The organism is Streptomyces sp. SLBN-118 (assembly GCF_006715635.1).
Lineage (GTDB): Bacteria > Actinomycetota > Actinomycetes > Streptomycetales > Streptomycetaceae > Streptomyces.
Genome location: NZ_VFNP01000002.1, coordinates 3,474,580 through 3,588,125 on the forward strand (window position 1 = coordinate 3,474,580; position 113,546 = coordinate 3,588,125).

Below are 113,546 nucleotides of genomic sequence, written 5' to 3' on the forward strand. Positions count from 1 at the left end.
AAGCGCAAGGACGGCACAGTCCGCATCGGCTTGCAGGACCTCGTCTATACGGAGATCAAGGACCGCTTCGGGCTGTCCGCACAGCCCGCGATCCGGGTGATCAAGAAAGTGGTGGACGCGTACACGACGCTGCACGCCAACCTCAAGGCCGGGAACTACGGCAAGGAAGGCTCCAGACGGAGGGCGGCGGCGGAGTCCAAGCCCATCGTGTTCCGTCCGGATGCGGCGCAGCCGTATGACCTGCGGTGTCTGTCCTGGCAGTACGACGCGCAGACGGTGTCGATCTGGACCACCAGCGGACGTCTGCAGGGCGTTGGCTACGTGGGGCATTCGGACCAGCTCAAGTCGCTGCACACCTGCCGCAAGGGGGAAACCGACCTGGTACACCGGGACGGCAAGTGGTTCCTGGTCGCGACCTGTGAGGTGCCGGAGGCCGAGCGCTTCGAGCCGGTGGACTGGATCGGCGTGGATCGGGGCATCGTCAACCTCGCCACCACGAGCGACGGGGACAACTATTCCGGGCGCCGACTCGGCCGGTACCGGCGCTGGCAGCAGCGCAAACGCCAGGAGTTGCAGACCAAGCGCACTCGGTCGGCGAATCGCAGGCTGCGAAATCGGAACCGGCGGGAGCAACGGCACGCCGCCCATGTCAACCACAAGATTTCGAAGACGATCGTGACCGAAGCGCAACGCACCGGACGCGGGATCGCCCTGGAAGACCTGGGCGGCATCCGCGAACGGGCACGGCTGAACGCGCCCCAGCGGGTCCGGTTGTCCTCCTGGCCGTTCCACCAGCTCGGCGAACACCTCGCCTACAAGGCCCTGCGGGCGGGGGTGCCGTTCCTCGAAGTGGACTCGGCCTACACCTCGCAGATGTGCCCCCGGTGCGGGCATACGACGAGGAACAACCGTCCCGACCGGGACACCTTCTCCTGTCGTCGGTGCGGGCTCGCTGGCCCCTCCGACCACGTCGCCGGGGTCAACGTGCGCAACCGCGCACGCTCGGCGTGGGTTCTCGTCAACGGACCCGTACCACAAGGGCTTAACACCTCCCGCACTGGTAGATGCGACCCGTGACCGCCCTGTCGTAGGGGGCAGTCGGGAGCGCGACTCGGCTAAGGCGACTGGGCTTACAGGCTCGGTCCCTTTAGGGCCGAGAAGTTGACAGCAGTACCTCCGGGATGTCGACGTAGCGCGAGCGCAGCCACTCGCCGAGCGCCTTGGCCTGCGGGTCGAAGCGGGCCTGCGCGGCGACGCCCTCGCCGAGAATTCCCTCGACGGTGAAGTTCAGGGCGCGAAGATTCGGCAGGACATGGCGTACGACGGTCAGTTCGGCGGTCTCCGGGAGCAGCGCGCGGAAGCGGTCCACCGTCAGCTCGTGGGCGAGCAGGCGCCAGGCGCTGTCGGAGCGCGCCCACACCCCGACGTTGGCGTCGCCTCCCTTGTCTCCGCTGCGGGCGCCTGCGATCAGTCCGAGGGGCGCGGCCCGGCGCGGCCCGGCGGGCAGTTCCGCGGGCAGCCCGCCGTCGTCCGGGACCGGCTCGACGTCCTTCGTCCGTACGGGAGCCGGCACCGCGACCCTGCGCCCGTCGGGCAGTACGGCCGTGTGCGACACCTCGGCCGCGTCGATGTATTCGGGCTCGAAGACCCCGTAGGGCGCGCCCTTGCCGGGCGGTGCCGTCACATGGAAACCCGGGTAGCTGCCGAGCGCCAGCTCGATCGCCGCGCCGCTCACCGCGCGGCCCACCTTGCCGGGGTCGCTGTCGCGGACGACGAGGCGCAGATAGGCGCTGGCGCGCTCCTCCGTGTCACCGTCGGGCCGCTCGGTGCGGGCCAGTTCCCAGCGGACCTCGGCCGGGCGGTGCTTGCCGAGGGCGTCGTCGAGCTGTTCGCGCACCAGGCGGGCCTTTGCCTCGATGTCGAGGCCGGTGAGCACGAACACGACCTCGTTGCGCCAGCCGCCGATGCGGTTGAGGCCGACCTTGAGGGTGGGTGGCGGGGCTTCGCCGCGTACGCCGAAGATCCGTACCCGGTCCTCCCCGTCCTGCTCCAGCCGTACGGTGTCCAGGCGCGCGGTGACGTCCGGTCCGGCATAGCGCGCGCCCCCGGTCTCGTACAGCAGCTGCGCGGTGACCGTGCCGACGTCGACGAGGCCGCCGGTGCCGTCGTGCTTGGTGATGACGCTGGTGCCGTCGGCGTGGATCTCGGCGAGGGGAAAGCCGGGGCGGCGTACGTCATGGCCGCCGAAGAAGGAGTAGTTGCCGCCGGTGGCCTGGGTGCCGCATTCGAGTACGTGCCCGGCGACGACCGCGCCCGCGAGCGCGTCGTAGTCCTCGGGCCCCCAGCCGAAGTGCGCGGCCGCGGGCCCGGTGACGAGGGCGGCGTCGGTGACCCGGCCGGTGACGACGACATCGGCTCCGGCGAGCAGGCATGCGGTGATCCCGGCGCCGCCGAGATAGGCGTTGGCGCTGAGGGCGCCGGGGAAGCGCTCGGCTAGGTCGTCACCCTCGACATGGGCGACCTTGACGGGGACACCGACGCGGTCGGCGAGTTCACGCACGGCGTCGGCGAGCCCGGCCGGGTTGAGCCCGCCCGCGTTGGTGACGATCTTCACGCCGCGTTCCCGGGCGAGGCCGAGGGTGTCCTCCAGCTGCCGCAGGAAGGTCTTGGCGTAGCCGAGGCGCGGGTCTTTCAGCCGGTCGCGGCCGAGGATGAGCATGGTGAGTTCGGCGAGATAGTCACCGGTCAGGACATCGAGGGGCCCGCCCGTGAGCATTTCCTTCACCGCGTCGAAGCGGTCGCCGTAGAAACCGGAGGCATTGCCGATACGCAGCACCGTCTAGGCCCCCTTCCGCTCGCGGCCCGGTCCCGCGGGACCGGCGAATGCCTGCGCGATGTCCAGCCACCCGTCGGCGTCGGCGCCCTCCGCCCGTACGGCGAGGTCGGAGCGGTGCGCGCGCTGGGTCACCAGGAGGCAGAAGTCGAGCGCGGGCCCGGTGACCCGCTGGGCTGCGTCCTCGGGGCCGTACACCCACAGGCCGCCGCCCGGAGCGGTCAGCTCCACGCGGAACGGCTCGGCGGGCGGGGTGAGGCCCCGTACCGCGTAGGCGTAGTCGCGCGCCCTGACCCCGATGTACGCGACGTGCCGCAGGCGGGGGGTCGGTTCGCGTACGGCTCCGAGCGCGTCGGCGATGTCCTGGCCGTGCGCCCAGGTCTCCATCAGGCGACCGGTGGCCGTCGACGCGACGCTCATCGGCGGCCCGTACCAGGGGAAACGCGCTCCGGTGGGCGCCTGACGCAGGGCCTGCTGCAGCTCCTCGCGTCCGGCGCGCCAGCGGGCCAGCAGCTCGGCGGGCGGCAGCGCGGCCCCCTCCTCGGCGCCCTCGTCGACGAAAGCGTCCGGCGCTTTGAGCGCCTTCTCGACCTGGGCGCCGAAGGCCTCACGGTCGGTGACGGCGAGCAGCGAGGCCGCGTCGGTCCAGGCGAGATGGGCGATCTGGTGGGCAATGGTCCAGCGGGGCGCGGGGGTGGGGCGCGCCCATTGCTCGTCGGTCAACTCCCCCACCAGCTGGTCGAGTTGATCGCTCTCGCTGCGCAGATCGTCCAGTACGACGGCCGGGTCGGACACGGTGCGCTCCCTCGGGACACGACGTTGTGTGCCCCGGAGCATGGCAGCGTCGACGAAAACAAGCAAGCATGCTTGCTTTACTTCGTGAGGTCTCCCGGCGCCTTTCCGGCCACCTGAGTGCGCACCGCGCCCATGCTCGCCGTGATGACCAGCGCGATCGCCAACGCGTCCACCGCGGAAAGGGCTTGATGCAGCACGAAGAACCCGGCCGCCGCCGCGATCGCCGGCTCCAGGCTCATCAGCACCGCGAAGGTCGGCGCGGGCAGCCTGCGCAGCGCGAGCAGCTCAAGGGTGTAGGGCAGGACGGACGACAGCAGTGCGACGGCGAGCCCCAGCCCGAGCGTCGAGGGCACGACCAGCTTGGACCCGGCCTCCGCCAGCCCCAGCGGCAGACTCAGCACCGCCCCCACTCCCATCGCCAGCGCAAGCCCGTCGGCCTGCGGGAAGCGCCGTCCAGTGCGGGCGCTGAAGACGATGTACGCGGCCCACATCGCGCCCGCCGAGAGCGCGAACGCCGCACCCACGGGGTTGAGCCGGTCGAAGCCGCCGCCACTCAGCAGGACCACACCGCCGAGTGCGAGACCCGCCCAGACGAGGTTGACCAGCCGCCGCGACACGATCACCGAGAGCACGAGCGGGCCCAGCACCTCGAAGGTGACGGCCGCGCCGAGCGGGATGCGGTCGGCGGCCTGGTAGAAGAGCATGTTCATGGCTGCCATGGCGGTACCGAAGGCGACGACCGTGCCCCAGTCGGCGCGGGAATGCCCGCGGAGGGCGGGCCGGCAGACGAGCAGCATCACGAGTGCGGCGAGGGCGAGCCGCAGCGTCACGACCCCGAGGGCACCGGCGCGCGGCATCAGCAGCACGGCGATGGCGGCACCGAACTGGACGGAGAGCGCACCGCCGACGACGAGCGCCACGGGCCCGAGGCTGCGGCGGGAGCCGGCTGCCGAAGCTGTGGCCTCCAGGGCGGCGGCGGCCTCCGGCTCATTGGCGACGACCACGGCAGGGGTCTCGTCCACCGCACACCTCCAGGCTGAAATCTGACCCCTCCAAGCTACGGGTCGGCGCGCGCTGGGTGAAATGCGGACTGTGCTGCGGTTATGCCCACGCGCATGAGCATCGGGCCGCGCCCGCCTGCGCTGCTTTCTCGCCATCGGGGCCCTCAGCCCGTACCCCCAGTGCTGCGCCGCCCGGAAGGGGAACACCTCGGCACCCCTCTCGACTTCCTCTGGCCGTCGGCCCGCGTATCTATGCGAGAACGTGACTGAAGGGCTGACCGCCCTTGCCACGGGTAGTCACTCTCCGTAGCTTGCTGTCGACCGCTGGAGGAAGAGGAACCCATGGAATTAACCATGATCGCCGGAGGGTCGTGCAGTGCTGGCGACGACGACAAGTGCGGCAACGGCGACTGCCCCACCGTCTTCGCCACCGACCAACCCAGCATGCTCGCCGTGCAGGGCTACGTCCTGGCTCGTCCGACACCCGCCGGCGAGTCCGTCGTCCTGCTGCCCGAGGAACTGCTGAAGGAGGCCGCACGTGCCCGTGGATGGCTCTAGCCCTGTCCTGCTGGACGGAGACCAATGGACGTCGTACTTCGAGAACTTCAAGCATTCGGCATTCCGGCTCGAAGTACACCAGGTGTACACCATGCCGGCCGAGGCGGAGACACTCGGCAGCTTCCTCGCCGGTGAGCCCAAGCCGGAAGGCTTCAATGCAACGTGGCACCGGATGATCCGGGGCCACACGGCAGCGGGCCGCACCATGACGCGGGCCAAGCTCGTCCACAGGCCGTTGACGGACTACAGCCGTTACTTGTTCGAGTGGGCGATCCCTGGAAACGTCGCGGCGGGGGAGGACTACAGGATCGTGGATATGACAGAAAGGGAATTCAGCCTGCCCAACCAGGACTTCTGGATGTTCGACGAGACGACCGTGGTTCACCTGAACTACCGGCCGGACGGGACGCAAATCAATCGGGAGTTGATCGAAGCCCCCGAGATCAGCCGATATCTCGCATGGCGCGATCTGGCCCTAGAGAGTTCCGTTCCGTTCAGTGACTATCGAACCTGAGCATCAAGCGAGAGAGCGGAAAGACTTGGCGGGGGCCCTCAAGGACCTCCGCCTTGCCGCCGGCCTGAGTGGTGAACGCCTGGCAGTTCGCTGCAACATGAGCCAGACGAAGATCAGCCGCATCGAGACGGGCCGCGCCCTCCCGACCGTGATCGACGTCGAGCGGATTCTGGCTGCTCTTGGAACACCTCAAGAAGTAACGCAAGAGCTGCTGGTACTGGCCCGTCGTGCGAACGTCGACTACGCGTCCTGGCGTGCCTACGCGCGTGTTGGCCTGTACCACAAGCAGGCTGAGCTGCGTGCTCTTGAGCAGTCATCCCGGGTGATGCGGCATTTCCTGCCTGCCGCCCCGACTGGGCTGCTGCACATCAGGGAGTATGCCGAACAGACCCTGACTCGGACGGTTGCCAGTGAGCCGTCCCGGGATGTCAGCCGAGCCGTAGAAGCGCGTATAGAGCGCCAGGCCGTCTTGGACAACCCCTCTCGAAACTTCACATTCCTACTGACCGAGCAGGCGGTCCGATGGCGCAGGGCGAGCTCACGGATAATGGCCGCCCAGTGCGCGCACATGGCTGACGTCTCCATGAAACCGAATCGCCAAGGGCCCCGGCGTGACCGTCGTGTCCAAGCTCCCCCACTCCACCTGAGCCGGCCCCTCTCACCCCCATGACTTCCGCCCAGCCAAGGGCGGGGGGGAAGGCCACGCCCTGTGGCCTCCGGACGATCAGAAAGGCATACCCATACAGAACGGAACCGACCTGTACGCACTCCCCATCGACCGCGCTGCCTTCGCCAAGGCGTGCGGCGGAAACACCCACCCCGACGGCGAGTCCTGCGTGACCCTCGCCCGCATCGGCGAGGACGCCTGGGCCCTGGGAGACAGCAAGCAACCCGGCCTGGAGCCGCTCCGGTTCACCACGGCCGAGCTGGACGCCGCCGGGATCGCCCCCGAGCGGTTCGGTCTCTCGGCCTAGCGCCCCGCCCCGGCCCCTTCCCCCCGGGGCCGGGGCCTCCAACCGCACCCAACGAGGTGACAGTTGCACCACCACGGCTACCTCTGGACCGGCCCGAAGCAACGGTTCGACCAGGAAGGCGTGCGCCGTTCCTCGTACGACTCCGACCTGCCGCCCATGGAGACGGCGCGCTGGCTCATGAAGCCCGCGTCCTCGATCCACGGCACCTGGCAGGAACCGAAGGAGGCCGCCGCCTGGCTCGCTGATCGCCTCGCCGAGTACGAACCCCGTTTCGCGTGCCACGCCGACCGTGACAGCGACCGCCTGGCCGCCCTGGTCAACTCCGCCGTCGAACACCTCGGCCGGGGCAGGGATCTGTCCCTCGGCTACTACCTCGAACGCCCAGTGTTCCTGTCCCTGGCTCTGGTGACCTGCACACCGAACCGCGCCGCGCCCGAGCTGGCCTGCCCACGCAGCCAGTGACGGCCATCGCGGCGGGCCGGGGCACGGGAGTCGCGTTTTCCGGCCCGATCACGAGCGGAGCCGGATGACGACCGCTGCGGCGGTGACGGTCGAACCGCACATCAGCCCGCGCCGGGCTATCGGCGCTCGGTCCGGGGGAAGCCGACCGCGGGCCCATCACCTGCTCACTGACGCCACCAGCGCGCCGCCCCTCCCCTCCCGTGGTAGAGAGGGCTCATGAACCGCGACGAGCTGCTCTGGTTCCTCCGCAAGTACAAGCTCGCCGTCCAGTCGACGGTGACCCCGGACTGCGCACCCCAGTCCGCCGTCGTCGGTTACGCGGTCAATGACGACCTCGAGATCGTCTTCGACACCGTCGAGACGACGCGCAAGTGGCTCAACCTGCGCGCCGACCCCCGTATCGCGCTCGTCATCGGCTGGGACGACGCGATCACCGCGCAGATCGAGGGCGTCGCCGACTTCCCCACCGGCGCCGAGCTGGAACGCATTCAGGCGTGCTACTTCACCGCGTATCCGGACGGCCGCGACCGGCTGTCATGGCCGGGCATCACGCATGTGCGGGTGCGGCCGACCTGGGTGCGCTACAGCGACTTCACCCAGGATCCGCCGCTGATCGAAGAGCTCACGATCGGGTGATCCCGGGGTCCTCCCCCAGGACCTGTCCCAAACCCTCCGCCAGCACCTCCGCCAGGTGCCGCGCTCGTCGCCCCTCCAGCTGTTCCAGTTGCGTACGGCACGAGAACCCGTCCGCCAGGATCTCCGCGTACTGGCCCGCCGCCCGCACCGCCGGGAGCAGCTGGTCCTCCGCGCAGGCCACGGATACCTCGTAGTGACCCTTCTCGAAGCCGAAGTTCCCCGCGAGGCCGCAGCAGCCCCCGCTCAACTCGCCGTCCAGACCCGCCCGTTCGCGCAGGCGGCGTTCTGCCTCGTCGCCGAGGACCGCGTGCTGGTGGCAGTGGGTCTGGCCCGCGACCGGACGGTTCAGGCGGGGCGGCTCCCAGTCCGGGGCGCATTCCTCCAGCGCCCGGGCGAAGGTGCGGACCGAGGCCGCGAGGCGGGCCGCCCGCGGGTCGTCGGTCAGGAGTTCCGGCAGGTCCGTCATGAGGGCCGCCGCGCAGCTCGGCTCCAGGACCACCACCGGGACGCCCAGGTCCAGCAGGGGCTCCACCGTGTCCAGGGTCCGGCGCATGACGGCCCGGGCCCGGTCGAGCTGGCCGGTGGAGACGTATGTCAGGCCGCAGCAGACGCGACCGGGCGGCAGGACGATGCCGATGCCCGCCGCCTCCATGACCTTCACCGCCGCCCGGCCGACGGACGGCGAGAGGTGGTCGGTGAAGGTGTCCGGCCACAGCACCGCCGTACGGCTGCGAGCGAAGACCTCCGTGCGGGTGGCCAGGTGGCCGCGCAGCCAGTCGCGGAAGGTCGAGGGGGCCGGCAGAGGCAGATCGCGCTCGGGGGCGATGCCCGCCAGACGTTTCGCCAGCGCCGCCAGCGGGCGCACCCGCGCCAGCGCGTTGACCAGCCGTGCGTGGGGCGCGGCCGCCCGCAGCCACACCGGCAGCCGGCCCATCGCGTAGTGCGAGGCGGGCCGCACCCGGTGCGCGTAGTGGTGGTGCAGGAATTCCGCTTTGTACGTGGCCATGTCGACGCCCACCGGACAGTCGCTGCGGCACCCCTTGCAGGACAGGCACAGATCGAGCGCGTCCCGCACCTCGCGCGCGTGCCAGCGGCCGCGCACCACCTCGCCCGCCAGCATCTCGTGCAGCAGCCGGGCCCGCCCGCGGGTGGAGTGCTGCTCCTCGCCCGTCGCGCGGAACGAGGGGCACATCACGTCCGGCCCCGAACTCGGCCCCGCCACCCGGCACTTGGCGACGCCCACGCACCGCCGAACCGCCGCCGCGAAGTCCCCGCCGTCGTGCGGATAGCCGAAGGCGACGTCCGCCGGCTCGCGCGGCAGGACGGAGAAGCGGAGGTTGGAGTCGAGCCGGTCGGGGCGGGCGAGCATCCCGGGGTTCATGCCGCCCGCCGGGTCCCAGACGTCCTTGACCCGGCCGAAGAGGGCGACCAGTTCGTCGCCGTACATCCTGGGCAGCAGTTCCGCGCGCGCCTGCCCGTCGCCGTGTTCGCCGGACAGCGAGCCGCCGTGCGCGACGACGAGGTCCGCCACCTCCTCGGAGAAGCGCCGGAAGGCCCGCACACCGCCGGAGCTCATCAGGTCGAAGTCGATGCGGACATGGATGCAGCCGTCGCCGAAGTGCCCGTACGGCGTGCCGCGCAGACCGTGCGCCGCGAGCAGGGCGCGGAAGTCCCGCAGATAGGCGCCGAGCCGCGCGGGCGGCACCGCGCAGTCCTCCCAGCCCGGCCAGGCCTCGGCCCCGTCGGCGCTGCGGGTGGCTGTGCCCGCAGCGTCCTCGCGGACCCTCCACAGCGCACGCATTGCGGCCGGGTCGTCCACCACCGTGCCGTCCAGGGTGTCGGCCGCCCGCACGATCTCCTCGGCGGCGGCCCGCGCCTCGGCGGCCGTGCCGCCGCCCGTCTCCACGAACAGCCAGGCCCCGCCGCGCGGCAGCCCCCGCTCGCCGCGCACCAGATCCTCGGCCATGCCTTCGACGGTCAGCGGCCGGTGCGCCAGCAGTCCTGCCGCCGCCTCCGCCGCCGCGCTCTCGTCCGGGTAGCCGAGCACGGCGAGCGCACGCGCGCGTGGCACGTCGACGAGCCGTACGGACGCTTCCGTCAGCACCCCCAGCGTGCCCTCGCTGCCGCAGAACGACCGCGCCAGATCGACGCCCTTTTCCGGCAGCAGGGCGTCCAGCGCGTATCCGGAGATCCGGCGGGGCAGCCCGTCCGGGTACCCGGTGCGCAGCAGGGCGAGATTCCGGTCGACCAGCTCACGCAGGCCCCTCGGCGCGCCGTGAGCACCTTGAGGGCCGCGAGCGCCGCGGGCTCCTTGAGCGCCGTCCCAGCCCTGGCCGAGGCGGAGCTCGGTGCCGCCGTACGTCACGACCGAGAGCTCGCGGACGTTGTCGGCGGTCGTGCCCCACGCCACCGAGTGCGCCCCGCAGGAGTTGTTGCCGATCATCCCGCCGAGCGTGCACCGGCTGTGCGTGGAGGGATCAGGCCCGAAGGTGAGCCCGTCGGGCCGTACGGCAGCGCGCAGCGTGTCCAGTACGACGCCGGGCTGGACCACGGCGGTGCGTGCCTCGGCGTCGACCTCGACCACGGCGTTCATGTGGCGGGTGAAGTCGAGGACGACGCCGATGCCGGTGGCCTGACCGGCGATGGACGTACCGGCGCCGCGCGGTACCACCGGCACCCCGTGTGTACGGCACACCTCCAGCGCGGCTGCCACATCGTCCGCGTCGCGCGGCGCGACGACGCCGACCGGCACCCGCCGGTAGTTGGAGGCGTCCATCGTCATCAGGGCACGGGCCGCCGCACCGAAGTCCACCTCGCCGCGCACCGCCCGCGTGAGCGCCCGCGCCAGTTCGCCCGTCTCGCGCCGGCGCCGCACTGCCCCTCGATGCTCAGCCATGTCTCTCAGGATGCCCCTGTCGCTCACATCACACCGGAACGAAACATGCCGGTTGCGGGCGCCGCGTACCGTCGCCGGGGGCGGAAAGCCCGCCCGAACTGACCAATGCGATGGCCAACTCTCCTATAGTGACGACCACTTGATCAGGGAACAAGCGGCTCCAGTAACGCCCTCGCCACCCCGGAAGGCAACACTCGATGACCGGCACCCCGCAGAACCGATGACCCGCGCGACGCGGGCGGTCCCCCCGGCGCAGCTCCACCCCGCGCTCACCGGGACGGCCGTCAATGCCCTGAAGATCGTCGTAGTCGGCGGTTACGGAGTCGGCAAGACGACGATGGTCCGCTCCGTCAGCGAGATCCGTCCGCTGCACACGGAGGAGGTCATGGGCCTCGCCGGGACCTGCCGCGCCGGCCCTGGCCCCGGCCGCGACCCCGGCACGGGCACGAGCACCGGCACCGGCACCGGCACCGGCACCGGCACCGAGGACACCCGCCGCGTCCGCGCCAAGGGCTCCACGACCGTCGCCTTCGACTTCGGCCGGATCACGATCGACGACCGCAGCATCCTGTATCTCTTCGGAGCGCCGGGCCAGGAACGCTTCGGATTTCTGTGGGATCGCCTCTTCGAGGGAACGCTCGGCGCGGTCGTCCTCGTCGACACCCGCTCGCTGCCCGACGCCTGGTACGCGCTGGACCGCCTGGAAGACCACGGCACGCCCTTCATCGTCGCCGTCAACGACTTCGGCGGGCCCCTGCACAGCGAGGAGCAGATCCGCGAGGCGCTGGCACTGGGGACGGAGGTGCCGCTGGTGGAGTTCGACGCCCGCGACCACTCCTCCAGCAAGTTCGTCCTGCTCGCGCTGGTCGAGCACCTGCACGAGCTGTCCGTACGGGAGCACGAGCTGTCCCTGGCGAAGAAGGACTGACGCGCACGACCCCGACGCGCAGGTCAGGCGGGCGGGAGCCCGTCTCAGCCGCCGGACCGCGTGTCCAAAGCGGCCCGGGACCGGTATACGCTCCGATACGTGGCTGAGATCCAGATTCCCGCTGACATCAAGCCCGCCGACGGCCGTTTCGGCGCGGGCCCCTCCAAGGTGCGTACGGAGGCGCTGGACGCCCTGGCCGCCACCGGCACCTCTCTCCTCGGCACGTCCCACCGCCAGGCCCCGGTGAAGAACCTCGTCGGCGCGGTGCGCGACGGCGTACGCGACCTCTTCCGGCTCCCCGAGGGCTACGAGGTCATCCTGGGCAACGGCGGTTCAACCGCTTTCTGGGACATCGCGACGCACGGCCTGATCGAGAACAAGTCCCAGCATCTGTCCTTCGGCGAGTTCTCCTCCAAGTTCGCCAAGGCCGCGAAGCTCGCGCCGTGGCTGGCCGAGCCGACCGTCATCAGCTCCGACCCGGGCACGCACCCGGACCCGGCGGCGGAGGCGGGCATCGACGTGTACGCCTTCACCCACAACGAGACCTCGACCGGCGTCGCGGCCCCCATCAAGCGCGTCCAGGGCGCCGACGAGGGCGCACTCGTCCTGGTCGACGCCACGTCCGGCGCGGGCGGCCTGCCCGTCGACATCGCCGAGACGGACGTCTACTACTTCGCCCCGCAGAAGTCCTTCGCCTCCGACGGCGGCCTGTGGATCGGCGTCTTCTCCCCGGCCGCGCTGGAGCGCGCCGCTCGCATCCACGGCTCGGGCCGCCATGTGCCGGAGTTCTTCAGCCTGCCGACGGCGATCGACAACTCCCTGAAGAACCAGACGTACAACACGCCCGCGCTGGCCACGCTCTTCCTGCTCAACGAGCAGCTGAAGTGGCTGAACGGCCAGGGCGGCCTGGACTGGTCGACCGGCCGCACGGCGACGAGCTCGCGGACGCTGTACGGATGGGCCGAGGCGTCCAAGTACGCGACCCCGTTCGTGGCCGACCCGGCGAAGCGCTCGCAGGTCATCGGCACGATCGACTTCACGGACGACATCGACGCGGCGGCCGTCGCGAAGGCGCTGCGCGCGAACGGCATCGTCGACACGGAGCCGTACCGCAAGCTGGGCCGCAACCAGCTGCGGGTGGCGATGTTCCCGGCGATCGACCCGGCGGACGTCGAGGCGCTGACGGCGTGCATCGACTACGTGATCGAGAAGCTGTAGCACCACGGAGATGTACGGGGACGGGCCCGGCGGCGTCACGCGTCACGCTGCCGGGCCCGTCCTCGTTTCCGTCGGCCCGGTGGGCGCCGGGCCGGGCGGCTGTCTGCCGGATGGAGCATCGCCGCGCGCGGACCGGGCTTCCGCTCCTGATGCTGGGTCGTGAGCAACCGTCCCCGCCGTCAGGAGCAACGCCCGTGTCGTCACGCCCCCGTTCTCGCCTCCGTTCCCGCCCCCGCGTCCGTAAGTGGCGGCTCCTCGCCGTCGCCCTGCTGGCCGTCGGCTGCATCGCCGGGCCGGTGGCAGCACCTGCCGTGGCCGGGGACGCAGCCGGTCAGGACGACGCACTGCAGGAACGCCTCGAAGAACTGCTCCGGGCGCCCGGCGGCCCGCCCGGAATCATCGCCGTACTGCAGCGCGGGGACAGGACGAAGATCTACCGGGCCGGTGTCGCGGAGCTGGGCACCGACCGGGGGCCGCAGCCGACCGACCACATGCGCATCGCCAGCACGGCCAAGGCGTTCAGCGGAGCCGTGGCCCTGCAACTGGTCGACCGCGGTCTGCTCGGCCTCGACGACACGATCGGCGAGCGCCTGCCCGCGCTGCCCGAGGCCTGGCACGCGGTGACGCTCCGGCAGCTGCTGAACCACACCAGCGGCCTGCCGGACTACACCAAGGACCCGGAGTTCCTCGCGATCCTCAACGCCGACCCCCACCATCTCTTCGACTCCCGCCGCCTCCTCGACTTCGTCGCCGACGAACCGCCGGCCTTCCCTCCGGGGTCGCAGTACCAGTACTCGAACTCGGACAACATCGCCGTGGCCCTGATGGCCGAGGCGGTGACCGGCAGAAGGTACGAGGAGCTTCTGCGGTGGAACGTCTACCGCCCGCTGGACCTGCGGAACACCAGCCTCCCGCAGGGCTTCCGCCTCCCCGAGCCCTATCTGCACGGCTACGCCGTCGACCCGCCGGAGCCCCCGGAGGACGTCAGCACCGTGCTCAGCGCGTCCGGCGTCTGGGCGTCCGGCGGCATCGTCTCCACCCCCACGGACCTGACCAGGTTCATCCGCGCCTACGCGGGCGGCGACCTGATCTCGGACTCGACGCGCAGCGAGCAGCTGGCATGGCGCGAAGGCGCCTCCGAGCCGGCGGGCCCGGGCGCCAACGCCACCGGCCTGGCGATCTTCCGCTACACGACGCGGTGCGGTGTCGTGTACGGCCACACGGGCAACTTCCCCGGCTACACCCAGCTGATGGCGGCGACGCCGGACGGGAAGCGGTCGCTGACGTTCTCGATCACCACGCAGGTGAACAAGGACAACAAGCCGGAGCTGCTGGAGGAACTCCGGTCGGTCCAGGAGGACTTCATCTGCGCGCTCCTGCGTCGGTAACGCCCGCGGCGGGGCTGGGTGTGCGCCCGGGCCGCACATCCAGAGCCCCGGTTACGGGACAGAGCGGGGTGGAGAATGCCCCCGAACGTGACGCGCAGCGCAGAACGTGCATTCATGGAGGTATGAGTACGAGTCCGGGTCTCATGCCCTTCCAGAAACAGTGGGCGGTCCTGCTCACCAGCTACAAGCGCGACGGCACCCCCGTCGGCACCCCCGTCAGCATCGTCGTCGACGGCGACCACGCATACGTCCGCACCTATGCCACGTCCGGCAAGGCCAAGCGGATGGCGAACAACCCGGAGATCGAGCTCGCGCCCTGCACGGCGCGCGGCAAGCCGACCGGGCCGACGATCAAGGCCAGGGTGCGGCAGCTCGACCCGGGCAGCGAGGAGAGCAAGCACGCGTCGAAGATGCTTCTGCACGAGCACCCCTTCATGCACGGCGCGCTGGTCCCGATCGCGCACAAGGTGATGCGGGACCAGACGCTGCACTACGAGGTGCGCGCGCTCTAGCGGTGTCCGGCCGAGCGCGAAGGCGCCCGGCCGCGCCTACCCGCGCCGCAGCAGCCTCTTGATCCCGAGAACGAGCGCGGTGCCACCGGCGAGGACGATCATCCCGTACGTGAAGTTGCCGGTCCCGCCGCCGCCTCCCCCGCCGACCGAACTCCCGCTCTCGGAGGGAGACGTGCTGCCCTTGTCCGGCGAGGACTTCTTCCCGAGGTCGACCCGCAGCACCTCGCTCTGCTCGCCTTCCGAGCCGAACATCAGCGCCTTGCCGTCGAGGGTGTACGTCACCGACTCGGCCTGCCCCTGAATGGGCGCGCGAACGCGGTGGTCGGCGCCGAGGCGGCCGTTCTTCCACTCGTATCCGCGCGCGCTGAAGTAGGAGCGCAACACCAGTTCCCTGCCGTCGGGCGAGAAGGCCCCGTCCGTCACCCAGGGCACCTCACCGATCCGCCGGAAGGTGTTCGTGCCCGAGGCGGTGAGCTTGGCGGGCCCCTCGTACAGCCCGCCGCCGTCCTCGTTCTTCGACGCGATGTAGACCCGCCCGGTCGTGGGATGCACCATCAGCGCCTCGGCGTTCCGGGCGCCGTCCTCGTACGTGACCGTGTACTGCGTCGCCCGGACGGTCATGTCCTTGAGGGCCTTCGGCTCGGGGAACGCGTAGATCCAGACGTGGTCCCAGCTCCCGTTGAGGTTGTCGCCGATGTCCCCGACATAGACCTTCCCGTCCGGGCCGACCGAGACGGCCTCCATGTCGCGGGGCTTTCCGACCCCGCTGAGGGTGATCGTCGCGACGGTCTTGCCGGTCCTGGAATCGACGGCGAAGACGCGCGGCTCGTCCTGGTCGTTGTGCGTCCAGTACACCCCCGGGTGCGCCCGGCTCGCGGCGAGCCCGCTGGACTCCGTGATGCGCGGGTCCTTGATCGTGAACCCGGGGTCGTCGTCGGCGAAGGCGGGGACGGCGGCGAGCACCAGGGCCGCGAGGGACGCGGCAAGGGCTCCGGTGGCCCCGGTGACGTACGGAAGCGAACGCATGCCCCCCAGCCTGCCACCTCGCCCTTGGCGTCTCCGGATCAGCCGCCGTGGTCAGCCTCACATCGCAGGTGCGGGGCTTGATCGGACATGATGACCCCCATGCGTTTCATGTTCGTCGGCGACTCCATGACCATCGGACGCGCCGGCGACTACACCTGGCGCTACCGGATGTGGCGGCACCTTGCCACGACCTTCGACGGCCCGTACGAGATCGTCGGCCCCCGGACCGAGCTCTACGACACGGCGGCGAACGCCCCGGTCTCCCACGCCTACGCCGACCCCGCCTTCCCGGCCGAAGCCCGGCGCCATCTGTCCGGCTGGGGCGAGGGCTGGCTCCACATGGCCCCGGCCATCCGCGAGACGGTGGCCACGGAGCGGGCGGACATCCTGCTGGTCTCGCTCGGCCTGATAGACCTCGGCTTCTACACGAACAGCGCCCAGACCGCCCTGAACGCCCGGCAATTCATAGCCGAGGCCCGCGCGGCCAACCCGCGTGTACGGATGGTCCTGCTGCCGGTCATCCCCAACGTACGGGCCCGCTCCGACGCCCCCTTCGCGGTGGAGTGCGACCGCTTCAACGAGCTCCTGGCCAAGGCTGTCGCCGACCTGGACACGGCATCCTCGCCGATCCAGCTGGCGTCGCCGCCGCAGTCGTACGCCCTCGACACGGACACGTACGACGGGACGCACCCGGGCCCGACGGGCGAACACAAACTGGCGGCGGCGTTCGCGGACACGATGCACCAGGCGTGGGGACTGGGCGGGCCGTACCGCGCATCGGCTGTGCTGTCAGAGCCGGGCGCCGCCCGCCGTCACCGTCTCGTGTAGCAACTCCGACTCCACGAACGGAACTTCGACCGACGGCCGCGACCGCCACTCCAACGGCCGCGTCAGCCCGCCCAGCGCGGGGCACCCTGGTGACGCGGCGCCCCGGCCGCTCCGGGTGAGCGCCCGCGAACCGCAGGCGCGAGGCGGGGACGAGGAACGCACAGTCATGAGGCCCTGTCACCGCGCCACGGCTCCCGGCCCTCCTTCACGACGGCGGCGACAAGGCAAGGGCGGCGGAGCCTCCGGGCGGGGGCGAGTCGGCGTTGCACTCGCTCCCGCCCGGAGGCCGATTCGCTCAGGCCGCGGCGGGCTGGGGTTCAGGCGCCGTGTGCGTCAGGCGCCCGGCCCGGTGGAGTCCGTAGAGGGATCCCGCGCAGGCCACGCCGAGGGTGACCAGCGCCAGCCAGGGAAGTGCAGACATGCCGGCCGCGCGGGCGGCGTCGAGTGCCGCCCCGGTGAGCAGGTTGCCCAAGGTGATTCCGACGCCGCAGATGGTGTTGTAGAGCCCGTAGTGGGTGGCTACGAAGCGGTCGCCGGAGAGGCGGACGATCGTGTCCATCTCGAAGGGGTACGCGATCATCGTGCCCAGTGCCAGCAGCAGCGCGGCCAGTGTCGGCGGTACGGCGGCGAGGAGCCGGCGTCCCATTCCCTCGTCCGGCACGGGCACGGCCGTCGCCGCGAGCAGCGGTACGAACGCGAGGCCCATGCTGAGCAGCCCCCAGGCCAGGGCCTGTCCGGGCTCCAGCCTCTCCTTGCACCACTCGGTCACCTTGGTCTGGCCGAAGATGGTGGAGAGACCGGAGGCGGCGAACAGCAGCGCGACGGCCGCCGTCCCGAACTCGCCGTCGCCGCCCAGGCGTCGTACCTCCAGCGGCAGCGCCAGATAGACCTGGAAGGACAGGACATACGAGCCGATCATGGCCGTGGCGAAGAGCAGGAACGCGCGGTTGCGCAGGATGCCCCGCCACTGCCCAAGCACGCTCTCCCTGGCACCTGTGTCCGTGCCCGCGGTCCGGTCCGCCGCCCTGCGGGCCGGCAGCGAGCGGATCTGCACGACGCTCAGCAGTGCGAAGATCGCCGCCGAGACGAGGCACGTGATCCGGAAGTCCAGGCCGGTGAGCAGCATCCCCACCAGCGGGCCGAGCAGGATGCCCGCCTGGTAGAAGACGTTGAACAGGGCGAAGGCCTCGACGCGGCGCTCGCCCGCGTCGGCCGCGAGGTAGGCGCGCACGGCGGGGTTGAACAGCGCCCCCGCGAAGCCGGTTGCCGCTGAGGCGATGATCAGGGCCGCCACCGAGTCGACCAGGCCGAGCGTGGCGAAGCCGACGGTGCGCAGTATGCATCCGGCGACGATCAGCGGCTTGTAGCCGAGTCGGTCGGCGAGGGTGCCGCCGACGAGGAACATGCCCTGCTGGCTGAAGTTCCGTACGCCCAGCACGAGTCCGACCAGCCAGCCGGCGAGACCGAGCGTGCCGGAGAGGTGGGCGGCCAGGTACGGCATCAGCATGTAGAAGCCGAGGTTGATGGTGAACTGGTTCACCAGGAGCAGTTGAACGCTCCGCTCGTAGGAGCGGATCTGCGTGAGCATCGCCTTCACTTCTGGCCACCTCCGGTGCCCTCCGCCTGGGCCGTCGGGGAGAGCGGGTCGCTCACCTGCGTGCAGCGGGTCCAGCGGGCGACTTCCTTCTCGTCGAGGCGGCCGATGGCCTCCGGTTCGGGCGCCGGAGTCACGCCCAGCAGTCCGTGCTCGGCGCAGTACTGGTCGTCGTAGACGGTCTCCAGATAGCGCTGGGGCCCGTCAGGGAAGATCGCCACGACACGTGTGTTCCGGAGGGCCGTACGCGCGACCCAGCCCGCAACGAGCGCGACCGCGCCGACGCTCCAGCCCCCCGTGGCGTAGTGCGAGGCAGCCAACTGCCTGCAGGCCCAGACGGATTCGGCCGGCGCTACCCAGTGCACCTCGCTGAAGTTCTCGTACGCCACATTGCGCGGGTAGATGCTGGAGCCGAGTCCGCGCATAAGGCGGGGCCGGGCGGGCTGTCCGAAGATGGTCGAGCCGATGGTGTCCACGCCCACCAGCCGCATCTGCGGGTACAGCTGGCGCAGGACGCGGGAGATGCCCGCGGAGTGGCCGCCCGTGCCGACGCTGCAGACGAGGACGTCGATGTGGCCTATCTGCGAGGCGAGTTCGAGGGCGAGGGGGGTGTAGGCGGCGACGTTGTCGGGGTTGTTGTACTGGTCGGGGCACCAGGCTCCGGGGTGCTGCGCCATGAGTTCGGCGACGCGGTCGCGGCGGGCCTGCTGCCAGCCGCCGGTCGGGTGCGGCTCGGGGACCATGTCGACGATTGCACCGTAGGCAGCGAGCAGCCGGTTCATCGACGGTTCGAGGCCGGGGTCGGTGACCAGCGTGACGGGGTGTCCGTGGACCATTCCGGCCAGTGCGAGGCCGAGGCCGAGGGTGCCGCTGGTCGACTCGATGATCGGACGTCCCGGCTGCAACTCACCGCGGGCGCGGGCCCGTTCGACCATGTACAGGGCCGGGCGGTCCTTGATGCCGCCCGGGTTGAAGCCCTCCAGCTTGGCCCAGAAGCCGCGGCCGGGCGGGGTGAAGGGCTGGGAGACCCGCAGGACAGGGGTGTTGCCGACGAGTCCCTGGAGGGTGGAGTCGGCGGGGATGAGGTCACTCGTGGTCAGGGAGTGCATTTCTTTCGCTCTCGTTCGGTGACTGACGCGTACGGATGCTCATCTCGCGCGGCGGCCCGAGCACGGCGCGCGGCGGTTCGGCCAGGGCCGAGCCGCGGGGCGGCATCTAAATGCGCCACCGGCGGTTGGCGGTGAGAGCGGACCGGCCGTTGCTCGGCAGCAGTCTTCGGACGCCGCCGGAGGGCTCGTGCGAAGGAGTTCCTGTGGCGTCCGTCAGCGGCAGCGCGGTGACGGCGGGCGGCGGGATCCGAGCGGGCGACTGCGGGAAGACCGCCTGTCCGGGGCAGAGATCGTGGCAACGGTCGGGAGGCTCGATTGCGTCGAGGATCTCGCCGTCGTGGTCCTCCGCGGACAGAGGGGCTTCATTCGACGCCGCGGCTGGGCGTTCGGGCGTCTCAGGTGCATGGCGATGATGGCCGAAGCACGCCAGCAGCATGAACAGCAGGGCGTACAGCGTGCCCCGGACGAGTTGGCTCCCGCGGAGCAGACGTAACCATGAGGCATGGGTACGCGAGGGGGCAGGGGTGGGGGGCACGGGTTCTCCAGGCGGCAGTCACTACCCGTACGGGAAGACTCCTGGTCGGGGCAGTGATCGGTGGGGGGTCGGGAAAAGAGCCGTCGACCGTCCCCGCGCCACGCTGTGGGGCGCCGTGCGCGCAGGAGGTCAGACGCCATGGACCGGTCGCCGGGAGAAGGCATGGCACGGCCTCGGGCCGAGTCCAGGATTCCCGGGCAGAAGTCGACCGGTCGTAAGGCGCTGACCTAGATACGAAGAACCGCGGAGTCCGCCACTTGAGTTATCGGGGCTGCGAAATCCCGTACCGCGGCATGACGGGCGGGCACGGCGCCGGGCACATCGTCGCCGTCCTCCGAGCCCAGCGGAGACAGACAGGGCACCGCCACGGCGGGACCCTGTGGAGGCTGTCCCAGCGCACAGTCCTCGACAGCGTGCTGATGTCCGTGGCCGTCGTCATGGCCCTTCGGCTGCGCGTTGGCCAGATGTCCCGACGTGGCACTCGCAACGTTTTCACGCTCGACGGTGGGCTCAAAATGAGTACCCGATACCGAGACGCCCTCATCGGCGACGAGGTGACTCATCGTGGCGTCAGGGTTGACGGCGTGCGTGTACAGCAGGCCGAAGAGGAGTAGACCCAGTCCCAGCACACGCCACAGAGCCGCTGATGAGCGGCTCCTCGACGCACGAGAAGGAGACCAGGCCGTAATCATGCCGTGATCCTAACCGGATCACGGGGACTCGGGCACGCCGGCTCAGGAGAACACAGCGTGAACAAGCCACATGACGGCGCTGGCGCCACCCGGTGGGATCAATCGCACCGAATGCCGGGAACTTCGCCGTTCCGCAAAGGTCCCGCCCGGCTCCGCGCGGCGGCCACGGAGGGCAGGGAAAGCATTCTGCGAACTCAGGCACTCAATCCCGAAGAGTCGGCGAACTCGTCGAACAGGTGGCGCAGCGACTGTGACCACGGACCTCGATTGGTTCAAGAGCAGCTACAGCGGCGACCAGGGCGAGTGCGTCTAATTGAGGCCGTCAGGCACACTGCCTGACGGCCCTCAGAACACGAACGGGCCAGGCGCCTGCGCGGATGTGGCGTTGCACGTCGCCGTGATGCCGAAGACGACGACCGTCAGCGACTTCCCCTCCAGGCTGTCCCCCGCGGCGACCGTCCCGGTGAGTGGGCCCGTCGACACGTCGCCCCCGGCCGGGATGGCCGGGTTGGAGTTGCCGGTGAACGTCGCCGTGCCGGAGCCGTTCTTGGTGAGGCCGAGGGTCGACTTGACCGAGTTCGCCGAGATGGCGATGGGGGACTTGATGGCCGAAGTCGACAGGCTGATGGTCGCCGCCGTGCCGTCCTGGGTGGCCGTGAGCGTTGCCGTGCCGGAGCCGAAGGAACCGCAGTCGAAGGAGATGGTGGCCGTCTCCGGCGTCACGGCGGTGGCGATGGGCGCCATGACGAGCACGCCTGCGGCGACAGCTCCGCCCAGTAACGCGCCTGTTGTGAATGTGCCGTACTTCATGAGGAGTCCCGCCTTCGTGTGGGGGTTACGGGCTGGCGTCACCGGCCGCCACGTCGGTTCGCGGCTCAGCTCCCTGACGAGCAGTCAGCGACACTGCCATTGCGGCATGGACACTTCAAAATGGCAAGGCGGATTCCGCAGGCTTCACCGCGGACCGGCCAATTCCGGCCTTCACATCTGCGCGGCCGATCCGCGCCTCATATCCCTCAACTCCCCTGACAGAAAAGGCCTGTTGTAAAACTTCAGGTAGATCTAGGCTGACGCGGTCACAAACCCCACAGGAAGGCTTCACAATCATGCGCAAGCTCAGCCGTATCGCCGCGGTCGTCGGCGCCGGTGCCGCCATCGCTCTCGGCAACGTCTCCAGCGCCCAGGCCGCCAGCACCTGGTACGCCTACGCGCACACCTCCAGCACGGCCTACGGCACCTTCACGGACGACGGTGACGAGTTCAGAGCCTGTGACACCAAGGCGGACGGCCTCGGCGTCTGGCTGAAGATCACCGCCACCTGGTACGCGGGCCCCAACGACGTTCCGTACACCGGCAGCTTCGAGCGGTACTTCACCCCGGGCGACGGCAACTGCACCGAGTACCACCACGGCAACCTCGTCGAGGACCGCACGGTCAAGCTGACCGTCTGCCTCGGTAACACCGTCAACGGCCACACCAGCCGTTTCGACTGCGGCGCGACCATCACCGCCAAGTCCTGACGCCCGCCGGGGCGCCCGCCCCGGGCGCCCCCTACGCGCGCGTGAGCCGGTTGGCGAGCGTCGACATCGTGTACGTACCGATGCCCATGACCACCTCCAGAGCGTTCTGCTCCGTATAGCCGTGCCCGAAGAACGCCTTCAGCTCCGCCTCACCCACGCCACCCGCCGTGCGCAGCGCCTCCAGCGTGAACTGCCGTACCGCTTCGAGCCGTTCGTCGTCCAGCGGCTGCCGCTCGCGCAGCGCGGCGATCACATGCTCGTCCGCGCCCAGCGCCCGCAGCTTGCCGGTGTGCATCTCGACGCACACATGGCACTCGTTCCGCGCCGCGACCACCATGACGACCACCTCTCGGACGACCGGGTCCAGGGTCGTCTGCTCGAACATCGCGCTGAGCTTCAGGAAGCCGTCCAGCAGCTGCGGCGAGGAGGCGAGCTTCGCGACGGCCGGTGGCAGATGACCCAGGTGCTTGATCGTGGACTCCATGGCGCGACGTGACGCGGGCGGAGCCGATTCCAGGGTGTGTTCGGTGAACATGCAAGGTCTCCTACAATCGACAACATGGTTGACGACAAGAAGGTAAATCAGGTTGTCGAATTGCGCAACGGGCTAGGTGATACGCCTGGTTACGAGCTGCCCCTGCTCCTCTTCGCCGGGTTCCGCTCCCTCATCGACCGCCTCCACGCCGAGCTGGCCCAGCAGGGCCACCCGGACCTCCGGCCCGCGTACGGCTTCGCGATGCAGGCGATCGGCGCGGGCGGCGCGACCGCCAGCGAGGTCGGGCGGCGGCTCGGGGTCTCCAAGCAGGCCGCGGGCAAGACGGTCGACCGCCTCGTCACCCTCGGCTACGCGGAGCGCACGGACGACCCGTCCGACGCCCGCCGCAAGCTCGTCCGCCTCACCCCGCACGGTATTGACGCGCTGGCCCGCTCTGCGGCGATCTTCGACGAACTGCGGGCGGAGTGGGCGGGCGCGGTCGGCGCGGGGCCCGTACGCGAGATCGAGGAGACGCTGCGTACGGTCGTCCCGGCGGACGCGTTCCGGCTGGACGCGGCGGGGTGGTTCGGCGGAGCGTGACGAGTCCTCGCCACGGTGTGACGTTGTCACGGTGCGTATCGTTGTACGAGGCGACTGCATGCAACCACGCGGCAGTGGGGAGGAGCGCCACGATGACCGTCGTAGAGAGCGGCAGGATCGACATGGCCGACGACAACGCCGAGCGCTTGGACGAGTGGTTCAAGAGGCTTGAGCAGATGCCCGTCCCCGAGGGAGTCAAGGTTGAGATCGTCGGGGGTAACGTCTTCATGTCGCCGCAGCGGAACGTCCATTGGCAGATCATCCGCAGGATCGTCAGAGCGCTGGAAGACAAGTTCGGCATGGATGTAGAGGTCCTGTCGGACGTACGCATCGATTTTCCCGGCCCGCAGAACGGCTTCTGCCCTGACGTGGCAAAGCTCCGCGACGGAGCGGTGGAGGACAGCCGTGGCCGCTGGCGCTTCGAGGACGTGGAGTTCATCGCCGAGGTGATTTCCACGGGCACAGCACTCAACGACTACGGCCCGAAGAAAATCGCCTACGCCGTCGCCGAGGTCCCCGTCTTCTTGATCGTCGACCCGTACACCGGTAAGTGTCTCCTCCACACCCAGCCCAAGGACGGGGACTACACGACCGAGACGAAAGTCGCCTTCGGGCAGCCGCTCGACCTCACCGCCACCCCCCTCGGGCTCACCCTCTCCACCGCCGAGTTCCCCCGCGACTGATCCCCTTATCCGCTTGCCTGGAGCGCGCTCCAAGGCGTTGGCTGAAGAACCATGAAGTACACACAGCTCGGACGCACCGGACTCAAGGTCAGCCGACTCGTCCTCGGGACGATGAACTTCGGACCGCAGACCGACGAGGCCGACAGTCACGTCATCATGGACGCCGCGCTCGGCGCGGGGATCAACTTCTTCGACACCGCCAATGTGTACGGCTGGGGCGAGAACAAGGGCCGTACCGAGGAGATCATCGGCTCCTGGTTCGCCAAGGGCGGCGACCGCCGCGACAAGGTCGTCCTCGCCACCAAGGTCTATGCCAACATGGCCGGCGACGGCGAGCCCTGGCCCAACCACGACCGCCTCTCCGCGCTCAACATCCGCCGGGCCGTCGAAGCGAGCCTCAAGCGGCTACGGACGGACCACATCGACCTCTACCAGTTCCACCACATCGACCGCCGCACCCCGGTCGAGGAGATCTGGCAGGCCATCGACACCCTGATCGCCCAGGGCAAGATCCTCTACGCGGGCTCGTCCAACTTCCCCGGCTGGAAGATCGCCCAGACCAATGAGATCGCCCAGAAGCGCGGCTCGTACGGCCTCGTCAGCGAGCAGTGCCTCTACAACCTCGCCGAACGCCGCGCCGAGATGGAGGTCATCCCCGCCGCGCAGGAGTACGGACTCGGGGTCATCCCCTGGTCGCCGCTGCACGGCGGACTTCTCGGCGGCGTGATCAAGAAGGAGAACGAGGGCAGGCGCCGGGCCTCCGGCCGCTCGGCGGACGCGCTCTCGAACACACAGGTACGTGCGCAGGTCCAGGCGTACGAGGACCTGCTCGACAAGCACGGCCTGGAGCCCGGCGAGGCCGCGCTGGCCTGGCTGCTCACCCGGCCGGGGATCACCGGTCCCATCGTCGGCCCGCGCACCGCGGACCAACTGACCTCGGCGCTGCGCGCCGTGGAGCTGGAGCTGAGCGACGAGATGCTGTCCGGGCTGGACGAGATCTTCCCGGGTCCGGGGCCGTCCCCGGAGGCCTTCGCCTGGTAGGACCGTAGCGGCGCGGCCGTGGGGCGGTCAGGGCTACTGGCCGACCACGGCCGCCACGGCGATGATCGCGAACATCAGCACAAGCACGCCGGCCATGATCTGGTTTCTGGTCTTGGGATTCACCCTTCGAGACTAACCGGCCCGTCCGAGCGGCCAGGCACCGACCGTCTCGTACCGCGGCTGCTCGCCGCTCACTCCGCTCACCGGCAGGTTGCTGCGTACGAGCGCGAGATCGCCCACCTCCCAGGGAGTGCCCTCGAACGCCTCCAGCTCCTCGACGAACGGGCGCAGGTCCGCGTTGTCACGGCTGCGGGCGATCGTGAGATGAGCCTGGTAGCGGCGGTGCTCGTCCATAGCGATCCCGGCACGCCGAGCGGCCGCGTCGGCGCGCTCGGCGAGCAGCCGCATCTTCTCCAGGCCACCCGCCGCGCCCGCCCACAGGGCACGGTGCCCGAACCGCCCGCCACGGTGCAGCCGCAGCGGGAAGGCATCAGTCCGGTGCGCGGCCCGCCCGAGCCGCTCACGCAGCTCGGGCAGCAGGGCGTCGTCGACCTCACCCATGAAGGCAAGCGTGAAGTGCCAGCCGGGACGCCCGGTCCATCGCAGGGCGTCCGCGCCGGGGAGGGCTTTCAACCGGTCGACTTCCAGGGCGAGTTCGTCCACGGCGGGGGTGGGCGGGAGTACGGCGGCGAAGAGTCTCATGATCCGAGTCTGACGCAGATGAGGTGGGCTGCGGAGACGTTCCCCGACCCGCACCAGGACCGGCACCCGGACCAGCACCCGCACCGGCACCCGCACCGGCACCCGCACCCGCAGGGCGACGCCCTACGCCGCCGTCTCCAGCTCCTCCCTCGGCACGAACTCCACATGCCTCCGCCCCCGCCGCAGATCTATTTTCAGGCGCAGCCCGCCCACACGGGCGAGCATCACGCCAACTCCTGTCGCAGCCGCCAGCGCCACCGCACCGCCCGCCGCGAAGCCGATTCGCGGTCCGTACGTGTCGCTGATCCAGCCGACCAGGGGCGCGCCCAGCGGCGTACCGCCCACGAAGACCATCATGAACAGGCTCATCACCCGGCCCCGCATGGCCGGTTCCGTCGCCATCTGGATGCTGGAGTTGGCCGTGACATTGACGGTCAGGCCGAACATCCCGATCGGCACCAGCAGGACCGCGAAGATCCAGAACTGCGGCGCGAACGCGGTCACGATCTCCAGGACACCGAAGAGCATCGCCGCGATCACCAGCACCCGCAGTCGCGAGGTACCACGCCTGGCCGCGAGCAGGGCGCCCACGAGGGAGCCCGCTGCCATCAGGGTGTTGAGCAGCCCGTATGTACTGGCACCCGAGTGGTAGACGTTGTTGACGAAGGCCGAGAGCCAGATGGGGAAGTTGAAGCCGAACGTGCCGATGAAGCCGACGAGGACGATCGGCCAGATCAGCTCGGGCCGTCCCGCGACGTACTTCAGTCCCTCCCGCAGCTGTCCCTTGCCGCGCGGCGCGCGTTCGATCTTGTGGAGGTCGGCCGTGCGCATCAGCAAGAGGCCGGCGAGGGGCGCGATGAAGGACAGGCCGTTCAGCAGGAAGGCGTAACCGCTTCCGACGGCCGTGATCAGAACACCGGCGACGGCCGGGCCGACCAGCCGCGCGGACTGGAAGTTGGCGGAGTTGAGGCTGACCGCGTTCGACAGCTGCTCCGGGCCGACCATCTCGGCGACGAAGGACTGTCGTGCCGGATTGTCGACGACGGTGACAAGGCCGAGCAGGAAGGCCGTGAGGTAGACGTGCCAGACCTGGACATGGCCGCTGAGCGTGAGCACGGCGAGCGCCAGGCCGGTCAGGGCCATCGCCGACTGGGTGGCGACGAGCAGCTGCCGCTTCGGCAGCCGGTCGGCGAGCACTCCGCCGTACAGCCCGAACAGGAGCATGGGCAGGAACTGCAGCGCGATGGTGATGCCGACGGCGGACGCGGATCCGGTCAGGCTGAGCACCAGCCAGTCCTGGGCGATGCGCTGCATCCAGGTGCCGGTGTTGGAGACGACTTGCCCGGCGGCGAAGAGCCGGTAGTTACGGATCTTCAGCGAGCTGAACATGGTTGTAGGGGAGGGTGCGGGTGCGGAGGGTGCTCCGGGTCCCGGACTCAAAAGGGTTCGCCTCCTTGGCTGTGCGGATCAGAGGTGCGCGAGCTTCTCCAGTACGGGGGCGGCGGCACGCAGCTTCGCCCACTCGTCCTCGTCCAGGCCCTCGGCGAGCGAGGCCAGCCAGGCATTCCGCTTGCGGCGGCTCTCTTCGAGCATGGCTTCGGCCTGCTCGGTCTGGCTGACGACCTTCTGCCGGCGGTCATCGGGGTGCGGCTCGAGCCGGACGAGTCCCTTGGCCTCGAGCAGCGCCACGATCCGGGTCATGGACGGCGGCTGGACATGCTCCTTGCGTGCCAGCTCACCCGGGGTGGCGTGGCCGCAACGGGTGAGGGTACCGAGCACCGACATCTCGGTCGGGCTCAGCGATTCGTCGACGCGCTGATGCTTCAGGCGCCTGCTCAGCCGCATGACGGCCGAGCGCAGGGAGTTCACGGCGGCGACGTCGATGTCATCACCATGGGACAGGTCTGGCATATTTGTTAGCGTAACTCATTACCCATCCTAAATACCAGTCGAGGTCCCGCCAGATGAGTTCCTCACTCATATGAGTGAGGCGCAACCGGAAAGTGACCACCGGCAACAAGGGTCCGGCAACTCTGGCTGCCATGGGATCGACAGTGCTCAGCCTCCGGATAGACGGTGAGCTCCTCGACCGGCTCAGGCACCACGCCGCCAGACGCGGAATGAGCGTCCAGGACTATGTGGTCCGGACGCTCGTCCGCGGTGACTTCGACGAGCGCTTCAAGGCGGCCGTCGACGAGACAGAGAAGTTCTACGGGCTCACGTGAAGCGGCGTAAGTGACGCAGCGGTGAAGCAGCGCAGGTGAAGGCGCCGGGTCAACCGCCTTGCGTCAGACCCAGCGCCGGCATCGGGACCATCGTGGCGAGCGGCGTGAGGAACAGCGCCACCCCGAACAGCCTCGGCGCCCTGCTCACGCTCGCGCTGATCATTCGCAAGGCGATATCTCCGCGCGTAGACAACCGAGGTGAGAGGGGGGCACGGGGTGCGAGGGGCCGGAAAGGCGCAACCTAGACTGGCCGTATGGCGAAGTGGACCCCCAAGCACGAGGCACCCGAGCCCCTGGAGGGGCCCGTCGTCGCCACCATCACCGGCGGCACGATCCTCTGGTTCGTCCTCTTCCTGGTCCAGATCCCCTTCTACAACTGGTTCGCGGAACGTGACCTGACGTGGTGGGTGTGGACCTGTCTGGCCGGCGGCGGTCTCGGCCTGATCGGCATCTGGTACGTACGCGGGCGGGACGCGGCGCTCAAGCGGGCCGCGGAGGCGGTGGAGCCCGCGCAGACCTCCGCGGGCGAGGCGGACGCCGCCACCACGCGCGACGAAAGCACGTGACCCCTACGGCACCCGTCCCGTAGTACCGAAGGACGATTCGCGTCCTGCACCGGTCTGATCTGCCCCGCACTCGGCGGGTGAACGGGCCGGTCCCGCCGTACCGTCGAAACCATGACGCAGCGGGCAAGGATCGGCATGGACGGCCCCGAGCCGGGCAGCCCAGTCATCGACGCGGGGGCCGAGCTGGACCCCGTACACCCCCAAAAGCCGCCGAAGTCCGTGCGCGCGCCGCGGGCCCGGGGGCTGACGACGGCCGAGGTCGCCAAGCGGGTGGCGCGCGGCGAGGTCAACGACGTGCCCGTCCGCTCCTCGCGCTCCACCGTCGACATCGTCCGCGCCAACGTCTTCACCCGCTTCAACGCCATCATCGGCGTGCTGTGGATGATCATGCTCTTCGTCGCGCCGTTCCAGGACAGCCTGTTCGGCTACGTGATCATCGCCAACACCGGTATCGGCATCATCCAGGAGCTGCGCGCCAAGAAGACCCTGGACGGTCTGGCGCTCATCGGCGAGGTCAGACCGACGGTACGGAGGGACGGCACCGCCGCGGAGATCCCGACCTCCGAGATCGTCCTCGGCGATCTCGTCGAACTCGGCCCGGGCGACAAGGTCGTCGTAGACGGCGAGGTGGCCGAGGCGGACAGCCTGGAGATCGACGAGTCGCTGCTGACGGGTGAGGCCGACCCGGTGATCAAACACACCGGTGATCCCGTGATGTCGGGGTCCTTCGTGGTCGCGGGCAGCGGAGCGTTCACGGTGACAAAAGTCGGGCGGGAGGCCTACGCGGCACAGCTCGCGGAGGAGGCGTCCCGGTTCACGCTCGTCCACTCCGAGCTGCGCAGCGGTATCAGCACGATCCTCAAGTACGTGACCTGGATGATGATCCCGACCGCGATCGGGCTCATCATCAGCCAGCTGGTCGTCAAGGACAACAACTTCAAGGACTCGGTGGCCAGGACCGTCGGCGGCATCGTGCCGATGATCCCGGAAGGACTTGTGCTGCTGACATCCGTCGCCTTCGCGATCGGGGTCATCCGGCTCGGCCGCAAGCAGTGCCTGGTGCAGGAACTCCCCGCGATCGAGGGCCTGGCGCGGGTCGACGTCGTCTGCCTCGACAAGACCGGCACGCTGACCGAAGGCGGCATGGACGTCACGGAGCTGCGGCCGCTGGCCGGTGCGGACGAGTCGTACGTACGCAAGGTGCTCGGTGCCCTCGGTGAGTCCGACCCGCGGCCCAACGCCTCCCTCCAGGCGATCATCGACACGTATCCGGACAGCGAGGACTGGCGGTGCACGGAGTCACTGCCGTTCTCGTCCGCGCGCAAATACAGCGGGGCCAGCTTCAGCGAAGGCAACGGCGAGAGCTCCACGTGGCTGCTCGGCGCGCCCGACGTACTGCTGCCGCAGGACGACGCGGCCCTCGCGGAGATCGAGCGGCTCAACGAACAGGGCCTGCGGGTCCTGCTGCTCGCCCGCGCCGCCGTCGAACTGGACGCCCCGACCGTCGCCGCCGGGGCGCGGCCCGCGGCACTGGTCGTCCTCGAACAACGACTGCGCCCGGACGCGGCCGACACACTGCGCTACTTCGACGAGCAGAACGTCAACGCCAAGGTCATCTCCGGCGACAACGCGGTGTCCGTGGGCGCGGTGGCCGGGAAACTCGGCCTGCCCGGCGCCCAGAACACGGTGGACGCGCGCCAACTGCCCACCGAACACGCGCCGATGGCCGAGTCCCTGGACGCCCACTCGGTCTTCGGCCGGGTCACGCCGCAGCAGAAACGCGACATGGTCGGCGCACTGCAGTCCCGTGGCCACACGGTCGCGATGACGGGCGACGGGGTGAACGACGTCCTCGCCCTGAAGGACGCGGACATCGGCGTCTCGATGGGCTCGGGCTCGGAGGCGTCCCGGGCAGTGGCCCAGATCGTGCTCCTCAACAACAGCTTCGCGACGCTGCCTTCGGTGGTCGCGGAGGGGCGCCGGGTGATCGGCAACATCACGCGGGTCGCCACGCTGTTCCTGACCAAGACGGTCTACTCCGTGCTGCTGGCCATCCTGGTGGTCTGCTGGCAGGTCGAATACCCCTTCCTGCCACGGCACTTGACGCTGCTGTCCACGCTGACGATCGGCGTGCCGGCCTTCTTCCTGGCCCTGGCCCCGAACAAGGAGCGCGCGAAGCCGCAGTTCGTACACAGGGTGATGCGGTACGCGATCCCGGCGGGGGTGATCGCGGCGGTGACGACGTTTGGGACGTACCTGCTCGCGCGCTCCTACTACAGCGGCCCCGGCTCCCTCGACGCGGAAACGAGCGCGGCGACGCTGACGCTGTTCCTGGTCTCGATGTGGGTACTGGCGATCATCGCCCGCCCCTACACGTGGTGGCGAGTCTGCCTGGTGGCGGCGATGGGCGCGGGCTTCCTCGTCGTGCTGATCGTCCCGTGGCTCCAGGACTTCTTCGCGCTGAAGCTGGTGGGCCTGGCGCTGCCGTGGACCGCGGTGGCGATCGCGGCGGCGGGGGCGGTGCTGCTGGAGATCGCGTGGCGGTGGGTGGACCAGAGGTTCGGGGGGGTAGCCGCCGACGACTCGCACCCCGGACGTGCCGTTTGACCTGCCCGGTTCATGAAGCGGGCTACCGCCATGCCTCCTCAGAGAGGGCTGAAGCGAAAGACCTGGTCGGTGGCTCCGGTGCACTCCGCCTGGATCGCCTCTGCACCGTCGGTTCGGGGAGGCAGGATGCCGATGCACATGCCGCTGTCCATGGGCCGCAGGCGGTAGCCGCTGCCGGAGGGTTCGAGGCGGTAGCGCAGGCCGAGGGCGTCCGTGCAGTCGCCCGGCGACAGCAGTTCCGAGCCTTCGACGGGGGCTTCGTCGACGCCCAGGCAGCCCCTTCTGGAATCCGAGTTGTGCCACTGGATGTGGTAGATCCCGTTGCCGAGCGATTCGAGATAGACCCGGGGCTGCGGGGCCCCGGCGCAGGGGCGTTGTACGGCGATCTCGCGATCTGTATTGCCGTTGCGCTCCCTGCCTTCGGTGATGCACAGGCTCGACGAGCTCGCCGGGTGCATGCTCACATAGCCGGCCTGCGGCAGGTCAGCAGGTGCGGGGGTGGTGGGGGCCTTGCTCGGGGTCTTGGTGGGCCGGGACGTGGGCCCCGGCTTCGGCGGAGCGGTCGTCTTGTCCGTCCCGGACGGGGAGGCATGGGGCGACGAAGGCGGCGAGGGGGAGGGCGAAGCCGTGGGTGGCGTGGCGTCCAGAGGGCTGGTGGTGCCGGAGCCGCGGTTCGGCAGTGTGGTGTCGGGCGTGGTCCCCCCTGGCCAGAGGGCAAACAGGAGAGCACCGGCGGCGGCGAAGGCACCGGTGAGTGCCATCGGCCGGTAGCGGCTGCGGGATCTGGGGGCACCGGGCTCTGACGGCGTCGCCGATGCGCCATGGCGGGCTGCAGTAACCTCCGCGACTTCCCGGGCCTCCACGGCTTTTGAGGCTTCCGTGGCTACCCCGGCCCCGCCCTCGGAGCCCCGGGAGCCCTCGATGCCGGCGCCTGTCTCCGTGCTCGTGCTGACGTTGGTGACGGGGTCGGTTCCCGTGTCAGGGCGCGTGGACTTGGACGCCACGTTTCCGAGGGCTCCTGTGTCGGCGACCGTGCCATCGGCCGTGCCCGGTTCCGAAACTGCTGAGGCTGCTGCCACCTCACCTGCCCCGTCCCCTGCCGGTGCGGCGCTTTCGGCCCTCATCGCCAGTCGGCGGCGGGCGTCCAGCCAGGTGTCCACCGTGGCGCCGTCGCCGCCGCACGCCCGGACGAAGGCAGCAAGCAGTTCTTCCCGGGGAAGGTCCTCCCTTGCCAGCACACCGGAGATCGTCGCGCGTGGCAGGGCGTCACCCGCGTCGTTCGCCCTGCGTTCCAACTGCCGGTAGCTGAGGTCGGCCCAGCTGCGTAACTGCCGCATCGTGGCGACTAATTCCGCCGGTGTCTCTGCCGCCTTTGGATCGGGCCCCGTCCCCATGATTCCCCCTGATCGCTCACACGTCCCGAAGAGACTAGTGCGACCGCGAGTTGGCGGGGGAAACACTGAGCGATCACGGTGAGGGACGACAGACGCCTGCATTGTTGCCTCGGCTTCAGTCACTGGTGATGTGGCGGTAGCTGACGACGCCGGACGGGTCTGCGAGCGGTGCGGCAGTGACCGTTCGACCAGGGCGTGGAGCGTGGATGACCTTGCCGTCGCCGAGGTAGAGGGCGACGTGGCCGCCGCCGTGGGAGATGACCAGATCGCCGGGGACCAGGCGGGCGCGAGTGGTGGCCTCGCCTGCCCGGATCTGGCCCCAGGTGGTGCGCGGCAGTGTCACTCCGGCCGTCTTCCAGGCCCGCATCACCAGGCCCGAGCAGTCGAACCCGCGCGACCCGGTGCCACCCCAGACGTAGGGCTTGCCCAACTGTGCCTTGGCGAAGGAGATCGCCTTCGCGGCGCGCCCCTTCACCGCGGGGATGGGCTTACCCGGGGTGTGGGTGGTGTCCGGCGCGGGCCGCGAGGTGTGCCCGCCCGTGGATTCGGAGTCTGTGTCGTCGGCTACGGGCGGCAGGCGCAGGGTGTCTCCGGCGTAAATCAGGGTGGAGGTACCCAGGTTGTTCACGCGTTGCAGCGCCTTGACGGCCGTACCGTACCGGCGGGCCAGCGCGTAAAGGCTGTCACCGGGCCGCAGCGTGACCTTCCCTCCGGCTACGGGCCGGGCCGGCTTGCCGACCTCCTCGGGCTGGGCGGGTTTCCTCGCAGGCGGCATCGGTTCCGCTTCCGCGGCCCCCGGCCCGCTCGGTGTCTGCGGTGCGAGCGTGAGCGGCGGACGGGCGCCGCCCGGGGCCGACTCTGACGGACCGTGCACGGCCAGGAGCGCCCCTGCCAGCCACGCGAGCACAAACATGACCAGCAAGGGCACCACTGCCATTTGCCTGCGAACGCCGCCGGTGTCGCTTCCGCCCGCCCTCCGGGGCCGCGGCTTCCGGTGCGACACCGGGGCCTGCGTCGGCCTGGGCGCCCGGGCCGACGCCTGCGCCTGACTCGGCGTCTGCTGCGCGGACCTGGGCAAGGTCTGCTGTGCCATCACAACCTCCTTCAGGGACCGCGGAGTTCGCGGCCCGGCAAGGAGGCTCTTCCGACTCGAAGGTGTCCCGCCAGATCTTCGGGCGTCCGGGACAGTCCGGGTCCGTCCGACGCTGGAAAAGCCCCTGGCGGCGGCGGGCGAAATTCGTGCGGACACCGCGTCTGACCTGCACGGACATTGCCGGACTGTCCCGTCCGCAGCATTCCCTTGCCCCGGCCCGAACCGTGCGGCGAGGCTTCTTTCACCGCCCCGCACCGCCGTGTGACGCCTCCAGTCGAAGGCGTCACCACGCCCCTGCCGGGCCAGCCCTGCCACCACCGGTGTCGACGACCGCAGGCAGGCGCGACTGCAGCCGAGGCGCCTGAAGGAGCAGCCACGGCTCCATCCCACTCATCCATTGCCAAGGAGCATCAGCATGCGCAGCACACGAACGCGGAACACTCGCCGGATGGCGGTAGCCGCTGTCGCTACGGGCTTGCTGGCCGGCGGCATCACCGCCGGCACCCCGGACGTCTTCACGACCGACAAGCCGACCGACATGGTCTCCAACGCCGCGGCCGAACAGCTCCACAAGCAGTCCAGGGCCAAGGGCCAGACCTGCTCGACCGGCGCACTGAAGATCAAAAACAAGAAGTTCGTCAAGACCGTCTACGAGTGGCCCGACAACCCCGGCGCCCAGGACAGCATTCCCGGTCCCGGGAAGAGGATCTTCGAGTACAAGATCGAAATCTCGAACAAGGTCAGCGCCACCTTCGGCATGACCTACCAACAGATCACCGCTGGTCTGGGATTCGAGGTCGCCAACACCAGGACCGTCACCGACAGGGTCGAAATCGAACTGCCGGAGAAGGCGCAGTACCGGGTCCGGGCCGGGATGATCTACAAGCAGTACACATTCGACGTCTTTGAGGAGCGCGGCTTCCTGAACTGGTACGGGGACTATCTCGTCTGCCAGTCGGACCTCCACCCCACCTGGGTGAAGAAGGGCACAGCTACCGCCCAAAATCCCTGGATGGAGACCTACAGGCGCACCAAGGCTCCCAAGCGCAGGGCTCACCAGCTGCCCGCATCCACCCACCGGATCTTGGAGCCCACCAGGTAACCCAATCCCAAGCCGGCAGCACAGCGACTGGAACTGCGGGCTCTCCCTCGGCCAAGGGAGAGCCCGCGCCCTGTTCGGTGCCACAGCCGCTGCCTGGCTCCCGGTGGGTTGCTTCACCGGGAGCGGGCAGCCGGCGAACCGGTCCCGGCGCGCGCGTGGACCCACGCAAGTTGGGCAATCCGGTGGCGACGCGTCCCACAGTCGGCAGGGCTCGTGCAGCCTTGGCACGTCATCCGCGCAGGGTCACTGCCTCCTGGGTCTCTCTGCTCTCGGGGGTGGGTGATGCCTTCGGGGTCGGCGTGATCGTGTGAAGTACCCACTCCAGCGGCCCGCGCCTGAGGGAAGTGCCGCGGAAGACATACGCCCACAGGACACACCCCACCAGTGAGACCCCGCAGAAGACGCCCAGGGCCTGCCAACCGTGCTGCGGTTGCAGCTCGGCCCGCGCGAGGACGTGAACGGCGTACACCGTCAGGCCCATCGTCCCGACGACGGCCAGCGGGCGCAGGAGCACTTCGAGCAATTGAAGGCGGCAGGCGGCCACCGCGAGGCCGAGCAGGATCAGGCTGACACCGATGTTGGCGACGGTCTCGAAGGGCGTCTGGCTGTAGGGATCGTCGACCAGCAGCCAGGCCCAGGAGGTGCTGGGTATCGCCCCGGCCTGTCGGGCAAGCACGGCTTGCACCGGATCGGGGGCGTTCACCGCGAAGGCGTGGCTGCGGGCTATCGCATCCAGCAGGGCCGCGCGCCCGCCCCCCGGCCCGAGAGCCAGCGCGGACAGCCCATGCCCGGCCAGGACGGCCAGTGCTCCCCAGCCGATGACCCGACGGGCTGTTCCGCGCCGGGTCAGGTTCGCCACCCGGCCCAGCGCCATGCCGACGATGACGTAGGGAAAGTAGGTGAGCCAGGGGTAGGCGCCGGACACCAGCAGTGTGTCGAGCGCCTCGATGAATCCGGACCAGCTGGTGACCGCGTCGAATCCGGGGTAGCGGCCGCGTCCGATGGCGCGGTGTCCCAAGTACGGCCCCAGCCAGTACGAGAGGACCGGACCCAGCACCACGGAGACCGCCGCGACCGCGATCAGTGCGCGGGTGCGCAGGCGGGCCAGCGGTTCCGCTGTCAGGAAGTACACGGCGAAGAACGTCAGGATCACCGCGATTCCCGACCTCAGCTCCGTCAACGCCATGCCGAGCACCGCGAGTACGGCACAGCGTACGAGCGTGGCGCGCAGCGTGCCGGTCAGCGGTGGGCGGGGCTTGGTCCCGCCCCGCGACAGGGTCAGCGAAAGTCCCGCGATCAGGGTGAAGATGGCGGGCGCGCGCCCGTCGAAGGCGACCAGCACATAGCCTGCGCCCTCGGGCTTCACCAGGGGTCCGATGTGCGCGGCGAACATGGCGAACACGGCGATGGCGCGGGCCGAGTCCACACTGAGCAGCCGCCTGTTGGCCGAGGTCGCGTTACGTTCCTGCCGTTCCTGCGCTTCCTGCATCCTTGCTGCCCGCTCCCCGCGTCTGTTTCGTATCAACGGGCGGCCGTCAGGGACGGTCTGCCGACCGAGGCCGACGGAAAGTCTGTGCGCCCATGAGCATTAAGAGGGCGATCAAGCTGTCCGGGTTGCCTGGTGCAACGGCCGGTTCGGATTCAGGTGTCGGCAGCCGGTCTCAGCGTTCACGTCCGCGCCCCGGCCCGGGGACGTCGCTCCTTCCACTCCGAATCGTGGCGGCATCGCGCTTCAGCTGGGCGAGGACAGTCCGGACAGCTCGTCGTGCGGTGCGCTCCGGGCGATGGAGCGCGTCGACATGACGTCGGGCATGTACGCCACCGAGTGGCCGCAGGACCACCGCGGGGTGGGGACGCGCGGTCCAGCGTGGCAGCAGGGCGAGTCCCCCGCCGGCGGCGACCACTTCGGCGACCACGGTGAATTCGTTGATGCGGTGACGGATGTCGAGCCGGCGGTTCGCGGCAGCGGCAACGGCCTCGATGGTGGCCATCAGCGGGAAGCCGTCATGGACGGTGATCCAGGGCTGGTCGGCGACGTCGTGAGGGGTGAGGCGCCGCTTGGAGGCCAGCGGGTGGTCTTCTGGCATGGCGACGTCGAGCGGTTCGTGCAACAACGGGGTGACGGCCACCGTGTCGGGCCAGGGCGGAGCGTGGTCGAGGCGGTGAGCCAGGACCACGTCGTACTCCCGGGCCAGCCGTGGGAAGTCTTCCTGTGCGACGTCCTCGTCGGCGAGAGTGAGCTGCGGGTGCCCCGGCCCGGCGAGGCCGCGTAGCAGGAGCGGCAGGAACGCCGCGGCCGCGCTGTGGAATGCCGCCACCGAGACAGTGCCCTCCGGTTCGTCGACGAACGCATCAACAGCGTGTCGTGCCCGGGCAAAGGCGGTCTCCACGTCGATCGCCGCGCCGGCCAGGGCTTGCCCGGCAGGAGTGAGTACCAGTCGCCGTCCGTCGCGTTCGGTCAAAGGGACGGGCATGGAACGCTGCAGCAGCCGCAGCTGCTGGGAGATCGCCGAAGGCGTCACCAACAGCGCCTCGGCGACCGCGGTGACACTTCCCAGCTCGCCGAGTTCACGCAGGACCCGCAACTGTCGCTCATCCATGCCGACAGTGTAGGGATTCTAAAGATTCACTTGAGAAACTCGTACTTGGCTTCAGTGTCCGGAGGGCGCAGCGTAGACGCCATGCCCGATTCCCGCCGCACCGACCTGGTCCTGCTGCTCGTCGCCATCGTCTGGGGTTCCAGCTACCTGTCTGCGAAGACAGCCACCGTGGCCGTGCCGGTGCTGGCGATTCTGTTCGTGCGGTACGTGATCTCCGCCCTTGCCTGCGTCGCCTTCGTCGCCGCCGGTCGGGGGTCCCGCCGCTGCACCCCCGACGAGATCAGGTCCGGGTCGCTGCTCGGGGTCACGCAGGCGGCCGTCCTGGTGCTGGAGACTTACGGCGTTGCGCACACGAGCGCGGCCAACGCCGGCCTGATCATCAGCCTGACCATCGTGCTCACCCCGGTGCTGGACCGTACGGGCCGCCGGGGCGGGCTGCCGCCACGGTTCTTCGCCGCCGCGGGCTTGTGCGTACTGGCTGTCGGACTGCTCATGTCCGGCAGCGGCCTCCACACTCCGGGAGCCGGCGAGCTGCTGATGCTCGCCGCAGCCGCGGTGCGGGCCGTGCACGTCGTGCTCGTGGGACGGCTCACCGCAGGCCGGGACGTGCGTCCGCTCCACCTGACAACCGTGCAGACCGTCGTCGGTTCGGCACTGTTCCTGGTGCCGGCCGCCGGCCAACTCCCGGTCCTCGTACACGCCGATGCCATGACGTGGGCCCAGCTCGTCTACCTCGCCCTGTTCTGCAGCGTGTTCGCATTTCTCGCCCAGACCTGGGCAGTACAACGCACCTCTGCCAGCCGGGCCAGCCTTCTCCTCGGCACCGAACCCGTCTGGGCCGTCGTGATCGGCATCGGCCTCGGCGGCGAACGGCTCACCGCCCTCGCCGCCCTTGGCGCTGTGCTGATGGTCGCCGGGACCTACTGGGGCCAGGCCATCGAGCGCGCCCACCGCGCCACGACAATGAAAGCGACGACGGTTGGGCGAACGACGGCACCTACCGGCGCCGCCTGATCACTCTCCTCGAAGAAGACCCTCGCCGAGGTCGAGCCAGGCCCGACACGCATGCCCGCGGACGCGCCCGGAACGCTGGCACGCAATGCACGGCGGTCCCGTCGGAGTATTCCGGCGGGACCGCCACCACCTCACTCTTTCTCAGCCGGATTTGATCAGGCTGTCATCCGAGCGATCAAGTTCTCGAGGGCCTCGTCCAGAGAGGTCCACGAGACGATCTCCCTGTGCTCTCTCTCGACCCGGCCGGTCGCAACCTCCGCGACTTGAATCTCGGCCTTGCCATTGCTCCACACAATGATCTCGCCGAGCATTTCCTCGGTCTCCAGAATCAACTGAACCGAGCTCGGGTCGAATTCCGCCGGAGACTCAACGAGCTCGCACGCGATTCCGCTCTCACGAAGACGCGCTTCGCTCGCGGCCGACCACTCCCTCAGGGCTTCCAGCACGTTCGCTCCCATCAGCATGCAGCCAGCCGGATATTGCCCGCCGCGGGAAGCTCCGGAATCGGCAGGCCCTTCTTCTTCGCGAGCCGGGCCTCGAACGAGTCAGGTCCGGACATCTTGTAGTCACCAGGTCTTCCACCCGGAGTCAGCGAGGAATGCGGAACGTCGAATTCGACGTAAACCGACCCCGGAGCACTCGACCGGTACGCGTCCGGACTCGCCGGATACACCACGTACGACCTGTCACCGGCCCCGGGCTGCACCCGCCCCGTCGAACGCATCTTCTCGTACTCCACCTTGGACATCCAACGCCCGACCGTCACGTTGCCCTTGTCGGGGTCGCCCCCACCGGCGTTGTGCACCAGGATCGGCGTCGACCCGGCCAGCACATAGTAAGTGTGCAGATCGTCCACGGTGAGGTTGTACGTGCGCGCGCTCATGCCGAAGGATCGGTTCGCCTTCAACACGACCCGGTCGCCCTGATTGGTGAGCAGCGTCATGCCTTGTTCGAGGTTCCCGGCCGCCACCCAGCGGCCTTCGGACGGAGACCAGAACGGGTGCTCGAGGGTGGCCGTGAGCTGTTCGGTGCCGTGTGCAGTGGCGATGGAGAGCTCGTTCAACCGCTTGTCGTGCTCTGTGGTGATGAGCCGCGTCACCTTCCTCGGACCGGACTCGCCGGTCTCGGGGTCGGTGGCGAGGACCAGGTCGCCTAGTTGCACATCCTCGATGTTCTTCGTCCCACCTGCTGCCAGAAGGACTTCCGTGCCGGCCAGGAAGCAGTTGCACGGGATGCCGGCATTACGCTTCGGCTTCGGTGGCTTGCCGGGTTTCGTCGGCTTGATGGAACCGGACCGGTGGGAGACCAGAGCGACAATGAAGCTCGGCACGGTGTACGTGTCTTTGTCGATGTTGTATCCGTGGCTGGCGATCCACTCGTCGTACTGGCTTCCGTAGTCGCACCCCGGTGCACCGGGGCCGCCGTCCCAGCAGTCGCTGTCGACGAGCCACCCGAAGTACTCGGCTGCGTACGGGACATTGCCGACCAGCCCGTAGAAGACTTCACCTGTACCCATGTAGATGCCATGGAGCTTGTCGGTGAGGTCGCTGAAGTCGTAGCCGCCGTCAATCCAGTCGGGGATGGAATCCCCGTCGCCGCTCTCCTCCTTGTCGCTGCCGCTGTCCTTCTTCCTCAGTTCCTCCGCTTGCTTCCGGTACTCCTCCATCCTCTTTCGCCGGGCGTCGTCCTCCTGCTTCTGCTTGGCGACGGCGATCTTTTTTGCGTCCTTGGCAGCCTTGTCGGCAGCGGCGGCGTCCTTCCCGGCGCTGGTCGCCGAGGTACGCGCCTCGTTTGCCGCCGTCCACGCTTCGTCGGCGGAGGCACTCGCCCAGTCGGCCGAGTTCCGAGCGCTAGCCGCGGACTCATCGGCGTCGTTCGCCGCGTTCAAGGCGTCTGCCTCGGCCGCGCGAGCGCTTGTGGCGGATTCCTTGGCCTCGGCCGCGGACGCCGCCGCCGCGTCGGCGGAATTGTCGGCATCCTGGGCGCACTTCTTGGCCTGGTCGGCAGACGCGTCGGCCTTCTTGGCCCACTCCTTGGCCTCGTTGGCTGCCTTGCGTGCGTCGGCAGCGACTTTGTTGGCGGTGGCAGCATTCGCCTGCGCCTTGGCCACGATGCCGGCGCCCATCGCGAGGAGGTGCTTGACGCCAGCGATGTGGGTGGCCGCGAGGGCGTCCTTGCGCTTGGACCGGTACTGGCCGACGGTGATGAACTTGTGCAGCGTCTCGGGCGTGCCTTCGATGGCGATCCGGGCGGCGGCCTTGAGCTCGGGACCGCCGGCGCTGATCAGCTGGGAGGCCTGGACCCGCTCGTCGTTGGTGCGGGCGGTGTGCTGCCCTCTGGCCAGGAATTCACGGAGCTTGGCGGGGGCGCTCTCCTTGAGAGCGGCGACCGCCGCCTCCTTCACCCCGCGCTGGCTGGTGCTGACGATCTGCGAGATGCGGACCCGATAGTCGTTGGCCGCGGCCTGGTCGGCGCCGGTCTCAAGGAAAGCGCCGATCTGCTGCGCGTCGCCCTCCAGCGCCTTCTTTGCCGCCGCACGCAGGGTCCCGGACGCGGGGTCCTCCGCCAGGATCTCGACGCGTGCGCGGTCGTCGTCCTCGGATGCTTCCTTCCAGCCGGTGCGGATGTACTCGGTGATGGCTTCGTCGTTGCCTGCAAGGGCGACCTGGGCAGCGGTACTGCTCCAAGGGCCGCCGGTCTTCATCGTGATGACCGCGACCTGCCGACCCTTGCGTGCGACGTCCTTGATGTCTGCGCCGGGGGCGTTGGCCTCGGCCGCGAGCTTGTTCGCTTCGACTCCGAGGTCCTTGAACGTCTTGACCCGCTCGTTCTGCTCGGAGAGGCGCTTGTCGTTCGCGGCCTTGAGGCCCTTGGCCATCTCGATGGCCGAGTTGGTGCGGATGAGGAGGTCCTCGGCCTCTGTCTTGCGCGTGAGCATGAAGATCTCACCGGCCTTCTCCACAGCCTTGCCCGCGGCGTCGGCGGCCTTCTTCGCCTCTCCGGCGTGAGCAGTGGCTTCCTTGGCCGCGGCTGCGGACTTCCCCGCCTGTTTGGCGGCTTCCTCGGCGGCATCTGCAGCCTTCTCCGCGTGGGCTGCGGCGCTGTTGGCCGCGTCGCGCGACGCGTAGGAGGCACTGGCCGCTTCCTGCGCCAGGCTCGTGGCGTTCCTCGCCGCCCGCTTGGCCTCCTGCGCGTGACGGCGTGCCGACGCCGCCGCGGCGTCCGCCTCCGCGGAGTGCGCGCCGGCGGCATCGGCGAGGCTGCTCGCCTCACCGGCGGACGCAGCCGCGGAGTCGGCGTTCTCACCGGCGTCCGAGGCAGCCTTCGCCGCGATGCCGGCCTGAGTGGCCGCGTTGCCCGCCTGTTCGGCCGCCTGGGCTGCCTTCTTGGCGCCCGCGGCCGCGGCCCGGGCGCCCTCGGCGGCCTTCCGTGCGTTCGCCGCCTCGCCTGCGTTGGTCGCCGCTGCTGCGGCGGCGCTCTGCGCGCGGGAGGCGGCCTCGGCCGCACCCGCTGCCGCGCTGGCCGCCTCCGAAGCCGCGGCTGCGGCGACCCGCGCGGAGGCGTTCGCTGCCTGAGCGGCGCTGATGGCTTGCTGCGCCGCGGCCGCGGCTCCCTTTGCGGCGTTGGCCGCCCGGCGGGCGGCGCTCGCGGCCTTCTGCGAGTTCTTTCCGGCCTTCCTGGTCTCATCGGCCGCTTCGAGCGCTAGCTGCTTGGCGAGCTTCGACGCCTCCACAGCACGCTCGGACGCTTCCTTGGCCACACGTGTCTGGGCCTCAGCCGCCTTGCCCGCCGCCTGTGCCTGAGCCACCAGCTGGGCGACGCCAGCGCGCTCGCGGTCCCGGGCCCGGGCCACGTGCTGGCCAACGGCCAGGAACTCGCGCACGTCCTCGATCGAACCCGCGATGGCGACCTTGGCCGCCGCCTTGACCGCCGGGCCGCCCGTGCTCACGAGCTGTGACAAGGCCACCCGGTCATCGGCCTCACGTGCCGGGAACTGCCCCTTGGAGAGGAACTCGCGCACCTTCTCCGGGCCGCCCTTGAGCGCTTCCTTGGCCGCCTCCTCGACGCCGCGGCCACCCATGCTGACGATCTGCGAGACCTGCACCCGCTGGTCCTGCTCCAGCGGAGCCTCCCAGCCGTCCTCGAGGAACGCCTCAAGTTCCTTGGGGCCACCGCGCAGTGCGGTCAACGCGGCCTCGCGTACACCGGGGCCGCTGATGGAGATCATCTGCGAGAGCGCGACCTGCTCGTCGTGCAGTTGGACGATGGCCTGATCCTTGGTCAGGAACTGGCGCACGTCGTTGTCGGTGCCCGTCAGCGCGGCCTCCGCCGCGGCCTTCACTCCCGGCCCCCCAGCCCGCCACAGTTCCACCACCCGGCCGCGGTCGGTGTGCGGAATCGGACTGAACGCCGTCTGTTCTTCGCCCTCAGCCGCCACGGCCGGGGATGACCCCAGCAGCGTTGCGGTAAGTGAGAGCACCAGGGCGCCGCTGGCACACAGTATCGATGCCGCACGCGCCCACCTTCCCCCTGGCTTACTCAACATTTCTCCCCTGCGAAGCAACCCGCACGGTCGGGGCAGGTTGCTGAAATTTGGTCCCGCCGAGAATAGCTGCCCACAAACGCTCCGCGAGTCGCCCATGAAGCGGAACGATCAATTCGGTACCGGACAGTAATGTCGCGGGAAGCGTTGCCTTCAATGCTCGGTTGTTACTGATTCGTTATAGCTGAAAGGAAGTGAGGGATCGGAATAGGAAAGTGGTATTTTTCGTGGAGGCTCGGGGGAACGGGCCTTCCCTCGCGGCGACTCCATACGCCGCGCACCTCTGGAAGGAAACCTCAGGTGATATTTCGCGCGCGCGCAGTACTGCTCGCTGGCGCCGTCGGCGCTGTCACTGCCCTTGCGGGGGTCGCCACTCTCGCTGTCGCGTCCGCCGCCCCTCAGACCAGGGTGGCCGCAGCCAGAGCGGGTGCAGACGACGTCAGTCCGCCGTACGCCATCGAGGACTTCGGGTACCCGGGGGCAGATAAAATCCTTGCGGAAAAGGGCATTGCCCTTCGCAAGGGCGACGGCCATATCCTGCTCGCGGACTGCGGCGCCACGAGTCAGATTCAGATCTGGACCCGGCAGAACAACGAGGGAAGATACTGCTTCCGCGTCATCGGGAAGACCGGCAACCTCACCCTGGAAGTCAAGGACGTCCACGCCGTCCAGACCGAGGAACGCGCTGTGCGCGCCAGCCTCACGGTCAACGGAAAGACCACTGCCGTCGACGTCCCGAAGGACGACTACAAGCCCGTCGGTGAAGGGGACATCAAGAATCCCACCCCGGCCGTACTGGTCGAACTCAAGGTAACCGGTTGACCGGCACTCCTGGCGCGCAAATTTCTGCGCAGCACCGATTCCCGTTCGTCCAACGATCGATCTGCAAGGAAAGCACATGTCTGGCATTCGGCAACGCGTCACCTCGGTATCAGCATTTCTGGCAGCAGCGGTCACAGTCGGGACACTCGTAGCTACTCCCGCTAACGCCGTCGTCGGAGACAGCCCCCCGGACGGCCAGTACGCCTTCACCGCGAAACTCGACATTGGCAACGGACAGCGCAGCTGCGCCGCCACTCTGATCGACCAGCAGTGGCTGATCACCGCCGCCAGTTGCTTCGCCGACAACCCGGCCCAGGAAACGAAGGTGGCGGCCGGCGCCCCCAAGTTGAAGACCACCGCCACCATCGGCCGTGCCGACCTCACGGCCCCGGGTGGAAGCGTCGTCGACGTCGTGGAACTCGTCCCGCGTGATGACCGGGACCTCGTCATGGCGCGCCTCGCGACACCGGTCACCGGTGTCAAGCCGGTCCAGATCGGTTCGGCCGCCCCGCGCGAAGGTGAGGAACTGAAGGCGGTCGGCTACGGCCGTACCAAGGACGAGTGGGTGCCCAACCGGGTCCACGCCGGGGCCTTCACCGTCCAGGCGGCCGGGGGGACAACTGTCGCCCTCGAGCCCACGTCCGCCGGCGCGGCCGTCTGCAAGGGAGACACCGGCGGCCCGGCGCTGCGTGAGGCGGACGGCAAGGCAGAACTGGCCGCGGTCAACAGCACCTCTTGGCAGGGAGGGTGCCTCGGGTCCGGGGCAGAGACCCGCAAAGGCGCCGTGAGCACCCGCGTCGACGACATCACCGACTGGATCAGGCAGACCGCCCTGCGCACTCTGCTGTCCCACGCCGACTGGAAGAAGGCCGACCTCCTGGCCACCGGATACTTCACGGGCGGCTCCGCGAACGGCAAGCGCCACATGGACCTGCTCGTGCGCTGGGTGGATGGTTCGGTGACCCTGTACCAGGGCGCCGAGGCCAATGACGCGAAGGTTCCGTTCTCGGCGCAGTACGAGTTGGCGAAGGCCGGCAGTGTGTGGAAGCACGCCAAGGCGATCACCGGCGGCAGTTTCACCGCCGGTGGCAGTGACGGTCTGGTGGTGCGCTGGGTCGATGGTGAGGTGACCCAGTACGCGCACGTGGACCAGCAGGGCTTCCACAACGAGAAGACGCTGGCCAAGACGGCGGCGTGGCAGAACGCCGAGCTCGTGACCGCGGGCCGCTTCAACGGCGGCAGCCTCCGTGACGACCTGCTCGTGGTGTGGGCCAACGGCACGGTCTCGCTCTATGCGGATCTGAACACCAACGGTGTCCGCAAGGAGGTCCAGCTGGCCAAGGCGGACAAGACGTGGACATACGCCGACCAGATCAGTGCGGGCGAGTTCACCGGCGCCAAGACCAGTGATCTGCTGGTCCGCTGGAAGGACGGCGAGACGACCATCTACCCCGGCGTCGACACCAAGGGCTTCCACGGCGAGACCAAGATCCGCCCCGTCAAGTCCCCTTGGATCAATGCCACGGTACTGACCGTTGGTGCCTTCACCGCCAACAAGGTTCCCAACGATGTCCTTGTCCGCTGGAACGACGGGAAGTTGACCCTGCACCCCGGTGTGGACGGCGCCGGACTGCACAGCGAAGTCCAGATCGCCGACTGAGCCACCCGCGTCCAGTGGTGGCGGCCCGTGACCGACAGACGGAACGGGCCGCCACCACACCACCCGTTGTCCACCCCGCCGCACCGCCGTACGGCACCCCCTCCCCGACGGAGTTCCCTGTTGCGTAAAGTTCTCGTGGCCCGCCTCACCGTCTCCCTGGCGTGCTGCGCTCTGGCCACCGTTGCCACGAGCAGCGTCTCGCTGGCGGCAGACCGGCCATCGCCCGTACCCACGAGCCCAGCGCCGGTGCAGCCGAGCGGCGGCGCCTGGTCGGTGGCCGAGGCGTTGCGGTTCTGGACGCCGGAGCGCATCGCGTCCGCCACCGATCCTTCCGGCCGGCCCGGCGCCGGCCTGCCGGGGCGCAGTGCGTCGCCGCGCGCCAGAGCGGACGTGGGGCAGCAGTTCACGGGCATCCCCTCCGTCGGCATCCTCTTCACCGTCGGGTCCGACATGCGGGCGCACTACTGCTCGGCCGGCACGGTGCAGAGCAAGGGACGCAATCTGATCCTGACGGCAGGCCACTGCCTCAATACCCAAGCGGTCTTCGTCCCGAAGTACGACTCGTCCAGGACGCTCAAGCAGCAGCCCTACGGCATCTGGCCCGTTGACGAATGGTTCGCCGACAAGCGGTACGTGAAGAACAGCAGGGGCCCGGAGTCCGACCTCGACTACGCCTTCGCCCAGGTCAAGCCCAACGGCACCACGAACCTCCAGGACGCCGTCGGCGGCAGCACCCTCGCTCGCCCCGCCACACCGGAGAACGCCGTCACCACCGTCGGGTACCCCAATGTCGGGCGTAACCCGCAGGACCGGCCCGTCCAGTGCACCAGCCGGACCCAGGCCCTGCCGGGCTACAACCAGATGCGGATCGACTGCGCCGGCATGTGGGACGGCGTGTCCGGCGGACCGTTCTTCTCCACGATCGACCGTGCCAGGGGCACCGGCGAGATCATCGGCAACGTGGGCGGCTGGAACGGCGGCGGACCGGGCGTGCCCACCACCCACCCCGCGTACAACCGCATCTCCTACAGCCCCGTGTACACCGACCGCTTCTTCCAGCTGTACGACGATGCCGACAACGGCCGTCACAACGACTTCGGCCCCTACCTCCAGCCGACGCCGCCCTTCGCGATGGGCGGCTGGGAGCAGTGGCAAAACGCCAGGCTACTGGCTACCGGGGACTTCACGGATGACGGGAGCGGCGACCTGCTCGCGGTCTGGGCCGACGGCTCGGTGGATCTCTACCAGGGCAGCGGCACAGGGGATCCGCAGCGTCCGTTCTCGGCCTCCTTCCGGCTCGCCACCCCCGGAAGCGTCTGGAAGAACGCGCGCGCCATCGCCAGCGGAAGGTTCACGGGCACCGGCACCGACGCGCTCGTCGTGCGCTGGAGCGACGGTGAGCTGGGCGAGTACCGGCACGTCGACAAGACGGGCTTCCACGACGAGAAGATGCTGGCCAAGCACAAGAACTGGCAGAACGCCCGGCTCATCGCCGTCGGCCGGCACACCCCCGGTGCGCTGCGGGACGACCTGGTCGTCGTCTGGGCGAACGGCTCCGTCGGCATGTACGCGGACGTCGACACCAAAGCGGTGAGCAAGGGCAACTTCCTTGCGAGGCCGAACAAGACCTGGCAGTACGCCGCACAGATCAGCTCCGGTCAGTTCACCGGCAGGAACTCCGACGACCTGCTGGTCCTCTGGGCGGATGGCGAAACCACCATCCACCCGGGTGTGGACTTCGCCGGCCTGCACGGCGAGATCAAGATCCGTCCGTCGAAGTCCCCCTGGTCCCGCGCAGACGTCGTGACCGCGGGAGCCTTCGGCCCCGACGCCACGCGCAACGACGTCCTGGTCCGCTGGCGGGACGGGAGCGTCACCCTGCATTCGGGCGTCGACAAGGCGAGCTTGCACAAGGAGACGAAGCTGGTGCAGTAACCGGGTAACCCACCGGGGATCAGCCCTCAGGGCTCGAGGCCATCGCCACCTCCGCCCATACGGTCTTGCCGATGGGCACACGGGGTGTCGCACCCCAGCGACTGGCCAACACGTCCACGAGGAGCAGGCCGCGGCCCGACTCGTCGTCGGGAGAAGGCTCGGGCGGACTGGTCGGGGGCCGGTCCGGGGAAGCGTCCGAGACCTCGATACGGATCAGGCACGGCCGCTCCTCGAAGGTCAGACGGAAGTGGAAGTCGCGCCCGGGGACGCGGCCGTGGCGTACCGCGTTGGCGGCAAGCTCAGCGGTCAGCAGGGCCACGGTGCACGAGAGGTCCGACGTGGGCGGATGCCCCCACTCCTCCAGGCGCCGCACCGCCAGCCGTCGGGCGAGTTGGGCCCCCCGGGCTGACGAGGTGAACTGCGCGGCGAACGTGCGGTCTTCGGCGCCGGAGTCGCGTGCCTCCTCTCCAAGCGTCCCTACGGCCGACTCCGTCTCGCGCTCCGGGCCGTCGCCCGACATGGCCATGGTCTTCAGCACGTGCCGTCCATCCCAGTAGTCGATCCCTGACACGACCCACACTGCCCAAAGCGTGTACGGGTCGTAACGTTCCGTGCTCAAGAATCGTCCGGCGCGCCTACGCTCGGAAGGTGACGACGCCTTACATCGCAAGCGGTAAGGAACGGAAGTGAGCCCATGGCCAAAGGAATTCAGCCCGAGGAGTCGATGGCCGCGCTCTTCGGCTCACGTGTCCGCAGACTCCGTACGGCCGCCGGGCTGACCCAGGCTGAACTGGGCGCCAGAACGCATGTGGTGAGCACCCGGATCACGCAGATCGAACGCTCGTCGGGGGCCAAACCGACGCTGGAGCTGGCTCGCGCGCTCGACGTGGCCCTCGGGGCGGACAACCTGCTGGTCGACCTGTGGCCCTACGTCTACCGGGAGGCATTCCCCGACTGGTCACGGGCGTTCATGGCGCACTCGGCGCGAGCGGTGTCCATCGGGCAGTACGCGGCGCACGTAGTGCCGGGACTCCTGCAGACCGAGGCATACGCACGCGCCCTGCTCAGCGTCGGCCGCTCGCTCACCGGCGAGCAGCAGTTGGAGGAACGAGTGACCGCGCGGCTCGCCCGGCAGGAACGGCTGCACGCTCCCGATCGCCCGGAACTCTGGGTGGTGCTCGACGAGGCGGTGATCCGTCGTCCGGTCGGCGGACCGGACGTGATGCGCAGGCAGTTGGCGCGGCTGCTGGACGCGGCCGAGGAGCGTCACATCACCGTGCAGGTGCTGCCGTTCGACCAAGGCGCGCATGACGCGCTCGGCGGCTCTCTGACCGTGCTGTCCCTGCCCGACGGCACCAGTGTGGCCTACACGGAGGGCGCGCATTACGGCCAGCTTGTCGAGGATCCGCCCGAGGTCAATGACCTCGCCCTGACCTACGATCGGTTGCGGGCGGCTGCGCTGCCCCCGCTCATGTCGCTCGACATGATCCGGTCCGTGATGGAGGGCAACGACCGTGCAGCGAATGTCCCGTCCAGATCTGAACGGCGCCGCGTGGCGCAGCAGCAGCTACAGCAATCAGGAGGGGGGCGACTGCGTCGAGGTGGCGGACGGATTCCCCGGCGTCGTGCCCGTCCGTGACAGCAAGGCCCCGCACGGTCCGGCGCTGGTCCTCTCGGCAGCCTGCTGGGCTTCGTTCATAGGCGAGTTGAAGGCCGGTCACCGGGACTGAGCCGGCCGGGAACCGGCTCGTGCAGCGGCCTCCCGTAGCTGCCGGAGCCTCGCGCGCCAGGGTCCGGCGGGCCACGAACTCCCCCAAAGAACCTGAGGTAAAGAACCACCTGCCCTCCCTCCCCTCCCCCTCGTCACCCGGACGAGTGACTGGCTTGCGGGGGCGGGAAGTTGGCGGTTACGTTCGCCGCAACAACCGCAGACATATGACGGCCCCCGGCCGGGACTGGCATCCCGATCGAGGGCCTCACCGATCAGGAAGAAGCACCTTCCCGATGGCTGAACCTCAGTTTAACGCGCCCCAGCACGCCCCCGCCGGAGCACCGACCTCCGGCGTGATCCACGTCCGCACCCGGCTCACCGCCGACTTCACCGTGATCGCCAACGCCCTTGCGCAGCGCCGCGGAAGCGCGGTCACGGTCGGCGTCGCGGCCTACATCCTCTCGCTGCCGGACGGTGCTCCCGTACATATCGACACGCTGTGCGAGCACTTCACCGAGGGCGAGATCCTCATCTCCCGGGCTCTGCGGGAACTGGAGGCGGACGGCTATCTGGAGCGACGGCGCGTTCGCGGTCCGGGCGGCGTGCTCCGTACCCGGACGTTCTTCTACGACGTTCCACGCGGCTCGGAACCCGAGCCTCCGGTGCCGCCTTCGCCACCACGTCCGCGCAGGTCCGGGCGTCCGCCCCGGGAGACCGACGCCGAGCCACAGCCCGAGGCGGACATCGAGCCGGAGACGATGCCCGGTCCGCAGCCCTCGCCGCTTCCCACAGCCAGGACACTAGGACACTAGCGGACGTCCACGAAATCACCGGCGGTGGTGACAGCCGGGACCGTGGACCAACCGGCGAAGGTCCAGCGCCAGTAGCCGTCGGCCGACGCCGTGACCGAGGTCCGCAGATCACCCGTGGAGTTCGTCGTCACCGTCTTCACCGTCGAGTAGACAGAGGTGCCGCTCTTGCGGAACTGCAGCTTCACGGACTGGCCCGAGTAGCCCCGGTACCTGTTCAGATTCCAGTCGGCCAACAGCATCCTGCCGGTGACCGTGACCGGCTTGCCCTTCGTCACCGGCTCCGGCCCGGCGTCCACGGTCAGCGATGCCGCCCGCTGCACTCGCACGGTCGGGTAGTCGTTGCTGAAGTAGTCGCCGTCCTTCGCCGCCACCTGTGCGTAGAGCTTCCAGTTCCCGCCCGCCACCTTGTTGCTGATGACGTCCGATGCGGGATCGAGGAGGAACGACGCCGAGCAGGTCGTCAGGCCGCCCGAAGCCGTGCATGTCCCCGTCTTGTGGTACGAGACGTCCAGCTGGCCACCGGTGCTGTGCCACAGCTCCAGGTACGAGTCACGGATGCCGGAGTCCTCCCGCACGGTCACGGAAACGGACACGGTCTTCGTGCCTGTGCCCAGAACGATGTTCTTGCCGCCGTTGACGACGACTTTGGTGACCGTCAGGTTTCCCGGAACGGCCTGGGCCGTCGGCGCGACGAGCACGGCTGCCGTCAGGGCGCCGGAGACGGCGGCCACGACGAAACGAGTACGCATGGGTGGGTTCCCCCCTCGGGAACGACGATCCCGCCGCTCTCCCCAGCGGCGGGACCTTGAATGGTGCCGTGAGTGTAAGGCCCGTCAGTCGAACCAGCGGTCCCGGGCCAGTTCCTCCGTGCGGGACGCGTCCTCCAGCAGGGCCGCCACCTCGAAGCGGCGGGGCCATTGGCCCGTTGACCAGGCCAGGCCCGCCGCCACGCCCTCCAGGGTGGAAGCGTGGATCACGCCGTCCGGGGTGCGGCGCCACTCCAGTTCGGTGGCGCCCGCGATCAGCTCGTCGTGCTCGATGTACGTCGCCGGGGTCGACGCGCCGAGCAGGACGTGGACCGACTCGGGGACCTCGTGTTCCTCGCCCTGCGTCGTCACCTCCGCCGGGACCGTCTCGCTCAGCCTGCGGACCTGGAACAGTTCCGCCAGTTCCGCGGCGCGCGACGGCGTCACCGGGAGCAGCGGGAGGCCCCCGGTCAGGGGGAGCAGGTCCGGCGCGTCGGCGACCACCGCGTCAGCCGCGTCGACCACGCGGACCTCGCCGTCGACGACCGCGCGCAGCTCGTCGGGAAGGGTGACCTGCTCCGGGTCGAGGTCCGCCAGTGCCGTGTACAGGGCGTGGAGTTGGGCCGCCCCCACCGGACGGGAGGGGTCGGCCAGGCGGCCGAGGAGTTCGGCCGCGCCGCCCGGCTCGTCGAGGAGTGCGGCGACCGACGTGCGGACACCGAGGGCCTGGAGGACCTGGGCGTCCTCGAAGCCGGTGGTGTCGACGGACTCGTACAGGCCCCGCAGCAGGGGGTCGGCGCCCGCCGCCCGCAGGCCCGCCGGGCGGCGGCCGTCCAGGACCGGATGGTCCCGCAGCCACCATGCCGTGTACGGGCGGACCGTCTCCGTCGTGCCGTCCGGCAGCAGAATCCGTACGGACTGGGTGAGCGCGTCCCGCAGCGGCGGCTGCGCCAGCAGTGCCAGTGCCTGCGGCCAGCAGTCGTCGTCGACCAGGTCCAGGTCACGGACGGCGATGACCTCGGTGGCGACCGGCGGCACGGGCGTGTCCGGCAGCCGGTCGAGGACGTCCTCGCACCACACGTCGACCGCGTCGAGCAGCCCTGCGTCGTCCGGCTCGGCGAAGTCCCCCTCGCGGGGCTCCAGTTCATCGGGGTCCAGGACGACGTCGGTGGCCCGTACGAGGGCGAAGTTCGCCAGGACGCCGCACGCGGCGAGCGGCTGCTCGCCCCAGCGTTCGGACAGCTCGGCGTCGCAGAGCGCGAGTTCGTCCTCCCGCATGATCGATGCGAACGGGCTGCCGGGCAGCACCAGTTCACCGGCGGGTGACAGCTCGCCGTCCTCGTCGGGCAGGGCCAGCGCCCCCAGCCACGGCTCGTCCCCGGGTTCGAGGCCCGCGTCCCGTACGAGCGCGAGCACCGTCTCCGCGAGCTCGTCCGCGTCCAGCGGGGCGCCGTCTCCGTCGCCGTCGAACCACACCTCGCCCGCGTCCAGCGAGCCCGCGACCGCCGCGCGGACCTGCGGTGTCGTCAGTACGGCGCGCGGTGTCGCGGGCAGCGCGCCCAGCTTCTCCAGGAGCGGGTGCGCGGCGTCGGGGTGTACGACCTTCAGGCCGAGCCGGGCCAGCTGCTGCGGCGTCTCGGCCAGCGGCAGCAGCGTCTGGCGGGGCCCGATCGTCGTACGGCCGTCGGCGAGGGGCACGGGAAGCCCGGACAGCCGGTCGGGGTCGACCCCGGCGAGGCTGTCGTACAGCCGCTGCCACCAGCCGGGCTCGCGCTCAAGGCCCGCGAGCCGGTCGATCGCCTCGGTCAGCGGCACCCGCGCGACACCGAGCGTCCGCAGCTCGACGCGGCGCTCAAGACCCGCGGGCAGCAGGCTCGGCAGCACCTCTGCCAGCACTTGGACCGTGTCCGTGCCCGCACCTTCCAGGACTTCCGCCTCGATCGGCCGCAGCCCCTCGGAGATCTCGCGGTCCGGCAGACCGGTCTCCTCGCCGGACACGTCCCGCGGGGCGGCCGCCTCCAGGAACGCCGTACGCGGCAGCAGCTCAAGGATCTCCGCCCGCAGCCTGCCGTCCAGCTCGCCCTTGCCGAGCGGGCCCGGCACCAGGTCGATGGTGCCGACGCTCACCGGCTGCCAGCCGCCGAGGAGTTCGGCGTATGCGTCCGCGGCCTTGCGCACCAGGAAGTCGGTGAGGGGCCCGGGCGCCGGGTGGCGGCGGGTGGGGTCCAGCGGGAGGGACGCGATGAGCAGCGCGGGCACGCCGAGAGGTTCGTCGGTGGGCGTGGGCGCGTGCACCACGGGGGCGGTACGCGGCCGGGCAGGCGCGCCCTTGTCGTCCACGGGCACGGCCCAGGTGACGGTCCAGTACGGCCGCAGCCGCTCCTCGACCGGGCGGTCCGCGAGCAGCGCGGGCTCGACGCCGCCGCCGTGGCTGACGACGCGCCAGCGCCGTTCGCCCTGCGCGCTGTCCTCGATGTGTACGTACGCCCCGTTTACGGAGCGCCTCAACTCCCGTACGCCGCCCGGGGTTTCGACGACGATCTCACTGAGCCCGGCCAGCGTGAGCAGCAACGCGTCGTCAATCCCGGCGAGCAGCCGCTCCACCAGGTCGACCGCGGCGCCGTCCCGTAGCGGCAGGACGACCACGGTGTCGTAGCCCTCGGGGGCCGTGCCCTCGGCGGGCAGCGGCAGCCGCAGCAGCGGTACCTGCCCGTCACGGCGGCGCAGCTCGTCACCGAGGCCGGGGCTCGCCTGGGCCGCCTGCTCGGCCAGGCCCCTGGCCTCCGCGAGGGACCAGCGCACGCCGCCGTGACGTCCGACGACCGCGGGCTCGTCGCTCACCGCGAGGACGGCCGCGAAGCCGACGCCGAAGCGGCCGACGGCGGACTCGTGGCCCTCACGCTTGGCGCTGGCGCGCAGGGTGCTCAGTGACTCGACGCCGGTCGCGTCCAGCGGCGCGCCGGTGTTCGCGGCGGCGAGGACGGCGGGCTGGTCGCCCGTGCCCGGCCGCAGCGTGAGCCGCAGCCGGCCCGGCACGCGGGCGCGGGCGGCGGCATCCGCGGCGTTCTGGGCGAGCTCGACGACGAGACGGTCCCGGTAGCCGCCGAGCGCCAGGTCCTCCTCGGCGTTGGCGTCCTCCCGGAAGCGGGCGGGCGAGGCCCCCCACGCGTCGAGCACCCCGCGCCGCAGCCGCGCCGTCCCGAACGGGTCGGCCCACTCGGTCGTCCTGACGCTCACGCTGTGACTCCGCTCTCTCCGGTTACGGGCGTATGCCGCGCATGCCTGTGCGGCCGAAGGTACCTCGGTGCGAGGGGTTGTGGTGCGGTGCGGGGTGCGCGGGTGCGGCTTTCGCGGTGCGGCCCGGGGTGCGCCGGTGCGGCTTTCGCGGTGCACCGGTGCGGGCGTTCGTAGTGCGGCCCGGGGTGCGCCGGGGCCGTCTGGTGCGGGTTCCGGGGCCCCTACGGGCTCGACTCCTCGGCGTCGGCGGCGATGAGGGGTCCGCATCGGTCACCCGGTGTTGGCCGCCAATCGGGGGTTCGCCCGCGAAACCACCCACCGAGCATCAACCACCAACGCCCCCTGGCCCACGCTCACCACGGACGCTGGAAACGTCAGGAGTGGCCCAGGTCCTCCGACGCGCCGTCCGGTTCGGGCACCGAGCCGCCGTCTCGTGCCGGGCGCAGCGGGAACTGGTCCGCGCCCATCGTGTCCAGCACCGGCGGCGGCGGCACCGGCGGCTTCGGCATCACGGCCGCCTCGGAGTGCCCTCCGCAGCCGTACGCCAGGGAGACGACCCGCCCGTCCGCCGGTGAGAACTCGTTCGCGCACACGCCGAACGCCTGCCGCAGCGAGCCCGCGATCGGCACCAGGAATCCGCACGTCACGCACGCCGCCGGGGCCGCCTGCGCCATCGGGGTCTTCGCGCCGAAGGACTCGTCCCAGCGGTCCGCGGCGATGTGCAGCCCGTACCGGGACAGCACCCTGGCCCGGCGCATGCCGAGCTCCTCGGCGACCGCCGAGATCGAGCCGCGGGACGGGGCCAGCGGCAGCGAGGACGGCGGGCCCGAGGTGACTTCCGCGTCCTCCGCCTCGACCAGTTCGGCCATCTCCTCCGACACCGCGGAGTTCGGCGGCGGCGAGTCCTCGCCGGAGAAACCGGGCTCCAGGCGCAGATCGTCCGCCTCGGTGGGCAGCAGATCCCCGGGGCCCATGTCGCCGGGCCGCAGCCGCTCGCTCCACGGCACCCACTCGGGCGCCAGCAGCGCGTCGGGTCCGGGCAGCAGGACGGTCTCGTCGAGGGTGACGATCTTGGCGCGGGAAGCCCGGGCGACGGTCACCGCCCAGCGCCAGCCCCGGTAGCCGGCCTCCTTGCACTCGAAGAAGTGCGTGACGACGCGGTCTCCTTCCGAGGCGAGAGACACATGCTCGCCGACCACCCCCGGGGCCGCGGCCTCCTCGGCCGCCGCCCGGGCGAGGTCTACCGCCTCGGCGCACAGACGGTCGGGGGTACGGCTTCGCGTCGTCGCAGCACTCACAGGTCTCGCTTCTCTCCTACGCCGTATCACGGGTGCGCCGGCCGATTCGCGAGGTACGGGCCGCGGGCGGAGCGGACCAGGGGGCCGCATCGACGTCCGCGCCCAGACCAACCGTGTCTCGGGCACACCTACCGTCATCCATTCTGCGGGATGCCGAAGAGGCGCGCGGCCGAGAACAACCGCCGGTGGCGCGCTACGCACGCTACCCCCTCCGCCGCCCGCCGCCCACCTGCCCGCCCCAACAAGGGGCTAACAACACGGCATCACGGTTCGCCCGAGCGGGGCTTGGGGCACTATGACGGGGTGGCAGCCGTGAGGTCGTCCGAAGGAGCCGGGCAGCTCAGAAGAGCAGGCCGGGCGGTCGGACGTGCCCTGCACTTCCCCTTCACGGGCACGGCGCGCGGCATCCGCAAGGCGACGCACGCGCACGGCGCGGGCGAGTCGGGCCTCGGCAAACTGATCGAACTCCACGCCGTGAACGGCGCGGGAGATGTCATGATCACCGTCGCCCTCGCGTCGACGGTTTTCTTCTCCGTACCGACGGACCAGGCACGCGGCCGCGTCGCGCTCTACCTCGCCGTCACGATGCTGCCCTTCACCCTGCTGGCCCCCGTCATCGGACCACTTCTGGACCGCATCCCGCACGGCCGCCGAGCGGCCATGGCGGCCTCGATGCTGGCCCGTGCGCTGCTCGCCGTGACGATGTCCGGGGCGGTGGAGACGGGCGGCCTGCAGCTGTATCCGGCCGCGCTGGGCGTGCTCGTCGCATCGAAGGCGTACGGAGTGGTGCGCAGCGCGGTCGTGCCGCGGCTGCTGCCGCCGATGTTCTCGCTGGTGAAGGCGAACTCCCGGGTGACGCTGGCCGGGCTGCTGGCGACCGGGATCGCGGCGCCGATCGGTATCGGGCTGCAGAAGATCGGGCCCCAGTGGCCGCTGTACGGGGCGTGCGCGCTGTTCCTGCTGGGCGCGTACTGGGCGTTCACGATGCCGCACAAGGTCGACTCGGCGAAGGGCGAGCGCAAGGCGCACATGCTGACGCACGGCGAGAAGAAGCCGAGTCTGCGCACGGTCGGGCCGTCCGTACTGCACGGGCTGCAGGCCAACGCGTCCCTCCGCGCGCTGTCCGGCTTCCTGATCTTCTTCCTCGCCTTCCTGCTGCGGGAGCATCCGCTGAACGGGCAGAGTCCGGCGGTCTCACTCGGGATAGTCGGCGTCGCGGCGGGCGTGGGCAACGCGCTGGGCACGGCGATCGGGGCGTGGCTGAAGGCCCGCGGGCCGGAGATGATCATCGCGACGGTGCAGTGTCTGGTGCTGCTGGCCGCGATCAGCGCGGCGCTCTTCTTCGGCGCGGGCATGGTGGCCGTGCTCGGCGCGACGGCGGGTCTGTGCCAGGCGCTGTCGAAGCTGTCCCTGGACGCGCTGATCCAGCGGGACGTCCCGGAACAGGTCCGCCCGTCGGCCTTCGCACGCTCCGAGACGCTGCTCCAGATGTCCTGGGTGGCGGGAGGCGCGATCGGCATCTCGCTGCCGCTGATCGGGACGGTGGGGATGTGGGTGGCGGCGGGGATCGTCGGGCTGGGCCTGGCGTTGTCGGCGCGGGGGCTGCTGGGGGCGGCGCGGCGGGGGGACAGACCGCAGGCCTCTGTGGTGTAGCGCGGTGCGGTTACGCGGTGGCGGGGCGGTTCCACGTTCCGCCACCGCACCCGCCGGGCGCGACGCGCGGTGGACCCCCGCGTGGCGGGGCCAGGCAGGCCCGATAGCCTCGGGACATGACCGTTGCGTTCTTCTCGGGCAAGCGCCGCCGGGCCGCTGCCGCTCTGGGTGCCGTCTCCGCCGGGCTCCTCGTCCTTTCCGCCTGCGACAAGCCGACCCCGCTCGCGACCGTGACGGTCGGGACGGACTCGGTCCACTCCGAGGCGGCCTGCTACAACGACGGCAAGGCGATCAAGGAATCGCTGTTGCAGGGCTGCCTCACCGAGAAGCCCGCCAAGACCATCAAGGTCGCCCTGGACGACAAGGTCCGCATGGGTGTCGACCCGGAGATCGCCGACCACGGCTGGACGCTGCTCTTCGGCGGCCAGCCCGTGGAGCAGGAGCCGTACAAGAAGGGCTACCGGACCATCCCGGGCAACGCCTTCTTCTCCTCGCAGACCGGTGAGCCGACCAGCAAGACCGCCGTCAGCATCCTGGAGACCAGCGGCAAGAAGGTCATCGGCATCTGGCACTTCCAGTTCGAGAAGGAGTCCTGACGAGGACTCCCGTACGGAGGGCGGGGCTGTGCGCGTACTGGTGGTGACCGCGGTGGCTGCGGAGGCCGGCTCCGTCACCGAGGGGCTCACCGGTATCGGCACGTCACCCGTCGTTGATGTGGTGACCGCCGGCGCCGGCCCCGCGGCCGCCGCCGCGACCGCCGCCACCGCGCTCGCCCTCGGTTCGTACGACCTCGTCGTGTCCGCCGGAATCGGCGGCGGTTTCCAGCCACACGCCCCCGTGGGCTCCGTCGTCGTCGCCGACGCGATCATCGCCGCCGATCTCGGCGCCGACACCCCCGACGGCTTTCTGCCCGTCGACGAACTCGGTTTCGGCCGCAGCGTCCATCGTCCGCCGCCCGAACTGTCCGCGCGTGTCGCCAAAGCCCTCGACGCCGTGTACGCGCCCGTCCTCACCGTCTCCACCGTCACCGGCACCGCCGCCCGCGCCGCCGAGCTGAGCGGCCGTCACCCACGGGCCGCCGCCGAGGCGATGGAGGGCTTCGGAGTGGCGGAGGCCGCCGCGGCCCACTCCGTACCGGTCCTGGAGATCCGCGCGATCTCCAACCCCGTCGGGCCGCGCGACCGTGCGGCCTGGCGCATCGGCCAGGCGCTGGACTCACTGCGGTACGCCTTCCAGCTGCTCGCCCCCGTCCTCGAGGAAACGCCGTGACCTTGCAGATCGCGTACTCGCCGTGCCCGAACGACACCTTCGTCTTCGACGCCCTCGCGCACGGCCGGGTCCCCGGTGCGCCCGCCGTCGAGGTGAGTTTCGCGGACATCGACATCACCAACGCGATGGCTGAGCGCGGTGAGTTCGACGTGCTGAAGGTGTCGTACGCCGTTCTGCCCTGGGTGCTGGACGACTACGCGCTGCTGCCCTGCGGCGGCGCGCTCGGCCGCGGCTGCGGTCCGCTGGTCCTCACCCGGGAGCCCGGTACGGATCTGACGGGCCGGACCGTCGCCGTGCCGAGCGAGCGCTCGACCGCATATCTGCTGTTCCGGCTGTGGGCCGCGGACGTCCTGCCCGGAGGGGTCGGCGAGGTGGTCGTGATGCCGTTCCACGAGATCATGCCCGCCGTGCGGGAAGGCAAAGTCGACGCCGGACTCGTCATCCACGAGGCGCGGTTCACCTACCAGAACTACGGGCTGCACTGCCTGGCCGACATGGGCGAGCACTGGGAGTCCACGACCGGGCTGCCCATCCCACTCGGCGCGATCATCGCCAAGCGGTCGCTGGGCGAGGCGACGCTGAAGCTGCTCGCCGATTCCATCCGCATCTCGGTGCGTATGGCCTGGGCCACGCCGGAGGTCTCTCTGCCGTACGTACTGGAACACGCCCAGGAGATGGACCCCACCGTGGCCGACCAGCACATCGGGCTCTACGTCAATGAGTTCACGGCGGACCTGGGCGACGAGGGATATGCGGCGGTGCGCGGCCTGCTGACACGCGCCGCGGCCGAGGGGCTCGTACCGCCCCTCGGCCGCGATGCGCTCGGTTTCGTCTAGGGCCTGATCCCGACGACAGGCCCTTGGCCTCTATACGTCCAACTGGTCGGCCACCGCCCGCAGCAGGCCCGCGATCTTCGCGCCGTGGACCTTGTCGGGGTACCGGCCGCGCTCCAGCATCGGCGTGATGTTCTCCAGCAGGGTCGTCAGGTCCTGCACGATGGACGCCAGCTCGTCGGGCTTGCGCCGCTGCGCCGCCGCCACGGACGGGGTCGGGTCGAGGACCGTCACCGAAAGCGCCTGGTCACCGCGCTGGCCTGCCACTACGCCGAATTCGACGCGCTGGCCGGGCTTGAGCGACTCGACCCCGGCGGGGAGCACCGAGGAGTGAACGAAGACGTCGCCGCCGTCGTCGCGGGAGAGAAAGCCGAAGCCCTTCTCGCTGTTGAACCACTTGACCTTGCCGGTAGGCACGTCTGTCCTCGTCCTCGTACTCGTTGGGGCGCTGGGGCACCGGAAGTTGGGCACCAACCTGGGAACCGAAAAACGGCTCTGGATAGCACTACAGCGGGTCGACTGACCCGCCACCCCCAAGGCTAATGGTCCAGGGGCTGGTGACAAGACGTACCCGGACGGTTCCTACGCGCAGGGGAACTACCCTGGCCGGATGACTGCTACTCCTCCCGCCCCCGGTGACCGGCTCGTGCGCGTCGGCGCCATCGTCTTCATGGTTGGTGCCGTCGCCACACTGATCACCGTGGCCCCACTGTTTCTGGGGACCGAACCGTTCCCGCCCATCGCCTACGCGGTGTGCATGCTGATGGGCGCGGGATTCCTGATCGCGGCGGCGGGTGTGCTGCGCTCGATCGCGGCGCAGCGGCGACAAGCCAAATCCGCACTCTAGTTCTGGCTGTACGCGCGCAGCCAGGCCGGGAACGCGGTGAGGTCGTCAATGATCACGTCCGCGCCGGCCGCGCGGAGCTCCGCCGCGTCGCACGGGCCCGTCGGCACCGCGACCGACAGCGCGTTCGCCGCCCGCGCGCCCCGTATGTCCCCGGTGTGGTCTCCGACATACACGCTCGCGCCGTGCTCGCGCAGCGCCTCCGCCTTGGCCTCCGCCCACAGCCAGCCGATGACCTCGTCCGGGGCGATCCTGAGATGGTCGAGGTGCAGCTTGGCGTTCGGCTCGTGCTTGGCGGTGACGACGATCGCCCGGCCGCCGAGTTCCTGGACGGCGGCGACTGCCTCGCGGGCGCCGGGCAGGGCGAGCGTCGGCGTGATCGCGTACGTGGGGTAGATCTCGCGGTAGCGGTCGCCCATCCGCTGGATGTCCTCGCCCGGGAACCAGTGCGCCAGCTCCTCCTCCAGAGGAGGCCCCAGCCTCGTCACGGCCAGGTCGGCGTCGATCCACACGCCGGTCTCGGCGGACAGCGCGAGGTAGGCGGCGTGGATGCCGGGCCGGGAGTCGATGAGGGTCATGTCGAGGTCGAAGCCGACGGTGAGCGGGAGCGTTGCCGAGTGCGAAGCCATAGGGGCCATTGTGCCCAGTCGGCCGCATCGCCCCCGGTGGGGGCAGGGACGATGCGGAAGCAGGGGCTTCGTTCAGCCGGTGTTACGCCGCGCCCGCCACACCAGGTAGAGGGCTGAGGCGACCGCAGCCCCCTTCACGACCCAGGGCCAGGTCCCGGCCAGCGCGTCACGCATCCCGTCCTGGGGGATCGGTTCGCCCCAGCGCCCGTTGACCCTGCCCCACAGCCAGACGAGACCGCCCGCCACGACCGCCCCGGGCAGGCCGAGGACCGCCCACTTCGCCTCGGCGCGGGACAGCCGGCGTGAGGCGTAGGCGAGAAGCCAGCCGAGGCCGAGGGCAAGGAACGAGCCGAGGAGCGCGCCCGCGAGCAGGAGAGCGGCGGCGAGCAGGAGGAACGGGTTGGCGAACGCGGGCGACTGCCCTGCCGCTTCCGTACGGCGGCGAAGCCAGCGGCGGCGCCCGGTCCCGGCCTCCACCGCCTCGTCCTCGTACGTCTCCTCGGGCTCGGCCGCGTCCTCGGCCGCCGCCTGCGCCTCCAAGTCCTCCTTGGACGGCGGCGGTTTCAGTATTTCGGGGATCTCCACCCCACCGACGAACCCCGCGACGCTCTCGCCCGCGCCGAACGGCCCGGGCTCGATCCGCCACCAGTCGGGCTCACTGCCCGAGGGGCCCAGCTCGTCCATCCCCGCCAGATGGGGCGGCGAGGCACCGGCGGACGTCTTGGAAGCCTCGGGCTGCTGGGGAGCGGCGGATCTGCGCGGCCTCGGGATCCGGCGTCGTGCGCGCTGCTCGGGCACGGCGGCCGGGGACTCGGCCCGGGGCGCGGGCCGTTGCGCACTCTCGCCGCTCTCCTCGAAAGCCGCCGCCACGACCTCGTCCGGCGTACCGAGCCGCCCCAGAATGCGGCGTACCGACGCGGGGGTGTCGGAACCGAACCTGGCTCGCCGCCGGTCGATCTCGTTGCGCAGCGTCGACACCAGCCGCATGCGGGTGCCGGACGGCAGTTGCTGCTGCTGAGCCAGATCCCCGACACGGCTCAGATAGTCGTAGACGAGCTGATCGCTCTCGATCCCCACCGGCGTTCCCCTGACGTTCCCTGCCCGGCCGCCCTGTCGTCCGGGCCCGCCCTGTCCCCGACGGTAGCGCTCCAGGGACTAACGTGGGGCGGATGGGGACCATGCCCGAAGGAAGCAGCACGGCCGGCCGCGGCGGTCCGCGCACTCTGGCCGAGGCCCTGCGCACCCGCGGCGACGAGGAGCTGGCCGCGCTGCTGCGCACCCGCCCCGATCTGCTGACCCCCGTGCCGGGCGATCTGACGCAGCTCGCCACGCGGGCCGGTACCCGCGCCTCCGTCGTACGGGCACTGGAGCGGCTCGACCGCTTCACGCTGCAGACCGCCGAGGCACTGGCCGTGGCCCCCGACCCCGCACCGTACGAAACCCTGCTCGGCCTGCTCAGCGGCGACGAGGGTGCCCCGGACATCGAGGCGGCCCTGCCGCACGCCGTGGACGTCCTGCGCGGGCAGGCCGTCGTCTGGGGCGGTGACGACCGGCTCCGGCTGGTTCGCACCGCGCGCGAACTCCTCGCCCCCTCCCCCACCCGGCCTTCGCCGACCGGGCTCGGCCCGACCGTGGCCGAGGCCACCGCCGGGATGTCGCCGACGCGGCTCCAGGAGATCCTCGCCGCCGCCGGGCTGCCGACCACGCACGACCCGGTCTCCGCGGTCGCCGCTCTCGTCGCGCTGTTCACCGACCGGACCCGGATGGGCGCGCTCCTCGACACCGCGCCGCCCGAGGCGCTGACGGTCCTGGACCGGCTGGTCTGGGGTCCCCCGTACGGGGAGGTGACGGCCAGCCCGACCCCGCCCGTGCGGTGGCTGCGCGACCGCGGACTGCTGCTGCCCGCGTCGCCGCGCACGGTCGTGCTGCCGCGCGAGGCGGCGCTGCATCTGCGGGCGGGCCGCGCCCACCGAACGGTCGAGCCACTGCCGCCGGAGGTCAGGCCCGCGACGACGTCGATCACCCAGGGCCGTCCACAGGTTGTGGACAGTACGGCGGCGGGCCAGGCCTTCACCGCGCTCTCCACCGTCGAGGACCTGCTGAAGGACTGGCACGAGGGCGGGCCCGCGGTGCTGCGGTCCGGCGGCCTGTCCGTACGTGACCTCAAACGCACCGCCGCCGCGCTGGACACGAACGAGCAGATGGCCGGGTTCTGGCTCGAACTCACATATGCGGCAGGGCTGTTGGCATCGGACGGCGAGGCGGACGAGCGATACGCGCCGACGCCCGCGTACGACGACTGGCTCACCCTCCCCGCGGCCGGACGCTGGGCACTGCTCGCCACGGCGTGGCTGACCGCGACCCGCACGGCGGGCCTGATCGGCGGCCAGGACGCCAAAGGCCGCACCCTCTCCGCCCTCGGCCCCGACCTCGACCGCTCCCCCGCGGCCGAGGTCCGCCGCCGGGTCCTCGAGCTGCTCGCCACCCTCCCGGCGGGCACGGCCCCCGACCCGGAGTCCGTCCTCGCCCGCCTGCGCTGGGAACGCCCGCTGCGCGGCGGGGCGGCGGACCCGGACACCAACGCGGCACGCAACGCCGCAGCGGTGGGCCCCACCGATCTGCGCTCCCGCATCGCTGCCTGGACACTGAACGAGGCGGAAATCCTGGGCATCACGGGCCGCGGCGCCCTGTCGGCACACGGCCGGGCCCTGCTCCCTCCTGCCTCGGCCCCAGCCCCGGCCGCCGCAACGGACGCTCCGGGCTCAGCGGGAGCCGCGAGACACGCCCTGGCCGAAGCGCTCGCCGCCGATGCCGCAGCCGCACTCGCGCCGCTCCTGCCCGAGCCGCTCGACCACGTACTCCTCCAGGCCGACCTCACCGCGGTCGCGCCCGGCCCCCTTCAGCGGCCGCTCGCCGAGACCCTCTCCGTACTCGCCGATGTCGAGTCCAAGGGCGGGGCGACCGTCTACCGCTTCACCCCGGCCTCCGTACGCCGCGCGCTCGACGCCGGGCGATCCGCGTCCGACCTGCACGCCTTCCTGGGAACACACTCCCGAACGCCCGTGCCGCAGCCGCTCAGCTACCTCATCGACGACGTCGCCCGCCGCCACGGCCATCTGCGGATCGGCGCCGCATCCGCCTACGTACGCTGCGACGACGACGCGCTGCTCGGCGAGATCCTCGCCGACAAGCGTTCCCAGGGCCTGCGGCTGCGCCGCCTCGCACCCACCGTCCTTGCCGCCCAGGCCGACCCCGCGACTCTGCTCGACGGCCTGCGGACCATGGGGTACGCACCCGCCGCCGAGTCCGCCGAGGGCGACGTCCTGATCACCCGCGCCCACGCCCGCCGCACCCCGCCGCGCACTCCGCCCGCCCCCGTCCCGGACGGCCCGCCCGTGCCCGACACCACGCTGCTCGGCGCGGCGGTGAAGGCGATCCGCGCGGGCGACCTCGCGGCCACGGTGGAACGCAAGCCCGTCCCGGAGCCCGCGAAGAACGGGGAACTCCCGCGCACCACCTCCGCCGAGACCCTGGCCACCGTCCAGGCTGCGGCGATGACGGGCGCGGCCATCTGGATCGGCTACGTCAACGCGGACGGCGCGGCCAGCCAGCGAGTGATCGCGCCGGTGCGGGTGGAGGGCGGCTTCGTCACGGCGTACGACCACACGGCGGACGAGGTCCGCACCTACCCGCTGCACCGCATCACCGGAGTCGCCGAACTCGCCGACGACCCGGCCTGAGGGGGCCTGGGGGGCCTGCCCGGCCGCGCGCCGCCGGGTTCGCTCCCCCGGCACCTCGGGGGGAGGCACTCCCGCGGCCGCGTACGGCACACTGGACGTTTGGCCTCACCGAAAGGGCGCAGGTGTGAACGGACCCCTCATCGTTCAAAGCGACAAAACACTTCTCCTCGAAGTCGACCACGAGCTGGCGGACGAATGCCGTCGCGCCATCGCGCCGTTCGCGGAGCTGGAGCGCGCCCCCGAGCACATCCACACCTACCGGGTCACCCCGCTCGGCCTGTGGAACGCCCGGGCCGCCGGGCACGACGCCGAGCAGGTCGTCGACGCGCTCGTGGCGTACTCCCGCTACCCCGTCCCGCACGCCCTCCTCGTGGATGTCGCCGAGACGATGGCCCGCTACGGCCGGCTCACGCTCTCCAAGCACCCCACCCACGGACTCGTGCTGACCACCACCGACCGGCCCGTCCTGGAGGAGATCCTCCGGTCCAAGAAGGTCCAGCCGCTGGTCGGCACGCGGATCGACTCGGAGACCGTGGTCGTGCACCCCTCCGAGCGCGGGCAGATCAAGCAGACACTGCTGAAGCTGGGCTGGCCCGCCGAGGACCTCGCCGGTTACGTCGACGGCGAGGCGCACCGTATCGAACTGGACGAGACCGGCTGGGCGCTGCGGCCGTACCAGAAGCAGGCCGTCGAGGGCTTCTGGCACGGCGGTTCGGGCGTGGTGGTGCTGCCCTGCGGCGCGGGCAAGACGCTCGTCGGCGCCGGTGCGATGGCGCAGGCCCAGGCGACCACCCTGATCCTGGTCACCAACACCGTCTCCGCCCGGCAGTGGAAGCACGAGCTGGTGAAGCGGACGTCACTGACCGAGGACGAGATCGGTGAGTACAGCGGTACGAAGAAGGAGATCCGTCCCGTCACCATCGCGACGTACCAGGTGCTGACGACGAAGCGGAAGGGGATCTATCCCCACCTGGAGCTCTTCGACTCCCGTGACTGGGGGCTGATCCTCTACGACGAGGTGCATCTGCTGCCCGCCCCGGTCTTCAAGTTCACGGCGGACCTCCAGGCACGGCGGCGGCTCGGCCTGACCGCCACGCTCGTACGGGAGGACGGGCGCGAGTCGGACGTCTTCTCGCTGATCGGGCCGAAGCGTTTCGACGCGCCGTGGAAGGAGATCGAGTCGCAGGGCTACATCGCGCCCGCGGACTGTGTCGAGGTCCGGGTCAACCTCACCGACTCCGAGCGGCTCGCGTACGCCACGGCCGAGACGGAGGAGAAGTACCGCTTCTGCGCCACCACCGCGACCAAGCGGAAGGTGACGGAGGCGCTGGTCCAGCGGTTCGCCGGCCAGCAGATCCTCGTCATCGGCCAGTACATCGACCAGCTCGACGAGCTGGGTGAGCATCTGAACGCGCCGGTCATCAAGGGCGAGACGTCCAACGCGCAGCGCGAGTTGCTCTTCGAGGCGTTCCGGCAGGGCGAGATCTCCGTGCTGGTCGTCTCCAAGGTCGCGAACTTCTCGATCGACCTGCCGGAGGCGACCGTCGCCATCCAGGTGTCGGGCACCTTCGGCTCCCGACAGGAGGAGGCCCAGCGGCTCGGCCGGGTGCTTCGCCCCAAGGCGGACGGGCACCAGGCCCACTTCTACTCGGTGGTCGCACGGGACACGATCGACCAGGACTTCGCCGCGCACCGTCAGCGCTTCCTGGCGGAGCAGGGGTACGCGTACCGGATCGTGGACGCGGACGAGCTGCTGGGCTAGGGGGTGCCTTTTGGATCGGGCCGGATCAGCGAGCGGGGTCTGGTGCGGTGCATCGCAAGGCGGAGGATGGAGCCCACGCGGAGCGTAGGCGACTGACGACAACGCAGCGAGGTGCCGTGCGAGGGCACGCGAGCCCGGCAGGATCCGAAAGGCACCCCCTGGTCGAAGGGCCGGGCTCACCAGCCGGAACGGCGCCCGTACCCGGGTGGTGATCAGCAGACAGGGGAGCAGCAGATACGTCTGGGGGCCCGGTTCGAGCCAGAGGCCGGCGGCGAGGGCGATGAGCACGACCGGCGACCGCGCGCGGTGCCTGGCGAACCGGAAGAGGGCCAGATTGACTGCGGCGAGTGAACAGATGGTCACGTTCCGGAACTTCACGGGCGCGACCCTACTAGGGGGTCGGGGACGGCAGGGTCAGCGGCGGCGGACGCCTGCCTCCTCCGCGTACTCGCCGAGGACGGCGACGCTGAAGACGGCCTGGGCATAGACCTTGATCACGCGCAGCGCGTTGCCGAGGCGGTGTGGGGAGTGCTGGGTGGAGCCGGTGGCGGTTGCGCCGTGGCTTGGATGGGGGATGTGGGCGCCTGGGGTGAAGGTTGCTGTGCTCATAACTCCATGATGGATTTCCGGCCGGCGAATGGCATCGATCTGCGGTCTGAACCGTGCGGTCGCCCGTGTACGACTCCAGGCATACGCCGTCCCCTACGGGGAGGACGCGCGGCCTCCACCCCGGGCGGGGCCCGACTCGGGGCCCGACTCGGGGCCCGACTCGCGGAGCGGCTCGGCGAGCGGGAAAACCATTCGCTCCCTGACCGCGGCCCGACTAAAATCCCCGTCTTCCCCGCCTCCCTCGCAGGAGCGCCGCCGCCCGGACGGAAACCGGCCGGTCCGCCATGTCGTGATCCACCACCTCGTGATCCACCATGCCGTGATCCGCACGTCGTGATCCACGCAGCATCCGCCCGGAGGCAGACCCGTGCCCGCGCACGCACCCGACACCGACCCCCTCGCCCGCGAGAGAGCCCATCTCACCGCGTCCCGCGCCGCGTTGCGCGCGATGCGCGAGGACGTCCAGGCCCTCGACATCCGCGACGTCACCGCGAACTGGGTCAACGCCGCCGTCCTCGAGCGCCAGATCGAGGACCGCATCAAGGCACTCGCCGACCTCTCCCACACGCCGCTCTTCTTCGGCCGCCTCGACTATCTGCACGTCGTCGGCGCGGCGCTGGCCGAGGGCGCACAGGGAGAACGCTTCTACATCGGCCGCCGCCACGTCCACGACGCGGACGGCGACCCGATGGTCATCGACTGGCGCGCGCCCGTGTCTCAGCCGTTCTACCGGGCGTCCAGAAAGGACCCGCAGGACATCGGCCTGCGACGGCGCTTCGGGTACACAGGCGGCGAACTCACGGCGTACGAGGACGAGCACCTGACCGATCCGGACGAGCAGGAACGCACCAGCAGACTGCTTCAGGCGGAGATCGAGCGGCCGCGCGTGGGCCCGATGCGGGACATCGTCGCCACGATCCAGCCGGAGCAGGACGAGATCGTACGGTCCGGGCTCGGCGGCACGGTGTGCGTGCAGGGCGGCCCCGGCACCGGGAAGACAGCGGTGGGACTGCACCGGGTCGCCTATCTGCTGTACGCGCACCGCGAGCGGCTGGCGAAGACGGGGACGCTGGTCATCGGGCCGAACCGTTCCTTCCTGCACTACATCGAGCAAGTCCTTCCGGCGCTGGGCGAGTTGGAGGTCAAGCAGGCCACGGTCGACGACCTGGTCACGCATGTGGAGGTACGGGGCACGGACCCGTCGGACGCGGCGGTCGTCAAGGGTGATGCGCGGATGGCGGATGTGCTCCGGCGGGCCGTCCGCTCGCATGTCGCGATGCCGACGGAGCCACTGATGGTCGTACGCGGCTCGCGCCGGTGGCGCATCCCGGCGTACGAACTCGAGGAGATCGTACGGGAGTTGCTGGACCGCGACATCCGCTACGGCGCTGCCCGCGATGCGCTGCCGCAGCGCATCGCGCACGCGGTGCTGGTCCGCATGGAACAGTCGGGCGAGGCCCCGGACGACCGGGTGCAGGACGCTGTGGCGCGCAACTCCGCGGTCAAGGCGGCCGTCAAGACGGTCTGGCCGCCGGTGGACCCGGCGAAACTCGTGCTGCGGCTGCTGTCCGACCCGGAATTCCTGGCGGCGCACGCGGACGGTGTGCTGACCGCGGACGAGCAGAAGACGATCCTGTGGACCAGGCCCGCCCGCAGCGTCCGCGCCGCGAAGTGGTCCCTGGCGGACGCGGTACTGATCGACGAGGCGGCGGACCTGGTGCACCGCACGCACTCACTGGGCCATGTCGTACTCGACGAGGCGCAGGACCTGTCCCCGATGCAGTACCGCGCGGTGGGCCGCCGCTGCACGACGGGCTCGGCGACGGTCCTCGGCGACCTGGCGCAGGGCACGACCCCGTGGGCGACGGCCAGTTGGCAGGAGGCCCTGACCCATCTCGGCAAGCCGGACGCGACGGTGGAGGAACTGACGGCGGGCTTCCGTGTCCCGCGCGAGGTCATCGCTTACGCGTCCCGGCTGCTCCCGCACATGTCCCCCGGCCTGGCGGAGGTCACATCGGTCCGCGAGTCGGCGGGCTCGCTGTCGGTCCGCGAGGTGGAGGTGGCGGACCTGGACGCGGCGGTGGTGGCGGCGTGCGAGGAGTCCCTGCGGCACGAGGGCTCCATCGGCCTGATCGCGGCGGACGCACGGGTCCCGTCGCTGGCCGCGGCCCTGACGTCCGCGGGTCATGCGTACCTTGCACCGGGCCAGGAGACGACGGCGGAGTCCCGGCTGACGCTGGTTCCCGCGTCGCTGGCGAAGGGCCTGGAGTACGACTACGTGGTCCTCGACGAGCCGTCGGCGGTCGTCGACGGCGAGCCGGACGAACGCACGGGCCTGCGCCGGCTGTATGTGGCGCTGACGAGGGCGGTGTCGGGGCTGACGGTGGTGCATGCGGTGGGGTTACCGACGGAGTTGGGGTAGCGGGTGCGGGTCCGCTGCGCGGGGCTTTTCCCCCGCCCCGCCCTCCCCCTACGGCCTGGCGGCCGTGGGAGGTACCCCCATCCCGAACTGGGGGCAAGCCCCAAGACCCCGTACGCGCTTCGCACGTGTCCTCAATCGCCGCACATTCAGCCCCGCCGGCGTTTGAGGCGCGGGGTCCGGGGCAGAGCCCCGGTTACGGGAAGGGGCGGGGTGGGGAACAGGCCCGCCGCAGGGGCACCCGCACCCCTACGCGTCCAGCGCCGACCTCCATCCCGCCACCGCGCCCGGGTCGACCGGCGCCGACCACCCTTCCGGCCTCGCCGCACCCCCGATGTGGAACGCGTCCACCCCCGACCGCCGCAGCACCGGCACGTGGTCCAGGTGCAGGCCGCCGCCCACCAGGATCCGGGGTTCGTAGCCCGGCTCGCCGCGCCTCGCCGCCTCCGTGAGCAGCGTCGGCAGGCCGTCGTCGACGCCCGACGCCGAGCCCGCGGTGAGGTACGTGTCCAGGCCCGGCAGGTCCGCGAGCTGCTTGCGGAGTGCATCACGGTCCGCCGCGCGGTCGATCGCCCGGTGGAACGTCCAGCGGCAGCAGTCGAGTTCGGCGAGAAGCCGTTCGACCGTCACCAGGTCGGGCATGCCGTCCTCGTCAAGGAAGCCGAAGACGAATTCGTCGGCGCCTTCCGCCCGCAGCCCCCGCGCGGCGCGTACGAGCGCGTCGACGTCGCCCGCCTCGAAACCGTCCGCGAGGCGCAGCATCACGCGCAGCGGGATGTCCACGGCCGCGCGGATGCTCGCGAAGGTCTCCCTGGACGGTGTCAGCCCGTCCGCCGCCATGTCGGTGACCAGCTCCAGCCGGTCCGCCCCTCCCGACTGGGCCGCGACCGCGTCCTCCGCGTCAAGAGCGATCACCTCCAGGACTGCACGGTTGCTCATGGAACCCCATTTCCTCATACAGGTCTAGTCCAATATTGCAGCCTAATGCGCATGCACCGCACAAGCAGCCACTCGAACCGGACGCACCGGGCTGAACCTTGCGCCTCATGCAGCCGAGGCGTATACATGAGGCGAGGTAAATACCCCCCAGGGGTATAATCCAATGCAGGAGGAACCGCGTGCCACCCACCGCCGCCACCACCACCACCGACGTCGAACTCACCATCGGCGGCATGACGTGCGCCTCCTGCGCAGCACGTATCGAGAAGAAGCTGAACCGCATGGACGGCGTCGAGGCGACCGTGAATTACGCCACGGAGAAGGCAAAAGTCCGCTTCCACGGCCCCGACGTCTCCGTGGACGACCTGATCGCCACGGTCGAAGCGACCGGCTACACCGCCACCGAACCGGCGCGGGCCACCCCCCGGCCCGCGGACGAGGACGAGGACGAGGAGCTCCGCACCCTCCGCGAGCGCCTCACCACCGCCGTCGTCCTCGCCGCACCCGTGATCGCCATGGCGATGGTCCCCGCCCTCCAGTTCGAGTACTGGCAGTGGCTCTCCCTCACCCTTGCCGCCCCCGTCGTCACCTACGCCGCCTGGCCCTTCCACCGCGCCGCGCTCACCAACGCCCGGCACGGTGCGGCGACGATGGACACCCTGATATCCCTCGGCACGTCGGCCGCGTTCCTGTGGTCCGTGTGGGCGCTGTTCTTCGGGACGGCCGGGATGCCCGGCATGGTCCACCCCTTCGAGCTGACGATCTCCCGCAGCGACGGCGCCGGGAACATCTATCTGGAGGCCGCCGCCGGAGTCACGGCTTTCATCCTGGCCGGGCGGTATTTCGAGGCCCGCTCCAAGCGCAAGGCCGGCGCCGCTCTGAAGGCCCTGCTCGAACTCGGCGCCAAAGAGGTCACCGTCCTGCGCGGCGGAGGTGAAGTCACTCTCCCCACCGCCGAGTTGAAGGTCGGTGACCGCTTCCTCGTACGTCCCGGCGAGAAGATCGCCACCGACGGTACCGTCGTCGAAGGCGCCTCCGCCGTGGACGCCTCCATGCTCACCGGCGAGTCCGTACCGGTGGAGGTCTCCACCGGCGACACCGTCACCGGCGCCACGCTCAACGCGGGCGGTCGCCTCGTCGTCGAGGCCACCCGTGTCGGCGCCGACACCCAGCTGGCCAGGATGGCCAGGCTCGTCCAGGACGCGCAGAACGGAAAGGCCGCGGCCCAGCGCCTCGCCGACAGGATCTCCGCGGTGTTCGTGCCCGTCGTGATCGCTCTCGCCATGGCCACCCTCGGCTTCTGGCTGGGCAGCGGCGCCGGGCCGGCCGCCGCGTTCACCGCCGCCGTCGCCGTGCTGATCATCGCCTGCCCGTGCGCGCTCGGACTGGCCACACCCACGGCGCTGATGGTCGGTACGGGCCGCGGCGCCCAGCTCGGCATTCTCATCAAGGGTCCCGAGGTCCTGGAGTCCACCCGCCGCGTCGACACGATCGTGCTGGACAAGACGGGCACGGTCACCACCGGACGGATGACCCTCCTCGCGGTGCACACCAGCCACGACGAGGCCGAAGTGCTGCGCCTGGCAGGTGCGCTGGAGCACGCGTCCGAGCATCCGATCGCGCGTGCCGTCGCCGACGCGGCCCTGAACAAGACGGGCGCGCTCCCCACACCCGAGGACTTCGCGAACATCCCCGGCCTCGGTGTCCAGGGCATCGTCGAGGGCCGGGCCGTGCTCGTCGGCCGCACCCAGCTGCTCGACCAGCGGGAGGTCCGCCTCCCCGCCGCCCTGGAGCGGGCGAGGGCAGGCGCCGAGGCCGCGGGCCGTACCGCCGTCGCCGTCGCCTGGGACGGCGAGGCCCGCGCCGTACTGGAGATCGCGGACGCCGTGAAGCCCACCAGCGCCGAAGCCGTGACCCGCCTGCGCGGACTCGGCCTCACCCCGATCCTGCTGACCGGTGACAACAGGGCGGTCGCCGAGTCCGTCGCGGCCGAGGTGGGCATCGGTGAGGTCATCGCCGAGGTGCTGCCCGAGGACAAGGTCGCCGTCGTCAAGCGCCTCCAGGCCGAGGGCCGTTCGGTGGCGATGGTCGGCGACGGTGTCAATGACGCCGCCGCGCTCGCCCAGGCGGACCTTGGCCTCGCCATGGGCACGGGCACGGACGCCGCCATGGAGGCCGGAGACCTCACGCTCGTACGGGGCGACCTGCGTGCCGCCGCCGACGCAATCCGGCTCTCCCGCAGGACGCTCGGCACGATCCGCTCGAACCTCTTCTGGGCCTTCGCCTACAACGTCGCGGCCCTTCCGCTTGCCGCCGCGGGCCTGCTCAACCCGATGATCGCGGGCGCGGCGATGGCCTTCTCTTCGGTCTTCGTGGTGGGCAACTCACTGCGCCTGCGGCGCTTCCGGGCGGCGTAGGCGCAGTGAGGGCGGCCGGTGCGGCCGGGCTCAGCCGCCCAGGCCGCCGCTCCCGAACGCCCCGCCGCCCGCGTTCTTCCCGTGCTTCGGCCGCTCTTCGGGGCCCTTGCCGGTGGTGTGCGAGCTGTGGGTCTTCAGGTTGTACGGGAGGAGCCGCCCCTCGTGGGGGAAGTCGTCCTCGTCCTCGTCCCGGACCTCCTCGATGTGCTCACGGTGGTCGGGGCTCTTCGGCTGCTCCTCCGGACGCGGCGGAATCTCTTCCTCCCGCCGCCTGGACTCCCGCCACATGGCACCTCCGAGGAGGGCCACGATCAGGATCCCGATCAGGACCAGACCGGCTCCGGCCAGGTGCGGACCCTCCGCCAGCTCGATACCCGAGCTGCTCTGGGCGATCATCACAGCGTTCATTTCGGCTGCCTCCGCACAGGGACGCCACGGCACACATGCCCTTTGCTGCCATTATCGCCCGTTGGTGCCACTTCAGCCGAAGATGACGAGGTCCTTCTCGGCGGCCCGGTGCGCTCGTAGCGCGTCCCGGCCGGCGGGCTGCCCGCCACGAGCCGGGACAGCCCTTAGGCTCGCCGTATGACCGCCGCCTCCGTGGACCTCCGCGACCGCTGGACGAAGACCCTCATCGCAGCCCGCGGCGGCGCGAGTGCTCCCGATCCGGCGCCGTACGCCGGGAATCTGCTGGCCCGCTGGTCGGAGCCGCAGCGCCATTACCACACGGTCGATCACCTGACGGCGGTGCTGCACCACATCGAAACCCTTCGCGAGTACGCGGCCGACGTGCACCTGGTCCGCCTCGCGGCCTGGTTCCACGACGCCGTCTACCTCCCCGACCGTTCGGAGAACGAGGAACGCTCGGCCCGCCTCGCCGAACGGGCCCTGCCCGAGGCGGGCCTCCCCGCCGAAAGCACGGCCGAGGTCGCCCGCCTGGTCCGCCTGACGATCACCCACGCCCCCGCGCCGGACGACGCCAACGGCCAGGTGCTGTGCGACGCGGACCTGGCGATCCTGGCCTCGGCCCCGGAGCCGTACGCCGCGTACACCACCGCGGTCCGCGAGGAGTACGCCTTCGTCCCCACCGACGCCTTCCGCGCTGGCCGCGCTGCGGTACTGCGGCAGCTTCTGGACCTGCCGCGGCTGTTCCACACGCCGTACGGGCAGACGCACTGGGAGGCCGCGGCCCGCGAGAACCTGACGGCGGAGCTGGCGTCGCTGGTCTGACTCCGTGCGGTGATCACACGATCGTGGGACGCTGACGTGAGCAGCCTCGCGAGGTGGTGGCCGCACCCTACGTTCGCCCTGTCAGGGCCACAGAAAGGGGACCTCACGATCACCGCTGCACTGGTCGAGCCCGAACTGTCGGAGGAAGACATGCCGTCGTGGGACTACCTGCTGAGCACGTGGCAGGAGTTGGACGTGCCAGAGGGTTGGCGCGCCGAGATCGACGAAGGGCTGATCACCTTGGTGCGCCACCGGACGACGGACACAATCTCATCGCCGCTCAGGTGCACTGGGCGCTGCGCAACGCCGCACCCGAAGGGTGGGACGTTTACCAGACCCTCGGTCTGTTCATCTACCGCCTGGAGCGGCTCTACATCCCGGACCTCGCCGTGGTCCCGAAGAAACTCCTTGTGGAACGCGCGAAGAAGAAAGAGAGGGCCCCGCTGGCCGCGGCCGAGGCAGCGCTGGCGGTGGAGATCACGTCCAAGGGCAATGCCTCGCACGACCGGTCGGCGAAACTGAGCGCCTACGCATCCGGGGCAGTGCCGCTGTACCTCCTGATCGACCGTTACGACGAAGGCGGGCCGACGGTCACGCTCTTTTCCGATCCGCACAACAGCAGGTACCGCACCGGCCTGCGCAAGCCTTTCGGGGAACCCGTCCCCCTCCCCGAGCCGTTCAGTACAGAGCTGGACACCTCGGAGTTCATCGCCTGACTCCCGCACGGCGCCCCTCAAGCGGGGCGCCCCTTGGGCCTGCGCAGCCCCGACTCCGTCAGGAGCCTGACCACCTCACGGCTGGACACCTCCACCGCGCCCGCCCGCACCGCATCGGCGTACCGGTGCGACGGGACGTCGTAGTGGTCCCGCTCGAAGGCCCGTGCCGGGCAGCCGATCGACGCTGCGAACACGTGCAGCTCCTCGTGCGAGACGTCGCTGACCAGGTGCGACCACATCCGGCCGTGGCCCGGCCAGGTCGGCGGATCGATATAGAGGGTCACCGAAGGCCGCCGACCGGTGCGACGACGACGCCCTCCTTCGCGCAGACCCAGTGCGGATCTGGTCCCAGCTCCGGTTCGACGTCCAGCGCGTGCGGGTCGCCCGCGTCGCAGACGGGGCAGAGCGGCCAGCGGCCGTACCGCTCCAGGAGCGAGTCCTGGACGTCCTGGGCGACGAGGCCCGCCAGGTACTCGACGCCCTGCGGCCACTGCTCGATCCACCAGCGGCGGTGGGTCACCGCGTCCTCGACCAGCGAGACCACCTCGGCCTCGGCCACATCGCGGGCGGCCAGGTCGGCGAGGACCAGCGCTCTTGCGGCGTGCAGCGCCTGCTCCAGGGGGTTCGGGTCGTCCATGCCGCCATTGTCCCCCAGCCGCCCGCCGGGGTCCGGAGGCGTGATGGGTTGACGACGGCGGAATGCCGAAAATATCTTTCAAGGGTGACAAATCCAGTGAAGGAAATTTTCAGCGGAGATGCCCAGCCCGCTCCCGCCGCCCTCGCGGCCAAGGTGCGGACCCTCGCGCCGTCCATGACCCGCTCCATGCAGCGGGTGGCCGAAGCGGTCGCCGACGACCCGGCAGGCTGCGCGGCCCTCACGGTCACCGGTCTCGCCGAGCTCACCGGCACGAGCGAGGCCACAGTGGTCCGTACCGCACGCATCCTCGGCTACCCCGGTTACCGCGATCTGCGCCTGGCGCTCGCCGGGCTCGCCGCCCACCAGCAGTCGGGCCGCGCCCCCGCCGTCACCGCCGACATCGCCGTCGACGACCCCATTGCCGACGTCGTCGCCAAGCTCGCGTACGACGAACAGCAGACCCTCGCCGACACGGCAGCCGGGCTCGACACCGCACAGCTGGGCGCCGCGGTCGCCGCCGCGGCGACAGCCCGCCGGATCGACATCTACGGCGCCGGCGCCTCCTGCCTCGTCGGCATGGACCTGGCCCAGAAGCTGCTGCGTATCGGCCTGATCGCGCACGCCCACTCCGACCCCCACCTCGCCGTCACCAACGCCGTTCAGCTGCGGTCCGGCGACGTGGCCATCGCGATCACCCACTCGGGATCCACCGGCGATGTCATCGAGCCGCTGCGCGTCGCCTTCGACCGAGGCGCCACGACCGTCGCGATAACCGGCCGACCGGACGGGCCCGTGTCGCAGTACGCCGACCATGTGCTGACCACCTCCACCGCCCGCGAGAGCGAGCTGCGCCCGGCGGCCATGTCCTCCCGTACGAGCCAGCTCCTCGTCGTCGACTGCCTGTTCATAGGGGTCGCACAGCGTACGTACGAGACGGCGGCCCCCGCCCTCGCCGCCTCGTACGAAGCCCTGGCCCACCGGCACAGCCCGCGCACCCGCTGAGACCGCTGAGCGCACCGACCCCCCACGCAGACCGAGAAAGCAGAGCCGCCCTTCATGACCCCCATGTCCCCCGCGTCGTCCTCCGCCTCCTCCTCCGCGTCCCGGGATTCGTCCTGCTACGGTGAACTCCGCGCCGAGCTGGCCGCCCTCACCACCGAGGCGTTCCGGCCCGACCTCGCCGACATCGACCGGCTGCCCACCCTCGACATCGCCCGGATCATGAACGGCGAGGACGAGACCGTCCCCGCCGCCGTCGCCGCGCAGCTCCCGCGGATCGCCGCCGCCATCGACGCCACCGCCGAGCGGATGTTTCGCGGCGGCCGGCTCCTCTATGCGGGCGCGGGCACGGCGGGACGGCTCGGCGTCCTGGACGCGAGCGAGTGCCCGCCCACCTTCAACACGGACCCGGCCACGGTCGTGGGCCTGATCGCGGGCGGCCCAGACGCCATGGTCACGGCCGTCGAGGGGGCCGAGGACAGCAAGGAACTGGCCGCCGCCGACCTGGACGCGCTGAAACTGACCGCCGACGACACGGTGGTCGGGATCTCCGCGTCGGGCCGCACACCGTATGCCGTCGGCGCGGTGGAGCACGCCCGCACCCGCGGCGCACTCACCATCGGCCTCTCCTGCAACGCGGGCAGCGCGCTCGGCTCCGCCGCCGACCACGGCATCGAGGTCGTCGTCGGCCCCGAACTGCTCACCGGATCAACCCGGTTGAAGGCCGGTACGGCGCAGAAGCTGGTCCTCAACATGATCTCGACGATCACCATGATCCGGCTCGGCAAGACCTACGGAAACCTGATGGTCGACGTCCGCGCCTCCAACGAGAAGCTGCGCGCCCGCTCGCGCCGGATCGTCGCGCTGGCCACGGGGGCGTCCGACGAGGAGATAGAGACCGCACTCGCCGCGACGGACGGAGAGGTGAAGAACGCGATCCTCACCGTCCTCGGCGGGGTCGACGGCCCCACCGCGGCACGCCTCCTGACAGAGAACCAGGGCCGTCTTCGTGCCGCCCTGGACTCCGCCCGTACGCACTGAACGTCCCCGGGTCACCACGGGGCCACCCCCACACCCCCCACAGCAAGGCCACGCACATGCCCGACGAGAAGAACAGAGCCATCGCCGCCGCCATCCTCCCGCTGGTCGGCGGCGCCCAGAACTTCACCTCCGTCGCCCACTGCATGACCCGGCTCCGCCTCCGCCTGCGCGACCCCTCCCTGGTACGGGAAGAGGAGCTGAAGGCGCTCCCGGCCGTACTGGGCGTGGTCGAGGACGGCACGTACCAGATCGTGCTGGGCCCCGGCACGGTCGCCCGCGTCACCCCGGAGTTCGAGGCGCTGGTGGCCCGTGCTCCGAGGACCGCGGAGGATCTGGCCGAACGGGGCGCGGCCATCAAGGCAGCCCGGTCGGCCAGGAACTCCACCCCCTTCAAGTTCTTCCTGCGCCGTATCGCGAACATCTTCGTGCCGCTGATCCCGGCGCTCATCGGCTGCGGCATCATCGCCGGACTGAACGGCGTCCTGACCAACCTGGGCCTGCTGCCCGCCGTCGTCCCCGCACTCGCCGTCATGGCCTCCGGCTTCATGTCGCTGATCGCGGTCTTCGTCGGCTACAACACGGCGAAGGAGTTCGGCGGCACGCCGGTGCTCGGCGGCGCTGTCGCGGCGATCATCGTCTTCCCCGGCGTCGCGAACTTCGAGGCCTTCGGCCAGAAGCTCGCCCCCGGCCAGGGCGGAGTGCTGGGCGCGCTCGGCGCGGCGGTCCTCGCGGTGTACGTCGAGAAGGGGTGCAGGCGCTGGGTCCCCGAAGCCGTGGACGTCCTGGTCACACCGACCCTCACGGTCCTGGTCTCCGGCCTGGTCACCCTCTTCGGCCTGATGTTCGTGGCCGGTGAGGTCTCCACCGCGATCGGCGACTTCGCCAACTGGCTGCTGGCCGGGGGCGGCGCGGCCGCGGGCTTCGTCCTCGGCGGCCTGTTCCTCCCGCTGGTGATGCTCGGCCTGCACCAGGCGCTGATCCCGATCCACACAACGCTGATCCAGCAGCAGGGCTTCACGATCCTGCTCCCGATCCTCGCGATGGCGGGCGCGGGCCAGGTCGGTGCGGCGGCCGCGGTCTACGTACGCCTCCCGCACAACACCTCGATCCGCACCACCATCAGGTCGGCGCTCCCAGCCGGTCTCCTGGGCGTCGGCGAGCCGCTGATCTACGGCGTCTCGCTGCCACTGGGCCGCCCGTTCATCACGGCCTGCGTGGGCGGGGCGTTCGGCGGCGGATTCGTCGGCCTGTTCAGCATGCTCGGCGACACGGTCGGCTCCACGGCCATCGGCCCCTCGGGCTGGGCCCTGTTCCCCCTGCTCGACGGCAGCATGGGCCTGGGAGCGACAGTCGCGGTCTACGGGGGCGGGCTGCTGGTGGGGTACGTGGCCGGCTTCCTGGCGACGTACTGGTTCGGCTTCACGGAGGAGATGCTGGCGGAGTTGAACACGCTTCAGCCCGTCCGTGGGCGGACACAGCCGCAGGATGTACGGGGGCCTGAGGGCTTGCCTCCGGTCCGGGACGGGGCGGGTCGCGGCTAGGGCCTCCGCCCCTTCATGCGCTTCACAGCGTCCCCGCGGTCGTCCTGCGCCGCGCCAGCACCCCCCGCTACGCCGGAGACGCCGCGCACTTCAACAGCACGGCGGTGGCCGAATTCGTCGACGTCCGCTGAGGCCGTACCTGGCCGTACCGACAGCCGAGGGCGGCACCCCCACCGGGGGGTGCCGCCCTCTCGGTCGCTCTCCTCCATGCCCTACAGGCTGAGCGCATCCTCCGCGTTGCTCATCCAGGCAGTCACGGAGTTCTTGTCCGGCGACACGTACAGGCCGGGCGTCGATGCCTTGAGCGGCTTCTGCTCCAGGTCGGACTCGGTGTTCATGGTCATGGAGATCGAGTTGACGGTCTTGCCCTTGCCGTCGTTGGCGCCGCCCATGAGCCCGGCGTAGGCCGACTCGCCCGCCTTGAGCCTGATCGCGTCCTCGATGCCGGGGGCCTTTCCGCGCTCCGTCGCCGCGCCGTCCAGGTCGCCGAAGGTCACGATGGGGTGGCCAAGCACCTCGCACGGCTTGCCGCTCTTGTTGGTGATCTTCAGCAGATAGCTGCTCGTCGTGGGCTCAGCCAGGTTCGCGGTGAACTTCACGTCGTACGTGCTGCACGGGAAGACGGCGTAGTCGGGGTCGGTCGGCGAACCGCCGTCGCCTCCGGACGAGCCCTTGCCCGGCGACTTCGACGGGGTTGCCGGCTTCGAGGGAGTCACGGGCTTCGACGGGGCGGGAGTCGCCTTGCCGGCTCCGCTCGGCTTGTCTCCCGAACCGCCGGCTGCGGGCTCACAGGCCGTCAGAGCCAGTGCGGATACGGCGGCGAGCACGACGGCGGCTCTGCGAACGTTGGTCCTCATCTGATGTCCCCCCGAGTCTGTGGCGCGTATGCGCCGGTAGAGCACGAGCTTCCCGTACGAGCTTCACAGCTTGGTGACGGCCACTTGCCGAAACCACCACGAAAGCGGGACGCCCGGGACTACGGCTTCTCGCAGAAGGTGTCGCGGGCCGGGCGTTCGCCGGTGAGCAGGAAGCGCGTCACAGCGTCGTCTCCGCAGGCGTTGCCGTTCGCGCGATAACTGCCGTGGCCCACGGAGTCGACCGTGACCATCCGCGCGCGGCCGCCGAACGCGGTTCGCATCTTCAGCGCGCCGACGAGCGGGGTCATGGGATCGCGCCGGTTCTGGATCAACAGGACGTTCGACGGGCCACCGTCCGGAGTGATGCGAACCGGGCGTTCCCTGGGCTCGTCGTGCCAGAAAGAACACAGGGAGATGTTCACGGGCATGCCCGCGGTGAGCGGGTAGCGCTTGCGGCTCTTGGCGACGTCCCGTTCGTGGGCGGCCTCGTCCGCGCCCGGCCAGTCGACGTCGTTGCAGATGGTGGCGCCCGAGGAGGCGGCTGCGCTCTGCATGGCCGCGTCGGGAGGCGTGTTCGGCGCGGGCAGCTCACGGCCGTCGCGGGCGGCGGCGATCAGCTTGCCCAGTGGGGCGAACTCGTCCTTGGAGGAGAGGCCGTCCAGCAGTGCCTGGCGCAGGACGTTGCCGTTGAGCTCGGCCGGGTTGGCGCCGGGCCAGGCTATCGGCTCCCGGTCGAGCCGTTCGGCGAGCGCCAGGAACATCGGCCGGACCTCGGCAGGGGTGGCGGCGAGGCGGTCGGGGTCGGCCGGGTCGGCGGCCCAGGCGGCGAAGTCGGGGAAGGCGTCCTCGACGCCCGTCTGGTAGTTGGCGAGCCAGCCGCGGGCCACCCGCTTCGGATCGGGGTCGTCGTTGCTGTCCAGGACCCAGCGGTCGGTGCGCTGCGGGAACATCTGCGCGTACACGGCTCCCGCGTACGTCCCGTACGAGACGCCCCAGGCGGAGAGCTTCTGTTCGCCGAGCGCCTGGCGTATCCGGTCGATGTCCCGGGCCTCGTTACGGGTGCTGATGCTGCGCAGGACCTCGCCGCCGTTCTTGGCGCACGTGTCGGCGAGACGGTGTGCGGTGGCGATGTTCCTGTCGATGGACCCGTCGGGCGCCGGGTACGGCCGAAGGTTCACCAGCGCCAGGTCGTCGTGCGACAGGCCGCAGCTCACCGGCGTACTGCGGCCGACGCCGCGCGGGTCGAAGCCCACAATGTCGTAGGCATCGCGCACCGACTGGGGCAGGGTCTTTCCGCTGATGGAGGGAAGGCTGACGCCGGCCCCGCCGGGTCCGCCGGGGATCAGCAGCAGCGTGCCGCGCCGCGCCTCGGGGGACTCGCTGCGTATCCGGGAGATGGCGAGGGTGATGTGCGGCCCGCGGGGCTTGGCGTGGTCGAGCGGTACGGAGACGGTGCCGCACTCCTGGCGCGGGTCGAGGCCCGTGCCGGGGCAGGGGCCCCACTGGATCGCCGTACCGGCCGTCGGCATCGCCTCGGCGGGCCGGGGGAAGGCGACGAGCGCAGTGGCGAGCGCCGGGAGGGTGAGGGCGACGGTCATCCCGGGGTGGCGGCGGAAGGTTCGTGTGATTCGCATGGGAAGACCCTCGCGGAATCGCGCCCCGGTCCCCACGGTGCCAACTCCCCTCTTCCCACGGGGGTTTGCCCCACCCATGCGGGGCGGGTCAGCCGCCGGGCGAGCAGCGGCCGCCGCGTCGCCGTACCCGTACCCGTACCCGTACCCGTAAGTGGCAACGTTCCAGGCGAACTTTCAGTGTCGCGCCGTCGAGGGTCAGCATTACGTTGGAAGCGCTGCCTGATGATGTCCGGATTCAGCATGGGTACGACGGCCTGCAACCCCTTGGAAAAGGCCCAGCTCTGGCGCAATTCCCAGGCCGTGTCCGGGTCGCGTCCCGTCGTGTCGTCAAGGTTTCGTCTGCCCGGTGACGCCGAAGGGCGGCACCCCCTGGGAGTAAGGGTGCCGCCCTCCGTACTGCAGGACCGGGTCCGAGCCGTCAGGCTCAGAAGTCCATGTCACCGCCCGGCATGCCGCCCGGAGCAGCCGCAGAGGCCTTCTCCGGCTTGTCGGCGATGACGGCCTCGGTGGTCAGGAACAGCGCCGCGATGGAGGCCGCGTTCTGCAGAGCAGAGCGGGTCACCTTCGCGGGGTCGATGATGCCCTCGGCGATCATGTCGACGTACTCGCCGGTCGCGGCGTTCAGACCGTGGCCGACAGCCAGGTTGCGCACCTTCTCGACAACGACGCCGCCCTCAAGACCACCGTTGACGGCGATCTGCTTGAGCGGAGCCTCCAGCGCGAGCTTCACGGCGTTGGCGCCGGTCGCCTCGTCACCCTCGAGGTCGAGCTTCTCGAAGACCGAGGAAGCCTGGAGCAGAGCCACGCCACCACCGGCGACGATGCCCTCCTCGACGGCCGCCTTCGCGTTGCGAACGGCGTCCTCGATGCGGTGCTTGCGCTCCTTGAGCTCCACCTCGGTCGCGGCACCGGCCTTGATGACGGCCACGCCGCCGGCCAGCTTCGCGAGGCGCTCCTGGAGCTTCTCACGGTCGTAGTCCGAGTCGGAGTTCTCGATCTCGGCGCGGATCTGGTTGACACGGCCGGCGACCTGGTCGCTCTCACCGGCGCCGTCGACGATCGTGGTCTCGTCCTTGGTGATGACGACCTTGCGGGCGCGGCCCAGCAGGTCCAGGCCGGCGTTCTCGAGCTTGAGACCGACCTCCTCGGAGATGACCGTGCCGCCCGTGAGGATGGCGATGTCGTTCAGCATCGCCTTGCGGCGGTCGCCGAAGCCCGGGGCCTTGACGGCAACGGACTTGAAGGTGCCACGGATCTTGTTCACGACCAGCGTGGACAGGGCCTCGCCCTCGACGTCCTCGGCGATGATCAGCAGCGGCTTGCCGGACTGCATGACCTTCTCCAGCAGCGGAAGGAGGTCCTTCACGTTGCTGACCTTGGAGTTGACGATCAGGATGTACGGGTCGTCGAGCGACGCCTCCATACGCTCCATGTCGGTGGCGAAGTACGCCGAGATGTAGCCCTTGTCGAAGCGCATACCCTCGGTGAGCTCCAGCTCCAGACCGAAGGTCTGGGACTCCTCGACGGTGATGACGCCTTCCTTGCCGACCTTGTCCATCGCCTCGGCGATGAGCTCGCCGATCTGGGTGTCGGCGGCGGAGATGGAGGCCGTCGAAGCGATCTGCTCCTTGGTCTCCACGTCCTTGGCCTGCTCCAGCAGGGCGCCGGAGACGGCCTCGACGGCCTTCTCGATGCCGCGCTTGAGAGCCATCGGGTTGGCGCCGGCCGCAACGTTGCGCAGGCCCTCGCGGACGAGCGCCTGAGCGAGAACGGTCGCGGTGGTCGTACCGTCACCGGCGACGTCGTCCGTCTTCTTGGCGACTTCCTTGACCAGCTCGGCGCCGATCTTCTCGTACGGGTCCTCGAGCTCGATCTCCTTGGCGATGGACACACCATCGTTGGTGATCGTGGGGGCGCCCCACTTCTTCTCGAGGACGACGTTCCGGCCCTTGGGGCCAAGGGTGACCTTGACGGCGTCGGCGAGCTGGTTCATCCCGCGCTCGAGACCGCGCCGTGCCTCCTCGTCGAACGCGATGATCTTGGCCATGTGAAGTGGTCCTCCCGGACTGGGGTGGATTCTCCGGACCGCGCTGGCGCCCGCGACGGACGGCCTGAGAGCCGTACGGTTCCTTGCCCCGCCGACCCTTCGGGCCTCACCGACCCGGTCCTTAAGCTGTCACTCTCACCTGCAGAGTGCTAACGCCAATGATTAGCACTCGCCCTAGGAGAGTGCAAGCGGGTCCGCATATCGTGGACACGGGCGGGACGCGACACGGGCAGGGAAGCGACACGGGCAGGGACGCACGAAGGGCCCGCATCCCCCTAGGATGCGGGCCCTTCGTGGTTGTGTGTGTCGCGTGAGTGCGTCGGTGGCCGATCGCGCCGAGATCAGACGGCGAGCTTGACCATGTCCGCCTGCGGCCCCTTCTGGCCCTGCGAGATCTCGAACTCGACCCGCTGACCCTCTTCAAGGGTGCGGTATCCGTCCATCTGGATCGCGCTGTAGTGGACGAAAACATCCGCACCACCGTCGACCGCGATGAAGCCGTACCCCTTCTCCGCGTTGAACCACTTGACGGTGCCCTGAGCCATGCCTAACTCCCCTATTACTGGCCCTTGCACAGGACCGCACTTCGCGGACCCGGGTCAGACCTCACCCTCCCGACAGGAAGGAGAGTGTGCGCCGGAACGCGTCGACCGCGGCTGAATGTATCTGCCCAACTGCCCTCTGCAACAGGTCAATCAGACGAGAAATCTGAGCACAGGCGATCGGATGATTGAACCGAATTCAAGAAAATCCGGGGCAAGTCGGGCCCGGCAAATGGCACTTACGAGTGCATTTCGATCGAACACATTGACTGCTTCTTGAGGGGCCAGGGCGCATTCTCATATGCGGTCGGCACAAGCAGCGGAGGGGCCTTCCCCAACTGTACCGCGCTCAACCATAGAGAATTGCCCCCTCCGCTTCTCTTGCGGAGGGGGCACTGTGTCAATCAGCGGCTGACGCCGCGGGTGCTGACGCCGGGTGGCTCAGCCGCCGGCGACGGCGGGAATGATCGAAACGCCCGCACCGTCCGGGGTCGCCGTCTCGAGACCTTGCTCGAAACGGACGTCGTCGTCATTGACGTAGACGTTCACGAAGCGGCGCAGCTTGCCCTGGTCGTCCAGGACGCGCGCGGCGATGCCCGTGTGGTTCTTCTCCAGGTCCGCGATCACCTCGGAGAGCGTGGCGCCCTCCGCCGGGACCTCGGCCTGACCGCCCGTGTACGTACGGAGAATGGTGGGGATGCGGACGTTCACGCTCATGGTGTTCTGCCTTCCGTAGGTAGTCAGCGGGCCAGGCCGGCGTCGCGGAACGCCTCCAGGCTCGGGCGGATGGTCGCCGTGGGACCTGTCGTCGGGGCGACGGCGTCGAGGGTCTTGAGACCGTCGCCGGTGTTGAGCACGACCGTGGTCAGCGCCGGGTCCAGCACACCCTGCTCGATCAGCTTCTTCGCCACACCCACGGTCACGCCACCCGCGGTCTCCGCGAAGATGCCCTCTGTCCGGGCGAGCAGCTTGATCGCGTCGACGATCTGCTCGTCGTTGACATCCTCGACCGCGCCGCCCGTGCGGCGCGCGATGTCCAGCACATAGGGGCCGTCGGCGGGGTTGCCGATGGCCAGCGACTTGGCGATGGTGTTCGGCTTCTGCGGGCGTACGACATCGTGCCCGGCCTTGAAGGCCGTCGACACCGGCGAGCAGCCCTCGGCCTGGGCGCCGAAGATCTTGTAGGGCCTGTCCTCGACCAGGCCGAGCTTGATCAGCTCCTGCAGACCCTTGTCGATCTTCGTGAGCTGCGAGCCGGATGCGATCGGGACGACGATCTGGTCGGGCAGCCGCCAGCCGAGCTGCTCGCAGATCTCGTACGCGAGTGTCTTGGAGCCCTCGCCGTAGTAGGGGCGGAGGTTGACGTTGACGAAGCCCCAGCCCTCGCCCAACGGGTCGCCGATGAGCTCGGAGCAGAAGCGGTTGACGTCGTCGTAGTTGCCCTCGATGCCGACCAGCTCGCCGCCGTACACCGCGGCCATGACGACCTTGCCCTGCTCCAGGTCGTGCGGAATGAACACGCAGGAGCGGAAGCCCGCCCGGGCCGCGGCCGCACCCACCGCGCCGGCGAGGTTGCCGGTGGAGGAGCAGGACAGAGTCGTGAAACCGAAGGCCCGCGCGGCCTCGACGGCGATCGCGACGACACGGTCCTTGAAGGAGTGCGTCGGGTTGCCGGAGTCGTCCTTGATGTACAGGCCGCCGGTGACGCCCAGCTCGCGGGCGAGGTTGTCGGCCTTGACGAGCTTGGTGAAGCCGGGGTTGATGTTCGGCTTCTCGGCCACGTCGGCGGGAACGGGCAGCAGGGGGGCGTAGCGCCAGATGTTGTCCGGACCTGCTTCGATCCGCTTCCTCAGCGCCTCGGTGTCATCCGCCGGCAGGTCGTACGCGACTTCGAGCGGTCCGAAACAGGAGGAACAGGCGAAGATCGGGCCAAGGTCGAAACGCTCTCCGCACTCGCGGCACGAGAGCGCCGCGGCGGGACCGAGGTTCACGGAGGTGGTGCTTGTGGCAGTCTGCACAGCCATGGTGGCGAGGCCCTTTCTCCTCATCTTCCTCGCGACGCATTTCGCCACGAGACGGAATTGGCACCTTCCCCACCGTGACCTCGCGGTCGGCGGGAGGGTTGCCGGGGCTTCAACGGGCCGTTCCCTCTGCCCCTCTGGATGAGCGGTATTCGATTGTCAGCGTGACGTCCCCCGACATGCGACGGCCATCCGCGTTGTTCAAGACTGTAACCGAAGGCCTGGATGGTTGAGATAGTCGTCCGAACCGCGAGACGGATCACACAACAGCGATGTCAGAGGGAGACGAGCACGTGCTGGAAGAGGTGGAACGCTGGCTGAGCAGGCGTTCCTGGTCCCTGGCCGACCGCCCGCTCGGCCGGCTGATGTCCGCCAAGCGCGGTACGACCATCAGCGTCGTCCTGCCCGCGCTCGACGAGGAGGAGACGGTCGGCGAGATCGTCTCCGTGATCCGGCGGGAGCTGATGGAGGCGGTTCCGCTCGTCGACGAGCTCGTCGTCGTCGATTCCGGGTCGACCGACCGTACGGCCGAGGTGGCCGCGGCGGCCGGTGCGCGCGTGGTGCGCCGGGACGAGATCCTGCCCCGGATACCGGCGGTCCAGGGCAAGGGCGAGGTGCTGTGGCGCTCGCTGATGGTCACCAGCGGTGACGTCGTCTGCTTCGTCGACGCGGATCTGCGCGAGTTCTCGGCCGATTTCGTCTCCGGGATCGTGGGGCCGCTGCTGACCGATCCCGCGGTGCAGTTCGTCAAGGCGATGTACGACAGGCCGCTCGGCGACCACGCAGGTCAGGGCGGCCGGGTGACCGAGCTGGTGGCGCGGCCGCTGCTGAATCTGCACTGGCCGCAGCTCGCCGGGTTCGTGCAGCCGCTGGGCGGGGAGTACGCGGCGCGGCGCTCGCTCCTCGAGCGGCTTCCCTTCCCCGTGGGGTACGGAGTCGAGCTGGGCCTGCTCGTCGACACGCTGCACACGGCCGGTCTCGACGCGATGGCACAGGTGGACGTCGGTTCGCGCAAGCACCGTCACCAGGACGGTCAGGCGCTGGGACGGATGGCCGCGGCGATCTACCGGACCGCCCAACTGCGGTTGTCCAGGGGCCATTTGGTGCGGCCGTCGCTCACGCAGTTCGAGCGGGCCGAGGGGGGCTTCGTACCCCGGACGCACGCGGTGGACACGGAAGAGCGGCCACCGATGCGCGAGATCGGCGAGTACGCGGCGAGGCACGCAGCATGAACACGCCGAGTGCGGCGCCGGGTGGCGCAGTCCGGCCGTACGCACGTTTGAGGGGTTACAGGAAGGGCTAGGTTTCGGCACATGGTCTCCGAGCAGCCTGCAGCGCAGGTCCTGGTCGCCTCGAACCGCGGCCCGGTCACATACACGCTTCAACAGGACGGTTCACTGAACGCCCGCCGCGGCGGGGGCGGCGTGGTCTCCGGGTTGTCGGCGATCGACTCCGAGTCCGAGGCGCTGTGGGTGTGCGCCGCGCTCGGCGACGGCGACCGCGAGGCCGTACGTCGCGGGGTTGCCGAGCCCGGGGTGCGGATGCTCGACATCGACGCCGGGGTGTTCGCCGACGCGTACAACGGGATCGCGAACTCGGTGCTGTGGTTTGTCCACCACATGCTCTACCAGACGCCGCTGGAGCCGGTCTTCGACGCGGAGTTCCGCCGCCAGTGGGCCTCCTACGAGGCATACAACCGCGCCTTCGCCGATGCGCTGGCCGAGGCGGCAGCGCCGGGCGCCGCCGTTCTGGTGCAGGACTACCACCTGGCACTGGTGCCCCGCATGCTTCGCGCCCACCGCCCGGACCTGCGCATCGGGCACTTCTCGCACACGCCGTGGGCCCCCGTCGACTACTTCCGGATGCTGCCCGACGACATCGCGGCCCAGCTGCTCGGCGGCATCCTCGGCGCCGACCGGGCCGCGTTCCTCACCCGCCGCTGGGCACAGGCATTCACCGACTGCTGCCACACCGTGCTGGGCCCCGGCATCCCCTCGGGCACCCGGATCGGGGTGCACGGTCTCGGCGCGGACGCGGACTTCCTGCGGGAGCGCGCGCACCGGCCCGATGTGGAGGAACGGCTGGCCGCGCTGCGCGAACAGGTCGGCCCCGGGCGCAAGACGATCGTGCGCGTGGACCGCACCGAGCTGTCCAAGAACATCGTGCGCGGACTGCTGGCCTACCGGCACCTCCTGGACACGAGGCCCGAGTGGCGTGAGCGGGTCGTCCATGTCGCCTTCGCGTATCCCTCACGGCAGGATCTGGCCGTGTACCGCGACTACACGGCTCAGGTCCAGCGCGTCGCCGACGAGATCAACTCCACGTACGGGACGGCGACATGGAGCCCGGTCGTCCTCCATGTGAAGGACGACTTCGCCCGCTCCCTGGCCGCGTACCGCCTCGCCGACGTCGCGCTGGTCAACCCGATCCGGGACGGCATGAACCTGGTCGCCAAGGAGATCCCGGTCGTCTCGGACGACGGCTGCGCGCTGGTGCTGTCGCGCGAGGCGGGGGCGCACGAGGAGCTGGGCGAGGACGCGGTGCCGGTGAATCCGTACGACGTGACGGGCACCGCCGACGCGCTGCACGAAGCGCTGTCCATGCCCCACGACGAACGGGCCGGGCGCACCAAGCGGCTGGCTGCTGCGGCGACCGCGCTGCCGCCGCAGCAGTGGTTCCTCGACCAGCTACAGGCGCTGCGCGAGGGCTCCTAGGAATTCGACGACGGCAGCGGGACCCGGCAGCAGCAGGTCCGCGCGGTCCGCGACCTCCGGCACCTCCGCGCTGCCGCTGCACACCAGCAGGCCGGGGATGCCGTCCGTGCGGAGCTTCTCCACGACGGCGAAGGCGGGCAGATCGCCGAGGTCGTCCCCTGCGTACAGGACCGCGTCGGCGTCCATGTCGCGGATGTACTGGGCCAGTGCCACGCCCTTGTCGACGCCCGGCGGGCGCAGCTCCAGGACCATGCGGCCCGGCTCGACGATCAGTCCGTGCCGGGCGGCAAGCTCGCCGAGCGGACGGCGCAGGGCGTCGAAGGCCGCCTGCGGGTCGGCGGCGCGGCGCGTGTGGACCGCGACGGCCTGGCCCTTCTCCTCGATCCAGGCTCCCTGCCAGGCTCCGATGCCGTCGAGGAATCCGGGCAGTTCGGCACGCGCGGCTGCGACGCCGGGATGCGCGGCCGGGGTTTTGACCGTGCCGGTCGCGGCGTCCCAGCGCTCGGCGCCGTAATGGCCGAGGACCACGAGATGGTCCAGGCCGGGAACTCCGGCGAAGCCGCCGTAGCGTACGGCAACGCCCGCGGGGCGTCCGGTGATCACCGCGACGGACGCCACCCGTGGCGCGAGCGCGGCGAGCGCGGGAACGGCGCCGGGGTGGGCGCGCGCCTGTTCGGGGTCGGGCACGATCTCGGCGAGAGTGCCGTCGAAGTCGAGGCCGACGACGGTTTTGTGCGGCCGGTCGAGAATCGCGGCGAGACCGTCACGGCCGGCGGCGGTGGACGGCGTCGGCAGGGAATGCGCGTACGGGGAGCTGCCCATGCCCCGACCCTATCGGCGACTTCGCCTGTCGTCCCTGACTCGACGGAGCCGGTTGACCGTGACGGGGTCGTGGGCGAGGGCGCGCTCGTCGTCGATGAGGGCGTTGAGCAGCTGGTAGTAGCGGACCGGGGAGATGCCGAGCTGCTCCCTGATGGCGCGCTCCTTGGCGCCAGGTCCCGGCCAGGAGCGGTGCTCCATGGCCAGAACGGCGCGGTCGCGCTCGGAGAGCGTCTGGTCGTCGGTCATACGATCCAACCTATCGGCGGCCGGTCGAGGGGTGTGACTACTCGGCGTTCTGGGCGGCGGAGGCGGCGCGGCCGATGCGGCCGAGGACGGACGCCGGGTTGGCGCCGGGCTCCACCGCCTTGCCGATGTTCTTCTTGATGTTCTCGCTCACCGCCGCCCACGAGGTCTTGCCGACCGGTGGAAGCACCGAGGTGGGAAGCTCTTCCAGAAACTCCTTGAGCTCCCTGTGCTCGGGGTCCGCGGCCATCGCCTCGGAGGCGGAGACCGTCACAGGCAACAGGTCGTTCTGGCCCGCGAAGTCGAGGACGTTCTTGTCGCTGAACACGAAGTCCAGGAACTTGCCGATCTCGACGCGGTGGCCGTTCTCCTTGAAGCCCATGATCCAGTCGGCGACGCCCATCGCGGCCTTCGCCTTGCCGCTGGTACCGGGCAGCGCCACCTTGCCGACGTCGACTCCGGCCTTCTCGGCCTCCTGCATCAGGGAGGGGTGGCCGTTGAGCATGCCGACCTCCCCGCGCGTGAAGGCGGCGAAGGCGTCCTTGCGGTTCAGCTTGCCGGGGGCGACCGGTCCGGTGAGCTTCTTGTCGACCAGCTTCGTCTTCAGCCAGGTGAAGGTGGCGATGTTCTGTTCGGAGTCGATGGAGTAGTTGCCGACGGTGTCGGTGTACCCGTCACCGCCGCTCAGCAGCCACATCATGGTCTCGGCCTGGGCCTCCTCCGGCCCCAGCGGCAGCGCGAAGGGGTACTTCGCGTCCGTGTTGTCCTTCAGCTTCTCCGCGTCCTCGACGAGGTCGTCCCAGGTCTTGGGGTCGTTCTTGATCCCGGCCTCTTTGAAGAGCTTCTTGTTGTAGAAGAGCAGCCGGGTCGAGGCGACGAACGGCAGTCCGTACTGCACGCGCTTCATCTCACCGGCGTCGGTGAGCGGGCGGAGGAAGTTGGACTGCACGGGTATGGAGAGCAACTGGTCGGCGGAGTACAGCTTGTCGGCCGCGGCGAAGTCGGCGTACGCGCCGATCTGGGCGATGTCGGGGGCCTTGCCGGCCTTGACCATCTCGCCGACCTTGCGGTCGATGTCGTTCCAGGACTCGATCCGGACGTCGATCTTGATACCGGGGTTCGTCCTCTCGAACTCGGCGGCGAGGTCGGCCCAGTACTTCTTGCTGCTCTGGCCGCCGGACACGTCGTAGTCCGCCGCGACCAGTTCGAGGGTGACATCGCCGGAACCGCTGGTGGTGCCACAGCCCGTCAGGGCCACCGTCATTCCCAGTGCGGCGACTGCCGCGGTCAGACCCAAGAAGCGCTGATGCACAGCTCTTCCCCCCACCCTCTGCTGATTGGTTGCCCGTCTTGTCCCAGTCGGTCCCTCGCGACGTCCTGTGAGATGAGCTGCGATTTTCCATGAACCCGAGGTATGAGGTCTACTCCAATCGGTATCGCTTCCGCAACGTCTGCGCCAAGGGTTCTGCGGCATTGCCCGGGCACGCCGCGGACTGCTAAGCACGTCCCTTGGCACGAAGTGGTCGATGCCGGTCCCGAGTTACGCGTACGTCGCGAGGAGCCCTGTCGCATGTCCCGTACCGCAGCAGAGATTGCCACCCAGCCCGCCTGCTGGCGCCGAGCGGCGAAGGCCGCGGCCGCCTTCCCGGGACTGCCACAGCCGGGCGAGCGGGTCGCCGTCACCGGGTGCGGTACATCCTGGTTCATGGCGATCGCGTACGCGGCGCTGCGGGAGGCGGCGAGGCTGGGTGAGACCGACGCGTTCGCCTCCTCGGAGTTCCCGGCGGGACGCTCCTACGACCGAGTCGTCGCGATCACCCGCTCGGGCACGACGACGGAGGTCCTGGACCTGCTGACCGCGCTGCGCGGCAAGGTCCCGACGCTGGCCCTGACCGCGGACCCCCACACCCCGGTCATGGAGGCGGCGGACGAGGTGGCGGTGCTGGACTGGGCGGACGAGGAGTCGGTCGTCCAGACCCGTTTCGCCACGACGGCGCTCGCCTTTCTGCGGGCGGGTCTGGGTGACGTCCCCGGCGTGAAGTCGGTCACCGAGGCGGCGGTCGACGCGGAACTGGCGATCACCGAACCGCTGCCGGAGGCGGTCGTGGGCGCGGAGCAGTGGACGTTCCTGGGCCGCGGCTGGACGTACGGGCTGGCACTGGAGGCGGGCCTGAAGATGCGCGAGGCGGCGGGCGCGTGGACCGAGTCGTACCCCGCGATGGAATACCGCCACGGCCCGATCTCGATCACCGGCCCCGGTCGCGTGACCTGGGTCTTCGGCCCGCTCCCCGATGGCCTCTCGGTCGACGTGGCCCGAGTGGGAGGCACGCTGGTGGCGCGCCGGGAGACCGACCCGCTGGCTGACCTGATCCGCGCGCAGCGGCTGGCGGTGACACTTGCGGAGTCGAAGGGCTTCGACCCTGACCGGCCGAGGAACCTGACGCGCAGCGTGATTCTGGGCTGAGGGGCGGGGTGGGGGAAAAACCGTTCCGCCGTTTGTATGGGCACGCAACAATCCGACGTAGTGGACTAGACCTTTCCCCCGTCCCGCGCCAAACTGTCCACGTGAGACACGTCATCGCCCTCGATGTGGGCGGCACCGGCATGAAGGCCGCCCTCGTAGGCGCCGACGGCACCCTGCTGTACGAGGCCCGTCGCGCCACCGCGCGTGAGCGCGGGCCCGACGCCGTCGTCGAGTCCATCCTCGGCTTCGCCGGCGAGCTGCGCGCGTACGGCGCCGAGCACCTCGGCCACAGCGCCCTCGCCGCCGGTGTCGCCGTGCCCGGCATCGTCGACGCCGAGAACGGGATCGCCGTGTACGCCGCCAACCTCGGGTGGCGCGACGTACCCCTGCGCGACCTCCTGCGCGAACGCCTCTGCGCCCCCGTCGCCCTGGGGCACGATGTCCGTACCGGCGGCCTCGCCGAGGGGCGGATCGGCGCAGGCAAGGGCGCCGACCGGTTTCTGTTCGTGCCGCTCGGCACCGGGATCGCCGGAGCCATCGGCATCGCGGGGCAGATCGAGGCCGGGGCCCACGGATACGCCGGGGAGATCGGGCACATCGTCGTCCGCCCCGACGGACCCGCCTGCGGCTGCGGCCAGCGCGGCTGTCTGGAGACCCTCGCCTCCGCCGCCGCGGTGACCCGCGCATGGGCGAGAGCGAGCGGCGACCCGGACGCCGACGCCGCCGACTGCGCGAAAGCCGTCGAGTCCGGCGACGCCCGCGCCCGGGAGGTCTGGCTCGACGCCGTCGACGCGCTCGCCGCCGGGCTCGTCACCGCGCTCACCCTGCTGGACCCCCGCACCCTGATCATCGGTGGCGGACTCGCCGAGGCGGGGGAAACCTTGTTCACACCACTGCGGGCCGCGGTCGAGGAGCGCGTCACGTTCCAGAAACTGCCCGCCATCGTCCCTGCAGCCCTCGGGGACACCGCCGGATGCCTCGGCGCGGGGCTGCTCGCCTGGGATCTGCTCGCCACCGACTCGGAGGTAACCGCCTAATGGCCGACCGCATGGTTCTCACGGGCGCCCGGGTGGTGCTGCCGACCGGGATCGTCGAGAACGGACGGGTGATCGTCGAGGGCACGAGGATCACCGGCGCCGCCGGTGCCGACACGCCTGCCCTCGACCTCACCGGTCACTGGGTCGTGCCCGGCTTCGTCGACATCCACAACCACGGCGGCGGCGGCGCCTCCTTCACCTCCGGCAGCGCCGAGGACGTTCTCACCGGCGTACGGACCCACCGCGACCACGGCACGACCACCCTCGTCGCCTCCACCGTCACCGGCGAGATGGACTTCCTCGCCCACCGCGCGGGCTTCCTGTCCGAGCTGGTCGAGCAGGGCGACCTCGCGGGCATCCACTTCGAGGGCCCCTTCATCTCGCCGTGCCGCAAGGGCGCGCACAGCGAGGAGCTGTTGCGCGACCCCGACCCGGCGGAGGTGCGCAAGCTGATCGACGCGGCCCGCGGTACGGCGAAGATGGTCACCCTCGCCACCGAACTCCCCGGCGGCATCGACTCCGTACGCCTCCTCGCCGAGCACGGCGTGATCGCCGCGATCGGCCACACGGACGCGACGTACGAGCAGACCGTCGAGGCCGTCGAGGCCGGCGCGACCGTGGCAACGCACCTGTTCAACGCGATGCCCGGCCTCGGTCACCGCGCGCCGGGACCGATCGCCGCGCTCCTGGAGGACGATCGGATCACCGTCGAGCTCATCAACGACGGCACGCATCTGCACCCCGCCGCACTCGAACTCGCCTTCCACCGCGCGGGCGCGGCCCGTGTCGCCTTCATCACCGACGCCATGGACGCGGCGGGCTTCGGCGACGGCCGCTACCAGCTCGGTCCGCTGGAGGTCGAGGTCACGGGAGGGGTCGCCCGGCTGGTGGAGGGCGGGTCCATCGCGGGCTCGACGCTCACGCTGGACACGGCGTTCAGGCGCGCGGCCACCATCGACCGGCTGCCCGTGGAGGACGTCGTCCGTGCCATCTCGGCCAATCCCGCCAGGCTCCTGGGCGTGTACGACACGGTCGGCTCGCTGGAGGCGGGCAAGGACGCCGACCTGGTGGTCCTCGACGCAGAGTTCATGCTGAAAGGCGTGATGCGCAAGGGCGAATGGGTGATTGCGCCGCACCCAGGGTGATTTCTGCGCAAGTCACTCACGGCGGTTGGCCCGGGGGTCTGGGCCAACCGCTATCCGTTTGGCATGATCAGAGCCCGTACGAGCACGGCAAGCGCGTTCTGTGGGGGTGTGTGCGGGTGATCCTGACGGTCACGCTCAACACCGCACTGGACATCACCTACCGCGTCCCTGCGCTGACGCCGCACGCAAGCCACCGCGTCACAGAAGTCCGCGAACGCCCGGGCGGCAAGGGCATCAACGTGGCCCGCGTCCTGTCCGCGCTGGGTCACGAGAGTGTGGTCACCGGCTTCGCGGGCGGGCCCGCCGGAGCCGTACTGCGCGACCTGCTGGCCCCGCTGGCACCGCACGACGCGCTCGTCCCCATCGCCGGGACCACCCGCCGCACGATCGCCGTCGTCGACGACGCGACCGGCGACACGACCCAGCTGAACGAGCCGGGCCCCACCGTCACCGCCCAGGAATGGGCGACGTTCCTCATCTCCTACGACTCCCTACTGCGGGGCGCCGACGCCGTCGCCCTGTGCGGAAGCCTGCCGCCCGGCATCCATGTGGGCGCGTACGCCGAACTGATCCGGCGGGCCCGCGCCGCCGGCGTTCCCGTACTCCTGGACACCAGCGGCGAACCGCTGCGCCGCGGCATCGCCGCCCGCCCCGACCTCGTCAAACCCAACGCCGACGAGCTCGCCGAGCTCACCGGATCCCGCGAACCGCTGCGCGCCACCCGCGACGCCCGTCGCCGGGGCGCGCACACCGTCGTCGCCTCGCTCGGCCCCGACGGTGTCCTCGCGGCCACCGCGGACGGCGTCTGGCAGGCGACCCCGCCCGCGCCGGTGAAGGGCAACCCGACGGGCGCGGGCGACTCGGCGGTGGCCGGGCTGCTCTCCGGCCTCGTGGAGGCACTCCCGTGGCCGGATCGCCTCGCCCGCGCGGTGGCGCTGTCGGCGGCGGCCGTACTGGCCCCGGCGGCAGGCGAGTTCGACGCCGCTGCCTACGAGAATCTGCTGCCGCACATCGCGGTGACCGAGCGCGCGGCCGTGGCGTGAAAGGCGTGAAAGCCCACAGCAAGCGCACAATCGGGCCCAGCCGCCCGGGAATTGGGATGCACCATGCCACTCGTCAGCACCGGTGAACTCGTCTCGGCCGCCGCGGCCGACGGCCGCGGCATCGCCGCCTTCAACGTCATCACTCTGGAGCACGCCGAGGCGATCGCCACCGGCGCCGAGCAGGCGGGCGCGCCCGCGATCCTGCAGATCTCGCAGAACGCCGTGAAGTTCCGCGGCGGACAGCTCGCGGCGATCGCCGCCGCGGCAGCCGCGGTGGCCCACGCGTCGACCGCGCAACTCGCCCTCCACCTCGACCATGTCGTCTCCGTGGACCTGCTGCGGTCGGCGGACGACGAGGGCTTCAGCTCGGTGATGTTCGACGCCTCGAAGCTGCCGTACGACGAGAACGTCAGGGCCACGGCCGATGCGGTGCGCTGGGGCCACGAGCGCGGCATCTGGATCGAGGCCGAACTGGGCAAGGTCGGCGGCAAGGAGGGTGAGGCCCCGCTCGACGCCCACGCGCCAGGCGTCCGCACCGACCCGGCGGAGGCCGCGGCCTACGTCGCCGCCACCGGCGTGGATGCCCTGGCCGTTGCCGTCGGGTCCTCCCACGCGATGACGCAGCGCACGGCGTCGCTGGACCACGCCCTGGTCGCCGACCTCCGTGACGCGGTCCCGGTCCCGCTGGTGCTGCACGGCTCCTCGGGCGTCCCGGACGACGAGATCCGCCGCGCGGTCGCCGCCGGCATGGTCAAGATCAACGTCGGCACGGCCCTGAACACGGCCTTCACGGGCGCGGTCCGGGCCTTCCTCGATGCCGACCCCCAGACCGTGGACCCCCGGAAATACCTCGTCCCGGCTCGCGCTGCGATGGCCGGGACGGTGGCGGGGTTCCTGACGGTCGTCAGTGGCTGATCAGCCTTCCTTGACCTCGAGCCAGTCAAGGATGACGTTGCACTGGTTGCCCGCCTCGCAGGAGATCTTGAGCTCGTTCTCGCCCTTGTTCAGATCGACCGGTGCCCAAGTGGTCTGCCAGTTCTTCTCCCAGGCCGGGTCCGAGGAGTGGATGAAGTTCTTCAGGCCCAGCGGGTTGGTGTTCGCCTTGCCGTTGACCGTCAGCGTGGCGTTGGCGTCCTGCGCGGGGATGGAATAGCGCACATAGAGCCGGTACTTGCCCGCCTCCGCGATGTTGGCCTTCCAGGTAACCGAGGCGCCCACCGCGTTGAAGCCGGTCACAAAGGCGCCGCCCGCACCCTCCGCGCCCTTGATGTCCTTCGCCAGCGCGGCCGGCGCGCCCAGCTGCAGCGTCGCCGCGTCCTGCTTCGGCAGCGGCTCCTGCGGGTCCTTGGACGCCGTCGGCTCATCGCTCGGCTTGACCGACTTGCCCGCGCTGGTGCCGCCGTCGCGGCCGGACTGGTCGCCCGCCTTGTCCTTCTCGCCGCCGCCCGACATCAGGGCCGCCGCGATGCCGATCACGACCACCGCGACCACCGCGATCGCGCCGATCAGCAGGCCCTTGGTGTTGGGTCCGCCACTGCGGCCGCCGCCGTGGCCGCCGCTCTGGACCGGGACCTGGCGGGTGGTGGCACCGGGGTAGGTCTCGGGCGCCGCGTACTGCGCGGTCGGCTGGCCCTGCTGGGCGTGCACCTGCTGCTGCGGGACCTGCTGGCCGTACTGGCGCTCGCCGACCGTGCGGACCTGGTTGTACGAGGTTCTGGGGACGCCGGGCTGCGCGGCCGGACCCGGGTAGCCGTAGCCGCGGCTCTGGCCGGGCGGTGTCGCGCCCGCTGCCCGTCCGTCCTCGTACAGATAGCCGAACGGATCGTCGTCCTCGGGCGTGCTCGCGCCGTTGTTCGCGGCCGTCATCCCCATTCACTCCTCACCATGTCGTCAGCACATCGCCGACGTGGGCGAGCCTACCCGGTTCGGGGTAACCCATAAGGTGTCGTTGGCCTCAGCCGGCCCGCCGGTGCACTTTGGCCCGGGACCGCTTCTCGATGTACATCCGCTGATCGGCGCTCTGCAGGACCTCCTCGACAGACATTCCGCAGCTCGCCCAGCCGATCCCGAAGCTCGCCCCCACGCGTACGCCCCGGCCGCCGACCCTGATCGGCAGGATGATCGCGTTCCGAAGGCGTACGGCCAGGTCGGCGGCGTCCGCCGCGCCCAGGCCGTCGGCGAGCACGACGAACTCGTCACCTCCGAGCCGGGCGACCGTGTCGTTGTCGCGCACCCCGGTGGTGAGCCTGCGCGCGACCTCGACAAGCACGGCGTCACCGGTCTGGTGCCCGAACCGGTCATTGATCGACTTGAAGCCGTCCAGATCACAGAAGAGGACCGCGAGCCCCTTCGTGCCGTCGTCGACGTCGCTGTCGGGCGCGATGGAGTGGACATGGTGGTCGTAGGGCACGCCGGTGGTCTCGAAGTCGAAGCCGTCGCTGCCGAAGACGCTCTCGCTGTCCGCCCCGTACGCGGCGTCCAGGGCCTCGATGGCGTTCTCCCGCGCGGTCTGCGGCCGCTCGCACAGCCGGGCGCTGAGCCGGGCGCGCAGCTCGGCACTGTTGGGCAGCCCGGTGAGCGCGTCATGGCTGGCCCGGTGCGCGAGCTGGAGCTCGTGCCGCTTGCGGTCCTCTATGTCCTCGACATGAGTGAGCAGAAATCGGGGGCCGTCCGCGGTGTCCGCGACGACGGAGTTGCGCAGCGACACCCAGACATACGTCCCGTCCCGGCGGCCCAGCCGCAGTTCGGCGCGGCCGCCCTCGGCCGATGTCCGCAGCAGGGTGCCGACGTCCTCGGGATGCACCAGGTCGGCGAAGGAGTAGCGGCGCATCGCGGAGGCGGGTCTGCCGAGCAGCCGGCACAGGGCGTCATTGGTGCGCAGCAGCCGGCCGTGCTGGTCGCCGCCCATCTCGGCGATGGCCATACCGCTCGGCGCGTACTCGAACGCCTGCCGGAACGACTCCTCACTCGCGCGCAGCGCCTGCTGCTCACGCTCCAGGCGGACCAGAGCGCGCTGCATGTTTGCTCGCAGGCGGGCGTTGCTGATCGCAATCGCCGCCTGGGACGCGTACATCTGGAGCGCTTCCTGGCCCCAGGGCCCCGGCCGCCGCCCGTTGCGCGGCCGGTCGACGGAGATGACGCCGAGGAGCTCGCGGCCGCCGCCCGACGCGTACATCGGGGCGTAGAGACGGTCCTGCGGGTGCCACTCGTCCTCGAAGCGCGGGTCCGGGCCCTCGGTGTGCCACTGCGGGACGTCGTCCTCGATGAGCACCCAGCCCTCGGTGTGCGGAATGAAGCGCAGCTCGCCCCAGGCCTCGCCCATCGACAGACGGCGTTCCCAGGACGGTCGGGAGCCGACGCGGCCCGTGATCAGGGCTTCCGCGGCAGCGCTGCCGGCGAATGCGGCGACGACGAGATCTCCGTCGGGGCGTACGAGATTGACGCAGGCCAGCTCGTAGCCGAGTCCCGCCACGATTCCGTCAGCGACGGTCTGCAGAGTGTCGGCCAGGCTCCGGGCCGTGTTGAGGTCCGCGACCACCTGGTGCAGCTGCCGCAGGGTCGCAAGACGGACGTAGGGCTCCGACTCGGTCTCCATTGCTCGCTCTCCCCGAGACCTCGACAGCAAACTCCAGGGTTCTCATCGGCGTTCTTGTTGCGGTATCACGGTCACTGAATCACAGCGAGCTGCCCACTCGGTACACAGGGTCAACAAATACTGCACTCTGTGACTCAAGTCACAGTGGATGATGATGGGTTGCCCGCAGCGGGCTGCAACGACCCTCTCTTTCCTGAACGCAAATTTCGTTGTGCCGCCGGTCCCGGGACCTGGCGCGGGTCCTAGGACCAGGCTGGTCCCCTGGCCCGATGCGGGCGCCGGTCGGCCGAGACTAGCGTTCCTCGTGTGTTGCAGACGACCCCCGCTCCCGCTCCTGTTGTGATCCCCCATGCTGAGGGGGTGAGCAACGAGGAATTCCGCGCCGTCATGTCCCGGCTGGCCGCGGGTGTGGTGCTGGTGACCGCGCACGATCCGGACGACGGCCCGCGCGGCGAGGACGTCGGCATGACGGCGACCGCCTTCATGTCGGTGTCACTGGACCCCCCGCTCGTCCTGGTGAGCCTGCGCAACGGCTCCCGCATGGACGACCTGCTCGCCGAACAGCCGCTGTGGGCGGTCTCGGTGCTCTCTGAGAGCCAGCGGCACGTCGCGGGCCGCTTCGCGATGAAGGGCCGGGTCAGCGACCGGCTCCTGTTCGAGGACATTCCGTACACGAGGGGCGAGGTGAGCGGGGCCCTGCTGGTGAGCGGCGCGCTGGCGACGCTGGAGTGCCGTACGGAGCAGAGGGTGGTGGCGGGGGACCACACGCTGGTGATCGCGCGTGTGCTGTCGGTGGGCCTGCCGAGCGCGGACGGCGGTCCGCTGACGTACTTCCGGGGCCGCTACCGCCAGCTGGACTGAGGTCCCGTCACCGATCCGGGCGCCGCTGGACCACCGGGCGCGGCTGAACCACCGGGAGCTTCTGGACCACCAGACGCTTCTGGACTACCAGTCGCGGCCGGTGCGGCCACGCTTCGTCTCCGCGCGCTGCTTCTTCTCCCGCAGCCGGCGCTCGTTGATGCCCCGCGGAATCCTCGTCGCCCGGCGCGGCTTCGGCGGCGGAGCCGTCGCCTCGGCCAGCAGGGAGGCCAGCCGCACGGCCGCGGTCTCGCGGTTGCGCCACTGCGAACGGTGTTCCGACGCGCGGACCGCGATCACACCGCCCACGATCCGGCCCGCCAGACGCTCCAGCGCACGGTCCTTCCAGACCTGTGGAAGCGCCTCGGTCCTCGCGAGGTCGAAGCGGAGCTCCACCTGCGAGTCACTGGTGTTGACGTGCTGGCCACCCGGTCCCGACGACCGCGAGAAACGCCACATGAGCTCGGCCTCCGGCAGGGAGACCGAACCGCGGATGATGTAGGGACCGGACATGCCTCCATGGTCGCCTGCCCGCGCCGCCCGCGTCACCCGCTTTTCGGACCGCCGCAGGGCCCGCTGGTCCCCGGCCCCCGCGAGGTGGCAAAGAAAGCAAAGACGGGTGGAACCTGGCAGTCCCCTGCCTGCGTTATGACGGGTAACGGTAACTTCGGGAGGGCTCGAAGCCCGCACAGTCGACCACGAAGGGGACTTCCCAATGGCAGTAAGCCTGTCCAAGGGCGGCAACGTCTCGCTCACCAAGGAGGCACCGGGCCTGACCGCCGTCACGGTCGGCCTCGGCTGGGACGTCCGTACCACCACCGGCACCGACTTCGACCTAGACGCCTCCGCGATCGGCGTGAACCCCGGCGGCAAGGTCGCGTCCGACGCCCACTTCGTCTTCTTCAACAACAAGGCGACGCCCGACCAGACCATCGTCCACACCGGTGACAACCGCACCGGCGAGGGCGGCGGCGACGACGAGCAGATCAACGTCAACCTGGCGGGTCTGCCGGCCGACGTCGACAAGATCGTCTTCCCGGTCTCCATCTACGACGCCGTCAACCGCAGCCAGAACTTCGGCCAGGTGCGCAACGCCTACATCCGCATCGTCAACCAGGCCGGCGGCGCCGAGATCGCGCGTTACGACCTGAGCGAGGACGCCGCCACCGAGACCGCGATGGTCTTCGGCGAGCTCTACCGCAATGGCGCGGAGTGGAAGTTCCGTGCCGTCGGCCAGGGGTACGCCTCGGGTCTTGAGGGCATCGCCCGCGACTTCGGCGTCAGCATCTGACGTACGCAGCGCCTACGAGGAGCCCCGGGCCGCGCGGCCCGGGGCTCCTCGCGCTCATGGACTCGCGGGTTTGTCCATGCCGTACAGCCAGGTGTCCCAGAGCTCGGTGAGGTCCTTGCCGGACTTCTCCTCTAGGTACGAAGTGAAGTCGGCGGTCGAGGCGTTGCCGTGACGGTGCTCCTGCGCCCAGCCCTTCACGATCTCGAAGAACGCCTTCTCGCCGACCGCCTGCCGGACCTTGTGCAGGACCATCGCGCCGCGGTCGTACACCGGTTTTTCCGAGACCTCCGCCGCGGACGGCGGATCGGCGGGCGGGAAGGCCCAGTTGCTGTCGTCGGCGAAGGCGGCGGCGAAACTCTCCTTGGCCGGGGTGGCGTCGAAGTCCTCGTGCCAGATCCACTCCGCGTAGGTGGCGAAGCCTTCGTTGAGCCACATGTCCTTCCAGGACTTGGGCGTCACTGAATTGCCGAACCACTGGTGGGCGATCTCGTGCACGAGCGTGTCCGGGAGCTCGTTCACCGGGATCACGGGCTTGGTCTGGGTCTCCAGGGCGTAGCCGACATCGCCCTCCGGCACGACGATCACGCCTGCGGAGGAGAAGGGGTAGCGGCCGAAGTTCTCCTCCCCCCACTCCACGATCTCGGGGACCTGTGCGATCAGCTGGGCATATTTCTTCCCCACAGCCGGGTCCACAGCCGTGAGAACCGGCAGGCCGGTGGAAGTGCGGGACGGCGTCACCTTGTAGTCGCCAATGGCGAGCGTGGCGAGGTAACTGGCCATCGGCTGCCGGGACTTCCAGGCGTACGTCCTGCTCCCGCCGGTCGTTTTCGGCTTCGCCGGCTCACCGTTGGAGATCGCCTGCAGCCCCTTGGGCACGGTGACAGTGATGTCGTACGTGGCCTTGTCGCTCGGGTGGTTGTTGCTCGGGAACCAGGCCATCGAGCCGCTGGGCTCGCCGACCGCGAGCGCGCCGCTCCGGGTCTCCAGCCAGCCCTCCTCCGACTTCTCTTCGTCGTCGTCGGTGATCGTCTGCGGTTCGCCGGAGTAGCGGACGACCGTACGGAAGGTCCTGCCCTTGTCGATGTCGCGGTGCGGGCGCAGTGTCAGCTCGTCGCCCGCCCGGTTGGCCGCCGCCTCCTTGCCGTCGACCGTGGCGCCGTCGACCTTCAGCCCGTGAAGGTCGAGATTGAAGGAGCTCAGGTCCTGGGTGGCGCGGGCGGTGATCTCGGCGGTGCCCTCGAGGTGGCTCGTGTCCGGGTCGTATTCGAGGGTCAGGGCGTAGTGCTGGACGTCGTACCCGCCGTTGCCGAGCCCGCGGAAGAGCGGGTCGCGCACCCCCGCGGAGCCCGGCTTGCCGTGCACCCCCGCGCCGCCGCCGGTGCAGCCCGTGAGCAGGAGCAGCGCGACGGCGGGCGTCAGGGTACGTACGAGAGTTCGCATATCCACGCACTTGATCCTATGCGGGGCATGCGCTCAGGGGCGCGAATCAGCAGATACGGCCTACTTGTTGAGCGCCGCGACGCCCGCCGCGGCGTACTGCTCGCCAAGGCGCCGCCGGGCCCCCCGCCACGCCGATGCCCGCGACCGGGGCGCCCTGGGACCGCACCGGAGCGCCGCCCGCGGGCGCCGCCGGGCCGCGCTGCGCTTTCGGCCCCGGTCGCGAGCCGCGTCCTGGACCAGATGCCCGGCGGGCCGCCCGTCCCTGACGGAACGGGAGCGGGACATCCTCGGCCGGCCGGCACGGGGTCTCGGCGACCGGGGGATCGCGCGGGCGCTCTTCATCAGTGAGGCGACAGTGAACACGCATCCGGGGCGAATCTACGCAAAGTTGGGCGTTGGCACGAGGGCGGGAGCGGTCGCGGTGGCGAAAGAGCAGCGGCTGCTGCCGTAACCGGGCCGGGCAGGGACGTAAGCCCCCCACCCCATCAACACACCGCATAGCGGTCACACTTGTACGCCCTGCGGACAACTCACGGTCAAATGTTTGTTGTAGATCTGTCAACAACGGTCTTTCGCTGGCACTCTCGCTGCCGCTACCCCCCACCACCCGGCGAAGGAGCCCGCGTGACCCGCCTGCAGTCCTCGCACCACACCGCCCCCTCCCGCACGCGTGCGCGAACCGCACGCGCCGCCGCGCTGATCGCCTCGGCCGCCATGGTCGCCGTCGCGCTCACCAGTGGCTCGGCCAGCGCCCAGGCCGATCGCGAAAAGGGCGCGACCGCTCTCGTACTGTCCGCCGCACAGCGCACCGCCGCGCTCAAGGACGCACAGTCCGAGGCGGCCACCACCGCCAGAGCCATCGGCCTCGGCGGCAAGGAGAAACTCGTCGTCCGCGACGTCGTCAAGGATGCCGACGGCACGGTCCACACGCGCTACGAGCGCACCTACGACGGTCTGCCCGTCGTCGGCGGCGACCTCGTCGTGCACGAGAAGAAGTCCGGCGCCCGCTCCACCACCAAGGCCACCAACGCACCGATAGCCGTGGCCAGTACGGCCCCCTCCATATCCGCCGCGAGCGCGAAGAAGTCCGCCCTCGCCTCCTCCGACGCCAGGTCCGAGACCGCCTCGTCCGCCCGCAAGGTGATCTGGGCCGCCACCGGAAGGCCCACCCTCGCCTGGGAATCCGTCGTCACCGGCATCCAGCAGGACGGCACCCCGAGCGAGCGGCACGTCCTCACCGACGCGGCCACCGGCAAGGAGCTGTACGCCTACGAGGCCATCGAGACCGGCACCGGCAACAGCCAGTACAGCGGCACCGTCACGCTCGGCACCGCGCCCTCGTACACGCTGACCGACACCGGCCGCGGCGGCCACAAGACGTATGACCTCGGCGGCGCCACCAACGGCACCGGCACCCTCTTCAGCGACCCCGACGACACCTGGGGCGACGGGACCGCGGCCAACCGCCAGACCGCGGCCGTCGACGCCCACTACGGCGCTGCGGTGACCTGGGACTTCTACAAGAACGAGCTGTCCCGCAACGGCATCAGGGGTGACGGCGTCGCCGCCTACTCCCGCGTCCACTACGGCAACGCCTACGTCAACGCCTTCTGGTCCGACCAGTGCTTCTGCATGACGTACGGCGACGGCGCCGCCAATCTCAAGCCGCTCACCTCGCTCGACGTGGCCGGCCACGAGATGAGCCACGGCCTGACCGCCTCCACCGCCGGCCTGCGCTACAACAAGGAGTCCGGCGGCCTCAACGAGGCCACCTCCGACATCTTCGGCACGTCGGTCGAGTTCTACGCGGCCAACACCGCGGACGCCGGCGACTACCTCATCGGCGAGAAGATCGACATCCGTGGCAACGGCACCCCGCTGCGCTACATGGACAAGCCGAGCCGCGACGGCAACTCCGCCGACTACTGGTCACGGACCGTCGGCCGGCTCGACGTGCACTACTCCTCCGGCCCCGCGAACCACTTCTTCTACCTGCTCTCCGAGGGCAGCGGCGCCAAGACGATCAACGGCGTCAGCTACGACTCCCCGACCTACGACGGCTCCACCGTCACCGGGATCGGCCGGGTCAAGGCGTACAAGATCTGGTACAAGGCGCTCTCCACGTACATGACCTCCTCCACGAACTACGCGGGCGCCCGCGCCGCGACCCTGCAGGCGACGAGCGACCTGTACGGCGCGGGCAGCGCGGAGTACACGGCGGTCGCGGCCGCCTGGACCGCGATCAACGTGAAGTAGCCGCCGTCGTGAAGTAGCTTCCTGACCCCGGTCGACGGGAAGCAATCCCGGTCACGGGCCGCGCCGCAGCAACCGCGCGCGGCCCGTGACACCATCGACCCGTGCTCGACATCGGCTACTCCCTCTCCCGCCGCTTCCCCGACCCCCCGCAGACGGACTACCGCCGAGCGGACGTCCAGTCCCTGCGGCACGACCTCTTCTGCGGCGACGTCTACCTGGCCGACACCAAGGAGGACCGCGAGGTCTCCACAGCCTGGGGATGGGTGCCGGTCCTCGACTTCGCCTGGGCCCTGTGCGACATCGTCGAACAGCTCGACCGCGACCCCCTCGGCAGCCGAGCCGCCACACCGCAGCACGCCGAGCTCGACTTCACCGAGTCGGCCGACCGGATGCTCTTCGAGCGGCGCTTCGGGTGGGTGGACGTGGAGGCCGACTGGATGCCCGGCGACGAGCCGCCGCTCACCTTCAACCACACCGAGCTGCGCCGCGAAGCCCGCGACTTCCTGCACGATCTCATCGCGGACCTGTCCGACATGCACGAGGGCCTCGCCGACAACCCCGTGGTGTGGGACCTCCAGGCCCGTTTCCCCCGCGTCTGAGAGCGTCGGGCCCTAGGAACCCAGGGAAGCCAGCGCCTCGCCGGTCAGCCGGTACACCGTCCACTCGTCCTGCGGCTTCGCCCCCAGCGAGCGGTAGAAGTCGACCGACGGGGTGTTCCAGTTCAGTACGGCCCACTCCAGGCGCTGATACCCGCGCTCCGCACAGAGCCGCGCCAGCTCGGTCAGCAGCGCCTTCCCGTGCCCACCCCCGCGCAGCGCCGGACGCACGTACAGGTCCTCCAGATAGATGCCGCTCACGCCCGTCCACGTCGAGAAGTTGAGGAACCACAGCGCGAAACCCGCCACCTCCCCCTCGTCCGTCTCCGCGATGTGCGCGAAAGCGGCGGGCCGCTCCCCGAACAGCGCCTCGGTCAGCTGCTCCTCACTCGCGCGGGCCTCGTCCAAGGCCTTCTCGTACTCCGCGAGTTCGCGGACCATACGGTGAATCTCAGGGATGTCGGCCGGTGTGGCGATACGAATCATGAAGCCAGCGTGCCCGCCCTGCCCCTGCCGTGCCAGCACTTTCCGGTCCTGCGTACGACCATGGAAGAGCGGGCGAGTACCCTCCCGCCACACGCACTCACGCTGAGCAGCAGGGGCATCATGAGCACGAACAGCACGAGCACCGTCAACGGCGGCATATCGTTCTGGTACGCACAGGAAGGCACCCCGGCCCCCCGGGAGCCCCTCCCCGGCGACACCACCGCGGACGTCTGCATCGTCGGCGGCGGATACACCGGCCTGTGGACGGCCTACTACCTCAAAAAGGCCGTCCCCTTCCTGAACATCACCGTCCTCGAAGGCAGGTTCTGCGGTTACGGCGCCTCCGGCCGCAACGGCGGCTGGCTCTACAACGGCATCGCCGGCCGCGACCGCTACGCCAGACTCCACGGACACGACGCCGCCGTCCGCCTCCAGCAGGCCATGAACGACACCGTCGACGAGGTCATCCACGTCGCGGCCGAAGAGAACATCGACGCCGACATCCACAAGGGCGGGGTACTCGAAGTCGCCCACAACCCGGCCCAGTTGACCCGCCTCAAGAACTTCCACGCCGTCGAGATCGCCTTCGGCGAGAAGGACCGCGTCCTGCTCGGCGCCCGCGAAACAGCCGACCGCATACGCATCACCGGCGCCGTCGCCTCCACCTGGACCCCGCACGGCGCGCGACTGCACCCCGTCAAACTGATCAAGGGTCTTGCCGCGGCCGTCGAGGCACTGGGCGTCACGATCCACGAGTCGACGCCCGTCACCGAAATCCGCCCCAAGCACGCCGTGACCCCCTACGGCACGGTCCGCGCCCCCTACATCCTGCGCTGCACCGAGGGCTTCACGGCACACCTCAAGGGCCACAAACGCTCCTGGCTCCCCATGAACTCCTCCATGATCGCCACCGAGCCCCTCCCCCAGTCCGTCTGGGACACCATCGGCTGGGACGGCCGCGAAACCCTCGGCGACATGGCCCACGCCTACATGTACGCCCAGCGCACCGCCGACAACCGCATCGCCCTCGGCGGCCGCGGCGTCCCCTACCGCTACGGCTCCAGAACCGACAACGACGGCCGCACCCAGCCGGCCACCGTCGAAGCCCTCCGCGACATCCTGGTCCGCTTCTTCCCCACCACCGCGGGCGTCCGCATCGACCACGCGTGGTCCGGCGTCCTCGGCGTCCCCCGCGACTGGTGCGCCACCGTCGCCCTGGACCGCTCCACCGGCCTCGGCTGGGCAGGCGGATACGTCGGCTCGGGCGTGGCCACCACCAACCTCGCGGCCCGTACCCTGCGCGACCTGATCCAGCAGGACTCGGGCCAGTCGGGCGGGACCGACCTCACACAGCTCCCCTGGGTCAACCACAGGGTCCGCACCTGGGAGCCGGAACCCCTGCGCTGGCTGGGCGTCCAGACGCTGTACGCGGCCTACCGCACGGCGGACCGCCGCGAATCAACGGCACAGTCGGCACAGACGGACCGCATCGCACGGTTGGCGGACCGCGTCGCGGGCCGCCATTAGGGCCTGTCCCGGCGTTCAAGGCTGCCGGACCGTGCGAACGGCACATCGTTGAACGGCACAGGGGGCCGGGGCGCGAGCGCCGCGGCGATCCGGCCCGTGATCGTCTCGGCCGTGTTGCCCTTCGGGGTGTCTTCGCCCTTGGTCATCGCGACCGCGATGACCAGCCGCTCGGCGGGGAGATCCTGGACGGCGGCATATCCGGAGAACGACGGGTCCTGCCCGAACCGGTGTCCCGGAGCTCGGAGCCCCGGGACACCGTGCGATGGAGCCCCCTGTCGGATTCGAACCGACGACCTACGCATTACAAGTGCGTTGCTCTGGCCAGCTGAGCTAAGGAGGCGCGTCCGAGCAGTCTAACCGGACCGGTGACCCCACCCGGTCGAAAATTTCATCGCCTTCCGCTACTGACAGATCGGACAACGCCAGGTAGCGTCACGGGAGGTCCACCACAGGTGGACTACACCACTCCCTTACTCGGATCGTCCGGCACGTTCCTGCCGGTGAAGGAGAACATCACCATGGCCACTGTCACGTTCGACAAGGCGACCCGGATCTATCCGGGCACCGAGAAGCCCGCCGTCGATCAGCTCGAGATCGAGACGCAGGACGGCGAGTTCCTCGTCCTCGTCGGCCCCTCCGGCTGCGGCAAGTCGACCTCCCTGCGCATGCTCGCCGGTCTCGAGGACGTCAACGCCGGATCCATCCGCATCGGTGACCGCGACGTCACTCACCTGCCGCCCAAGGACCGGGACATCGCCATGGTGTTCCAGAACTACGCGCTCTACCCGCACATGTCGGTCGCCGACAACATGGGCTTCGCGCTCAAGATCGCCGGCGTCAACAAGAGCGACATCCGCAAGAAGGTCGAAGAGGCCGCGAAGATCCTTGACCTCACCGAATACCTCGACCGCAAGCCCAAGGCGCTCTCCGGTGGTCAGCGTCAGCGTGTGGCCATGGGCCGGGCCATCGTGCGTGAGCCGCAGGTCTTCCTCATGGACGAGCCGCTGTCGAACCTCGACGCCAAGCTGCGGGTCTCGACCCGTACGCAGATCGCCAGCCTGCAGCGCCGTCTGGGCATCACCACGGTGTACGTCACGCACGACCAGGTCGAGGCCATGACCATGGGTGACCGTGTCGCGGTCCTCAAGGACGGCCTGCTGCAGCAGGTCGACACGCCGCGCAACATGTACGACCGCCCGGCCAACCTGTTCGTCGCCGGTTTCATCGGCTCCCCGGCCATGAACCTCGTCGAGGTCCCGATCACCGACGGCGGTGTGAAGTTCGGCAACAGCGTCGTACCCGTCTCGCGTGAGGCGCTGTCCGCCGCCGCGAACAAGGGCGACACCACGGTCACGGTCGGTGTCCGGCCCGAGCACTTCGACGTGGTCGAACTCAACGGCTCGGCGGCCTCGTCCCTTTCCAAGCACGCCCAGGACGCCCCGGCCGGTCTCGCCGTGTCCGTGAACGTCGTCGAGGAGCTCGGCGCCGACGGCTACGTCTACGGCTCCGCCCAGGTCGGCGGCGAGCACAAGGACCTCGTGGTACGGGTCGGCGGGCGTTCCGTGCCGGACAAGGGCGCCGAGCTGCATGTCGTGCCGCGTCCGGGTGAGATCCACGTGTTCTCGACCTCGACGGGCGAGCGTCTCAGCGACTGACCCCGAGACCCCTCTGCCACCTCGGCAGAACCCAACTCGGCAGATCGGCCCCGCATTTCGGTGCGGGGCCGTTTCCGTATGTCGACAATTACCCCGGCACACCCCTACACATCGGGGCTTTCAAGGCCTTTTCGAGCCCGTACGTCAACGCCCGATTCGAAAAGCAGCCTCGAACCATCCCCCGGGCGAGTGACTAAATGTCGCCAAATCATTACTGACCGCTACGCTCGCTCGCGTGACCCACACAGCCCGCCGAATCGGCCGCTCTCTCGCTCTCGTTCTGCCCGTCGTCCTGGTGCTCTCCGGAACCCTCGCGGTCACCAGCGTCCCGTGGGCAGGGCACAACACCCAGTCGCAGATGCTCACCGCGTCCTCGGAGAACGTGTCCGTGCGCGCCAAGCCCCGCGCTCCGCAGGACATTCTGCGCGACCGCCTCCTCGCCGAGCTTCAGGAGAAGGGCGCGGGCTCCGCCCTCACCCGCCTGCAGCGCACGGTCGAGGAGCGCCCCTCGCTCGCCAGGCACTGCATGTCGCTCGCCCGCGCGCTCGGCCGCGCCGCCGTCGAGAAGTACGGCCCCACGCGGGCGCAGACCTTCTCCCGCCCCGTGTGCGACACCTCCTTCGCGAGTGGCGTCTCCCAGCAGACCCAGGGCAGGTGACCGCGGGGGCGAGGGGGTGTGACATCCCTTCGCCCCTTGCCGCATATCGTTCACGGCATGCATACGCCTTCGTATCCGACGCAGGCCGTGGTCCTGGCGGGCGGCCAGGGCTCGCGGCTGCGCCCGTACACCGATGACCGCCCCAAGCCGATGGTCGAGATCCCGGGGACCGGGACCCCGATCATCGGCCATCAGCTTGCCTGGCTGGCCGCCGAGGGCGTCACGGACGCCGTCGTCTCCTGCGGTCATCTCGCCGAGGTACTCCAGGAGTGGCTGGAGAGCGCCGATCTGCCGCTGCGGGTGACCACGGTCGTCGAGTCGGAGCCGCTGGGCCGGGGCGGCGGCCTCAAGTACGCCGCCGCCCGTCTCCCGCATCCGGACGAGCCCTGGTACGCCACCAACGGCGACATCTGGACCCGCTTCTCGCTGCGCGAGATGGCCGCGTTCCACGGCGAGCGCGACGCCATCGCCACGCTCGCTCTGGCCCGCCCCCGGATCCCCTGGGGCGCGGTCGAGACGGACACCTTCGGCCACATCACGGACTTCGTCGAGTCCCCGCCGTCGCCGTATCTCATCAACGCGGGCGTGTACGTCTTCTCAGCGGCCTTCACGGACCTGCTGCCCGACAAGGGCGACCATGAGCGCACCACCTTCCCCCGTCTCGCGCGTGAGCGCCGTCTGGCGGGTTTCCCGCTGCCTCAGGGCGCGTACTGGCGGGCGATCGACACCGCCAAGGATCTGACCGAGGCCGCCAAGGAGCTCGCCGCTCAGTCGCGTTGACGGATCCATAACCGAAGGGGCGGCCACCGTAGTCACGGTGGCCGCCCCTTCGGTCGTACGCGGACCCGGCCGGCCGGACTCCGCGGACGCTGCCGCGCGGACTCAGCCGAGGATTCCGCCGATCACCCGGCCGCCGCCCGAGCCGCCCGAGGTGCCGTCGCTGCCGGAGCCGCCGGAGGTGCCGCTGCCTCCACCGGAGCCGTCCCCGCCGCCACCGGCGCCTCCGCCACTGCCGGTACCGCCGCTGGACGAGGGACCGGAGCTGCTGGACGGCGGCTGCACGGGCTCGGACTGTCCGGGCGGCTGCTGTCCCGTGCCCTGCGTCTGGCTCGGCCGGTCGCCGATCGTGCCGGTCTCGCGCACCGTCTCCTTGGAGGGGGTCGCCTTCTCGGCCTCGGGGGTGCTGCTCTCGGACGGTGTCGGTGTGCCGCTTTCGCCGCGTGTGCCGGAGGAACTGCGGTCGCCGCTGGGCTCCTGCGGCAGGGGGGATCCGGGGAGGTGGTTGGTCGGGTCCTGGTTGGGCCCCGGCACGGTCACCATGTCCGAGGAGCGCACCGCCCCGCCGAGCACGGAGCCGATCAGGAGGGTGAGGCCGACCACGACGGAGGCGACGACCGTGCCGCGTCGCAGTACGCGCCGGCGCAGTTCCCACAGTTCGGAGCGCGGCCCGAGCTTGCGCCAGGCCTCTCCGGCGAGCCGTCCGTCGACGGAGTAGACCGGGGCGCCCGCGATGATCAGGGGGGACCATGCGGCGAGGTAGGTGATGTCGGGCGCGTCGTACGCCGGAACGGTCTTCCAGCTCACGGTGAGGATCAGCGCCGCCGACAGCAGTGCGCCGATGACGGCCGCGACCCGCTGCCAGAGTCCCAGCACGGTGAGGACGCCGACGACGACCTGGAGGAAGGCGACGGTGAGGCCCGCTCCGACCGGGTGCGACAGCGCGAAGTCGCGCAGCGGTTCGGCAAGTCCCCACGGATGCAGGGAGTTGAGCCACTTCACCATCGAGCCGCGTTCGCCGCCGTCGAAGTAGACGGGGTCGCAGAGCTTGCCCATTCCGGCGTAGATGGAGATGAAGCCGAGGAACACCCGCATGGGCAGCAGGACCACGCCGAGGTTCATGCGCCGCCCGGGGTAGTAGGCGTGCCGCACGGCGTCCGCGCCGTGCCGCTGTACGGAGCCCTCGCCGTCGCTGCCGGTCACGAATTCCTCGTCCCCGTACGGCTCCTGGCCGTAGGGGTGATACGAGTCGTACGCGCCGGCGGCCTGTCGCATGGGGGGCAGCAGCGGCCTGTCCGGGCCACCGGACTCCGCTCCGCCCGCGACGGGCGGGTACGCGGTCCCGGTGGCGCGGCCGGCGGCGCGGTCGATCCGCGGGATGACCTGCGTCGCGCCGGAGACGAACGCTCCACCGTCGAAGCCGCCGGAGTCGTAGGCGGGACTGTCGAAGGTGTCGGTGCCGAAGGTGTCGCGCTCCGCGGTGGAGTTGCGCACGGCCTGGAGCAGACCGGTCGCGCCGGCGTCCCCCGGCGCCGACCTGCCGCTCCACACAACGGGCGCCCGCCGCCGCACCGCCGCACCGGCTCCGCCGACGACGGGGATCCGTGCGGTGTCCGCCAGGGCACGTGCGGGGCGCGGGCTCTGGGCGAGCCGCACCCGGAAGCTGGCGTGGTTCACGATGACCTGCGCGGGATCGCAGTCCACCTTGACCATGCTCAGCGCAGGTTGATCATCGAACCCGGGCCGGGGCGTTCTGGTGTCCACACTCATCTAACCGAGTGACCTGTCGTTAGGACACTGCCCCGGAGGGCCCTATCTGTCCGAGACCCGTCAAGGCCTCCCCGTCTAGTAGTGCATCGTTAGGTTGGTTTGATCGGGTGGCGTGTGGTGGTGCATGCTGCTGGTCGTGGATCTTGGGGAGATCGAGGAACTGCGGGAGAACCTTGGCGAGTTCGTTGCCGAGGCGTTCGCGTCGTTGAAGCGAAAGGATCAGCGCGGGTGGGGGGACTGTTACTTGCGTGGGCTGATGCTGGACGGGCGGCGCAAGTCGATCCAGCCGATGGCCGAGCGGCTGCCGGACGGCAACATGCAGGCGTTGCAGCAGTTCGTCAGCCAGTCGACGTGGGACCACGTTCCGGTGCTGCGGTCCGTTGCGACGAAGGTGGCCTCGGAGATCTCTCCGGAGGCGTGGGTGATCGACGACACCTCCTTCCCCAAGGCGGGAGACCAGTCGGCGGGGGCGGCCCGCCAGTGGTGCGGGGCTTTGGGCAAGAAGTCGCTGTGCCAGGTGGGAGTGAGCCTGCACGCGGTCACCGACGCCGCCTCCGTGCCGCTGAACTGGCGGCTGTTCCTGCCCGCCGAGTGGGCTGATCCGGCCGATGGGCGTCGCGCGAAGGCAGGGGTGCCCGCGGAGGTTGGGCACCGGGAGAAGTGGCGTCTGGCCCTGGACGCGATTGATGAGGCGCTCGGGTGGGGGCTGCCCGGCCGGGTCGTGGTGGCTGATGCCGGATACGGCCAGATGCATGCCTTCCGTGCCGGGCTGGCCGATCGCGGCCTGGACTACGCCGTGGCGGTTCGCGGTGACATCAGCGCTCACCCCGGGCAGGCCGTGCCCATCGCGCCGGAACGAGAAGGGCGGATGGGCGCCCCACGGCTGCCCCGTTACCGCGAGCCGGCCCGCTCCCTGAAAGACCTGGTCACGACCGCCGGGCGGCGTCGGCTGCGGCGTTGCACCTGGCGCCAGGGCAGCAGAGGCGCGATGACCAGCCGGTTCATCGTGCTGGAGGTCCGCCCGGCCGGTGTCGCGGCGACGAAGGCAGCGCGGGAGGAAGCCGGTGGCCGTGCCGGGTGGGACGGCGTTCTGCCCGCCGAGACCCTGATCGCCGAATGGCCGCCGCACCAGGATGAGCCCACTGACTACTGGCTGACCAGCCTCCCCGCCGACACCGCGCTGCGACACCTGGTCCGCATGGCGAAGATCCGCTGGCGGATCGAACACGACTACCGCGAACTCAAGCACGGGCTGGGCCTGGACCACTTCGAAGGCCGCACCTGGCGCGGCTGGCACCACCACGTCACCCTCGTCACCGCCGCCCACGCCTTCCTCACCCTCCGGCGCCTGGACCCAAAAGCCCAAGCGCCGGCCTGACCTTCTACCAAGTCCTCCAGACCCTGCAGGACCTCCTGCTGTGCTGGACCGGCGCATGCCCCACCTGCCACCGAGACTTACCGACCCCGGCCCAGACAGACGGTCACCCACCAGGCGCAACCTAACGAAGCACTACTAGGTCATTGCGGCGAACGTGGCCCGTTCGTGGTTGATGCGTCAATTCGTGTGACGATCACCGGGGTTGGCAGAAGAATGTGAGTCCGTCGCCTCAGAGGGGGATCACCAGTGACCGACCGGGTCGAGTCCGCACGGGCAAGCAATCAACTGACCTTCGGGGACCTCACCGACTATCCCGTGATGGCGCAAGCCCTGGACAACCAGTGGCTGCCACCGGATCTCGCGACCGGACAGCAGCGCCCTCATGCCACAAAGGGCAGTACTCCCAAGGCCGTTGCCGCCGGATCGGCCGAGCTGCGCCGCTCGCTCGTCAACAGCGGCACGCTCGTGGTCAATCGCGCGTATCTCCTCACCAACGAGGCGCTCTATCGCAACTACCGCCCCGGCAT

105 protein-coding genes, 1 tRNA gene, 2 pseudogenes and 1 riboswitch (2 of these 109 only partly in view) are annotated in these 113,546 nt (G+C 70.2%); of the genes and pseudogenes, 59 read left to right on the top strand and 49 right to left on the bottom strand.

What is annotated here, in order from left to right; all coding sequences use genetic code 11:
- Positions 1-1,077, top strand: partial view of a transposase gene (locus FBY35_RS34320; RefSeq protein WP_260848908.1) — the 3' portion only. Its footprint begins 144 nt before the window's first position; 1,077 of the gene's 1,221 nt are visible here — the last part of the coding sequence; its start codon lies beyond the left edge, outside the window; its stop codon occupies positions 1,075-1,077.
- Positions 1,078-1,147: 70 nt separating this feature from the next.
- On the opposite strand, the gene FBY35_RS34325 is transcribed toward FBY35_RS34320, so the two are convergent.
- From FBY35_RS34325 to FBY35_RS34335, 3 genes are all read right to left on the bottom strand, one after another.
- Positions 1,148-2,776, bottom strand: a complete 1,629-nt coding sequence (locus FBY35_RS34325) for an acyclic terpene utilization AtuA family protein (RefSeq protein WP_260848982.1) — start codon at positions 2,774-2,776, stop codon at positions 1,148-1,150.
- 63 nt (positions 2,777-2,839) lie between these two features.
- Positions 2,840-3,628 carry a TIGR03084 family metal-binding protein gene (locus FBY35_RS34330; RefSeq protein WP_142217793.1) on the bottom strand — a complete coding sequence of 263 codons (789 nt, stop codon included), beginning with the start codon at positions 3,626-3,628 and terminating at the stop codon, positions 2,840-2,842.
- A 77-nt stretch (positions 3,629-3,705) separates the two neighbouring features.
- Positions 3,706-4,596, bottom strand: a complete 891-nt coding sequence (locus tag FBY35_RS34335) for a DMT family transporter (protein WP_260848983.1) — start codon at positions 4,594-4,596, stop codon at positions 3,706-3,708.
- 375 nt (positions 4,597-4,971) lie between these two features.
- Between FBY35_RS34335 and FBY35_RS34340 the strand changes: the two genes are divergently transcribed.
- The 6 genes from FBY35_RS34340 (at position 4,972) to FBY35_RS34365 (ending at position 7,773) form a co-directional block, all read left to right on the top strand.
- Positions 4,972-5,187, top strand: a complete 216-nt coding sequence (locus FBY35_RS34340; RefSeq protein WP_260848909.1) for a hypothetical protein — start codon at positions 4,972-4,974, stop codon at positions 5,185-5,187.
- The gene (locus FBY35_RS34345; protein ID WP_142217794.1) at positions 5,168-5,701 is read left to right on the top strand and encodes a DUF6879 family protein; all 534 of its coding nucleotides are present in this window, start codon (positions 5,168-5,170) and stop codon (positions 5,699-5,701) included. Before FBY35_RS34340 ends, FBY35_RS34345 begins: the two co-directional genes overlap by 20 nt.
- Positions 5,685-6,371: a helix-turn-helix domain-containing protein gene (locus FBY35_RS34350; RefSeq protein ID WP_260848910.1), complete on the top strand. Its 687-nt coding sequence runs from the start codon at positions 5,685-5,687 to the stop codon at positions 6,369-6,371. Before FBY35_RS34345 ends, FBY35_RS34350 begins: the two co-directional genes overlap by 17 nt.
- Before the next feature lie 70 nt (positions 6,372-6,441).
- Positions 6,442-6,675, top strand: coding sequence for a DUF397 domain-containing protein (locus FBY35_RS34355; RefSeq protein WP_142217795.1), 234 nt, complete (start codon positions 6,442-6,444; stop codon positions 6,673-6,675).
- 63 nt (positions 6,676-6,738) lie between these two features.
- A complete protein-coding gene (locus tag FBY35_RS34360) occupies positions 6,739-7,137 on the top strand; it encodes a hypothetical protein (protein ID WP_142217796.1) in 399 nt (132 codons plus the stop codon).
- Positions 7,138-7,353: 216 nt separating this feature from the next.
- Entirely contained in the window at positions 7,354-7,773 is a 420-nt protein-coding gene (locus FBY35_RS34365) for a pyridoxamine 5'-phosphate oxidase family protein (protein WP_142217797.1), read from the top strand.
- On the opposite strand, the gene FBY35_RS34370 is transcribed toward FBY35_RS34365, so the two are convergent.
- Entirely contained in the window at positions 7,760-10,669 is a 2,910-nt protein-coding gene (locus FBY35_RS34370; protein WP_260848911.1) for an FAD-binding and (Fe-S)-binding domain-containing protein, read from the bottom strand. The two genes, FBY35_RS34365 and FBY35_RS34370, sit on opposite strands and share 14 nt — an antisense overlap.
- A 220-nt stretch (positions 10,670-10,889) precedes the next feature.
- Here FBY35_RS34370 and FBY35_RS34375 point away from each other — a divergent pair, with 220 nt between their 5' ends.
- From FBY35_RS34375 to FBY35_RS34390, 4 genes are all read left to right on the top strand, one after another.
- Positions 10,890-11,597: an ATP/GTP-binding protein gene (locus tag FBY35_RS34375; protein WP_142217798.1), complete on the top strand. Its 708-nt coding sequence runs from the start codon at positions 10,890-10,892 to the stop codon at positions 11,595-11,597.
- Between the two features lie 99 nt (positions 11,598-11,696).
- Entirely contained in the window at positions 11,697-12,815 is a 1,119-nt protein-coding gene (gene serC / locus FBY35_RS34380) for a phosphoserine transaminase (protein WP_142217799.1), read from the top strand.
- Between the two features lie 149 nt (positions 12,816-12,964).
- The gene (locus tag FBY35_RS34385; RefSeq protein WP_142218330.1) at positions 12,965-14,203 is read left to right on the top strand and encodes a serine hydrolase domain-containing protein; all 1,239 of its coding nucleotides are present in this window, start codon (positions 12,965-12,967) and stop codon (positions 14,201-14,203) included.
- A gap of 122 nt (positions 14,204-14,325) precedes the next feature.
- Complete coding sequence (locus tag FBY35_RS34390; protein ID WP_142217800.1) at positions 14,326-14,715, top strand: PPOX class F420-dependent oxidoreductase; 390 nt, start codon at positions 14,326-14,328, stop codon at positions 14,713-14,715.
- A 36-nt stretch (positions 14,716-14,751) separates the two neighbouring features.
- Here FBY35_RS34390 and FBY35_RS34395 read toward each other — a convergent pair whose 3' ends face one another.
- A complete protein-coding gene (locus tag FBY35_RS34395) occupies positions 14,752-15,741 on the bottom strand; it encodes a WD40 repeat domain-containing protein (RefSeq protein ID WP_142217801.1) in 990 nt (329 codons plus the stop codon).
- Between the two features lie 99 nt (positions 15,742-15,840).
- Here FBY35_RS34395 and FBY35_RS34400 point away from each other — a divergent pair, with 99 nt between their 5' ends.
- The gene (locus FBY35_RS34400) at positions 15,841-16,569 is read left to right on the top strand and encodes a GDSL-type esterase/lipase family protein (protein ID WP_142217802.1); all 729 of its coding nucleotides are present in this window, start codon (positions 15,841-15,843) and stop codon (positions 16,567-16,569) included.
- A gap of 295 nt (positions 16,570-16,864) precedes the next feature.
- Here FBY35_RS34400 and FBY35_RS34410 read toward each other — a convergent pair whose 3' ends face one another.
- From FBY35_RS34410 to FBY35_RS34435, 5 genes are all read right to left on the bottom strand, one after another.
- The gene (locus tag FBY35_RS34410) at positions 16,865-18,166 is read right to left on the bottom strand and encodes an MFS transporter (protein ID WP_142217804.1); all 1,302 of its coding nucleotides are present in this window, start codon (positions 18,164-18,166) and stop codon (positions 16,865-16,867) included.
- Positions 18,163-19,272: a PLP-dependent cysteine synthase family protein gene (locus FBY35_RS34415; protein WP_142217805.1), complete on the bottom strand. Its 1,110-nt coding sequence runs from the start codon at positions 19,270-19,272 to the stop codon at positions 18,163-18,165. Before FBY35_RS34415 ends, FBY35_RS34410 begins: the two co-directional genes overlap by 4 nt.
- 106 nt (positions 19,273-19,378) lie before the next feature.
- Positions 19,379-19,807 (bottom strand): hypothetical protein, encoded by a 429-nt coding sequence (locus FBY35_RS34420; RefSeq protein WP_142217806.1) that lies wholly within the window; start codon positions 19,805-19,807, stop codon positions 19,379-19,381.
- Positions 19,808-20,034: 227 nt separating this feature from the next.
- Complete coding sequence (locus FBY35_RS34425) at positions 20,035-20,436, bottom strand: hypothetical protein (protein WP_142217807.1); 402 nt, start codon at positions 20,434-20,436, stop codon at positions 20,035-20,037.
- 408 nt (positions 20,437-20,844) lie between these two features.
- Entirely contained in the window at positions 20,845-21,309 is a 465-nt protein-coding gene (locus tag FBY35_RS34435) for a hypothetical protein (protein WP_142217809.1), read from the bottom strand.
- A 296-nt stretch (positions 21,310-21,605) separates the two neighbouring features.
- Here FBY35_RS34435 and FBY35_RS34440 point away from each other — a divergent pair, with 296 nt between their 5' ends.
- Complete coding sequence (locus FBY35_RS34440) at positions 21,606-22,019, top strand: hypothetical protein (RefSeq protein WP_142217810.1); 414 nt, start codon at positions 21,606-21,608, stop codon at positions 22,017-22,019.
- Positions 22,020-22,050: 31 nt separating this feature from the next.
- Here the strand turns inward: FBY35_RS34440 and FBY35_RS34445 are convergent, their stop codons facing one another.
- Positions 22,051-22,554 (bottom strand): carboxymuconolactone decarboxylase family protein, encoded by a 504-nt coding sequence (locus FBY35_RS34445; protein WP_142217811.1) that lies wholly within the window; start codon positions 22,552-22,554, stop codon positions 22,051-22,053.
- Between the two features lie 24 nt (positions 22,555-22,578).
- On the opposite strand from FBY35_RS34445, the gene FBY35_RS34450 reads away from it, so the two are divergent.
- From FBY35_RS34450 to FBY35_RS34460, 3 genes are all read left to right on the top strand, one after another.
- A complete protein-coding gene (locus FBY35_RS34450; RefSeq protein ID WP_142217812.1) occupies positions 22,579-23,094 on the top strand; it encodes a MarR family winged helix-turn-helix transcriptional regulator in 516 nt (171 codons plus the stop codon).
- A gap of 92 nt (positions 23,095-23,186) precedes the next feature.
- Complete coding sequence (locus FBY35_RS34455) at positions 23,187-23,777, top strand: Uma2 family endonuclease (protein WP_142218331.1); 591 nt, start codon at positions 23,187-23,189, stop codon at positions 23,775-23,777.
- 51 nt (positions 23,778-23,828) lie between these two features.
- On the top strand, positions 23,829-24,818 hold the full coding sequence (locus tag FBY35_RS34460; protein ID WP_142217813.1) for an aldo/keto reductase: 990 nt from the start codon (positions 23,829-23,831) through the stop codon (positions 24,816-24,818).
- Between the two features lie 132 nt (positions 24,819-24,950).
- On the opposite strand, the gene thpR is transcribed toward FBY35_RS34460, so the two are convergent.
- The 3 genes from thpR to FBY35_RS34475 form a co-directional block, all read right to left on the bottom strand.
- Positions 24,951-25,520 carry an RNA 2',3'-cyclic phosphodiesterase gene (gene thpR, locus FBY35_RS34465; protein ID WP_142217814.1) on the bottom strand — a complete coding sequence of 190 codons (570 nt, stop codon included), beginning with the start codon at positions 25,518-25,520 and terminating at the stop codon, positions 24,951-24,953.
- Positions 25,521-25,643: 123 nt separating this feature from the next.
- Positions 25,644-26,960 carry an MFS transporter gene (locus tag FBY35_RS34470; protein ID WP_142217815.1) on the bottom strand — a complete coding sequence of 439 codons (1,317 nt, stop codon included), beginning with the start codon at positions 26,958-26,960 and terminating at the stop codon, positions 25,644-25,646.
- 27 nt (positions 26,961-26,987) lie between these two features.
- The gene (locus tag FBY35_RS34475) at positions 26,988-27,431 is read right to left on the bottom strand and encodes a MarR family winged helix-turn-helix transcriptional regulator (protein WP_142217816.1); all 444 of its coding nucleotides are present in this window, start codon (positions 27,429-27,431) and stop codon (positions 26,988-26,990) included.
- A gap of 131 nt (positions 27,432-27,562) precedes the next feature.
- On the opposite strand from FBY35_RS34475, the gene FBY35_RS34480 reads away from it, so the two are divergent.
- From FBY35_RS34480 to FBY35_RS34490, 3 genes are all read left to right on the top strand, one after another.
- Positions 27,563-27,745, top strand: coding sequence for a ribbon-helix-helix protein, CopG family (locus tag FBY35_RS34480; protein WP_142217817.1), 183 nt, complete (start codon positions 27,563-27,565; stop codon positions 27,743-27,745).
- 254 nt (positions 27,746-27,999) lie between these two features.
- Positions 28,000-28,311, top strand: coding sequence for a DUF2530 domain-containing protein (locus tag FBY35_RS34485; RefSeq protein ID WP_142217818.1), 312 nt, complete (start codon positions 28,000-28,002; stop codon positions 28,309-28,311).
- A gap of 111 nt (positions 28,312-28,422) precedes the next feature.
- Complete coding sequence (locus tag FBY35_RS34490) at positions 28,423-30,918, top strand: HAD-IC family P-type ATPase (RefSeq protein WP_142217819.1); 2,496 nt, start codon at positions 28,423-28,425, stop codon at positions 30,916-30,918.
- Between the two features lie 38 nt (positions 30,919-30,956).
- Here FBY35_RS34490 and FBY35_RS34495 read toward each other — a convergent pair whose 3' ends face one another.
- A complete protein-coding gene (locus FBY35_RS34495; protein WP_399209534.1) occupies positions 30,957-32,414 on the bottom strand; it encodes an RICIN domain-containing protein in 1,458 nt (485 codons plus the stop codon).
- A 13-nt stretch (positions 32,415-32,427) separates the two neighbouring features.
- Complete coding sequence (locus tag FBY35_RS37650; RefSeq protein ID WP_260848913.1) at positions 32,428-33,405, bottom strand: C40 family peptidase; 978 nt, start codon at positions 33,403-33,405, stop codon at positions 32,428-32,430.
- Positions 33,406-33,820: 415 nt separating this feature from the next.
- On the opposite strand from FBY35_RS37650, the gene FBY35_RS34505 reads away from it, so the two are divergent.
- Positions 33,821-34,507, top strand: a complete 687-nt coding sequence (locus tag FBY35_RS34505) for a hypothetical protein (protein ID WP_142217821.1) — start codon at positions 33,821-33,823, stop codon at positions 34,505-34,507.
- A 229-nt stretch (positions 34,508-34,736) separates the two neighbouring features.
- On the opposite strand, the gene FBY35_RS34510 is transcribed toward FBY35_RS34505, so the two are convergent.
- Positions 34,737-35,996 (bottom strand): heparan-alpha-glucosaminide N-acetyltransferase domain-containing protein, encoded by a 1,260-nt coding sequence (locus tag FBY35_RS34510; RefSeq protein WP_142217822.1) that lies wholly within the window; start codon positions 35,994-35,996, stop codon positions 34,737-34,739.
- A gap of 172 nt (positions 35,997-36,168) precedes the next feature.
- Positions 36,169-37,107: a LysR family transcriptional regulator gene (locus FBY35_RS34515; RefSeq protein ID WP_142217823.1), complete on the bottom strand. Its 939-nt coding sequence runs from the start codon at positions 37,105-37,107 to the stop codon at positions 36,169-36,171.
- Positions 37,108-37,188: 81 nt separating this feature from the next.
- Between FBY35_RS34515 and FBY35_RS34520 the strand changes: the two genes are divergently transcribed.
- Positions 37,189-38,121: a DMT family transporter gene (locus FBY35_RS34520; protein WP_142217824.1), complete on the top strand. Its 933-nt coding sequence runs from the start codon at positions 37,189-37,191 to the stop codon at positions 38,119-38,121.
- Between the two features lie 155 nt (positions 38,122-38,276).
- Here FBY35_RS34520 and FBY35_RS34525 read toward each other — a convergent pair whose 3' ends face one another.
- Together FBY35_RS34525 and FBY35_RS34530 are read right to left on the bottom strand one after the other, a co-directional pair.
- Entirely contained in the window at positions 38,277-38,567 is a 291-nt protein-coding gene (locus tag FBY35_RS34525; RefSeq protein WP_142217825.1) for a hypothetical protein, read from the bottom strand.
- A gap of 11 nt (positions 38,568-38,578) precedes the next feature.
- The gene (locus FBY35_RS34530; protein ID WP_160159367.1) at positions 38,579-42,601 is read right to left on the bottom strand and encodes a polymorphic toxin-type HINT domain-containing protein; all 4,023 of its coding nucleotides are present in this window, start codon (positions 42,599-42,601) and stop codon (positions 38,579-38,581) included.
- A 363-nt stretch (positions 42,602-42,964) separates the two neighbouring features.
- Between FBY35_RS34530 and FBY35_RS34535 the strand changes: the two genes are divergently transcribed.
- The 3 genes from FBY35_RS34535 to FBY35_RS34545 all read left to right on the top strand — a co-directional run bounded on the left by FBY35_RS34535 (position 42,965) and on the right by FBY35_RS34545 (position 47,081).
- Positions 42,965-43,486, top strand: coding sequence for a hypothetical protein (locus FBY35_RS34535; protein WP_260848914.1), 522 nt, complete (start codon positions 42,965-42,967; stop codon positions 43,484-43,486).
- A 76-nt stretch (positions 43,487-43,562) separates the two neighbouring features.
- Positions 43,563-45,146 carry a trypsin-like serine protease gene (locus FBY35_RS34540; protein ID WP_142217827.1) on the top strand — a complete coding sequence of 528 codons (1,584 nt, stop codon included), beginning with the start codon at positions 43,563-43,565 and terminating at the stop codon, positions 45,144-45,146.
- Between the two features lie 120 nt (positions 45,147-45,266).
- Positions 45,267-47,081, top strand: coding sequence for a serine protease (locus FBY35_RS34545; RefSeq protein ID WP_142217828.1), 1,815 nt, complete (start codon positions 45,267-45,269; stop codon positions 47,079-47,081).
- Between the two features lie 19 nt (positions 47,082-47,100).
- Here the strand turns inward: FBY35_RS34545 and FBY35_RS34550 are convergent, their stop codons facing one another.
- The gene (locus tag FBY35_RS34550) at positions 47,101-47,607 is read right to left on the bottom strand and encodes an ATP-binding protein (protein WP_142218334.1); all 507 of its coding nucleotides are present in this window, start codon (positions 47,605-47,607) and stop codon (positions 47,101-47,103) included.
- Positions 47,608-47,805: 198 nt separating this feature from the next.
- Here FBY35_RS34550 and FBY35_RS34555 point away from each other — a divergent pair, with 198 nt between their 5' ends.
- The 3 genes and pseudogenes from FBY35_RS34555 to FBY35_RS34565 form a co-directional block, all read left to right on the top strand.
- Positions 47,806-48,720, top strand: a complete 915-nt coding sequence (locus FBY35_RS34555) for a Scr1 family TA system antitoxin-like transcriptional regulator (RefSeq protein WP_142218335.1) — start codon at positions 47,806-47,808, stop codon at positions 48,718-48,720.
- Complete coding sequence (locus tag FBY35_RS37655; RefSeq protein WP_260848916.1) at positions 48,683-48,811, top strand: DUF397 domain-containing protein; 129 nt, start codon at positions 48,683-48,685, stop codon at positions 48,809-48,811. Before FBY35_RS34555 ends, FBY35_RS37655 begins: the two co-directional genes overlap by 38 nt.
- A 274-nt stretch (positions 48,812-49,085) precedes the next feature.
- Positions 49,086-49,580, top strand: a pseudogene (locus tag FBY35_RS34565) (hypothetical protein); the annotation flags it as partial.
- 20 nt (positions 49,581-49,600) lie between these two features.
- Here FBY35_RS34565 and FBY35_RS34570 read toward each other — a convergent pair.
- From FBY35_RS34570 to FBY35_RS34580, 3 genes are all read right to left on the bottom strand, one after another.
- The gene (locus tag FBY35_RS34570) at positions 49,601-50,353 is read right to left on the bottom strand and encodes a calcium-binding protein (RefSeq protein ID WP_142217830.1); all 753 of its coding nucleotides are present in this window, start codon (positions 50,351-50,353) and stop codon (positions 49,601-49,603) included.
- An 84-nt stretch (positions 50,354-50,437) separates the two neighbouring features.
- Positions 50,438-53,587: a sacsin N-terminal ATP-binding-like domain-containing protein gene (locus tag FBY35_RS34575; RefSeq protein ID WP_142217831.1), complete on the bottom strand. Its 3,150-nt coding sequence runs from the start codon at positions 53,585-53,587 to the stop codon at positions 50,438-50,440.
- Positions 53,588-53,961: 374 nt separating this feature from the next.
- Positions 53,962-54,885 (bottom strand): DUF3027 domain-containing protein, encoded by a 924-nt coding sequence (locus FBY35_RS34580; protein ID WP_142217832.1) that lies wholly within the window; start codon positions 54,883-54,885, stop codon positions 53,962-53,964.
- Positions 54,886-55,188: 303 nt separating this feature from the next.
- On the opposite strand from FBY35_RS34580, the gene FBY35_RS34590 reads away from it, so the two are divergent.
- From FBY35_RS34590 to FBY35_RS34605, 4 genes are all read left to right on the top strand, one after another.
- Entirely contained in the window at positions 55,189-56,538 is a 1,350-nt protein-coding gene (locus FBY35_RS34590; protein WP_142217833.1) for an MFS transporter, read from the top strand.
- 116 nt (positions 56,539-56,654) lie between these two features.
- A complete protein-coding gene (locus FBY35_RS34595) occupies positions 56,655-57,134 on the top strand; it encodes a DUF2771 domain-containing protein (RefSeq protein WP_142217834.1) in 480 nt (159 codons plus the stop codon).
- A 28-nt stretch (positions 57,135-57,162) separates the two neighbouring features.
- Complete coding sequence (locus FBY35_RS34600; protein WP_142217835.1) at positions 57,163-57,807, top strand: futalosine hydrolase; 645 nt, start codon at positions 57,163-57,165, stop codon at positions 57,805-57,807.
- Complete coding sequence (locus FBY35_RS34605; protein ID WP_142217836.1) at positions 57,804-58,643, top strand: 1,4-dihydroxy-6-naphthoate synthase; 840 nt, start codon at positions 57,804-57,806, stop codon at positions 58,641-58,643. Before FBY35_RS34600 ends, FBY35_RS34605 begins: the two co-directional genes overlap by 4 nt.
- 30 nt (positions 58,644-58,673) lie before the next feature.
- Here FBY35_RS34605 and FBY35_RS37845 read toward each other — a convergent pair whose 3' ends face one another.
- Positions 58,674-59,057 carry a cold-shock protein gene (locus FBY35_RS37845; protein ID WP_142217837.1) on the bottom strand — a complete coding sequence of 128 codons (384 nt, stop codon included), beginning with the start codon at positions 59,055-59,057 and terminating at the stop codon, positions 58,674-58,676.
- 193 nt (positions 59,058-59,250) lie between these two features.
- Between FBY35_RS37845 and FBY35_RS34615 the strand changes: the two genes are divergently transcribed.
- Positions 59,251-59,487, top strand: coding sequence for a hypothetical protein (locus FBY35_RS34615; RefSeq protein ID WP_142217838.1), 237 nt, complete (start codon positions 59,251-59,253; stop codon positions 59,485-59,487).
- Here the strand turns inward: FBY35_RS34615 and FBY35_RS34620 are convergent.
- Both FBY35_RS34620 and FBY35_RS34625 read right to left on the bottom strand, forming a co-directional pair.
- Positions 59,484-60,113, bottom strand: coding sequence for an HAD family hydrolase (locus tag FBY35_RS34620; protein WP_142217839.1), 630 nt, complete (start codon positions 60,111-60,113; stop codon positions 59,484-59,486). The genes FBY35_RS34615 and FBY35_RS34620 overlap by 4 nt on opposite strands.
- A gap of 72 nt (positions 60,114-60,185) precedes the next feature.
- Positions 60,186-61,190: a hypothetical protein gene (locus tag FBY35_RS34625; protein WP_142217840.1), complete on the bottom strand. Its 1,005-nt coding sequence runs from the start codon at positions 61,188-61,190 to the stop codon at positions 60,186-60,188.
- Positions 61,191-61,282: 92 nt separating this feature from the next.
- Here FBY35_RS34625 and FBY35_RS34630 point away from each other — a divergent pair, with 92 nt between their 5' ends.
- Both FBY35_RS34630 and FBY35_RS34635 read left to right on the top strand, forming a co-directional pair.
- Complete coding sequence (locus FBY35_RS34630; RefSeq protein WP_399209381.1) at positions 61,283-63,853, top strand: helicase-associated domain-containing protein; 2,571 nt, start codon at positions 61,283-61,285, stop codon at positions 63,851-63,853.
- Between the two features lie 124 nt (positions 63,854-63,977).
- Positions 63,978-65,615: a DNA repair helicase XPB gene (locus FBY35_RS34635; protein WP_142217841.1), complete on the top strand. Its 1,638-nt coding sequence runs from the start codon at positions 63,978-63,980 to the stop codon at positions 65,613-65,615.
- 414 nt (positions 65,616-66,029) lie between these two features.
- On the opposite strand, the gene FBY35_RS34640 is transcribed toward FBY35_RS34635, so the two are convergent.
- Positions 66,030-66,224, bottom strand: coding sequence for a hypothetical protein (locus tag FBY35_RS34640; RefSeq protein WP_142217842.1), 195 nt, complete (start codon positions 66,222-66,224; stop codon positions 66,030-66,032).
- 367 nt (positions 66,225-66,591) lie between these two features.
- On the opposite strand from FBY35_RS34640, the gene FBY35_RS34645 reads away from it, so the two are divergent.
- Positions 66,592-68,646: a UvrD-helicase domain-containing protein gene (locus FBY35_RS34645; RefSeq protein WP_260848917.1), complete on the top strand. Its 2,055-nt coding sequence runs from the start codon at positions 66,592-66,594 to the stop codon at positions 68,644-68,646.
- A gap of 246 nt (positions 68,647-68,892) precedes the next feature.
- On the opposite strand, the gene FBY35_RS34650 is transcribed toward FBY35_RS34645, so the two are convergent.
- Entirely contained in the window at positions 68,893-69,582 is a 690-nt protein-coding gene (locus tag FBY35_RS34650; protein ID WP_142217843.1) for a copper homeostasis protein CutC, read from the bottom strand.
- A gap of 179 nt (positions 69,583-69,761) precedes the next feature.
- Between FBY35_RS34650 and FBY35_RS34655 the strand changes: the two genes are divergently transcribed.
- Positions 69,762-71,999: a cation-translocating P-type ATPase gene (locus FBY35_RS34655; protein ID WP_313904724.1), complete on the top strand. Its 2,238-nt coding sequence runs from the start codon at positions 69,762-69,764 to the stop codon at positions 71,997-71,999.
- Positions 72,000-72,029: 30 nt separating this feature from the next.
- On the opposite strand, the gene FBY35_RS34660 is transcribed toward FBY35_RS34655, so the two are convergent.
- The gene (locus FBY35_RS34660; RefSeq protein ID WP_142217844.1) at positions 72,030-72,407 is read right to left on the bottom strand and encodes a DUF6479 family protein; all 378 of its coding nucleotides are present in this window, start codon (positions 72,405-72,407) and stop codon (positions 72,030-72,032) included.
- 177 nt (positions 72,408-72,584) lie between these two features.
- On the opposite strand from FBY35_RS34660, the gene FBY35_RS34665 reads away from it, so the two are divergent.
- A complete protein-coding gene (locus tag FBY35_RS34665) occupies positions 72,585-73,229 on the top strand; it encodes an HD domain-containing protein (RefSeq protein WP_142217845.1) in 645 nt (214 codons plus the stop codon).
- A gap of 284 nt (positions 73,230-73,513) precedes the next feature.
- Positions 73,514-73,945 carry a Uma2 family endonuclease gene (locus FBY35_RS34670; RefSeq protein WP_313904725.1) on the top strand — a complete coding sequence of 144 codons (432 nt, stop codon included), beginning with the start codon at positions 73,514-73,516 and terminating at the stop codon, positions 73,943-73,945.
- A gap of 17 nt (positions 73,946-73,962) precedes the next feature.
- On the opposite strand, the gene FBY35_RS34675 is transcribed toward FBY35_RS34670, so the two are convergent.
- Positions 73,963-74,229 carry a DUF4031 domain-containing protein gene (locus tag FBY35_RS34675; RefSeq protein WP_142217846.1) on the bottom strand — a complete coding sequence of 89 codons (267 nt, stop codon included), beginning with the start codon at positions 74,227-74,229 and terminating at the stop codon, positions 73,963-73,965.
- A complete protein-coding gene (locus FBY35_RS34680; RefSeq protein WP_142217847.1) occupies positions 74,226-74,582 on the bottom strand; it encodes a hypothetical protein in 357 nt (118 codons plus the stop codon). Before FBY35_RS34680 ends, FBY35_RS34675 begins: the two co-directional genes overlap by 4 nt.
- An 84-nt stretch (positions 74,583-74,666) precedes the next feature.
- Between FBY35_RS34680 and FBY35_RS34685 the strand changes: the two genes are divergently transcribed.
- The 3 genes from FBY35_RS34685 to FBY35_RS34695 all read left to right on the top strand — a co-directional run bounded on the left by FBY35_RS34685 (position 74,667) and on the right by FBY35_RS34695 (position 78,163).
- Entirely contained in the window at positions 74,667-75,584 is a 918-nt protein-coding gene (locus FBY35_RS34685; RefSeq protein ID WP_142217848.1) for a MurR/RpiR family transcriptional regulator, read from the top strand.
- A 63-nt stretch (positions 75,585-75,647) separates the two neighbouring features.
- Positions 75,648-76,622, top strand: a complete 975-nt coding sequence (murQ, locus tag FBY35_RS34690) for an N-acetylmuramic acid 6-phosphate etherase (RefSeq protein ID WP_260848984.1) — start codon at positions 75,648-75,650, stop codon at positions 76,620-76,622.
- 56 nt (positions 76,623-76,678) lie between these two features.
- Positions 76,679-78,163, top strand: a complete 1,485-nt coding sequence (locus FBY35_RS34695; RefSeq protein WP_142217850.1) for a PTS transporter subunit EIIC — start codon at positions 76,679-76,681, stop codon at positions 78,161-78,163.
- 212 nt (positions 78,164-78,375) lie between these two features.
- Here the strand turns inward: FBY35_RS34695 and FBY35_RS34700 are convergent, their stop codons facing one another.
- From FBY35_RS34700 to thrC, 6 genes are all read right to left on the bottom strand, one after another.
- Complete coding sequence (locus FBY35_RS34700; protein ID WP_142217851.1) at positions 78,376-79,020, bottom strand: DUF4232 domain-containing protein; 645 nt, start codon at positions 79,018-79,020, stop codon at positions 78,376-78,378.
- Between the two features lie 119 nt (positions 79,021-79,139).
- On the bottom strand, positions 79,140-80,654 hold the full coding sequence (locus FBY35_RS34705; protein ID WP_142217852.1) for an alpha/beta hydrolase: 1,515 nt from the start codon (positions 80,652-80,654) through the stop codon (positions 79,140-79,142).
- Positions 80,655-81,078: 424 nt separating this feature from the next.
- Entirely contained in the window at positions 81,079-82,701 is a 1,623-nt protein-coding gene (gene groL / locus FBY35_RS34710; protein ID WP_142217853.1) for a chaperonin GroEL, read from the bottom strand.
- Between the two features lie 341 nt (positions 82,702-83,042).
- Positions 83,043-83,246, bottom strand: a complete 204-nt coding sequence (locus tag FBY35_RS34715) for a cold-shock protein (protein ID WP_005315736.1) — start codon at positions 83,244-83,246, stop codon at positions 83,043-83,045.
- 438 nt (positions 83,247-83,684) lie between these two features.
- A complete protein-coding gene (locus FBY35_RS34720) occupies positions 83,685-83,960 on the bottom strand; it encodes a MoaD/ThiS family protein (protein ID WP_142217854.1) in 276 nt (91 codons plus the stop codon).
- A 23-nt stretch (positions 83,961-83,983) separates the two neighbouring features.
- Positions 83,984-85,267 carry a threonine synthase gene (gene thrC / locus FBY35_RS34725; protein WP_142217855.1) on the bottom strand — a complete coding sequence of 428 codons (1,284 nt, stop codon included), beginning with the start codon at positions 85,265-85,267 and terminating at the stop codon, positions 83,984-83,986.
- A 17-nt stretch (positions 85,268-85,284) separates the two neighbouring features.
- Positions 85,285-85,412: riboswitch (SAM riboswitch) on the bottom strand.
- 145 nt (positions 85,413-85,557) lie between these two features.
- Here thrC and FBY35_RS34730 point away from each other — a divergent pair.
- Positions 85,558-86,496, top strand: coding sequence for a glucosyl-3-phosphoglycerate synthase (locus FBY35_RS34730; protein ID WP_142218339.1), 939 nt, complete (start codon positions 85,558-85,560; stop codon positions 86,494-86,496).
- Between the two features lie 81 nt (positions 86,497-86,577).
- Positions 86,578-87,978, top strand: a complete 1,401-nt coding sequence (locus FBY35_RS34735) for a trehalose-6-phosphate synthase (protein WP_142217856.1) — start codon at positions 86,578-86,580, stop codon at positions 87,976-87,978.
- On the opposite strand, the gene otsB is transcribed toward FBY35_RS34735, so the two are convergent.
- Genes otsB through FBY35_RS34750 form a run of 3 tightly spaced genes read right to left on the bottom strand, consistent with a single transcriptional unit; the run spans position 87,952 to position 90,355 of the window.
- Positions 87,952-88,800, bottom strand: coding sequence for a trehalose-phosphatase (otsB, locus tag FBY35_RS34740; protein ID WP_142217857.1), 849 nt, complete (start codon positions 88,798-88,800; stop codon positions 87,952-87,954). The genes FBY35_RS34735 and otsB overlap by 27 nt on opposite strands.
- 9 nt (positions 88,801-88,809) lie before the next feature.
- Positions 88,810-89,046: a DUF3263 domain-containing protein gene (locus FBY35_RS34745; protein WP_142217858.1), complete on the bottom strand. Its 237-nt coding sequence runs from the start codon at positions 89,044-89,046 to the stop codon at positions 88,810-88,812.
- 37 nt (positions 89,047-89,083) lie between these two features.
- Entirely contained in the window at positions 89,084-90,355 is a 1,272-nt protein-coding gene (locus FBY35_RS34750) for an ABC transporter substrate-binding protein (RefSeq protein ID WP_399209390.1), read from the bottom strand.
- A 258-nt stretch (positions 90,356-90,613) separates the two neighbouring features.
- Here FBY35_RS34750 and FBY35_RS34755 point away from each other — a divergent pair, with 258 nt between their 5' ends.
- The 5 genes from FBY35_RS34755 (at position 90,614) to FBY35_RS34775 (ending at position 95,647) form a co-directional block, all read left to right on the top strand.
- A complete protein-coding gene (locus FBY35_RS34755) occupies positions 90,614-91,507 on the top strand; it encodes an SIS domain-containing protein (RefSeq protein ID WP_142217859.1) in 894 nt (297 codons plus the stop codon).
- Between the two features lie 101 nt (positions 91,508-91,608).
- Complete coding sequence (locus tag FBY35_RS34760) at positions 91,609-92,544, top strand: ROK family protein (protein WP_142217860.1); 936 nt, start codon at positions 91,609-91,611, stop codon at positions 92,542-92,544.
- Entirely contained in the window at positions 92,544-93,689 is a 1,146-nt protein-coding gene (nagA, locus tag FBY35_RS34765) for an N-acetylglucosamine-6-phosphate deacetylase (protein ID WP_142217861.1), read from the top strand. The genes FBY35_RS34760 and nagA overlap by 1 nt, the downstream gene beginning before the upstream one ends.
- 116 nt (positions 93,690-93,805) lie before the next feature.
- Positions 93,806-94,732, top strand: a complete 927-nt coding sequence (locus tag FBY35_RS34770) for a 1-phosphofructokinase family hexose kinase (RefSeq protein WP_142217862.1) — start codon at positions 93,806-93,808, stop codon at positions 94,730-94,732.
- Between the two features lie 63 nt (positions 94,733-94,795).
- Complete coding sequence (locus FBY35_RS34775) at positions 94,796-95,647, top strand: class II fructose-bisphosphate aldolase (RefSeq protein WP_142217863.1); 852 nt, start codon at positions 94,796-94,798, stop codon at positions 95,645-95,647.
- On the opposite strand, the gene FBY35_RS34780 is transcribed toward FBY35_RS34775, so the two are convergent.
- Both FBY35_RS34780 and cdgB read right to left on the bottom strand, forming a co-directional pair.
- A complete protein-coding gene (locus FBY35_RS34780) occupies positions 95,648-96,598 on the bottom strand; it encodes a CBM35 domain-containing protein (RefSeq protein WP_142217864.1) in 951 nt (316 codons plus the stop codon). It abuts the gene before it with no gap.
- 88 nt (positions 96,599-96,686) lie between these two features.
- Positions 96,687-98,327, bottom strand: coding sequence for a diguanylate cyclase CdgB (gene cdgB, locus FBY35_RS34785; RefSeq protein WP_142217865.1), 1,641 nt, complete (start codon positions 98,325-98,327; stop codon positions 96,687-96,689).
- A gap of 306 nt (positions 98,328-98,633) precedes the next feature.
- Here cdgB and FBY35_RS34790 point away from each other — a divergent pair, with 306 nt between their 5' ends.
- Positions 98,634-99,188, top strand: a complete 555-nt coding sequence (locus tag FBY35_RS34790; protein ID WP_142217866.1) for a flavin reductase family protein — start codon at positions 98,634-98,636, stop codon at positions 99,186-99,188.
- 84 nt (positions 99,189-99,272) lie between these two features.
- Here the strand turns inward: FBY35_RS34790 and arfB are convergent, their stop codons facing one another.
- Positions 99,273-99,698, bottom strand: a complete 426-nt coding sequence (gene arfB / locus FBY35_RS34795; protein WP_142217867.1) for an alternative ribosome rescue aminoacyl-tRNA hydrolase ArfB — start codon at positions 99,696-99,698, stop codon at positions 99,273-99,275.
- Between the two features lie 202 nt (positions 99,699-99,900).
- Here arfB and FBY35_RS34800 point away from each other — a divergent pair, with 202 nt between their 5' ends.
- Positions 99,901-100,476 (top strand): TerD family protein, encoded by a 576-nt coding sequence (locus FBY35_RS34800; protein WP_142217868.1) that lies wholly within the window; start codon positions 99,901-99,903, stop codon positions 100,474-100,476.
- A 54-nt stretch (positions 100,477-100,530) separates the two neighbouring features.
- Here the strand turns inward: FBY35_RS34800 and FBY35_RS34805 are convergent, their stop codons facing one another.
- Positions 100,531-101,916, bottom strand: coding sequence for a M1 family metallopeptidase (locus FBY35_RS34805; RefSeq protein ID WP_142218341.1), 1,386 nt, complete (start codon positions 101,914-101,916; stop codon positions 100,531-100,533).
- Positions 101,917-102,099: 183 nt separating this feature from the next.
- Between FBY35_RS34805 and FBY35_RS34810 the strand changes: the two are divergent.
- The 3 genes and pseudogenes from FBY35_RS34810 to FBY35_RS34820 form a co-directional block, all read left to right on the top strand.
- Positions 102,100-102,367 (top strand): annotated as a pseudogene (locus FBY35_RS34810) (response regulator transcription factor); the annotation flags it as partial.
- Between the two features lie 263 nt (positions 102,368-102,630).
- On the top strand, positions 102,631-104,172 hold the full coding sequence (locus tag FBY35_RS34815; RefSeq protein ID WP_260848985.1) for a M4 family metallopeptidase: 1,542 nt from the start codon (positions 102,631-102,633) through the stop codon (positions 104,170-104,172).
- Between the two features lie 101 nt (positions 104,173-104,273).
- On the top strand, positions 104,274-104,771 hold the full coding sequence (locus tag FBY35_RS34820) for a hypothetical protein (protein ID WP_142217870.1): 498 nt from the start codon (positions 104,274-104,276) through the stop codon (positions 104,769-104,771).
- Positions 104,772-104,783: 12 nt separating this feature from the next.
- On the opposite strand, the gene FBY35_RS34825 is transcribed toward FBY35_RS34820, so the two are convergent.
- Complete coding sequence (locus tag FBY35_RS34825) at positions 104,784-105,254, bottom strand: GNAT family N-acetyltransferase (RefSeq protein ID WP_142217871.1); 471 nt, start codon at positions 105,252-105,254, stop codon at positions 104,784-104,786.
- A 120-nt stretch (positions 105,255-105,374) separates the two neighbouring features.
- On the opposite strand from FBY35_RS34825, the gene FBY35_RS34830 reads away from it, so the two are divergent.
- Positions 105,375-106,781: an FAD-binding oxidoreductase gene (locus tag FBY35_RS34830; RefSeq protein ID WP_142217872.1), complete on the top strand. Its 1,407-nt coding sequence runs from the start codon at positions 105,375-105,377 to the stop codon at positions 106,779-106,781.
- Here FBY35_RS34830 and FBY35_RS37665 read toward each other — a convergent pair.
- Both FBY35_RS37665 and FBY35_RS34840 read right to left on the bottom strand, forming a co-directional pair.
- A complete protein-coding gene (locus tag FBY35_RS37665) occupies positions 106,778-106,927 on the bottom strand; it encodes a hypothetical protein (protein WP_260848918.1) in 150 nt (49 codons plus the stop codon). The genes FBY35_RS34830 and FBY35_RS37665 overlap by 4 nt on opposite strands.
- 117 nt (positions 106,928-107,044) lie before the next feature.
- Positions 107,045-107,121, bottom strand: a tRNA-Thr gene (locus tag FBY35_RS34840).
- A 178-nt stretch (positions 107,122-107,299) separates the two neighbouring features.
- Between FBY35_RS34840 and FBY35_RS34845 the strand changes: the two genes are divergently transcribed.
- The 3 genes from FBY35_RS34845 to FBY35_RS34855 all read left to right on the top strand — a co-directional run bounded on the left by FBY35_RS34845 (position 107,300) and on the right by FBY35_RS34855 (position 109,874).
- Complete coding sequence (locus FBY35_RS34845) at positions 107,300-108,436, top strand: ABC transporter ATP-binding protein (RefSeq protein ID WP_142218342.1); 1,137 nt, start codon at positions 107,300-107,302, stop codon at positions 108,434-108,436.
- A gap of 235 nt (positions 108,437-108,671) precedes the next feature.
- Positions 108,672-109,094 carry a hypothetical protein gene (locus tag FBY35_RS34850; protein WP_142217873.1) on the top strand — a complete coding sequence of 141 codons (423 nt, stop codon included), beginning with the start codon at positions 108,672-108,674 and terminating at the stop codon, positions 109,092-109,094.
- A gap of 57 nt (positions 109,095-109,151) precedes the next feature.
- Positions 109,152-109,874: a nucleotidyltransferase family protein gene (locus FBY35_RS34855; protein ID WP_142217874.1), complete on the top strand. Its 723-nt coding sequence runs from the start codon at positions 109,152-109,154 to the stop codon at positions 109,872-109,874.
- Between the two features lie 102 nt (positions 109,875-109,976).
- On the opposite strand, the gene FBY35_RS34860 is transcribed toward FBY35_RS34855, so the two are convergent.
- The gene (locus FBY35_RS34860) at positions 109,977-111,584 is read right to left on the bottom strand and encodes a DoxX family membrane protein (protein WP_142217875.1); all 1,608 of its coding nucleotides are present in this window, start codon (positions 111,582-111,584) and stop codon (positions 109,977-109,979) included.
- Between the two features lie 193 nt (positions 111,585-111,777).
- Between FBY35_RS34860 and FBY35_RS34865 the strand changes: the two genes are divergently transcribed.
- Positions 111,778-113,019, top strand: a complete 1,242-nt coding sequence (locus tag FBY35_RS34865; protein ID WP_399208371.1) for an IS701 family transposase — start codon at positions 111,778-111,780, stop codon at positions 113,017-113,019.
- Between the two features lie 246 nt (positions 113,020-113,265).
- Positions 113,266-113,546, top strand: partial view of a hypothetical protein gene (locus FBY35_RS34875; protein ID WP_142217876.1) — the start only. 1,222 nt of this gene lie beyond the right edge of the window; the window shows 281 of its 1,503 coding nt (coding positions 1-281); it begins with the start codon at positions 113,266-113,268; the stop codon falls past the right edge of the window.

Coding starts and splice junctions, on each gene's coding strand:
- FBY35_RS34325 (WP_260848982.1), bottom strand. CDS start 2,776: ATGCTCACGGGCGGGCCCCTCGATGTCCTGACCGGTGACTATCTCGCC.
- FBY35_RS34340 (WP_260848909.1), top strand. CDS start 4,972: ATGGAATTAACCATGATCGCCGGAGGGTCGTGCAGTGCTGGCGACGAC.
- FBY35_RS34365 (WP_142217797.1), top strand. CDS start 7,354: ATGAACCGCGACGAGCTGCTCTGGTTCCTCCGCAAGTACAAGCTCGCC.
- FBY35_RS34370 (WP_260848911.1), bottom strand. CDS start 10,669: ATGGCTGAGCATCGAGGGGCAGTGCGGCGCCGGCGCGAGACGGGCGAA.
- FBY35_RS34375 (WP_142217798.1), top strand. CDS start 10,890: ATGACCCGCGCGACGCGGGCGGTCCCCCCGGCGCAGCTCCACCCCGCG.
- FBY35_RS34385 (WP_142218330.1), top strand. CDS start 12,965: ATGCTGGGTCGTGAGCAACCGTCCCCGCCGTCAGGAGCAACGCCCGTG.
- FBY35_RS34390 (WP_142217800.1), top strand. CDS start 14,326: ATGAGTACGAGTCCGGGTCTCATGCCCTTCCAGAAACAGTGGGCGGTC.
- FBY35_RS34395 (WP_142217801.1), bottom strand. CDS start 15,741: ATGCGTTCGCTTCCGTACGTCACCGGGGCCACCGGAGCCCTTGCCGCG.
- FBY35_RS34400 (WP_142217802.1), top strand. CDS start 15,841: ATGCGTTTCATGTTCGTCGGCGACTCCATGACCATCGGACGCGCCGGC.
- FBY35_RS34415 (WP_142217805.1), bottom strand. CDS start 19,272: ATGCACTCCCTGACCACGAGTGACCTCATCCCCGCCGACTCCACCCTC.
- FBY35_RS34435 (WP_142217809.1), bottom strand. CDS start 21,309: ATGAAGTACGGCACATTCACAACAGGCGCGTTACTGGGCGGAGCTGTC.
- FBY35_RS34440 (WP_142217810.1), top strand. CDS start 21,606: ATGCGCAAGCTCAGCCGTATCGCCGCGGTCGTCGGCGCCGGTGCCGCC.
- FBY35_RS34445 (WP_142217811.1), bottom strand. CDS start 22,554: ATGTTCACCGAACACACCCTGGAATCGGCTCCGCCCGCGTCACGTCGC.
- FBY35_RS34450 (WP_142217812.1), top strand. CDS start 22,579: ATGGTTGACGACAAGAAGGTAAATCAGGTTGTCGAATTGCGCAACGGG.
- FBY35_RS34455 (WP_142218331.1), top strand. CDS start 23,187: ATGACCGTCGTAGAGAGCGGCAGGATCGACATGGCCGACGACAACGCC.
- FBY35_RS34460 (WP_142217813.1), top strand. CDS start 23,829: ATGAAGTACACACAGCTCGGACGCACCGGACTCAAGGTCAGCCGACTC.
- thpR (WP_142217814.1), bottom strand. CDS start 25,520: ATGAGACTCTTCGCCGCCGTACTCCCGCCCACCCCCGCCGTGGACGAA.
- FBY35_RS34475 (WP_142217816.1), bottom strand. CDS start 27,431: ATGCCAGACCTGTCCCATGGTGATGACATCGACGTCGCCGCCGTGAAC.
- FBY35_RS34480 (WP_142217817.1), top strand. CDS start 27,563: ATGGGATCGACAGTGCTCAGCCTCCGGATAGACGGTGAGCTCCTCGAC.
- FBY35_RS34485 (WP_142217818.1), top strand. CDS start 28,000: ATGGCGAAGTGGACCCCCAAGCACGAGGCACCCGAGCCCCTGGAGGGG.
- FBY35_RS34490 (WP_142217819.1), top strand. CDS start 28,423: ATGACGCAGCGGGCAAGGATCGGCATGGACGGCCCCGAGCCGGGCAGC.
- FBY35_RS34495 (WP_399209534.1), bottom strand. CDS start 32,414: ATGCAGGCGTCTGTCGTCCCTCACCGTGATCGCTCAGTGTTTCCCCCG.
- FBY35_RS37650 (WP_260848913.1), bottom strand. CDS start 33,405: ATGGCACAGCAGACCTTGCCCAGGTCCGCGCAGCAGACGCCGAGTCAG.
- FBY35_RS34505 (WP_142217821.1), top strand. CDS start 33,821: ATGCGCAGCACACGAACGCGGAACACTCGCCGGATGGCGGTAGCCGCT.
- FBY35_RS34510 (WP_142217822.1), bottom strand. CDS start 35,996: ATGCAGGAAGCGCAGGAACGGCAGGAACGTAACGCGACCTCGGCCAAC.
- FBY35_RS34515 (WP_142217823.1), bottom strand. CDS start 37,107: ATGGATGAGCGACAGTTGCGGGTCCTGCGTGAACTCGGCGAGCTGGGA.
- FBY35_RS34520 (WP_142217824.1), top strand. CDS start 37,189: ATGCCCGATTCCCGCCGCACCGACCTGGTCCTGCTGCTCGTCGCCATC.
- FBY35_RS34540 (WP_142217827.1), top strand. CDS start 43,563: ATGTCTGGCATTCGGCAACGCGTCACCTCGGTATCAGCATTTCTGGCA.
- FBY35_RS34550 (WP_142218334.1), bottom strand. CDS start 47,607: ATGGCCATGTCGGGCGACGGCCCGGAGCGCGAGACGGAGTCGGCCGTA.
- FBY35_RS34555 (WP_142218335.1), top strand. CDS start 47,806: ATGGCCGCGCTCTTCGGCTCACGTGTCCGCAGACTCCGTACGGCCGCC.
- FBY35_RS34570 (WP_142217830.1), bottom strand. CDS start 50,353: ATGCGTACTCGTTTCGTCGTGGCCGCCGTCTCCGGCGCCCTGACGGCA.
- FBY35_RS34595 (WP_142217834.1), top strand. CDS start 56,655: ATGACCGTTGCGTTCTTCTCGGGCAAGCGCCGCCGGGCCGCTGCCGCT.
- FBY35_RS34615 (WP_142217838.1), top strand. CDS start 59,251: ATGACTGCTACTCCTCCCGCCCCCGGTGACCGGCTCGTGCGCGTCGGC.
- FBY35_RS34620 (WP_142217839.1), bottom strand. CDS start 60,113: ATGGCTTCGCACTCGGCAACGCTCCCGCTCACCGTCGGCTTCGACCTC.
- FBY35_RS34630 (WP_399209381.1), top strand. CDS start 61,283: ATGGGGACCATGCCCGAAGGAAGCAGCACGGCCGGCCGCGGCGGTCCG.
- FBY35_RS34640 (WP_142217842.1), bottom strand. CDS start 66,224: ATGAGCACAGCAACCTTCACCCCAGGCGCCCACATCCCCCATCCAAGC.
- FBY35_RS34650 (WP_142217843.1), bottom strand. CDS start 69,582: ATGAGCAACCGTGCAGTCCTGGAGGTGATCGCTCTTGACGCGGAGGAC.
- FBY35_RS34660 (WP_142217844.1), bottom strand. CDS start 72,407: ATGAACGCTGTGATGATCGCCCAGAGCAGCTCGGGTATCGAGCTGGCG.
- FBY35_RS34665 (WP_142217845.1), top strand. CDS start 72,585: ATGACCGCCGCCTCCGTGGACCTCCGCGACCGCTGGACGAAGACCCTC.
- FBY35_RS34680 (WP_142217847.1), bottom strand. CDS start 74,582: ATGGACGACCCGAACCCCCTGGAGCAGGCGCTGCACGCCGCAAGAGCG.
- murQ (WP_260848984.1), top strand. CDS start 75,648: ATGTCCCCCGCGTCGTCCTCCGCCTCCTCCTCCGCGTCCCGGGATTCG.
- FBY35_RS34695 (WP_142217850.1), top strand. CDS start 76,679: ATGCCCGACGAGAAGAACAGAGCCATCGCCGCCGCCATCCTCCCGCTG.
- FBY35_RS34700 (WP_142217851.1), bottom strand. CDS start 79,020: ATGAGGACCAACGTTCGCAGAGCCGCCGTCGTGCTCGCCGCCGTATCC.
- FBY35_RS34705 (WP_142217852.1), bottom strand. CDS start 80,654: ATGCGAATCACACGAACCTTCCGCCGCCACCCCGGGATGACCGTCGCC.
- groL (WP_142217853.1), bottom strand. CDS start 82,701: ATGGCCAAGATCATCGCGTTCGACGAGGAGGCACGGCGCGGTCTCGAG.
- FBY35_RS34715 (WP_005315736.1), bottom strand. CDS start 83,246: ATGGCTCAGGGCACCGTCAAGTGGTTCAACGCGGAGAAGGGGTACGGC.
- FBY35_RS34720 (WP_142217854.1), bottom strand. CDS start 83,960: ATGAGCGTGAACGTCCGCATCCCCACCATTCTCCGTACGTACACGGGC.
- thrC (WP_142217855.1), bottom strand. CDS start 85,267: ATGGCTGTGCAGACTGCCACAAGCACCACCTCCGTGAACCTCGGTCCC.
- FBY35_RS34735 (WP_142217856.1), top strand. CDS start 86,578: ATGGTCTCCGAGCAGCCTGCAGCGCAGGTCCTGGTCGCCTCGAACCGC.
- otsB (WP_142217857.1), bottom strand. CDS start 88,800: ATGGGCAGCTCCCCGTACGCGCATTCCCTGCCGACGCCGTCCACCGCC.
- FBY35_RS34745 (WP_142217858.1), bottom strand. CDS start 89,046: ATGACCGACGACCAGACGCTCTCCGAGCGCGACCGCGCCGTTCTGGCC.
- FBY35_RS34755 (WP_142217859.1), top strand. CDS start 90,614: ATGTCCCGTACCGCAGCAGAGATTGCCACCCAGCCCGCCTGCTGGCGC.
- nagA (WP_142217861.1), top strand. CDS start 92,544: ATGGCCGACCGCATGGTTCTCACGGGCGCCCGGGTGGTGCTGCCGACC.
- FBY35_RS34775 (WP_142217863.1), top strand. CDS start 94,796: ATGCCACTCGTCAGCACCGGTGAACTCGTCTCGGCCGCCGCGGCCGAC.
- FBY35_RS34780 (WP_142217864.1), bottom strand. CDS start 96,598: ATGACGGCCGCGAACAACGGCGCGAGCACGCCCGAGGACGACGATCCG.
- cdgB (WP_142217865.1), bottom strand. CDS start 98,327: ATGGAGACCGAGTCGGAGCCCTACGTCCGTCTTGCGACCCTGCGGCAG.
- arfB (WP_142217867.1), bottom strand. CDS start 99,698: ATGTCCGGTCCCTACATCATCCGCGGTTCGGTCTCCCTGCCGGAGGCC.
- FBY35_RS34800 (WP_142217868.1), top strand. CDS start 99,901: ATGGCAGTAAGCCTGTCCAAGGGCGGCAACGTCTCGCTCACCAAGGAG.
- FBY35_RS34805 (WP_142218341.1), bottom strand. CDS start 101,916: ATGCGAACTCTCGTACGTACCCTGACGCCCGCCGTCGCGCTGCTCCTG.
- FBY35_RS34815 (WP_260848985.1), top strand. CDS start 102,631: ATGGTCGCCGTCGCGCTCACCAGTGGCTCGGCCAGCGCCCAGGCCGAT.
- FBY35_RS34825 (WP_142217871.1), bottom strand. CDS start 105,254: ATGATTCGTATCGCCACACCGGCCGACATCCCTGAGATTCACCGTATG.
- FBY35_RS34830 (WP_142217872.1), top strand. CDS start 105,375: ATGAGCACGAACAGCACGAGCACCGTCAACGGCGGCATATCGTTCTGG.
- FBY35_RS37665 (WP_260848918.1), bottom strand. CDS start 106,927: ATGACCAAGGGCGAAGACACCCCGAAGGGCAACACGGCCGAGACGATC.
- FBY35_RS34845 (WP_142218342.1), top strand. CDS start 107,300: ATGGCCACTGTCACGTTCGACAAGGCGACCCGGATCTATCCGGGCACC.
- FBY35_RS34855 (WP_142217874.1), top strand. CDS start 109,152: ATGCATACGCCTTCGTATCCGACGCAGGCCGTGGTCCTGGCGGGCGGC.
- FBY35_RS34860 (WP_142217875.1), bottom strand. CDS start 111,584: ATGGTCAAGGTGGACTGCGATCCCGCGCAGGTCATCGTGAACCACGCC.